The organism is Marinovum sp. E3 (assembly GCF_055755275.1).
Genome location: NZ_JBVTQV010000002.1, coordinates 55,519 through 169,971, shown reverse-complemented (window position 1 = coordinate 169,971; position 114,453 = coordinate 55,519). Strand labels below are relative to the sequence as shown.

Annotated in this window: 97 protein-coding genes and 1 riboswitch (1 of these 98 only partly in view); of the genes, 53 read left to right on the top strand and 44 right to left on the bottom strand. The window is 65.1% G+C overall.

Annotated elements, in window-relative coordinates:
- The first annotated feature begins 70 nt into the window (after positions 1-70).
- Complete coding sequence (locus AC0J5K_RS18225; protein ID WP_274565506.1) at positions 71-289, top strand: DUF1127 domain-containing protein; 219 nt, start codon at positions 71-73, stop codon at positions 287-289.
- Between the two features lie 81 nt (positions 290-370).
- Here AC0J5K_RS18225 and AC0J5K_RS18220 read toward each other — a convergent pair whose 3' ends face one another.
- From AC0J5K_RS18220 to queC, 8 genes are all read right to left on the bottom strand, one after another.
- Positions 371-688, bottom strand: coding sequence for a hypothetical protein (locus AC0J5K_RS18220; RefSeq protein ID WP_274565507.1), 318 nt, complete (start codon positions 686-688; stop codon positions 371-373).
- A 510-nt stretch (positions 689-1,198) separates the two neighbouring features.
- A complete protein-coding gene (locus AC0J5K_RS18215; protein WP_274565508.1) occupies positions 1,199-1,951 on the bottom strand; it encodes an ABC transporter ATP-binding protein in 753 nt (250 codons plus the stop codon).
- On the bottom strand, positions 1,948-2,955 hold the full coding sequence (locus AC0J5K_RS18210) for a FecCD family ABC transporter permease (protein WP_274565509.1): 1,008 nt from the start codon (positions 2,953-2,955) through the stop codon (positions 1,948-1,950). Before AC0J5K_RS18210 ends, AC0J5K_RS18215 begins: the two co-directional genes overlap by 4 nt.
- Before the next feature lie 35 nt (positions 2,956-2,990).
- Complete coding sequence (locus tag AC0J5K_RS18205) at positions 2,991-4,034, bottom strand: ABC transporter substrate-binding protein (protein ID WP_274565510.1); 1,044 nt, start codon at positions 4,032-4,034, stop codon at positions 2,991-2,993.
- Positions 4,035-4,089: 55 nt separating this feature from the next.
- Positions 4,090-4,304: riboswitch (cobalamin riboswitch) on the bottom strand.
- Positions 4,305-4,486: 182 nt separating this feature from the next.
- Positions 4,487-4,951 (bottom strand): preQ(1) synthase, encoded by a 465-nt coding sequence (gene queF / locus AC0J5K_RS18200; RefSeq protein WP_274565511.1) that lies wholly within the window; start codon positions 4,949-4,951, stop codon positions 4,487-4,489.
- Positions 4,952-4,966: 15 nt separating this feature from the next.
- Positions 4,967-5,674 (bottom strand): 7-carboxy-7-deazaguanine synthase QueE, encoded by a 708-nt coding sequence (queE, locus tag AC0J5K_RS18195; protein ID WP_274565512.1) that lies wholly within the window; start codon positions 5,672-5,674, stop codon positions 4,967-4,969.
- Positions 5,671-6,024 carry a 6-carboxytetrahydropterin synthase QueD gene (gene queD / locus AC0J5K_RS18190; protein WP_048534664.1) on the bottom strand — a complete coding sequence of 118 codons (354 nt, stop codon included), beginning with the start codon at positions 6,022-6,024 and terminating at the stop codon, positions 5,671-5,673. The genes queE and queD overlap by 4 nt, the downstream gene beginning before the upstream one ends.
- Positions 6,024-6,725, bottom strand: coding sequence for a 7-cyano-7-deazaguanine synthase QueC (gene queC / locus AC0J5K_RS18185; protein WP_274565513.1), 702 nt, complete (start codon positions 6,723-6,725; stop codon positions 6,024-6,026). The genes queD and queC overlap by 1 nt, the downstream gene beginning before the upstream one ends.
- 892 nt (positions 6,726-7,617) lie before the next feature.
- Between queC and AC0J5K_RS18180 the strand changes: the two genes are divergently transcribed.
- The 17 genes from AC0J5K_RS18180 to AC0J5K_RS18100 all read left to right on the top strand — a co-directional run bounded on the left by AC0J5K_RS18180 (position 7,618) and on the right by AC0J5K_RS18100 (position 27,890).
- Positions 7,618-8,715 carry a mandelate racemase/muconate lactonizing enzyme family protein gene (locus tag AC0J5K_RS18180; protein WP_274565514.1) on the top strand — a complete coding sequence of 366 codons (1,098 nt, stop codon included), beginning with the start codon at positions 7,618-7,620 and terminating at the stop codon, positions 8,713-8,715.
- A gap of 41 nt (positions 8,716-8,756) precedes the next feature.
- Positions 8,757-9,737 carry a sialic acid TRAP transporter substrate-binding protein SiaP gene (locus AC0J5K_RS18175; RefSeq protein WP_083416123.1) on the top strand — a complete coding sequence of 327 codons (981 nt, stop codon included), beginning with the start codon at positions 8,757-8,759 and terminating at the stop codon, positions 9,735-9,737.
- 66 nt (positions 9,738-9,803) lie between these two features.
- The gene (locus tag AC0J5K_RS18170) at positions 9,804-10,358 is read left to right on the top strand and encodes a TRAP transporter small permease (protein WP_074838196.1); all 555 of its coding nucleotides are present in this window, start codon (positions 9,804-9,806) and stop codon (positions 10,356-10,358) included.
- 1 nt (position 10,359) lies between these two features.
- On the top strand, positions 10,360-11,637 hold the full coding sequence (locus AC0J5K_RS18165) for a TRAP transporter large permease (RefSeq protein ID WP_274565515.1): 1,278 nt from the start codon (positions 10,360-10,362) through the stop codon (positions 11,635-11,637).
- Between the two features lie 494 nt (positions 11,638-12,131).
- Complete coding sequence (locus tag AC0J5K_RS18160; RefSeq protein WP_274565516.1) at positions 12,132-14,231, top strand: hydantoinase/oxoprolinase family protein; 2,100 nt, start codon at positions 12,132-12,134, stop codon at positions 14,229-14,231.
- The gene (locus AC0J5K_RS18155) at positions 14,228-15,811 is read left to right on the top strand and encodes a hydantoinase B/oxoprolinase family protein (protein ID WP_074838188.1); all 1,584 of its coding nucleotides are present in this window, start codon (positions 14,228-14,230) and stop codon (positions 15,809-15,811) included. Before AC0J5K_RS18160 ends, AC0J5K_RS18155 begins: the two co-directional genes overlap by 4 nt.
- Before the next feature lie 68 nt (positions 15,812-15,879).
- Positions 15,880-17,412 (top strand): ABC transporter substrate-binding protein, encoded by a 1,533-nt coding sequence (locus AC0J5K_RS18150; protein WP_274565517.1) that lies wholly within the window; start codon positions 15,880-15,882, stop codon positions 17,410-17,412.
- A gap of 10 nt (positions 17,413-17,422) precedes the next feature.
- Positions 17,423-18,382, top strand: coding sequence for an ABC transporter permease (locus AC0J5K_RS18145; protein WP_274565518.1), 960 nt, complete (start codon positions 17,423-17,425; stop codon positions 18,380-18,382).
- Positions 18,379-20,247 (top strand): dipeptide/oligopeptide/nickel ABC transporter permease/ATP-binding protein, encoded by a 1,869-nt coding sequence (locus AC0J5K_RS18140; protein WP_274565519.1) that lies wholly within the window; start codon positions 18,379-18,381, stop codon positions 20,245-20,247. The genes AC0J5K_RS18145 and AC0J5K_RS18140 overlap by 4 nt, the downstream gene beginning before the upstream one ends.
- Before the next feature lie 8 nt (positions 20,248-20,255).
- On the top strand, positions 20,256-21,248 hold the full coding sequence (locus AC0J5K_RS18135; protein WP_473009911.1) for an ABC transporter ATP-binding protein: 993 nt from the start codon (positions 20,256-20,258) through the stop codon (positions 21,246-21,248).
- On the top strand, positions 21,245-21,958 hold the full coding sequence (locus AC0J5K_RS18130) for an SDR family NAD(P)-dependent oxidoreductase (protein ID WP_274565521.1): 714 nt from the start codon (positions 21,245-21,247) through the stop codon (positions 21,956-21,958). The genes AC0J5K_RS18135 and AC0J5K_RS18130 overlap by 4 nt, the downstream gene beginning before the upstream one ends.
- Positions 21,958-23,301 carry an NAD(P)/FAD-dependent oxidoreductase gene (locus AC0J5K_RS18125; protein WP_274565522.1) on the top strand — a complete coding sequence of 448 codons (1,344 nt, stop codon included), beginning with the start codon at positions 21,958-21,960 and terminating at the stop codon, positions 23,299-23,301. Before AC0J5K_RS18130 ends, AC0J5K_RS18125 begins: the two co-directional genes overlap by 1 nt.
- Before the next feature lie 131 nt (positions 23,302-23,432).
- Complete coding sequence (locus AC0J5K_RS18120) at positions 23,433-24,242, top strand: creatininase family protein (RefSeq protein WP_048534680.1); 810 nt, start codon at positions 23,433-23,435, stop codon at positions 24,240-24,242.
- 112 nt (positions 24,243-24,354) lie between these two features.
- Positions 24,355-25,356: a TRAP transporter substrate-binding protein gene (locus AC0J5K_RS18115; protein ID WP_048534683.1), complete on the top strand. Its 1,002-nt coding sequence runs from the start codon at positions 24,355-24,357 to the stop codon at positions 25,354-25,356.
- Positions 25,353-25,916, top strand: coding sequence for a TRAP transporter small permease (locus AC0J5K_RS18110; RefSeq protein WP_074838176.1), 564 nt, complete (start codon positions 25,353-25,355; stop codon positions 25,914-25,916). Before AC0J5K_RS18115 ends, AC0J5K_RS18110 begins: the two co-directional genes overlap by 4 nt.
- A gap of 3 nt (positions 25,917-25,919) precedes the next feature.
- Entirely contained in the window at positions 25,920-27,203 is a 1,284-nt protein-coding gene (locus tag AC0J5K_RS18105) for a TRAP transporter large permease (protein WP_048534687.1), read from the top strand.
- A gap of 9 nt (positions 27,204-27,212) precedes the next feature.
- Positions 27,213-27,890 (top strand): RraA family protein, encoded by a 678-nt coding sequence (locus tag AC0J5K_RS18100; RefSeq protein WP_274565523.1) that lies wholly within the window; start codon positions 27,213-27,215, stop codon positions 27,888-27,890.
- Positions 27,891-27,918: 28 nt separating this feature from the next.
- Here AC0J5K_RS18100 and AC0J5K_RS18095 read toward each other — a convergent pair whose 3' ends face one another.
- Positions 27,919-28,833 (bottom strand): LysR family transcriptional regulator, encoded by a 915-nt coding sequence (locus AC0J5K_RS18095; RefSeq protein WP_074838169.1) that lies wholly within the window; start codon positions 28,831-28,833, stop codon positions 27,919-27,921.
- A gap of 38 nt (positions 28,834-28,871) precedes the next feature.
- On the opposite strand from AC0J5K_RS18095, the gene AC0J5K_RS18090 reads away from it, so the two are divergent.
- Positions 28,872-29,804 carry a 2-hydroxyacid dehydrogenase gene (locus AC0J5K_RS18090; RefSeq protein WP_274565524.1) on the top strand — a complete coding sequence of 311 codons (933 nt, stop codon included), beginning with the start codon at positions 28,872-28,874 and terminating at the stop codon, positions 29,802-29,804.
- 16 nt (positions 29,805-29,820) lie between these two features.
- Here the strand turns inward: AC0J5K_RS18090 and AC0J5K_RS18085 are convergent, their stop codons facing one another.
- The 3 genes from AC0J5K_RS18085 to AC0J5K_RS18075 are packed head-to-tail and all read right to left on the bottom strand — an operon-like array spanning position 29,821 to position 33,188.
- Positions 29,821-30,552, bottom strand: a complete 732-nt coding sequence (locus AC0J5K_RS18085) for an SDR family NAD(P)-dependent oxidoreductase (protein ID WP_074838161.1) — start codon at positions 30,550-30,552, stop codon at positions 29,821-29,823.
- A gap of 28 nt (positions 30,553-30,580) precedes the next feature.
- Positions 30,581-32,233 carry a gamma-glutamyltransferase gene (gene ggt / locus AC0J5K_RS18080; protein ID WP_274565526.1) on the bottom strand — a complete coding sequence of 551 codons (1,653 nt, stop codon included), beginning with the start codon at positions 32,231-32,233 and terminating at the stop codon, positions 30,581-30,583.
- Positions 32,234-32,273: 40 nt separating this feature from the next.
- Positions 32,274-33,188 (bottom strand): LysR family transcriptional regulator, encoded by a 915-nt coding sequence (locus tag AC0J5K_RS18075; RefSeq protein WP_244526553.1) that lies wholly within the window; start codon positions 33,186-33,188, stop codon positions 32,274-32,276.
- An 85-nt stretch (positions 33,189-33,273) separates the two neighbouring features.
- On the opposite strand from AC0J5K_RS18075, the gene AC0J5K_RS18070 reads away from it, so the two are divergent.
- Entirely contained in the window at positions 33,274-36,138 is a 2,865-nt protein-coding gene (locus tag AC0J5K_RS18070) for an FAD-binding and (Fe-S)-binding domain-containing protein (protein ID WP_274565527.1), read from the top strand.
- Positions 36,139-36,166: 28 nt separating this feature from the next.
- On the opposite strand, the gene AC0J5K_RS18065 is transcribed toward AC0J5K_RS18070, so the two are convergent.
- The 5 genes from AC0J5K_RS18065 to AC0J5K_RS18045 are packed head-to-tail and all read right to left on the bottom strand — an operon-like array spanning position 36,167 to position 42,660.
- Positions 36,167-37,237 (bottom strand): ABC transporter ATP-binding protein, encoded by a 1,071-nt coding sequence (locus AC0J5K_RS18065; RefSeq protein WP_274565528.1) that lies wholly within the window; start codon positions 37,235-37,237, stop codon positions 36,167-36,169.
- Complete coding sequence (locus AC0J5K_RS18060) at positions 37,234-39,450, bottom strand: ABC transporter permease (protein WP_274565529.1); 2,217 nt, start codon at positions 39,448-39,450, stop codon at positions 37,234-37,236. The genes AC0J5K_RS18065 and AC0J5K_RS18060 overlap by 4 nt, the downstream gene beginning before the upstream one ends.
- On the bottom strand, positions 39,451-40,476 hold the full coding sequence (locus AC0J5K_RS18055) for an ABC transporter substrate-binding protein (protein WP_048534702.1): 1,026 nt from the start codon (positions 40,474-40,476) through the stop codon (positions 39,451-39,453). It abuts the gene before it with no gap.
- A 55-nt stretch (positions 40,477-40,531) separates the two neighbouring features.
- Positions 40,532-41,002 carry an NUDIX hydrolase gene (locus AC0J5K_RS18050; RefSeq protein WP_048534703.1) on the bottom strand — a complete coding sequence of 157 codons (471 nt, stop codon included), beginning with the start codon at positions 41,000-41,002 and terminating at the stop codon, positions 40,532-40,534.
- Entirely contained in the window at positions 40,999-42,660 is a 1,662-nt protein-coding gene (locus tag AC0J5K_RS18045) for a Na/Pi cotransporter family protein (RefSeq protein ID WP_074838145.1), read from the bottom strand. Before AC0J5K_RS18045 ends, AC0J5K_RS18050 begins: the two co-directional genes overlap by 4 nt.
- A gap of 174 nt (positions 42,661-42,834) precedes the next feature.
- On the opposite strand from AC0J5K_RS18045, the gene AC0J5K_RS18040 reads away from it, so the two are divergent.
- From AC0J5K_RS18040 to AC0J5K_RS17995, 10 genes are all read left to right on the top strand, one after another.
- Positions 42,835-43,650, top strand: coding sequence for a DeoR/GlpR family DNA-binding transcription regulator (locus AC0J5K_RS18040; protein WP_074838143.1), 816 nt, complete (start codon positions 42,835-42,837; stop codon positions 43,648-43,650).
- A 41-nt stretch (positions 43,651-43,691) separates the two neighbouring features.
- Positions 43,692-44,666 carry a phosphate/phosphite/phosphonate ABC transporter substrate-binding protein gene (gene phnD, locus AC0J5K_RS18035; protein ID WP_048534708.1) on the top strand — a complete coding sequence of 325 codons (975 nt, stop codon included), beginning with the start codon at positions 43,692-43,694 and terminating at the stop codon, positions 44,664-44,666.
- Positions 44,667-44,724: 58 nt separating this feature from the next.
- Complete coding sequence (gene phnC / locus AC0J5K_RS18030) at positions 44,725-45,516, top strand: phosphonate ABC transporter ATP-binding protein (protein ID WP_048534710.1); 792 nt, start codon at positions 44,725-44,727, stop codon at positions 45,514-45,516.
- Positions 45,513-46,328, top strand: a complete 816-nt coding sequence (gene phnE / locus AC0J5K_RS18025; protein ID WP_048534711.1) for a phosphonate ABC transporter, permease protein PhnE — start codon at positions 45,513-45,515, stop codon at positions 46,326-46,328. The genes phnC and phnE (AC0J5K_RS18025) overlap by 4 nt, the downstream gene beginning before the upstream one ends.
- Positions 46,328-47,143 carry a phosphonate ABC transporter, permease protein PhnE gene (phnE, locus tag AC0J5K_RS18020; RefSeq protein ID WP_274565530.1) on the top strand — a complete coding sequence of 272 codons (816 nt, stop codon included), beginning with the start codon at positions 46,328-46,330 and terminating at the stop codon, positions 47,141-47,143. Before phnE (AC0J5K_RS18025) ends, phnE (AC0J5K_RS18020) begins: the two co-directional genes overlap by 1 nt.
- Positions 47,143-48,045: an HAD-IIA family hydrolase gene (locus AC0J5K_RS18015; protein ID WP_274565531.1), complete on the top strand. Its 903-nt coding sequence runs from the start codon at positions 47,143-47,145 to the stop codon at positions 48,043-48,045. Before phnE (AC0J5K_RS18020) ends, AC0J5K_RS18015 begins: the two co-directional genes overlap by 1 nt.
- 94 nt (positions 48,046-48,139) lie before the next feature.
- Positions 48,140-49,450 (top strand): sn-glycerol-3-phosphate ABC transporter substrate-binding protein UgpB, encoded by a 1,311-nt coding sequence (ugpB, locus tag AC0J5K_RS18010; protein ID WP_074838136.1) that lies wholly within the window; start codon positions 48,140-48,142, stop codon positions 49,448-49,450.
- A 104-nt stretch (positions 49,451-49,554) separates the two neighbouring features.
- Positions 49,555-50,436, top strand: a complete 882-nt coding sequence (gene ugpA, locus AC0J5K_RS18005; RefSeq protein WP_048534717.1) for a sn-glycerol-3-phosphate ABC transporter permease UgpA — start codon at positions 49,555-49,557, stop codon at positions 50,434-50,436.
- Between the two features lie 17 nt (positions 50,437-50,453).
- Positions 50,454-51,290: a sn-glycerol-3-phosphate ABC transporter permease UgpE gene (gene ugpE, locus AC0J5K_RS18000; protein WP_048534719.1), complete on the top strand. Its 837-nt coding sequence runs from the start codon at positions 50,454-50,456 to the stop codon at positions 51,288-51,290.
- The gene (locus AC0J5K_RS17995) at positions 51,290-52,291 is read left to right on the top strand and encodes an ABC transporter ATP-binding protein (RefSeq protein ID WP_074838133.1); all 1,002 of its coding nucleotides are present in this window, start codon (positions 51,290-51,292) and stop codon (positions 52,289-52,291) included. The genes ugpE and AC0J5K_RS17995 overlap by 1 nt, the downstream gene beginning before the upstream one ends.
- 31 nt (positions 52,292-52,322) lie before the next feature.
- Here the strand turns inward: AC0J5K_RS17995 and AC0J5K_RS17990 are convergent, their stop codons facing one another.
- Positions 52,323-53,543 (bottom strand): M20 family metallo-hydrolase, encoded by a 1,221-nt coding sequence (locus AC0J5K_RS17990; protein WP_074838131.1) that lies wholly within the window; start codon positions 53,541-53,543, stop codon positions 52,323-52,325.
- Between the two features lie 80 nt (positions 53,544-53,623).
- Between AC0J5K_RS17990 and AC0J5K_RS17985 the strand changes: the two genes are divergently transcribed.
- Positions 53,624-54,388 (top strand): FadR/GntR family transcriptional regulator, encoded by a 765-nt coding sequence (locus AC0J5K_RS17985; RefSeq protein WP_048534725.1) that lies wholly within the window; start codon positions 53,624-53,626, stop codon positions 54,386-54,388.
- On the opposite strand, the gene AC0J5K_RS17980 is transcribed toward AC0J5K_RS17985, so the two are convergent.
- A complete protein-coding gene (locus AC0J5K_RS17980) occupies positions 54,389-55,060 on the bottom strand; it encodes a DUF1028 domain-containing protein (RefSeq protein WP_074838125.1) in 672 nt (223 codons plus the stop codon). It abuts the gene before it with no gap.
- A gap of 118 nt (positions 55,061-55,178) precedes the next feature.
- Here AC0J5K_RS17980 and AC0J5K_RS17975 point away from each other — a divergent pair, with 118 nt between their 5' ends.
- The 4 genes from AC0J5K_RS17975 (at position 55,179) to AC0J5K_RS17960 (ending at position 60,652) form a co-directional block, all read left to right on the top strand.
- Positions 55,179-56,756 (top strand): ABC transporter substrate-binding protein, encoded by a 1,578-nt coding sequence (locus AC0J5K_RS17975; RefSeq protein ID WP_048534729.1) that lies wholly within the window; start codon positions 55,179-55,181, stop codon positions 56,754-56,756.
- Positions 56,757-56,868: 112 nt separating this feature from the next.
- Positions 56,869-57,816 (top strand): ABC transporter permease, encoded by a 948-nt coding sequence (locus tag AC0J5K_RS17970; protein WP_048534731.1) that lies wholly within the window; start codon positions 56,869-56,871, stop codon positions 57,814-57,816.
- Complete coding sequence (locus tag AC0J5K_RS17965; RefSeq protein WP_274565532.1) at positions 57,813-59,696, top strand: dipeptide/oligopeptide/nickel ABC transporter permease/ATP-binding protein; 1,884 nt, start codon at positions 57,813-57,815, stop codon at positions 59,694-59,696. The genes AC0J5K_RS17970 and AC0J5K_RS17965 overlap by 4 nt, the downstream gene beginning before the upstream one ends.
- Entirely contained in the window at positions 59,693-60,652 is a 960-nt protein-coding gene (locus tag AC0J5K_RS17960) for an ABC transporter ATP-binding protein (protein ID WP_074838120.1), read from the top strand. Before AC0J5K_RS17965 ends, AC0J5K_RS17960 begins: the two co-directional genes overlap by 4 nt.
- 111 nt (positions 60,653-60,763) lie before the next feature.
- Here the strand turns inward: AC0J5K_RS17960 and purU are convergent, their stop codons facing one another.
- The 6 genes from purU to AC0J5K_RS17930 all read right to left on the bottom strand — a co-directional run bounded on the left by purU (position 60,764) and on the right by AC0J5K_RS17930 (position 70,264).
- Positions 60,764-61,648: a formyltetrahydrofolate deformylase gene (gene purU / locus AC0J5K_RS17955; RefSeq protein ID WP_274565533.1), complete on the bottom strand. Its 885-nt coding sequence runs from the start codon at positions 61,646-61,648 to the stop codon at positions 60,764-60,766.
- Positions 61,649-61,730: 82 nt separating this feature from the next.
- Positions 61,731-64,175, bottom strand: a complete 2,445-nt coding sequence (locus tag AC0J5K_RS17950; RefSeq protein WP_274565534.1) for a GcvT family protein — start codon at positions 64,173-64,175, stop codon at positions 61,731-61,733.
- A 123-nt stretch (positions 64,176-64,298) separates the two neighbouring features.
- A complete protein-coding gene (locus AC0J5K_RS17945; RefSeq protein ID WP_274565535.1) occupies positions 64,299-65,816 on the bottom strand; it encodes an ABC transporter permease in 1,518 nt (505 codons plus the stop codon).
- Between the two features lie 11 nt (positions 65,817-65,827).
- The gene (locus AC0J5K_RS17940; RefSeq protein ID WP_048534742.1) at positions 65,828-66,877 is read right to left on the bottom strand and encodes a quaternary amine ABC transporter ATP-binding protein; all 1,050 of its coding nucleotides are present in this window, start codon (positions 66,875-66,877) and stop codon (positions 65,828-65,830) included.
- Between the two features lie 70 nt (positions 66,878-66,947).
- Entirely contained in the window at positions 66,948-67,910 is a 963-nt protein-coding gene (locus AC0J5K_RS17935) for an ABC transporter substrate-binding protein (RefSeq protein ID WP_274565536.1), read from the bottom strand.
- 32 nt (positions 67,911-67,942) lie between these two features.
- Positions 67,943-70,264, bottom strand: a complete 2,322-nt coding sequence (locus AC0J5K_RS17930; RefSeq protein ID WP_274565537.1) for a DUF1989 domain-containing protein — start codon at positions 70,262-70,264, stop codon at positions 67,943-67,945.
- Positions 70,265-70,402: 138 nt separating this feature from the next.
- Between AC0J5K_RS17930 and AC0J5K_RS17925 the strand changes: the two genes are divergently transcribed.
- Positions 70,403-71,431: a substrate-binding domain-containing protein gene (locus AC0J5K_RS17925; protein WP_074838251.1), complete on the top strand. Its 1,029-nt coding sequence runs from the start codon at positions 70,403-70,405 to the stop codon at positions 71,429-71,431.
- Positions 71,432-71,441: 10 nt separating this feature from the next.
- Here AC0J5K_RS17925 and AC0J5K_RS17920 read toward each other — a convergent pair whose 3' ends face one another.
- From AC0J5K_RS17920 to AC0J5K_RS17900, 5 genes are all read right to left on the bottom strand, one after another.
- Positions 71,442-72,392: a 2-hydroxyacid dehydrogenase gene (locus AC0J5K_RS17920; protein ID WP_274565538.1), complete on the bottom strand. Its 951-nt coding sequence runs from the start codon at positions 72,390-72,392 to the stop codon at positions 71,442-71,444.
- Positions 72,393-72,600: 208 nt separating this feature from the next.
- On the bottom strand, positions 72,601-74,112 hold the full coding sequence (locus AC0J5K_RS17915; RefSeq protein ID WP_274564380.1) for a tripartite tricarboxylate transporter permease: 1,512 nt from the start codon (positions 74,110-74,112) through the stop codon (positions 72,601-72,603).
- Position 74,113: 1 nt separating this feature from the next.
- Positions 74,114-74,554: a tripartite tricarboxylate transporter TctB family protein gene (locus AC0J5K_RS17910; protein ID WP_274564378.1), complete on the bottom strand. Its 441-nt coding sequence runs from the start codon at positions 74,552-74,554 to the stop codon at positions 74,114-74,116.
- The gene (locus AC0J5K_RS17905) at positions 74,542-75,468 is read right to left on the bottom strand and encodes a BMP family protein (RefSeq protein ID WP_170850587.1); all 927 of its coding nucleotides are present in this window, start codon (positions 75,466-75,468) and stop codon (positions 74,542-74,544) included. The genes AC0J5K_RS17910 and AC0J5K_RS17905 overlap by 13 nt, the downstream gene beginning before the upstream one ends.
- An 8-nt stretch (positions 75,469-75,476) precedes the next feature.
- A complete protein-coding gene (locus AC0J5K_RS17900; protein ID WP_074838097.1) occupies positions 75,477-76,439 on the bottom strand; it encodes a Bug family tripartite tricarboxylate transporter substrate binding protein in 963 nt (320 codons plus the stop codon).
- Positions 76,440-76,697: 258 nt separating this feature from the next.
- Between AC0J5K_RS17900 and AC0J5K_RS17895 the strand changes: the two genes are divergently transcribed.
- Positions 76,698-77,558 (top strand): MurR/RpiR family transcriptional regulator, encoded by an 861-nt coding sequence (locus tag AC0J5K_RS17895; RefSeq protein ID WP_274564372.1) that lies wholly within the window; start codon positions 76,698-76,700, stop codon positions 77,556-77,558.
- A gap of 6 nt (positions 77,559-77,564) precedes the next feature.
- Here AC0J5K_RS17895 and AC0J5K_RS17890 read toward each other — a convergent pair whose 3' ends face one another.
- The 7 genes from AC0J5K_RS17890 to urtA all read right to left on the bottom strand — a co-directional run bounded on the left by AC0J5K_RS17890 (position 77,565) and on the right by urtA (position 84,116).
- The gene (locus tag AC0J5K_RS17890; protein ID WP_274564370.1) at positions 77,565-77,894 is read right to left on the bottom strand and encodes an FmdB family zinc ribbon protein; all 330 of its coding nucleotides are present in this window, start codon (positions 77,892-77,894) and stop codon (positions 77,565-77,567) included.
- 51 nt (positions 77,895-77,945) lie between these two features.
- Positions 77,946-79,175: a formamidase gene (fmdA, locus tag AC0J5K_RS17885; RefSeq protein ID WP_274564368.1), complete on the bottom strand. Its 1,230-nt coding sequence runs from the start codon at positions 79,173-79,175 to the stop codon at positions 77,946-77,948.
- 21 nt (positions 79,176-79,196) lie between these two features.
- The gene (gene urtE, locus AC0J5K_RS17880; RefSeq protein ID WP_274564366.1) at positions 79,197-79,886 is read right to left on the bottom strand and encodes an urea ABC transporter ATP-binding subunit UrtE; all 690 of its coding nucleotides are present in this window, start codon (positions 79,884-79,886) and stop codon (positions 79,197-79,199) included.
- A 9-nt stretch (positions 79,887-79,895) separates the two neighbouring features.
- Positions 79,896-80,639, bottom strand: a complete 744-nt coding sequence (urtD, locus tag AC0J5K_RS17875) for an urea ABC transporter ATP-binding protein UrtD (RefSeq protein ID WP_274564382.1) — start codon at positions 80,637-80,639, stop codon at positions 79,896-79,898.
- Between the two features lie 15 nt (positions 80,640-80,654).
- Positions 80,655-81,779, bottom strand: coding sequence for an urea ABC transporter permease subunit UrtC (gene urtC / locus AC0J5K_RS17870; protein WP_274564364.1), 1,125 nt, complete (start codon positions 81,777-81,779; stop codon positions 80,655-80,657).
- A 16-nt stretch (positions 81,780-81,795) separates the two neighbouring features.
- Positions 81,796-82,722, bottom strand: coding sequence for an urea ABC transporter permease subunit UrtB (gene urtB / locus AC0J5K_RS17865; protein WP_074838084.1), 927 nt, complete (start codon positions 82,720-82,722; stop codon positions 81,796-81,798).
- A 122-nt stretch (positions 82,723-82,844) separates the two neighbouring features.
- Positions 82,845-84,116 (bottom strand): urea ABC transporter substrate-binding protein, encoded by a 1,272-nt coding sequence (gene urtA, locus AC0J5K_RS17860; RefSeq protein WP_074838082.1) that lies wholly within the window; start codon positions 84,114-84,116, stop codon positions 82,845-82,847.
- Between the two features lie 191 nt (positions 84,117-84,307).
- On the opposite strand from urtA, the gene AC0J5K_RS17855 reads away from it, so the two are divergent.
- From AC0J5K_RS17855 to tkt, 16 genes are all read left to right on the top strand, one after another.
- On the top strand, positions 84,308-87,655 hold the full coding sequence (locus AC0J5K_RS17855) for a hybrid sensor histidine kinase/response regulator (protein WP_274564360.1): 3,348 nt from the start codon (positions 84,308-84,310) through the stop codon (positions 87,653-87,655).
- Positions 87,652-88,548 carry a response regulator transcription factor gene (locus AC0J5K_RS17850; RefSeq protein WP_074838077.1) on the top strand — a complete coding sequence of 299 codons (897 nt, stop codon included), beginning with the start codon at positions 87,652-87,654 and terminating at the stop codon, positions 88,546-88,548. The genes AC0J5K_RS17855 and AC0J5K_RS17850 overlap by 4 nt, the downstream gene beginning before the upstream one ends.
- Positions 88,549-88,660: 112 nt before the next feature.
- A complete protein-coding gene (locus tag AC0J5K_RS17845; RefSeq protein ID WP_420398588.1) occupies positions 88,661-89,653 on the top strand; it encodes an IS30 family transposase in 993 nt (330 codons plus the stop codon).
- A 278-nt stretch (positions 89,654-89,931) separates the two neighbouring features.
- Positions 89,932-91,275 (top strand): ABC transporter substrate-binding protein, encoded by a 1,344-nt coding sequence (locus tag AC0J5K_RS17840; RefSeq protein WP_074840506.1) that lies wholly within the window; start codon positions 89,932-89,934, stop codon positions 91,273-91,275.
- 76 nt (positions 91,276-91,351) lie between these two features.
- Complete coding sequence (locus tag AC0J5K_RS17835) at positions 91,352-92,653, top strand: carbohydrate ABC transporter permease (protein ID WP_274565393.1); 1,302 nt, start codon at positions 91,352-91,354, stop codon at positions 92,651-92,653.
- Entirely contained in the window at positions 92,650-93,474 is an 825-nt protein-coding gene (locus AC0J5K_RS17830; RefSeq protein ID WP_074840510.1) for a carbohydrate ABC transporter permease, read from the top strand. The genes AC0J5K_RS17835 and AC0J5K_RS17830 overlap by 4 nt, the downstream gene beginning before the upstream one ends.
- Complete coding sequence (locus AC0J5K_RS17825) at positions 93,474-94,520, top strand: ABC transporter ATP-binding protein (RefSeq protein WP_274565392.1); 1,047 nt, start codon at positions 93,474-93,476, stop codon at positions 94,518-94,520. The genes AC0J5K_RS17830 and AC0J5K_RS17825 overlap by 1 nt, the downstream gene beginning before the upstream one ends.
- Positions 94,517-95,941 (top strand): glycerophosphodiester phosphodiesterase, encoded by a 1,425-nt coding sequence (locus AC0J5K_RS17820; RefSeq protein ID WP_274565391.1) that lies wholly within the window; start codon positions 94,517-94,519, stop codon positions 95,939-95,941. The genes AC0J5K_RS17825 and AC0J5K_RS17820 overlap by 4 nt, the downstream gene beginning before the upstream one ends.
- Positions 95,934-96,950 carry a LacI family DNA-binding transcriptional regulator gene (locus AC0J5K_RS17815; protein ID WP_074840525.1) on the top strand — a complete coding sequence of 339 codons (1,017 nt, stop codon included), beginning with the start codon at positions 95,934-95,936 and terminating at the stop codon, positions 96,948-96,950. The genes AC0J5K_RS17820 and AC0J5K_RS17815 overlap by 8 nt, the downstream gene beginning before the upstream one ends.
- The gene (locus AC0J5K_RS17810; protein WP_074840517.1) at positions 96,947-97,780 is read left to right on the top strand and encodes an inositol monophosphatase family protein; all 834 of its coding nucleotides are present in this window, start codon (positions 96,947-96,949) and stop codon (positions 97,778-97,780) included. Before AC0J5K_RS17815 ends, AC0J5K_RS17810 begins: the two co-directional genes overlap by 4 nt.
- A gap of 814 nt (positions 97,781-98,594) precedes the next feature.
- Positions 98,595-99,623 (top strand): sugar ABC transporter substrate-binding protein, encoded by a 1,029-nt coding sequence (locus AC0J5K_RS17805; RefSeq protein ID WP_274565390.1) that lies wholly within the window; start codon positions 98,595-98,597, stop codon positions 99,621-99,623.
- A 131-nt stretch (positions 99,624-99,754) separates the two neighbouring features.
- Entirely contained in the window at positions 99,755-100,822 is a 1,068-nt protein-coding gene (locus AC0J5K_RS17800) for an ABC transporter permease (protein ID WP_371398961.1), read from the top strand.
- On the top strand, positions 100,819-101,598 hold the full coding sequence (locus AC0J5K_RS17795) for an ATP-binding cassette domain-containing protein (protein ID WP_371398960.1): 780 nt from the start codon (positions 100,819-100,821) through the stop codon (positions 101,596-101,598). The genes AC0J5K_RS17800 and AC0J5K_RS17795 overlap by 4 nt, the downstream gene beginning before the upstream one ends.
- Positions 101,585-102,241, top strand: coding sequence for a nucleoside/nucleotide kinase family protein (locus AC0J5K_RS17790; protein ID WP_274565356.1), 657 nt, complete (start codon positions 101,585-101,587; stop codon positions 102,239-102,241). The genes AC0J5K_RS17795 and AC0J5K_RS17790 overlap by 14 nt, the downstream gene beginning before the upstream one ends.
- 38 nt (positions 102,242-102,279) lie before the next feature.
- Entirely contained in the window at positions 102,280-103,236 is a 957-nt protein-coding gene (gene tal / locus AC0J5K_RS17785; protein WP_274565357.1) for a transaldolase, read from the top strand.
- Between the two features lie 93 nt (positions 103,237-103,329).
- Positions 103,330-105,396 (top strand): transketolase, encoded by a 2,067-nt coding sequence (gene tkt / locus AC0J5K_RS17780; RefSeq protein ID WP_274565358.1) that lies wholly within the window; start codon positions 103,330-103,332, stop codon positions 105,394-105,396.
- 121 nt (positions 105,397-105,517) lie between these two features.
- On the opposite strand, the gene AC0J5K_RS17775 is transcribed toward tkt, so the two are convergent.
- From AC0J5K_RS17775 to AC0J5K_RS17745, 7 genes are all read right to left on the bottom strand, one after another.
- Positions 105,518-107,296, bottom strand: a complete 1,779-nt coding sequence (locus tag AC0J5K_RS17775) for an IlvD/Edd family dehydratase (protein ID WP_473009909.1) — start codon at positions 107,294-107,296, stop codon at positions 105,518-105,520.
- Complete coding sequence (locus AC0J5K_RS17770) at positions 107,289-108,809, bottom strand: aldehyde dehydrogenase (NADP(+)) (RefSeq protein ID WP_274565360.1); 1,521 nt, start codon at positions 108,807-108,809, stop codon at positions 107,289-107,291. The genes AC0J5K_RS17775 and AC0J5K_RS17770 overlap by 8 nt, the downstream gene beginning before the upstream one ends.
- 12 nt (positions 108,810-108,821) lie before the next feature.
- Positions 108,822-109,937 carry a fumarylacetoacetate hydrolase family protein gene (locus tag AC0J5K_RS17765; protein ID WP_283646578.1) on the bottom strand — a complete coding sequence of 372 codons (1,116 nt, stop codon included), beginning with the start codon at positions 109,935-109,937 and terminating at the stop codon, positions 108,822-108,824.
- A gap of 216 nt (positions 109,938-110,153) precedes the next feature.
- Positions 110,154-111,173, bottom strand: a complete 1,020-nt coding sequence (locus tag AC0J5K_RS17760) for a LacI family DNA-binding transcriptional regulator (RefSeq protein WP_074839232.1) — start codon at positions 111,171-111,173, stop codon at positions 110,154-110,156.
- 272 nt (positions 111,174-111,445) lie between these two features.
- Positions 111,446-112,474: a hypothetical protein gene (locus AC0J5K_RS17755; protein ID WP_074839235.1), complete on the bottom strand. Its 1,029-nt coding sequence runs from the start codon at positions 112,472-112,474 to the stop codon at positions 111,446-111,448.
- A gap of 10 nt (positions 112,475-112,484) precedes the next feature.
- On the bottom strand, positions 112,485-113,549 hold the full coding sequence (locus AC0J5K_RS17750) for an ABC transporter ATP-binding protein (protein ID WP_074839237.1): 1,065 nt from the start codon (positions 113,547-113,549) through the stop codon (positions 112,485-112,487).
- 17 nt (positions 113,550-113,566) lie between these two features.
- Positions 113,567-114,453, bottom strand: the 3' portion of a protein-coding gene (locus AC0J5K_RS17745) for a carbohydrate ABC transporter permease (protein WP_274565361.1). The gene runs 7 nt beyond the window's last position; the window shows 887 of its 894 coding nt (coding positions 8-894); its start codon lies off the right edge, out of view — the gene reads right to left on this strand; it ends in the stop codon at positions 113,567-113,569.

The window sequence follows — 114,453 nt, the reverse complement described above, 5'->3', positions numbered from 1 at the left end:
TTATCTGAGTGTCACTGAGGAAACAAAACCTCACCGGGGAATACGCCCGACACATCAAAGGACGCTGAACATGGCATACGCACTGTCCAATACCCACGCCCGATCCAACCTGTCGGCCACGCTGCACTGCGCGGCCGAGACCTGGAAAACCGCCCGCGCCAAGCGCGCAATTTTCGACCGGACCTACAACGAGCTGAACGCGCTCGACGACCGCGACCTGACCGATATCGGAATCGCGCGCCGCGACATCCGCGCCTTGGCGCAGGACGTCGCCAACAAGGCGGTCTGATCCCGGAGATTTCACGAGGGTGCCCAAAGGTGCACCCCGAAAACGCGGGCCGTCCCACCGGCCCTATATCACCCCCAAGCCTTATCCAGGCCGATACTGGCTTTCCACGCCAAGCGGCTTGGACGTCGCGTCGCTCCAGGCCACACCGCTCGCCACAATGCAGGTCAGCCCTTCGGGGGTCACGACGAGAATTGTCCAATTGCCTTGCTCGCTGGCGCGCCAGACTTCGACCATACGCGTGGAGGACTGAAGGCCGCGGCCAACCAAGCTTTCTTGGTAGACAGTTTCCAGCGTGCCCCGGATGGTCTCGCGAGACCCGCAGGTCATCTGAGCGGAGGCGGGGGGGCCAAGAGCTGCCAGTCCAAAGGTCAGGCTCAGGCTGATCAAACGCTTCCACATGGTATTTCTCCTTCCCCTTGCTGGGGCGAAGAACATGAAGGCTACGACCCCAGCTCCAAGTTGCTTTGTAAATATGGTATCTCAAACCTGCTCGTGCACTATTCGTTACCGAGGAATTGAACACCTTTGGGACTGTGCTCGGGCGAAACTCCAATAGCCTCTTACGGGGGTGGCACCAGTTACAACCGAAACTGATCAGCTATCTATGCACACCTGCACGAATGCAACGCCAGAGCCGGCGCTCATGTGCGGAATAGCTCAACATCAAGGACGCGTTGATCGAGGCTGACATTCCTGATGTGCCGCATCGCAGTCCGAAGCCTCTGCGTCATGGCTTCGGAATCAATGCCACGGTGAACGGCGTTCCGTAGCACATCGTGCAGAAATGGATGGGCCACGCGCAGCTTACCACAACGGCGATTTATATTGGTTCCGTGGGAAAAGAAGAGCAGGGTATCGCCACACGGATGTGTGGGGGTAGGCTGCGGCGAACTTCACCTTTGCGTAAGATCAAAAGAATGCGACCCGCAGTCCACACCCCGCATGGTTTATTGTTGCCTCCACCGCGAAAACTTTGCGGATCAGCTCTTCATCCAGCACGTCCTCTGGCGCGCCTTGCGTGACAAGCTGACCGTGATGCATGACAGCGATTTCGTCGCAAAAGGCGGCCGCCTGATTGAGGTCATGCAGGGCAACGACGATGCGGGTGCCTAAGTTGCCAAGGAGGCGCATGAGGTCCAGCTGATGGCGGATATCCAGATGGTTTGTCGGTTCGTCGAGCAGAAGTTCCTGCGGCTCTTGTGCCAAGGCCCGCGCAATCAGGATTCGCTGTCGCTCGCCGCCGGACAGCGTGGACCATGGCTGGGCGGCACGGTCGATCATGTCCGTGCGCTGCAACGCCGAGGCCACGGCATCTTCGTCACGAGTTGACCAGCCATTCCAGGCGCCTCGCAAGGGAAGGCGCCCGAGCGCGACCACCTCGCGCGCAGTCAAGGAGATGTCAATGTCCGCCTGCTGCTCGACATGGGCAAGGCGGCGGGCAATCTCTTTGCGGCGGAGGCTCTCGATGGGGCGATCCTCCAAATAGATCGCGCCTCCCGTCCCTCGACGCAATCCTGCGAGTAGCCGCAGAAGACTGGATTTACCCGATCCGTTCGGCCCGACAAGTCCGAGAACACCTTGTTCGGGCAGTCGCAATGTAACCCCACGCACAATCGGGGCGCCTCCGGCCGCCCAAGACACATCTTCCGCCCTGAGCGTCATCTCCCCCTCCGAGACTGCCAAAGGATAGCAGCAAAGGCCGGAGCACCGAACAGCGCAGTGATGACACCAATGGGCAGCACCTGTCCCGGCAAAACGATGCGAGACAACACGTCCGCTGCAACCATGAAGACTCCTCCAGCCAAGGCTGAAGCCAGTATCAGGCGGCCATGTGCAGGGCCGACCAGAAAACGAGTCGCATGGGGAATGACCAGCCCGACGAAGCCGACAGCACCCACCATGCTGACCACCGTCGCGGTCAGAAATGCGGTGACCGCAAAGAGTTCAAGGCGAACGCGCGCGACGTCCACGCCCAGCGAAGCAGCGGCGTCCTCGCCGAAGGCGAAGGCATCAAGCGCCCTGGCACGGTAGAGACAGATGGCCAAGCCAATGACCATGATCGGGAAGGAAAGCCAGGCATCCGGCCAACGGATGCTGCCAAGGCTTCCCAAAAGCCAGAACAGGATCCCTTGCGTCTGTTCGGCATTGGCCGAAGACGTGACGATGAAGGAAGTTACCGCATTGAAGAGCTGCGAGCCTGCAATACCCGCAAGTATAATGCGCTCGGTCCCGCCGCCGGTTTCACGCACCAGGATTGCGACGAAGAGAATGGCCACCGTCGCGCCCACAAAGGCACCTGCGGAGACGGACAGCGCCCCCGCGCCGAGCGCCAGAACAATTACCGTGACCGCGCCGGTCGATGCCCCTGCCGAAATACCAAGCAAATATGGTTCGGCCAGCGGATTGCGCAATAGAGCCTGAAGAACGGTGCCACAGACCGCCAGAGCCGCGCCGACACAGATCGCAACGGCGGCACGGCTGAGACGATAGTGCCAGATGATGCCTTCCCGGATCGGATCGACTTCCAGATCCAAGCCCAGAATACGGTTGGCCAGTGTCCGGGTCACGTCTCGGGGCGTTACCGCAATCTCGCCCAGCAAAATGGCCCCCGCCGTAGCAAGGACCAGAGCCACGGCCGAGACCAGCAGAAACGGCCCAAGGGCCATCCTGCGCGACCTGGGCGCGGGGCGCGCCTCGGCGATCACCGTGCTTGGCCGAAGGCTCGTAGGCCGGCGGCAAGCGTTTCGACCCCGTCTACCGCGCGCAGAGTCGGGTTCATCGACTGAGCGTCCATTTCAATCAACCAGCCATTGCGCACTGCGCTCAGCTGACTGGCCACAGGATCGCTTTGCAGGAACGCGCGCTTGGCGGCGACGTCATCGGCCGGCAGACGGCGCCGATCCATCTTTCCCAGCACGATTACATCCGGGTCGAGGCCCGAAATTGTTTCCCATCCCACCAGCGGCCATTCTTCTTCCGAGGTGATGACATTGCGGACCCCGACGATATCCGAGATCCAAGCCGGGGCCCCGTAACGGCCGGCCACATAGGCTTCTCCCTCGGTCTGCGGTGAGGAAAACCAGAAGAGAACCGAAACGTCGCCTGCTCGCAGCCCGCGTACATGTGCCTTTGCGGTTTCGATCCGCGCCGCGTTGCGTTCGATCAGAGCCGCACCGGCGTCCGACACATCGAAAATGCCGGCAAGCTCAGCAATCTCGCGGGATAGTAGGTCCATGGACCAGGCTTGAGACCGGGCTCCGTCACCGCTGCCGGTGCTGAAATCGCTTTTGGCGCATTCGGCCGGCGACACATAGGTGGCAATGCCGAAATCTCCGAACTGGGAAAAGGTGCCGACCCGCGCCTGTTCGGGAGCGATGTCGTTGATCCACTGACTCGCGACGAAATCGGGGCGGGTGTCCAGCACCGCTTCGAAACTGGGCGACTTATCCGCCAGCCGCGGCAAGGCTTGGCCCTGCTCGGCCAATTCCTCTGGCAAAGGCGCCAGCCAGATTGCGCTACCGACGATCTTGTCGGCCAGGCCGAGCGAGAGCAAGATTTCGGTTGTGCCCTGTCCGATCGCCACCACGCGCTCCGGAACTGCATCCAGGATCAAGTCCCTCTGGCAGTTGCGGATTTCAAGAGGATAGGTGGTTGCCTGGGCCTGAACCCGCAAGGCAGTTGATGCGAGAATGGCAGTTGCAAGCACACAGAGGATACGACCGCGGCCGCGAGCTATTTGGATCATTGACGCTCCTTTTCCGGACACCCCGTCCGGTGCGCATTGAAATTTCGGCTCTGCTCCATCGCAGGCCGGAACGGCAGGTCTCCTGACTCGCGGCCATCGTTCCAACCCGCCTTCCCGTGCCTGTTCTGTGACACAGTGGCATCGCCCGACGGGCGCATGGGTCGAAACGGCCGCCTACAGTTGCGGGGGCAGTCCCGGAGTTCAAGCCAGAAGGCTTGGCACCGGGTTCCCTTTTCATCCCGATTGGGAACCGTTCGCGCCGGAAGTTCTTCTTCACAACCTGGTTTGTCAAGCCAGATTCTTCCGGTGGCGAATTCAATCACCTGCCTGCAAAGGCGCGCCATTTTAGATCACTGTTTTTGAATGCCTTTTTGCGTGCTACTCCCCCATTTGACAGTTGTCGGGGAGTAGCGGCTGCTATCCTGGCAGTCCCGAAACGCTTGCTCTGCTTTTCAACCCCGGCCGCGATAGGGCGGCACGCCTTGATCGGGCAGCCAGAGGCCCTCGGGACGCGGGGCGGTCTGCCAGAACACGTCGATCGGAATGCCGCCGCGCGGATACCAGTAGCCGCCGATCCGCAGCCATTGCGGTTCGAGGAAATCGACCAGGCGGCGTGCGATAGAGATCGTGCAATCCTCGTGAAACGCACCATGATTTCGAAAGGAGGTCAGGAACAGTTTCAGCGATTTCGATTCCACCAGCCAGGCGCCGGGTACGTAGTCGATCACCAGGTGGGCAAAATCCGGCTGTCCGGTCATCGGGCAGAGCGAGGTGAATTCCGGCGCTGTGAAGCGCACATTATAGGCCAGGTCGGCCTGTGGGTTGGGCACACGCTCCAGTTCAGCCTCTTCCGGGCTGGCGGGAATGCGGGTTTCGCCGCCAAGCTGCTTGAGATCGCTGTAGATATTTTCGGACATGGGGGCTCCTTAAGGTCAGACGCCGCGCTTGTTGCCCCAGATCAGGACATGAAGCTGCGGCAGGATGCGGGGGGCGAACCAGCCGTCGGCCATCGCGCTGTCGGTCAGCCATTCCAGCCGGGCAGACAGGGCCCGCAGATCGACCGGCGTGTCGGGGTCGACCTCGGCGTTGCCCGGCTGGAGGTAGAGCGGCAGGTCCGGGTGGCGGGCATGGGCGGCTTTGGCCCATTGGTAATCGGTCTCGTCGAAGACGACGATCTTCATCACCGACTGCCGCGCCGGCTTGCCGGCGGAGACACAGCCATCGAAGGCATCCCAGTCCACCGTTTCGCCGCTCGAGGGGGGTTTCGGCGACAAAACCAGCGTGTCGAGCTCCGCAAACCAATCTCTGGCCAAGGAACCTTGTGTCTCGCAGGCGAAGCGATACCCCGCCGCACGTCCCCGCGCGATCACCGGAGCGAAATCCTGGATCGCGGGATTGCCGCCGCTGATCGAGACCGTCAACGGCTGACCGTTCGAAAGACGCAGCACCTCATCCCAGATTTCCACGTCGCTCAACGGCGCCCAAGTATGGCGATACCGGCTTTCAACGGCATGCAGGCTGTCGCACCAGCTGCACCTGTAGTCGCAGCCACCGGCGCGGATAAAAACCGTGGGCTCACCGATCAATGCGCCCTCGCCCTGGATCGTCGGCCCGAATATCTCGGCGATGCGCAGGGTCATGGCCGGTACTCTGCCCAGGTTTTCGGCGTCTCGCTGATCATCACGGCGCTGGTCTCGGGCCAACGCGCGGCACACCAGTCGTAAAAATGGCGGGCCATGTGCTCGGCGGTGGAGGGCACATCGAAAATGTCATTCAGATGGCGATGGTCGAATTGATCGTCGATATAGCTCTTGAGCGGTTTCAGATCGTGGTAGTCGCGCACGAAACCGTCGTCATTCAGCGTTTCGGCGGCCAGTTCCACCACGACGACATAGTTGTGCCCGTGCAGCCGCGCGCATTGGTGGTCGGGCGGCAGATGCGAAAGCTGGTGCGAGGCGGAGAAGTGGAATTCCTTGCGGATGCGGAACATCAGGTGGCCTCCCGCTCGGCAATTGCCGTCGCCCAATACTCGGGATCGGCATAGGCGGTAGGGTCCGGAACACCGGCGATGTGAAACGCCTCGCGGCGCTCGACGCAGGTGCCGCAGCGGCCGCAATGCAGCGCGCCGCCCTTGTAACACGACCAGGTCTCGGCGAAGGGCGTGCCGTGGCGGGCGCCCTCGCGCACGATGTCGGCCTTGCTGCGTTCGACGAAGGGCGTGTGGAGGTGCACCTCGGCATAGCCGTCGAGCGCAGCCTGCTGCATGGCGTCGAAGGCGCGGGCGAAACCAGGGCGGCAATCGGGATATATGAAGTGATCGCCGCCATGCACGGCGGTCGCAACAGCCTCATCGCCGTTGGCGGCGGCAACTCCGAAACCGATCGCCAGCATGATGGCGTTGCGGTTCGGCACGACGGTGATGCGCATCGTGTCCTCGGCGTAATGGCCGTCAGGCACATCGATGTCGTCGGTCAGCGCCGATCCGGAGAGCGCGGCACCGATCCCGCGCATGTCCATCAGGTGATGCGGAACGCCGAGCCGCTGCGCCGCCGCGGCCGCGAAGTCGAGCTCCTTGCGGTGGCGTTGGCCGTAATCGAAGGACACCAGCCGGGTGAGTTGATGCTCATCGGCGGTGATATGAGCGAGCGACACGGAATCGAGTCCGCCCGAGCAGATGACGAGAGTTTTCATGTTGGGCCCTTGTTTTGGTGTCCGGGTAGGCTGCGACCGGAATGGGCACCGTTTAGCCGAACCTCGGGTGGATGGCAATCCGAGGGGCGAGGTGGTCTCCCGGCGCTCTGCTCGACGCGCTGGATGAGACCGATCTATTTCTGACCAACACGGTGCATTCCGATCAAGCCTTCCAGTTCACCAGCCGGGAATGGCAGATGTTGCTTCGCCCGCCCAAGCCGAAACTGACATGACCCAGCCCTCCCACTCCTGAGACGGTTGAGCCAGAAGTTCATAGCATCCGCAACTGTAGTACTAGGCGAAGACCTCGCGCGGAAAACGCAAGCCCTTCTGCCGCGGCCCGGACGCATAATCGGTCATCTCAGAACGCCATCCGATCCAAAGTACCATCATCAACCTGGCAATGTCCCTGACACCGCCCTCCCGCGCGGACATTGTTAGCTGGAAATTCCTGTCCAACCCACGCGGACAGGGCCTACATTCCCGGTCACTGGGACATTTTCTGCACAAGGCGGGTTTGCCGAACTGACGATCGGGATCGATGGGACTTGCGCCGGGCTGCGCCTGGCGTCCTCGACGGCCGTGAAGGAGCGCCGAAAGACGATCTTTGGCTCCTCCCCGGACCGCTCGGAGAGGCCCCGGAGGGATTGCCCGAAGCGCTGCGTGCCGCTGGCCATGGGTGGGGCAGGGGGCTGCGGCCCCGGGCCGGGTGGATCAGGGGCCGTTCCTTCGATGGCAGGCACCTAGTGCCATCAGGCTTGCCCCATGTCGCTATTGGCCCCAAAGCCTCGAAAATGGACTTACCATAATTACAGACTTGGCAGGAAAATTCGGATATTGACGCCCCGTATCGTTATTTGGTAAGACCAAATTGACAGGAGGAGCCAGGTACATGCCCAAGATAGAAGCCGTCACCGCCGAATTGTTCACCTTGCCGCTGGCAGAGGTTCTCAGCGATGCCATGCATGGGGATCATACCCATTTCGAACTGGTGATCGTGCAGGTCCGGCTGGACAATGGCAGCCGCGGGACTGGCTATACCTATACCGGCGGCAAGGGCGGCCACGCGATCCTTGCCATGATCGAGCACGATTTCGCGGGATGGCTGACCGGGCAAGAGGCCGGTGACATCGAAGCGCTGAATGCCGCGATGGGCCGGCACATCCATTATGTCGGCCGCGGCGGCATCGACAGCTTTGCCATCGCCGCAATCGATATCGCGCTCTGGGACGCCAGGTGCCGCGAACTGGGCCAGCCGCTGTGGAAGGTGGCCGGCGGCGCCTCGGACCGGTGCCGGGCCTATCGCGGCGGGATCGATCTGAACTATTCGCAGGACAGGCTTCTGGCCAGCGTACAGGGCTATCTCGATCAGGGGTTCGATGGCGTCAAGATCAAGGTCGGCAAGCCCGATCTGGCCGAAGACCTGGCCCGCGCCCGCGCGGTGCGCGCGCTGATCGGGCCGGATATCGACTTCATGGTCGACGCCAATTACGCGATGACGGTCGATCAGGCCATCGCGGCGGCATGCGGATTCATGGAGTTGGATATCACTTGGTTCGAAGAGCCCATCGAGCCGGACGATTATGTCGGCTATGGCCACATCGCCGAGACCACCGGCTGCCCGCTGGCGATGGGCGAGAACCTGCATACCGCACAGGAATTCCGCCACGCCTTCGAGAATTCGAAACTGGCCTTCATCCAGCCCGACGCCTCGAACTGCCGGGGCATCACCGGCTGGTTGCAGGTCGCCGAGATGGCGCGCGAGGCCGGTATCCCGGTCTGTAGCCACGGCATGCAGGAGCTTCACGTCAGCCTTGTTTCCGCCCGGCCCAATGCCGGCTGGATCGAGGTGCACAGTTTTCCAATCGACGAATACACCCACCGGCCACTGGTGCTTGAAAACCGCCGGGCCGTTGCGCCTTCGACGCCGGGCATCGGTGTCGAATTCGACTGGGACAAGCTGCGCCGCGCCAACGATGTGGCGGCCTGACGTTGCACCCACCCCAAACCATGAAATTCCGGAGGAGAGAAATGAAGATCACCAATGTCATGGGGCCCGTTGCCCTGGCCGCGAGCCTGATGGGCAGCGCCGCCTTTGCCGATGTGCTGAAGTTCGCGCATGTCTACGAAGTCGGCCACCCGTTGCAGGCCGCCGCCGAAAAGGCCGCGGAGCTGTTCGAGGAGCGCACCGAAGGCCGCCATTCGATCGAGGTTTTCCCGGCCTCGTCGCTGGGCAAGGAGACCGACCTGAACGAAGGCCTGTCGCTGGGCACCGTCGATATCATCTATACCGGCGCCGGCTTTGCGGGGTCGTTCTATGGCCCGGCCTCGATGACCGATTTCCCCTTTACCCTGCGCAATCTCGATCACTGGAAAGCCTATTTCGGCAGTGACGTCTTTGCCGAGGTGGCCCGGGGCTACGCCGATGCCACCGGCGGCAACGAGATCGCGGCGGTCAGCTATTACGGCTCGCGCCACGTGACCGCCAACAAGCCGATCCTGACGCCCGAGGACATGCAGGACCTGAAAATCCGCGTGCCCGGCGCGCCGGCCTATATGCTGTTTCCGGCCGCCGTCGGGGCCAACCCGACACCGCTGGCCTTTGCCGAGGTCTATCTGGCGCTGCAACAGGGCGTGGTGGATGCCCAGGAAAACCCGCTGACCACGATCAAGGCCAAGCGTTTTCACGAGGTGCAGAGCGACATCAGCCTGACCGGCCACATCATCAACTCGACCTATACCGTGGTGTCCGGCTTCCGGCTGGGGATGCTGTCGGACGAGGACCGGCAGATCCTGGACGAGGTGCTGAAGGAAACCGCCGACGACGCCACCGCCGCCATCGTGCAGGCCGAGACCGAGCTGGCCGACTGGTTCCGGGGCGAGGGGGTCACCGTCAACGAGGTGGACCGCGCGCCCTTTATCGCCGCCGTGGCGCCGGCGCTGACCAATGGCGATCAGCCGTTCCCGACCGAGCTTTACGAGCGCTTGCAGGCGGTGCCGGACGCCGAGTAAGGCGAGATCGCACGCCGCCGCGGCCCGAGGCTTGCCGGGCCGCGGCACCCCAGGGAGGAGGACCCGATGACCCGGAAAGACCAGATCGACGCGCTGATCGGCGAGGCGGAGGAAGTCACCGACGATATTTCGGATGTCAGCTGGATGGACATCCCCGTATTGCTCGTCTTTGCGATCCTGTTCGTGATTGTCGCGCTGCAATTCTTCACCCGCTACGTGTTGAACGACAGCCTCGGCTGGACCGAAGAGATCGCGCGCTATTTCCTGATCTTGCTGGGCTTTCTGGGGGGCGTGACCTGTGTTCGCCTGGGCAAGCATATCTTTCTCGAATTTGCCTATCACTACATGGCGCCGAGGGTGATCAAGCCGGTGGTTCTGGGGGTCGAGGCGCTGGTGACGGTCTTTTGGGGCTATGCCGGCTGGCTTGGTGTGGAGCTGGCGCAGCGGACCAATTCCAGCATGGTCTCGGTGCAGATGCCCAAGGCCTATCTTTATTACGCCGTCGCCCTGGGCTGCGCCGGCATGGCGGGTCTTTCCGCCGTCATCCTGGTGCGGCAGGCGCGGCGCCCGGCGCAGGACATCGCCGCCGCCAAGCTCCCGTTCATCTCGGAGGACACCTGACATGGCTCTGACCGTGCTTTTCATCCTGCTCGCCGTCTTCCTGATCCTGGGCGTGCCGGTCGCGGTCGCCCTGGGCGGCGCCTCGCTGGCCTATATCATGATCAAGGGGCTGCCCGATGTGCTGTTGATCCACCGGATGATCGGCGGCATCGACAGTTTTCCGCTGCTGGCCATTCCGTTCTTTATCCTTGCCGGGCATCTGATGAACACCGGCGGCATCACCACCAAGATCTTTGCCTTTGCCCGGTCGCTGGTGGGCTGGCTGCCCGGTGGGCTGGGGCATGTGAACGTCGGGGCCAGCGTGATCTTTGCCGGCATGTCGGGGGCCGCGGTGGCCGATGCCGGCGGGCTTGGCAATGTCGAGATCAAGGCCATGCGCGAAAGCGGCTATGACACCGATTTCTCGGTCGGGGTCACCGCCGCCTCATCGACCATCGGCCCGATCATTCCGCCTTCGCTGCCGCTGGTGATCTATGGCGTCATGGCCTCGGTCTCGATTGGCGAGCTGTTCGCGGCCGGTCTGGTGCCGGGGCTGCTGATGGCGGTGTCGCTGATGGTCATGGTGGCATGGTATTCGTGGAAGCGCGGCTATCCGCGCGACGGCCGGATCAGCGCCTGCCGCATCTGGGAGACCTTCAAGCAGGCCTTTCTGCCGCTGCTGACCCCGGTGATCATCGTCGGCGGCATCGCCACCGGCATCTTTACCCCGACCGAGGCCGCGGTGGCCGCCGTCTGCTATGCGCTGGTGCTGGGCCTCCTGGTCTATCGTTCACTGACCTGGCGGCACCTGGTGCGGGTGTCGATGGACACGATCATCACCTCGGCCGCGATTCTGATGATCATCGCCTCGGCGGCGGTCTTTGCCTGGATCCTGACCTCGGAGCAGGTGGCGACCAAGCTGGGCGCGGCACTTCTGGGCATCACCGACAACACGCAGATCCTGCTGTTGATCATGATGGGGATCGTCCTGTTGATCGGGTTGTTCATGGAGACCATCGCGGCGATCACCATCCTCGTGCCGGTGCTCATGCCGATCGCCTTGAGCGCCGGCATCGACCCGGTGCACCTGGGGATCTTGCTGATCCTGAACCTGATGCTGGGGCTGCTGACGCCGCCGGTGGGCATGGTGCTCTTTGTCCTGGCCGAGGTTTCGGGCGTGCGTTTCGAGCGATGTGTGCGGGCCACGATGCCCTTTCTCGTGCCGCTGGTGATCGTGCTGCTGCTGATCACCTTCATCCCCGGCATCGCGCTCTGGCTGCCGAATGCGGTCTATCGCTGAGCCGGCGGCCCGGATGGGCGAGGCCTGAGCGCAGTTCGGCCCGGCGCGGTGGAGCCGGGATCGCGCGGCCGCTTCGGCCGGTTTCGGACCTTGGCCCGGCGGGCGCCGGCGGTTGCTTCCCCGCCCTTCGTCGGCGGTTGACCGGCAACGGTGGATCTTTGCGCGTCGGATCCGGGGCGCTCTTGCGGGCAAATTCCCGGTGACCCGCGCGCGGCGGCATGCCCGAGGCCCCGAAAAACGCCCAGGCTTTTCAAATGCCTGCGGATTGGGCGGCGCCGGTCTGGCCTGCCCTCGATAGACTTTTTTTTCCCTGTCACAAAAGTTTTGGATTGGACGGCGCGGGGGTTCCGCGTGTCCGATGACCCCAGGCCACCGCGCCGGGTTCGGCCGGTCTGATCCGGGCCGTTCCGGGCGGAGCGGGCAGGGGGGTCAGGTGCCTCCGGCCGGGTCGAGCCGGTGCCTATCGCAGAGTGCAGAGCAGGGAAAGCGCGAAAATGAAGGATGTTACCGACACGGCGGATGGTCTGGCGCAATGGCGCGTCGGGGTGGATTCGGGCGGCACCTTTACCGATATCTGCCTGTTCGACGAGACCTCGGGCAAGATGGACGTCTGGAAGGTGTCTTCGACCCCCGATGATCCGTCGCGCGGCATTGCTTGCGGCGTCGAGGAGGCGATGCGCGAATGCGCCGGCGCCGAGACCGATCCGGCGGCCGCGGTGGCCTATCTCGGCCATGGCACCACGGTGGCGACCAATGCGCTGATCACCCATCGCGGCGCCCGCGTCGGGCTTTTGACCACCGCCGGCTTTCGCGATCTGCTGGAGATCGGCCGCCAGAAACGCCCGGATCTCTACGACATCTTTGCCGACAAGCCGCAGACGCTGGTGCCGCGGGCGCTGCGGTTCGAAGTGCCAGAGCGGCTGCTGCACGACGGCAGTGTCGAGACCGCGCTTGACGAGGACGCGGTGCGCCGGGCCGGGGCCGGGCTGCGCGCGGCAGGGGTCGAGGCGGTGGCGATCTGCTTTCTCTATGCCTTCGTCAACCCGGCGCATGAACAGCGCGCCCGGGCGATCCTCGAGCAGGAGCTGCCCGGGGTCTTTCTCTGCGCCAGCCATGAGATCGCACCGGAGTTTCGCGAATTCGAACGGCTTTCGACCGCGACGGTGAATGCCTATCTCGGGCCGATCATGCAGCGCTATATCCGCCGCCTGACACCACGGCTTGACAATCTCGGCCTGACAGTGCCGCCGCATCTGACCCAGTCGAACGGCGGCGTGGTGCGTTTCGAGGTGGCGGCGGAGACGCCGGTGCGGGCAGTGCTCTCGGGGCCGTCGACCGGCGTGGTGGCGGCGCAGGTGATCGGCGCGGCGGCCGGCGCGCCCGACATCATCACCTTTGACATGGGCGGCACCTCGTCGGATGTGGCGCTGATGGCCGGTGGGCAGACCGCGCGGACCCATGAAAGCCAGGTGCACGGCTATCCGATCAAGGCGCCGATGCTCGACATTCACACCGTCGGCGCCGGTGGCGGCTCGATCGCGCGGATCGACGCCGGCGGGCTGCTCAAGGTCGGCCCCGACAGCGCCGGCGCCGATCCCGGCCCGGTCTGCTACGGGCGCGGCGGGGCGGAGCCGACGGTGACCGACGCTAATATCGTGTTGCAGGTGCTCAATCCGACGCATCTGCTGGGCGGCCGCATGGAGGTGCGCCGCGATCTCGCCCTGGCCGCCATCGACCGCATGGCCGAACGGCTGGGCATGGACACCATGGCCACCGCCCAAGGCATCATCTCGGTGGTGACCGCCAACATGGCCAAGGCGATCCGGGTGATCTCGGTGCAGCGCGGCCACGATCCGCGGGTCTATGCGCTGATGGCCTTTGGCGGCGCCGGGCCGCTGCACGCGGTGCGTCTGGCGCAGGAGCTGGGCATGCCGCGCGTGTTGATCCCGCGCACGCCGGGCACGCTCTGCGCCATGGGGCTGCTGCTCACCGATCTGCGGGCGGAATTCCCGCTGACCCGGCTGATGCCGCTCGAAGAGGCGTCGCTGGCCGAGATCGGCGCCGCCGCCGCGGCGGTCACGGCCGAGGCCGAGGGCTGGTTCGCCGCCGAGGAGATCGCCGCCGACAAGCGCGGGCTAACCCGCCGTGTCGACATGCGCTATGAAGGCCAGAATTACGAGCTGTCGATCGACCTGCCCGCCGGGCCGGTCACCTCCGAGACACTGGCGGCGCTGCGCCAGGGCTTCACCGAAGCGCACAGGCGCATGTATGGCTTTGCCGTGGAGCAGGAGCGCATTTTCTGCGTCACGTTCCGCGCCGAGGCGGTGGGGCTGGTGCAAAAGGCCGAGCTGCCGCGGGCGGCGCTTGGCCCCGAGGCGGCCGACCGCGCCATCATCGGCGCGCGCCGGGTCTGGTATCCGGAAACCAGCTGTTTTACCGAGACCACGCTTTATGCCCGCGACCGGCTGCGGCCGGGGATGCGTTTTGACGGGCCGGCCATCGTCGAGCAGATGGACACCACCACATTGATCCCGCCGGGGGTTTCGGCCCACGTCGACGAAATCGACAACCTGATTTTGGAGCTTGGCCAATGACCGACACCGCCCCCGCGCTCGATCCGATCACCGTCGAGGTCATCGGCGCCGCGCTGTCCTCGATCGTCGAGGAAACCGGCGAGGCACTGGTGCGCGCCTCCTATTCCACCAACGTCAAAGAGCGCCGCGACTGTTCCACCGCGCTGTTCGACCGGGCCGGCCGCACGCTCTGCCAGGCCGAGCATATCCCGGTGCACCTGGGCAGTTTCCTCGATTTCATCCCGATGGTGCTGTCGCTGCATGACGCGGCGGGCATCCGCCCCGGCGATGTGTTTGTCGGCAATGACGCCTATCAGGGCGGCGGCACCCATCTGCCCGACATCGTGCTGGCCGAGCCGGTGTTTCATGGCGGCCGGCTGGTGGCCTGGACGGTGAACCTTGCGCACCATTCAGATTTCGTCGACCGGGCGCATGCCCATATCTATCAGGAGGGGCTGCGCATCCCGCCGATCCGGCTATATCGCGAAGGGGTGTTGCAGGAAGATGTGCAGAACCTGATCCTGCTGAACTGTCAGGTGCCGCGCGAACGGCTGTCGGATCTGCGCGCGCAGATGGCGGCGAACCGGGTCGGCGTGCAGCGCTTTCAGGAGCTGTGCGCGCGCTATGGCGCCGAGACGGTGCTGGCCTCGGGGCAGGCGCTGCTGGACTACGCCGAGCGCAAGATGCGCGCCGGCCTGGCGGCGCTGCCGGACGGGGCGTGGCGGTTCGAGGATGTGTTCGACAATCTCGATTTCGACGCGCCGATCCCGCTGGCGGTCACGGTGACCATTTCCGGCGAGGACATCGCCTTGGCCTTCGAAGCGCCGCCGCAGGTCCGAGCCGGCATCAACATGACGCGCACCGCGCTTCTGGCCACGGTCTATTACATCGTGAAATCGGTGGTCGATCCGACGGTGCTGCCCAATGCCGGGCTGGCGCGGCCGATCACGGTGACGGCGCCGGACCGATCGATCCTCAATTGCGCCCATCCGGCGGCGGTCAACGGGCGGGTGCAGACCTGCCAGCGGGTGGCCGATCTGATCCTTGGCGCGTTGGCGCAGGCGGCGCCCGAGCGGGTCTCGGCCTGCACCAATTCGACCTGCACGGTGGCGCAGTTCTCGGGCACCCGGCAGAGCGGGCCGGAGGCCGGCGCCTACTGGGTCTATCTCGAGACCATCGGCGGCGGCGGCGGCGCCCGGCCCGCGGCCGACGGGCTGGACGGCATCCATGTGCATGCCACCAATACATCGAACCTGCCGGTCGAGGCGCTGGAAGTCGAATATCCGCTGATCCTCGAGCGCTACGAGCTGGTCGACGGCTCGCAGGGGACCGGCCGCCAGCGTGGCGGCATGGGGCTGCGCCGGGTCTACCGCGCCACCGAGGATTGCCTTGTCCGGGTCGATATCTCGCGCAACCTGTCGCGCTCCTGGGGGCTGGCGGGCGGCGGCGAGGGCGGCCACGGCAGCTATGCCACCGGCCCCGGCACCGCGCCTTTCGATCGCGGCCAGGGTGCCCTGCGCCGGGGCGAATGGCTGGAGGTGGTCACCCCCGGCGGGGGCGGCTATGGCCATCCCGAGGAACGCCGCGTCGCCGCCGAGTGACGCGCCCCCGAACCTTTACCCACCCGAAGGGCCGAAAAGAGCCCGCCACAACCGACAAGGAGACTGCAATGACCAATGGACTGAACCGCCGCGGCTTTCTCGCCACGACACTCGGAGGCGCCGGGGCGCTGAGCTTCCTCGGCCCGCGCGCGCTGATGGCGCAGGAGGGCGGCACGCTGCGCTTTGCGCTGTCGACCTTTCCGCCGAGCCTCGCGGCCTGGACCTCGGCCGGAACGGCGGCGGGGACCATCAAGCTGATGATGCACCGCGGGCTTCTGAGCTATGGAGCCGACGGCATGCTGCGCGGCGAGCTGGCCGAGGATTGGTCGGTGGATGACGCCGGGGTCTGGACCTTCACCCTGCGCGAGGCGCAGTGGCACGACGGCACGCCGGTCACCGCCGAGGACGTGGCCTATACCATCGCTGAGGTCGCCAAGCCCGACAGCGCCGCTTTCAGCCAGGGCCAGATGTCGCTGATCACCAAGGTCGAGACGCCCGACGCCCGCACCGTGCGGCTGCATACCTCGGAGCCGCTGGCGACCCTGCCGGGCTGGTTCGCGCATTACCACATGCCGATCATCAAGACCGGCGAAAGCCCCGAAACCGAGATCGGCGCCGGGCCCTTCACGCTCGACAGCATCGAACGCGGCGTGTCGCTGAGCCTCACGGCCTTCGACGGCTATTACAAGCCCGGGCTGCCGAAGCTCGCCGGGGTCGAGGCCATCGTCTATGCCGACGAGAACCTGCGCGTTGCGGCGCTGGAAGCGGGCGACGTCGATCTTGCCGAATACGTGCCCTGGCAGGCCATGGCACAGGTCGAGGACAATGACGCGCTGAGGCTCGATGTCACCGACGGGCCGTTCATGTATCTGACCTTCAACGCCGGCAAGCCGCCGTTCGACAACCCCAAGGTGCGGCAGGCCGTGGCGCATGCCATCAAGCGCGAGGATATCGTTGCGGCGGCCTTCTACGATCGCGGCGGGGCGCTGACCCATCTGCCGATCGCGGAGAAATCGGAATTCTTCAACCCCGACCTGGCCGACGCCTGGTCTTACGACCCGGAAAAATCCAAGGCGCTGCTGGCCGAGGCCGGTTATCCCGACGGTTTCTCCTGCACCATGCTGTCGACGGCGCAATACGGCATGCACCAATCCACCGCCGAGGTCTGTCAGGCCTATCTTTCGATGGTGGGCATCAACGCGCAGCTTGATCTGCCGGAATGGTCGAGCCGGGTGAAGAAGGGCAACGAAGGCCAGTACGACCTTGCCGTGATGGGCACCACCGCCGACAACAACGACCCCGACGGGCTGGTCAATGTGCTTGACGGCTCGCTGCCGCCCTCGTTCGTGCGCAGCTATGACATGCCGACGCCGGAGATCACCGAGCTTTTCGCCAGGGGTCGGGCGACCTTTGACACCGAGGAGCGCAAGGCGATCTACCACGAGCTGGAAAGCACCGCGATCGAGACGGTGCCGCTGGTCGGTCTCGCCTGGCGGGCGCAGGGTTATGGCATGAAGGCGGGCGTTTCGGGCTTTGCCAACCTGCCCGGGCAGCTGACCTTCTATTCCGGCATCACGCTGGAAGAAACCATGCTGGGCTGAGCGGTCCCCGATGGTCAGATACATAGCCTACCGCAGTCTCGTCGCGATCTTCCTGGTCTGGGTGGTGGTGACGCTGGTCTTCCTGTTGCTGCACCTGATCCCCGGGGATCCGGCGGAACTTCTGCTGAGCCAGGGCAGCATCGCGCCCGATCCGCAGGCGGTGGCCGCGCTGCGCGAGAAGATGGGGCTCAACGCCCCGCTGTGGCAGCAGTATCTCGACCATCTGGGGGGGCTGCTCTCGGGCGATCTCGGCGCGTCGTTCCGTGACGGCGCGCCGGTGATTGAACAGATCGCCACGCGCCTGCCGCGCACGCTCGAGGTGATCTTCACCGCCGCCCTGCTGGCCAGTCTGGCGGGGGTGCCGCTGGGCACCTGGGCGGCGATCCGCGCCGGCGGCAAGGCCGACGGTTTCGTTTCGTTGCTGGCCTCTGCGGCGCTGTCGACGCCGGTCTTCGTGGTCGGCTCGGTGGTGATCCTGATCTTTGCGCAACAGCTGAAATGGCTGCCGGCTGGCGGCTTCGTGCCGTTCTCGGAGGATCCGGTGCAACACCTGAAACTGCTGATCCTGCCGGCCGGCACCGTGGCGCTGAGCCTCTGGGCGGTGATCACCCGGATGACCCGCGCCTCGGTGCTGGAGGTGCTTGAGCGCGACCATGTGCGCACCGCCCGCGCCAAGGGGCTGGGCCGCAACACCATCCTGCGCCGCCATGTGGTGCGCAATGCGCTGATCCCGGTGCTGACGGTGCTGGGGCTCGAGATGGGCACGCTCATCGGCGGCACCGTGCTGGTCGAATTCGTGTTCAACTGGCCGGGTCTGTCGGGCTATCTCGTCGCCGCCGTCGACGCCCGGGACTATCCCGAAGTGGTCGGTATCGTGATGACGATCTCGGTGCTCTTTGTCTTTCTCAACCTCGTGGTGGACGTGGTCAATGCCGCGCTCGACCCGCGTATCTCGCTGGTGACGCCATGAGCCGATCGACCCGAAAACTGCTGCTGCCCGGCGGCATCGTCCTCGCGCTTGTCACCGTGCTGCTGCTGGCGCCGCTTCTGCCGCTGCACGACGTGCGCGCCATGGACATCCCGAACCGTTTCGCCGGCCCCTCGGCCGCGCATTGGCTGGGCCAGGACGAGTTCGGCCGCGACGTGCTGGCGCGGCTGATCTGGGGCGGGCGGGCCTCGCTGTTCATTGCCGTCGGCTCGGCCCTGGCGGCGGCCACGATCGGCACCCTGCTGGGCCTGCTCGGCGGCTATTTCCGCGGCGTCGTCGAAGTGCTGACGGTGCGCGCCGCCGAGGTGCTGCTGTGCCTGCCGCCGCTGTTGCTGGCGCTGCTGGTGGTGACCATCCTCGGCGCCGGCACCTGGCCGCTGATCCTGGCGCTGACGCTGCTCTATACCCCGAATTACGCCCGCGTCGCCTATGCCGCGACGCTTCAGGTGCGCGGGCTGGATTACGTCACCGCACAGCGCGCCATGGGCGCGCCGCCGCTGACCATCCTCGGCCGCACCATCCTGCCCAACGTGCTGCCGCCGCTGCTGGTGCAGATGTCGCTGGTGGTGGCCTCGGCCATGGTGATCGAGAGCGGGCTGAGCTTCCTCGGCCTGGGCGTGGTGCCGCCGACGCCGTCCTGGGGGCTGATGATCCGCGCCGCCCGGGGCGCGATGGAACAGGCGCCGATGCTGCTGGTCTGGCCGTCGCTGGCGCTGGCCGGCACCATCCTGACCTTCAACCTGCTCTGCGACCGGCTGCAAACCGCGCTCGACCCGCGCGAGGTGACCAAGGGCGGCGCGCTGTGGATGCGGCGGCCGGGGCGGCGCAAGACGGCGGCGGCGCGGCGGCCCGGGGCCGCGGACGACAACGGGCCGCTGGTCGAAATCCGCAACCTCGCCATCTCGGTCGGCCGGACGCCGCAGATCGACCTGGTGCGCCGTGCCGGGCTGACGGTGATGCCGGGCGAGACCGTGGCGCTGGTCGGCGAGAGCGGATCGGGCAAGACGCTCACCAGCCTGGCGCTGCTCGGGCTTCTGCCCGACCAGCTTCGGGTGAGCGCCGGCGAGATGCGCTATCGCACCCGCGCGGGCGCGGTGCTCGACCTGGCGCAGATGGACGAAGAGGCGTTTCGGGCGCTGCGCGGGCCGGAGGTGTCGATGGTGTTTCAGGACGCCGCCGCAGCGCTCAACCCGGTGCACCGGGTCGGCGACCAGCTGGCCGAGGCGCTGCGCGCCGGCGGTCTGACCGGCGAGCGCGCGGTGCAGGCCCGCGTCGTCGAGCTGCTGCGCCATGTCGGCATTCCCGATCCCGAACGCCGCCGCCGCGCCTATCCGCATGAGCTTTCGGGCGGGCAGCGCCAGCGCGCGATGATCGCCCTGGCGGTGGCCAATTCTCCCCGGCTGCTGGTGGCCGACGAACCGACCACCGCCCTCGACCCGACGATCCAGGCCCAGATCCTCGACCTGTTCCGCAAGCTCAAGACCGACACGCCGGACATGGGGCTGATCTTCGTCACCCATGACCTTGCGGTTGTCTCGGAACTGGCCGACCGGGTGGTGGTGATGTACGCCGGAGAGGTGGTCGAGACCGGGCCGGTGGCCGAGGTCTTTGCCCGGCCGAAACACCCCTATACCGCGGCGCTGATCGCCTCGGTCCCCGAGGGCGCGGCAGATCAGCTGCGCGCCATTCCCGGCAGCGTGCCGCCGCCGCATGACATGCCGCCGGGCTGCCGGTTTGCGCCGCGCTGCGATCATGCGCTGCCGCAATGCACCAGCCGGGTGCCGGAAACCAGCCACCCGGAGGCGTCCCGCAGCTCGCGCTGTATCCGCTGGAAGGAGGTCTGCTGATGTTCGACATGGGAGCCAAGCCCGCCCCGCTGGTCGAGGCCCGGGGCCTCGCGCGGAACTTTCCCGGCCGGCAGGGCCTGCTGGGCCGGGTGCGCGATGTCTGGGCGGTGCGCGATGTCACCCTGGCGCTGGCGCCGGGCGAGACCGTCGGCGTGGTCGGCGAAAGCGGATGCGGCAAATCCACGCTCGGCCGGATGATGATGGGCTTCGACCGGCCGACCGAGGGCAGCGTCAGCTTTGACGGCCGCGATCTGGCGGCGCTGTCGGCGGCCGAGCGGCGAAAGCTATCGCGGCGCATGCAGATGGTGTTTCAGGATCCCTTCGGCTCGCTCGATCCGCGGCGCAGCATCGGCGCGCAGATCACCGACGGGCTGCGCATTCACCGGCTGGTGCCGCCCGGCGAGATCGAGGCCGAGCTGTTTCGTCTGCTCGATCAGGTCGGCTTGCCGCGTTCGGCCGCGTCGCGCCGGCCGCATGCCTTCTCCGGCGGCCAGCGCCAGCGCATCGCGGTGGCCCGCGCCCTTTCGACCCGGCCGGATTTCATCGTCGCCGACGAGCCGGTCTCGGCGCTCGACGTGTCGATCCAGGCGCAGGTGGTCAACCTGCTGATGGACCTGCGCCGCGATCTCGACCTCGCGATGCTGTTCATCAGCCATGATCTGCATGTGGTGCGCCATCTCTGCACCCGGATCGTGGTGATGTATCTTGGCCGGGTTGTCGAAGAGGGCCCGGCCGAGCGGGTGTTTGCCACGCCGGCGCATCCCTATACCCGGGCGCTGCTGACCGCGACGCCGAGCCTGAAGCCGCGCCCGACCGGCGGCGCGCCGCGAATTCTGCCCGGCGAGTTGCCGAGCCCGGCGAACCCGCCCTCGGGCTGTCCGTTCCGCACCCGCTGTCCGCTGGCCGAGGCGGCCTGCGCCGAGGCGGTGCCAGCGGCACGCAGGATCGAACCGGGGTGGCAGGCCGCCTGCATCAAGGCGGCGCCGGAGGCGGTGGCATGAGTGCGCCGGTGGCGATGATCACCGGCGGCAACCGCGGCATCGGGGCGGCGATTGCGCAGGCGCTGGCGGCGCGCGGCTACCGGCTGGCGCTGGGGCTGCGCCGCGCCGGCAGCCTGCCGCCCGAGATCGCCACGCTCGATCCGCTCGAGGTGCCTTACGATGCCGCCGATCCGGCCGCCGCCCGCGCTTTTGTGGCAGCGACCGAGGCGCAGTTCGGCCGCATCGACGTGCTGGTCAACAATGCCGGAACCGGCGGCCCGCTGGAGCTGATGCCGGAGGCGCCGCAGCCCGATGACGAGATGGAAACGGCGCTCGAGCAATTGCTGGCGGTGAACGTCAAGGCGCCGTTCCGGCTGACCCGGGCGGCGCTGCCGGCGCTCTGCCGGTCGGGGCAGGGCCGGGTGATCGTGCTGGCCTCGCTCTCGGGCAAGCGGGTGCTGGGGTTGAACGCCGGCTACCAGATGACCAAACATGCCGCTGTAGCGCTGTCTCATGCCGCCCGCCGGGCCGGCTGGGACAGCGGCGTGCGGGCCTGCGCCATCTGCCCCGGTTTCACCGCAACCGACATGACCCTGCGCCACGATCTGCCGCGCGAGGAGATCACCCAGCCTGCGGATCTGGGCCGGCTGGTGGCCGAGATCGTGCGCCTGCCGAACAGCGCCAGCGTCTCCGAACTGGCGGTGAACTGGCGTTACGAGCCGGGGCTGTGATGCGGCCCTGGGTGACGACGGTGGCGGGCGACGCCGATTTGCCCGAGGCGGTGGAGCTGGTGGTCATCGGCGGCGGCATCATCGGCTGTTCGGCGGCGCTCTGGGCGGCGGAGCAGGGGCTGCGGGTGGCGCTGCTTGAAAAGGGCCGGATTGCCGGCGAGCAATCGGGGCGCAACTGGGGCTGGGTGCGGCGCATGGGCCGGGCGGCGGCGGAATATCCGCTGGGCATCGCGAGCCTGACGCTCTGGGCCGGGCTGAACGCCCGCATCGGCCGCGACACCGGCTTTCGCCGCTGCGGCATCGTCTATGGCGCCGGCAGTGCGCGCGAGGAGGCCTGGCTCGACGGGGTCGAGGCCGAGGCGCGGCGTTTCGGCCTCGGGGTCATGCGGCTGGATCGCGCCGGGCTGGCCGATCACTTTCCCGGCGCGCGGCTGGCCGCCACGACGGCGCTGATGACCGCAGACGACGGCCGCGCCGAACCGGCGCTGGCGGCGCCGGCGCTGGCCGAGGGCGCGCGCGACGCCGGGGCCGCCGTGCTCACCAATTGCGCCGTGCGCGGGCTGGAGACCGAGGCCGGCCGGGTGTCGGCGGTGGTGACCGAGCGCGGGGTGATCCGCTGCGGCGCCGCCATCCTTGCGACCGGAGCCTGGTCGCGGCTGTTCTGCGGCAATCTCGGGATCGATCTGCCACAGGTGCGGGTGCGCAGCTCGGTGCTGCGCACCGCGCCGGTGGCCGGCGGCCCGGCGCTGGCGCTCGGCACCGGTCGTTTTGGCATCCGGCCGCGGGCCGACGGTGGCTATACCGTGGCGCGCCGCGGCCGCACGCCGGTGCAGCTCACCCATGATCTGCTGCGCCAGGCGCCGCGCTTTGCCGCCGGGCTGCGGCAGAACCGCCGCGAGATTTCCCTGACCGTGGATCGCAGCCTGATCGACACGCTGGTCACGCCGCGGCGCTGGCGCGGCGACGAGATCAGCCCGTTCGAGCGCTGCCGGGTGCTCGACCCCGCGCCGCAGGACCGGCTGCTGGCGGCCGCGCTGCGCGACGTCTGCCACAGCTTTCCGGCGCTTGCCGGCGTGCCGGTGCGCGAGCGCTGGGGCGGGATCATCGACGTGACCCCGGACGGGGTGCCGGTGATCGACCAGGCCCCCGGGATCTCGGGGCTGGTGATCGCCACCGGCTTTTCCGGCCATGGTTTCGGGCTGGGCCCCGGCGCCGGGCAACTGGCGGCGGAACTGGCCACCGGCGCCGCGCCGCTGGTCGATCCCGCGCCATTCCGCCTTGCCCGGCTGCCCGGCGCGCGCCGGGCGGCGGCCGCCGCCGGTCCGCTCCACGAGGGCGCCTGAGAGGCGCCGCCAAGCCTCTGGCGGCACGGCAAAAATTTTCTCTATCGGCTGACAAACCCTTTGAATTGGACGGCGCCGCCCGCGACCGGTTCACTGCATGTGACAGTGACAAGCATTTCAAGGAGCCCCTCATGATCAACAAGATCCGCATGGCGGAACTGACCTCGGAAGAGGCGCGGCAGGCCCTGACCGCAGAGGCCGTCGTGCTGCTGCCGATGGGCTCGCTCGAGGATCAGGGCATCCATGCGCCGATGGGCGATTATCTGGCCGCCGACCTGATGGCGGTGGAGATCGCCAAGGCGGCCCGCGCCGAGGGCGTGGCGACCTTTGTGGCGCCGGTGATCCCCTTTGGCGGACGCGATTACTTTGACAGCAGCCATGGCGGGATCTCGATCAGCCATGCCACGTTGTGCGGCATTCTCGACGACATGTTCGCCTGTCTCAACCGGCACGGCATCCGCAAGGTGATGATCGTCAACGGCCATGGCGGCAATGTGCCGGCGATCACCGAGGTGACGCTGCGCTGGCGCCAGAAGGCCGGGCTTTTCGTGCCGTCGATGTATCTGTGGCAAGTGGCCTATGGCGAGCTGCCGGGATTGATCGGCCCGGAGCAGGCGGCGAAATCCTCGGGCCATGGCGGCGATCCGCTGACCTCGGTCGGGCTGCATTTCTATCCCGACCTGCTGCGCCCCGACCTAATCCGGCCGGCTCCCGAAGGCGCCGAGATCAAGGGGCTGGCGATTTCCGGTTTCAACACCGTCACCGTCGACGGCGCCAGGATACAGGTGCCGATCGAGGCGCTGGAGGCCACCGAGACCGGCGCCTTCGGCTGCGACCCGACGCTCTGCTCGGCCGAGACCGGCGACAGGCTGGTGGCGCGGCTGGCCGCCATTGGCGCCACGCTGGTGCGCGACCATGTCGCCCCGGGCCTGCACGACTGACCGACCCCATCCCGCGGACCGGCCGACACCGAACCGCCAACCCCCGGCTGCCAAGCAAAGACATCATGAACCGGACAACCGGTCGCGCAGCCCCCAACACGGAGAGAAGACCATGACCAAGACGATGCGACTGACCCTGACCACCGCGCTGGCGCTGGCGCTGGCCGGCCCGGCGCTGGCCGAGACCACCTGGCGCATGGCGACCAAGATGCCGGTGGACAGCCCCGAGGGGCAGGTGTTCGCCAAGTTCGCCGAGCTGACCGAGGAATACACCGATGGCGAGCTCAAGATCGATGTCTTTCCGAACGAGCAGCTCGGCAAGGAAGACGCGGTACTCGAGCAATTGCAGGCCAATATCATCCAGGTCTACGCCGAGGGCTTCGGCTACATGAAGAAATGGGAGCCGGCGCTGGCTTGGGTCGCCGCCGCCTTCGCCTTTGACGATTACGATCACTGGCAGCGGTTCATGACCTCCGAGACGGTGACCGGCTGGTTCGACAACGCCGCTGAACAATCCGGCGTGCGGCCGCTGGGAGATCCGACGCAGGTGCTGCGCGGGCCGTACCGGGTGATGGTGTCCAACGTGCCGATCGAGAGCGCCGCCGACATCGCGGGCGTCAAGCTGCGGATGCATGAGAACAAGGTGGCCATCGAGACCTGGGACCACCTTGGCGCCGAGGTCATCACCCTGCCGTGGACCGAGGTCTATCAGGGCATCTCCAAGAGCATCGTGCAGGCCGTGAACTCGCCGATCGCGCTGGTCGAATCGATGCGCTTCAACGAGGTCGCGCCCTATATCACCCGCCACGACGAATATTGGCAGTCGATCGGTTTCATGGTCAACGAACAGGCGCTTGCCGCGCTTGACGAGGAGACCCGCGCTGGGCTGCTCAAGGCCTATGAGGAGGCCGGCGATTATTCGCAGGAGGTGATGTTCGGCGTCGCCGAAGAGAGCATTGCGCGGATGGAGGAGGCCGGCGCCACCTTCAGCGTGCTCGACACGGCACCGCTGGTCGAGAAGATGCAGAGCTTCTACGACGATATGGCCGCGCAGGGCGAGCTGCCCGAAGGCTTCATGGCGGCGGTCGAGGCCAGCCGGGCCTCCGGCCAGTGACGCCTTACGACTATACTCCCGGGGGCCCGCGACAGCGGGCCCTCAACCGGATCGACCGGCTGAACTGGGATCTGGGCGGCATCTTCATGTGGCTGTCGAATGTCTGCCTGCTGGTGATGCTGGGACTGACGGTGGCCACCATCATCCTGCGGCCGATGAGCCTCGCGCCGTACTGGATGTGGCCCTGGACCATGGTGTTTTTCATCTGGCTCAGCTTCTTCGGCTTTTTCGCCATGTACGTGCGGCTCAAGGATGTGCGCGTCGATTTCATCGCCGGTCTGTTCGGCCCCGCCGGCATGGCCGTCACCCGGCTTCTGAGCGATGCCGCGACGCTTTCGGTGACCGGCGTGCTGCTGTGGCAATTGCCCAAGGTCATCGCCACCTCACGCGGGGTCTATGACGGTGCGATCCTGCCCGCCGGTTTCGAACTGCCGCGGCTGGCGCTGTCGATCCCGCTGTTCGTCTCGGCCGCGCTGGTAACGCTGACCGCGCTTCTCGACCTGGCCAAGATCGGCGCCGGGATGCCCGAGAACGTCGCCGACCATCACCCGGAGAGCTGACCCATGGCCTGGATCCTGATCGGAACCTTCATCGCGCTGATCCTGGTGCGCGTGCCCGTTTCCATCGCCATCGGCGCGGCGACGGTGCTGACCTTTGCCACTTCGGATTTCTCCTCGGCGATGCAGATCATCCCGCAGCAGATGCTCGAGGGGGTCAACAAGGCCTCGCTGACCGCGGTGCCCTTTTTCATCATGGCGGGCAACCTGATGAACGCCACCGGCGTGACCGAGCGCATCTTTGCCTTTGCCAATGCGCTGGTCGGCCATCTCAAGGCCGGGCTGGCGCAGGTCAACATCCTGTCGTCGATGATCTTTGCCGGCATCTCGGGCGCGGCGGTGGCCGATTGCGCCGGGCTGGGCGCAATCGAGATCAAGGCGATGCGCGAACGCGGCTACAAGGCCGATTTCGCCGCGGCGATCACCGTCGCCTCTTCGGTGATCGGGCCGCTGATCCCGCCGTCGATCGGGCTGGTGATCTATGCCTTTCTGGCGCAGCAGAGCATCGAACGGATGTTCCTTGCCGGGCTGGTGCCGGGGCTGACCGTCGGGCTGGCGCTGATGATCTATGTGCGGCTGCGCGCCGGTTTCGAGCAATTTCCGACCCAACCCCGCGCCACCCCGCGGCAGGTGGTGGGCACCGCCCGTCACGGCTTTGCCGCGCTGATCGCGCCTGGCATCATCCTGGGCAGCATCCTGTTCGGCTTTGTCACCGCCACCGAGGCCGGGGTGCTGGCCTGCCTCTACTGCATCGGGCTTGGCATCTGGTATCGCGAGCTGACCCTGCGCAACTTTGTCCAGGCGCTGTCGGATACAGCGATGATGACTTCGGTGATCATGATCATCATCGCCTTTTCGATTGCCATGGGCTGGTTGCTGGCGATCGACCAGACGCCGCAGAAACTGGCCGACTGGACCTTTTCGCTGACCGAGAGCCGGCATGTCTTTCTGGCGCTGCTGCTGATCTTCATCGTGCTCGTCGGCTGTGTCGTCGAGGGCGTGCCGGCCAAGCTGATCCTGGTGCCGACGCTGCTGCCGCTGATCGACGCCTACGGCATCGACCGGGTGCATTTCGGCATCATCATCCAGCTGGGCCTGCTGATCGGCATCGCCACGCCGCCGATGGGCATCGGGCTCTACATCGTCTCGGAGGTCGGCCGCGTCCGCTTCGAGCGGGTGACCCTGGCCGTGCTGCCGATGCTGCTGCCGCTTTTCGCCGTGCTGATCCTGCTGACCTATGTGCCGCAAATCGTGACCTTCCTGCCCGACCTCGTGCTGGGCCCGCAATAAGGACGAACCATGACCAACCTGACCTACAAGATGAACCCGATGCCGACGCCGATCGCGCAGGACAAGCTCGACCGTCTGGCCAAGCTGGAAACCGCGACCATCGGGCATTTCTATCACTTCGGCTTTGCCGCGCCGGCGATTCAGCCGGTGCTGCCCGGCAAGGTGGTGGCGGCGACGGTGGCGACGCTGGCCATTCCCGGCCTCGATTCGACGCTGCTGCACCATTGCCTGAGCCAATGCGGGCCGGGTTACTTCCTGGCCGTCGACCGGCTGGGCGACAGCAAATATGCCTGCTGGGGCGGCGGCGTGACCCGGATGGCGGCGATGATCGGGCTGGAGGGCGGCTGCGTCGACGGCCCGCACACCGACACCGCCGAGATCGAGGAACAAGGCTTTGCCATGTGGTCGCGCGGTGCCTCGCCGGTGACGACGCGGCTCTACAACACCGGCGGCGGCTTCAACGTGCCGGTCTCGATCGGCGGCGCGGCGGTGCTGCCGGGCTATGCGGTGCTGGCGGATGCCTCCGGGGTGCTGTTCATCGCGCCCGAGGATCTCGATGCGGTGCTGGAAGAGGGCGAGCTGAAGACCGAGCGCGGCCGCATCAGCGAGGCCAAGGTCAGCGACGGCACGCATCTCGGCCAATTGTCCGGTGCGACGAAGATGGTCGAGGGCAAGCTGGCGGGCTGACCCCCGTTGCCTACGATGTAACCTGACCCTAGTTGCCCTCGATGTAAGAGGTATAGCGCGGATGATCCCGACACCAGGCCTGCGCGCTGTCGCGTGCCAGTTCCAGAACCAGCTTGACCTGCTTGCGCCGCGCCCGGTTGGCGTAGGTGCAGGCGAGGTCGAGCGGCGGGATCTTGTCGGTCACCTCGAGCTGGACCAGCCGGCCGTCGGCCAGCTCCTGCTCGACGCCGGCCAGGGCCAGCGCCGAGGCGCCATAGCCCCGCCGCAGCATGTCGTACATCGTCGACAGCGAATTGCCGTAGTGCCGCGCCGCCGGCTGCGAGCGCATCTCGTCGATGACCTCGGCCACCGGGTTCCACATCGGCGATGTCTTGGGATAGAGCACCAGCGGCAGATTGCGCAGCGCCTCGGGCGTCAGCGGCTGCACCACGCCCTGCACCAGATCCGGCCGTGCCACCCAGCCGACATCGAAGCGGGTGGTGAAGGCGGCCTCCGGCACCCTGTCGCCGCCGGCGGTGAAGGCGAGATCCAGCGTCCCGGCATCGATGAAACGCGCCAGTTGCAGATCCGAGCTGGAATAGACGTCGAGGGTGATCTCCGGGAGCTCGTCGCGCAGCCGTTGCAGCAGGATCGGCCCCCAGGTCAGTGCCGCCATCCCAGCCAGGCCGATGGTCAGCCGCTGCTTGTGCTTGTCCAGAAGCCGGGTGTTCATCGTCTCGCGCAGGTTCAGGAACTGCAACGCGAAATCCGCCACTTCCATGCCCTGATCGGTCAGCCGGAAGGCCGGGGCGTTGCGGTCGATCAGGGTCTTGCCGAGATCGGTCTCGAGCGACTGAATCCGCGCCGAGACCGCCGGTTGCGTCAGCCCGAGGCGCTGCGCGGTCTGCCGGTAGTTCTGAATCTGGCTGAGCCAGTAGAAGGCCTCGAGCTGTTTGAAATTCATCCCCTAACTCCCCGACACGAACAATGAAGGACAGACCCATGAAAGCCGCCGTCTACCTGCCCCTCGAAGACAAGATCCAATGGTGGGTCGAGATGCTGCAAGGCCTGCTGCCCGGCTGGCAGGTCGTCGCGATGGATCAGGCGAGCGAGCCGGAAAGCATCGACGTCGCCGTGGTCTGGCGCCCGCGCACCGGCGATCTCGCCCGGTTCGCGAACCTCAAGGCCATCGTCTCGATCGGTGCCGGCATCGACCATGTTCTCGCCGACGAAAAACTCCCCGTCGGCGTGCCGATCATCCGCACCGTCGGCGACGACCTGACGCAGCGGATGCGCGAATACGTCGCCCTGCACGTGCTGCGCCATCACCGCGACATGCCGCGCCAGCTTCAGGCCCAGGCCGAGGCCGACTGGCACGCCATCGTGGTGCCGGTGGCGCCGAACCGCACGGTCGGGGTGATGGGGCTGGGCAATCTCGGTGCGGCGGCGGCGCAGACGCTGGCCGGGCTGGGCTTTGCCACCCGTGGCTGGTCGAAATCGCCCAAGGAGATCAGCGGCGTGACATGCTATTCCGGGGCCGAGGGCTTTGACGCCTTCCTCGACGGCTGCGAGATCCTGGTCAACCTGTTGCCGCTGACCGAAGCGACGCGCGGCATCCTGAACGCCGAGCTCTTCGCCAAGCTGCCGCGCGAGGCCTGCGTGATCAATTGCGCCCGTGGCCCGCATCTGGTGGATGACGATCTCCTGGCGGCGCTTGACAGCGGCCAGGTGAAACAGGCCACGCTCGACGTCTTTCACCAGGAGCCGCTGCCCGCCGATCACCCGTTCTGGAGCCATCGCGGGATCACCGTGACGCCGCATGTCGCCTCGCAGATCGATGCCGACACCGGCGGCCGGATCATCGCCGAGAACCTGCGGCAGTTCGCCGAGACCGGCACCTGCCCCGATGTGGCCGATGCGGCGCGCGGCTACTGACATCCGGCGGGGGCCCTCAGACATGTTGGCCCCCGTTCACGTCGATCGAGCTGCCATTGACATAGCCGGCCTCGGCTGAACACAGGAACAGCACGACGCGGGCGACCTCGTCGGGCTGGCCGAGCCGGCGCATCGGGATCAGGCTGGCCATCTCCTCGGTGCCGGGTGACAGGATTTCGGTCTCGATCTCGCCCGGGGTAACCATGTTGACCCGGATGCCACGCGGGCCGAGCTCGGCCGCCGCCTCGCGGGTCAGGGCCGCCAGCGCCGCCTTGGAACAGGCATAGGCGGTGCCGGCAAAGGGGTGCACGCGGGTGCCGACGATGGACCCGACATTGACCACCGCGCCCGTACCACGCGCGAGCTCGGGCATCAGGTCGCGCATCAGCGCCGCGGGGCCGATCAGGTTGACCGCAAGCACCTGCCGCCAGATCTCGTCGCTGCTGGTGGCCACGCCGAGGCGCTCGCCCTGCGGCCCCTTCGGCGAGATGCCGGCATTGTTGACGATGGCGTTGAGACCGCCGTCGCCCAATGTCTCGCGCAGGCGCGCCACCAGATCGGCGCGCGCGGCCGGATCCGCCAGATTGCCCTGGAAATGATCGGAGGTGCCGGCGTGCCAGGGGCACCGCGCATCGAAGGCGCTGCGCGAGACCGTCAGCACCCGCCAACCGGCGGCCTGAAACAGCTTAACCGTGGCGTGGCCGATCCCACGGCTGGCGCCGGTGAGCAGGAGTGTCTTCTGGGTCATCCGGTGCCTCCTTTGCGGTCTTGTCGGCTCAGATATGGAAGGAGACGCCGGCCTCGGCCAGCCCGCCGCCCATCGCCGAAACCGTGCCGTCGGCGCGCCAGCAGGCGGCGCCGGTCATCTGCCCGCCCGGCCCGAAGGCGATGGCGTTCATGCCGCCGCCGACATGCGGCACCAGGGCGACTTCGTGGCCCCTGGCTTCCAGCGCTTTCCGGTGATGGGCGTAGTCGGGTTCGAGCTCGACATGACCGCCTTCGGTCCAGATCCGCGGCGCCTCGACCGCCTGTTGCGGGGTGAGGCCGAAATCGATCAGGTTGACGATGGCCTGCATCGCCGAGGGGAAGATGCGGAGCGCGCCGGGCAGGCCGAGCGCAAAGCGCGGCACGCCATCCTTGAGCACCATCATCGGCGCCATCGAGGTCGGCACCCGCTTGCCGGGCTGGATCGACAGCGCCTTGCCGGGGTGGGGGTCGAAATTGTACATGTAGTTGTTGGGGATGATGCCGGTGCCCGGCACCATGATCCGCGCCCCGAACAGGCCGTTGATGGTATGGGTGGCGGAAACCACGAAACCGTCGCGGTCGGCCACGGTGACATGGGTGGTGTTCCGGCTCTCATGGCCCGGCGGCACCGGCCCGGCGCCCCCGGCATCGCGCAGCCGGGCGCGGCAGTCGCGGGCGTAGTCCTTGGAAATCAGCCGCTCGACCGGGATGTCGACGAAATCCGGGTCGCCCGAGGCGGCGCGGCGGTCCTCGAAGCCGACGCGGATCACCTCGGCCAGAAGATGCAGCCGCGCGGCGCTGTCGAAGCCCATGGCGGCGAGGTCGTAGCCTTCGAGGATGTTGAGCATCTGCGCCACATGCACGCCCGAAGAGGCCGGCGGCGGCGGCCCGGCGATCTGATGGCCGCGATAGTCGGCAAAGATGGCATCGCGTTCGCGCGCCCGGTAGTCGCGAAGATCATCCAGCGAGACGCTGCCCTCGGCGCCCAGCCTTTCGACCAGCGCCGCGCCCAGCGATCCGCCGTGCAGCGCGGTGTCGCCCTCGCGGGCGATCTGTCTCAGGCTCTCGGCATAATCGCCCTGCACCAGCCGGTGGCCGGGCGTGGCGGGGGCGCCGCCCGGCAGGAACAGCGCGGCGATCACCGGGTCGCGGGCCAGATCAGCGGCATGGCGCTGGATCGTGCCGTTGAGATAGGCGGTGACCCGGAAACCGCCGGCGGCCAGCCGGATCGCCGGGGCGATGACATCGGCAAAGGGCAGGGCGCCCTGCGCCGCCTGCATCGCGCACCAGCCACGCAGGTTGCCGGGCACCGCCACCGCCGCCGGGCCGACGAGATTGCGGCGGCCTTCCGTCTCCATGTAATCGGGCAGCCGGTCCGAGACCGGGCGGAACATCCCGGGCGTGGCGGCGGCGCCGGCGTGCGACAGGCAGTCATAGACCACGTGGCGGCCGTCCGGGGTGCGCAGATGCGCGACGCCGCCGCCGGCAATGCCCACCATCATCGGCTCGACCACGGTCAGCGCCAGCAACGCGGCAACCGCCGCATCCACGGCATTGCCGCCCGCCGCCAGCATTTCGTGGCCGGCGGCGCTGCCCAGCGGGTGGTTGGTGACGACGACGCCGCCGGACCCGCTGGCCGGGGCCTTGCGGCAGGTGAAGGGCAGGGAAGGAGCTTGCGTCATGATCGGTCCTGTGGTCGGGCCCGCGCAGGGCGTCCTGGGGTCATGGGGCGGTGGCGCTTTCGGTGAGGGCCGGCACCCGCTGCTCGAGCGTCGCGACGAAGGCTCGGGCGGCCTCGGTCAGCGGCCTGCGGGCCGGCTCCAGCAGGTAGAGGCTGCGCCAGAGATCGAGGCCCCCCACCGGCACAAAGCGGATTTGCGGGTCGCGGAACAGCAGCACTGCGTTCCTGGGCAGAAGCGCGACCCCCAGCCCGGCGCGCACCATGCAGAGCTGGGCAATGGTCGAATGGGCGCGCAGCTGCGGCGCGAGAAAGGCGCGCGGGATCGCCGCGCAATCGGTCAGAAGCTGTTGGGTGCCGGCCTGGGCGTCGAGCCCGATCAGCGAGGCGGCGTCGATCTCGTCAAGCCGCACGGCGTCGCAGCCGGCAAAGGCGTGGCCCGCCGGGCAGGCCAGCCCGATCTCGTCGCGCAGGATGCCGCGCTGGCGCAGATCGGCCGAATGTTTTGCCCGCCCGGCAATGGCGATATCGAGCCGGCCCTCGGCCACCATCTGCGCCAGGCGTTCGGCGATGTCGTCGTGCAGCAAGCATTGCAGCCCCGACCGCCCGGCAAGGAAATCCGCCAGCACCGGCGCCAGCAGCTCCGAGATCGCCGAGGGGGAGGCGCCAATGTGCAGCGTGCCGCTTTCCAGCCCGGCGCGGGCGCTGAGCCGGTCGATTGCCCGGTCCATGCCGGACACCAGCGGCGCGGTATCGGCAAGAAAGTCGCGGCCGAGCGGCGTGATCGAGGGCGGCCGTGTGCGACGGTCGAAGAGCGGGGCGCCGATGTCGGCCTCGAGCTGGCGCATCAGCTCCGACAGCGCCGAGGGCACGACACCCAGCGATTCCGCCGCCGCGGCGAAGGTTCCCTGCGCCGCGATTGCATGCAGGGCGCGGAGATGGCGGAAATTGATATTCAATTTGTCTGTCGAAGCTTTCATGTTATTCGGAAAATATGATACTAAACGCCACAAAGCAACAGATTCCGACAAAGGGCGGCCGAATATGAGTGAGCTTCCGCAGACAGGCGACGGCGCGGCGGTTGCCATCGAAGCGCTGGACGAAGCGCTGCGGCAGGCCGGGTTCCGCGGCGCGCTGGACGGTGACAGCGCCCTGCGCGAGGCGATGTCGACCGACAATTCGGTCTATCGCATCTGCCCCGATCTGGTTGCCGCCCCGTGCGATGCCGCCGACATGGCGGTACTGGTGGCGGTGATGCATCAGCCGCGGTTCCGCGCCATCCCGCTGACCGCGCGCGGGGGCGGCACCGGCACCAACGGCCAGAGTCTGAACCGGGGCGTGGTGGTCGACACCCGCCGCCACATGCACCGCTTGCTGGCGCTCGATGCCGAGGCCGGGTGGGCCGATGTCGAGCCGGGCCTGGTGCTCGACGATCTGAACGCGCAGATCCGCGACACCGGCTGGTTTTTCGCACCGGAAACCTCGACGTCGACCCGCTGCACCATCGGCGGCATGGTCAGCACCGACGCCTCGGGCAAGGGGTCGCGGGTCTATGGCAAGACCTCCGACAACCTTGTGGGCCTCGAGATCGCGCGCCCCGAAGGGCTGTTGTGGAGCGGTGACCCGGCGCCGGATTGGGCCCGGCCGATGCTGGCCGAGGCCGGGCGTGCGGCGCGCGACGGCCGCGCCGCGTTTGTCGCGGCCACCCCCGCGCTGAACCGGCGGTTCACCGGCTACGATCTCGAACGCGCCTGCACCGAGCCGGGCGGCTTCGACTGGTGGCGGCTGTTTCCCGGCGCCGAGGGCACGCTGGGGCTGATCTCGCGCATCCGCGTCCGCCTGCGCCGCATCGAGGCCGAGAAACGCCTGATCCTGGCCGGCTTCGACGGGTTTCGCGCCGCGCTCTCTGCCGCGGTTCCGCTGGCGCGAGGGGCGCCGACCGCCGTCGAGGTCATGGACGCGCGCACCCAGGGGCTGGCCGCCGGCGCCGGTCTGCTGGACGCGCTGCCCGAGGCGCTGCGCGCGCCCGACATCGCCCCGGTGTTCATCGAGGTCAATGGCACCGGCCCCGAGGAGGTCGAGGCCCGGGTGGCGGCGATCGGCGAGATTCTGGCCAGCTTGCCGGGGCTGCGCGCCACCCATCTCGCTGCCGGACGAGACGAGATCCGCCGGCTCTGGGCGGTGCGTTCGGCCGGGGTCGGCCTGCTGGGCCGCACCGAAGGCCGCGCCCGGCCGGTCGCCTTTGTCGAAGACGCGGTGGTGCCGCCGGAGAACCTGGCCGGCTTTCTCGACGACTTCCTCGCCACGCTGGATGGCTTCGGCCTGAACTACGGCATCTATGGTCATGCCGATGTCGGCTGCCTGCACGTCCGGCCGGCGCTCGACATCGACCGCGACGCCGACCGCGCGATCTTGCAGAAAGTCTCGGATGCGGTCTTTGCGCTGACCCGCAAGCATGGCGGCATCTTCTGGGGAGAACACGGCAAGGGCGTGCGCGGCGCCTATCTGCGCGACTGGATCGGCGATGAGGCCTATGCCGCGCTGCAAGGCGTCAAGGCCGCCTTCGACCCGGAGGGGCGCTACAACCCCGGCAAGCTGGTGGCGCCGCCCGAGCGGTTGATGGGCATCACCACCACCCCGTTCCGGCCGTTCAACGCGCCCGAGGGCGACCCGCTCGACAAGGCCTTTCGCTGCAATGGCAATGCGCAATGCCTCTCCTACGCCGCCGCGACGCCGATGTGTCCCTCGTTCAAGGCCAGCGCCGACCTGCGCCACAGCCCGAAAGGCCGGGCCGATGCGCTGCGGGCCTGGCACGGCGCCCGCGACAGCGCGCCGCCGGCAGAGCTGGCCCGGCGCGAGGCCGAACTGCATGCGGTGCTCGATACCTGCCTTGGCTGCAAGGCCTGCGCCACGTCTTGCCCGGTGCAGGTCGACATTCCCGAGATGCGCAGCCGGTTCCTGGCCGACTACCACCGCCGCCACCGGCGCGGTCTGACCGAGCGGCTGACCCTCCTGGCCGAGCGCGCCAGCCCGTTGGCGCTGCGGCTGGCGCCCGTTGTCGCGCCCCTCTGGCCGCTGCTTCGCCCGCTGGCCGAAAGGCTGACCGCCACCACCGATCTGCCGCCGCGGCTGGCCCGGCGGCTGGCGCCCGAGCTGTACCTGCGCGACAACGAACTGGCGGGGTCGCTGCCCGAGGGAAGCGTGATCCTCGCCCAAGACTGGTTTACCGCGCTCTTCGACGCGGCCGCGCAGCGCCAGGCCGTGGCCGGGCTCCGCGCATTGGGCTATTCGCCGCGTCTGCTGCCGCTCTGTCCCGGGGGCAAGGCCGCCCATGGCGCCGGCGATCTGCCGGGCTTTCGGCGCCTTGCCGGCCGGTTGGCCGCGCACCTGCGCCGCGCGGCGGCCACCGGGGCGCCGATCCTGGCGCTCGATCCGGCGTTCGGCATGATGCTGCGGCAGGAATACCCGAAGGCCGGGATTCGCGTGCCGGCGGTTCTGATGCCACAGGAATTTCTGGCGGAAGAGCTGGCGCGGGGCCGGGCCTTTCCGCAGGCCGGGCAGGACAGGGCGCGGCTGCTGGGCCATTGCACCGAAGTCACCGCCAATCCGCAAAGCGCCCGGCAGTGGCGGCAGGTCTTTGCCGCGCTCGGGGTCGCGCTGGAAACACCCGACACCGGCTGTTGCGGCATGGCCGGGCTGTTCGGCCACCAGGCGCGCCATCAGCGCATGTCGCGCGATCTCTTCGCCCTGTCCTGGCGGGATCAGGTCGATGCCCCATGTCCCACCGCCGCCTGCGGCTTTTCCTGCCGCAGCCAGGGCCACCGCCTGGCCGGCCGCGATTTGCTGCATCCGCTGGGCCTGATCGCCGCGGTGCTGGCGCCAGCGGCCGCGGCCAGGCACCCGGGCTGACCGGCGACGGCGCCGGTGTGCCGGGGGGTCATTCGTGCAGCAGCACCGGGCCTTTTGCGGCAAAACCCATCCGCACTTCGGCCCCGGGCGCCAGCGGCGCATCCACATCCTCATGCACCGCAAACACCTGTCCGAAGGCGCCGGTCAGCGTGTATTCCATGCGCACACCCACATAGGTCGCCTTGGCCACGGTGGCGCGGATGCCCCGGTCATCGCCGATCCTCAGCCGGGACGGACGAACGGCGACGGTGGCCGGGCCTTCCGAAAGACCGCGCGAGGGCAGGTCGTGGCGATAGCCTTCGATGTCGATCGTGGCGGTCTGGCCGTCGATGGCGACGATGGTGCAGGCCAGCAGGTTGGCTTCGCCGATGAAATCCGCGACAAACCGGTCATTGGGCGCCTCGAAGAGCTGGCGCGGGGTGCCGATCTGGGCAATCGCGGCGTTGCGCATGACGACGATCTCGTCGGAGACCGCCAGCGCCTCTTCCTGATCGTGGGTGACATAGACCACCGTCAACCCGAGATCCTGCTGGATCGCGCGGATATCCTCGCGCACCTGGCGGCGGAGCTTGGCATCGAGGTTGGAGAGCGGCTCGTCGAACAGAAGCACCTGCGGTTCCAGCACCAGGGCGCGGGCGACGGCCACGCGCTGCTGCTGTCCGCCGGACAATTCCGACGGCAGCCGGCCATCAAAACCGCGGAGGCCGACGAGATCGAGGCCGTGAAGCGCGCGGCTCCGGGCCTCGTCCCTGGCAAATCCCGAAAAGGTCAGCCCGTACATCACGTTCTCCAGAACGTTCATGTGCGGAAAGAGCGCATAGGACTGGAAGACCATGGAAACGTCGCGATCTGTCGCGGGCAGTCTGGTCACGTCGCGGCCACCGATGAGAATGCGGCCCGCGCTGGCCATCTCGAGCCCGGCGATCATGCGCAGGGTGGTGGTCTTGCCGCAGCCGGAGGGGCCGAGCAGCGTCACCAGCTTGCCGGCGGCCACATCGAGATCGATCCGGTCGACGGCCACCACGTCCTTGCCGAAGAGCTTGGACACGCCTTCGAACCGGACCGGGGCGGCCTTGGAGCCGATTTTGCTGTCGCTCATGAGGTTCTCCCGGTTCCGAGTTCGGTGCGCCGGCCGATCTGAACCCGGCCGACAAGAAATTGCAAAAGCCCGACCGCGGACAGCATGACGAAGATCAGCGTCGTGGAATAGGCGATGGCGAGGCCGTAATCGTTGTTCTCGACGCGGCCGATGATGTAGCTCGTGGCCATGTCGTATTCCGCCGAGACCAGGAAGATCACCGCCGAGATCGCGGTCATCGCGCGGACGAAGCTGTAGACCAGGGCGGCGAGGATCGCCGGGCGCAGCAGGGGCAGGATGATCCGGCGGAAGGTCTGCCAGGAATTGGCCCCGAGGGTTAGCGAGGATTCGTCGAGCGACCTGTCGAGTTGCGACATGCTGGCGATACCCGCGCGCACGCCGACCGGCATGTTGCGGAAGATGAAACTGACCACCAGGATGACGCCGGTTCCGGTGATCTCGATCGGGGGCACGTTGAAGGCCAGGATATAGCTGACGCCGATGACGGTGCCGGGGATGGCAAAGCTCAGCATGGTTCCGAACTCGAAGGCGTTCTTGCCGGCAAAGCTCTGCCGGGTCAGGAGGTAGGCGGTGATCAGCCCGACGGCGGCGGTCAGCGGCGCGGCGATGGCGGCAATGCTGATCGTGGTCCAGAAACTGTCCCAGGCGGCCCCGGTCCAGCGGATGCCCGCCTCTTCGATGCGCACCGAGAAGGCGGTGACATAATGCTTGAGCGTCAGCGCGTTGTTGACCCCCCAGAGCTCGACGATGCTGCCATAGACGATCATGCCGTAGACCACGATGGTGAACAGGCCCCAGCCGATCACGATGATCTGCACCGGCACCGAAAGGCCGGTCGGCATCAGGGGATGCATGCCCGCGTCGCCCTTGCCGGTGACGGTGGTATAGCTTTTCTTTCCGAGCCAGGCGCGTTGCGCGTAAAAGGCCGAGAGGGTGAAGAACAGCAGCACCATGGCCAGAACGGCGGCACGGCCCTGATCGTATTGCGCGCCGACGATGGCAAAGAAAATTTCGGTCGACAGGACGTCGAAATTGCCGCCGAGGACCAGCGGGTTGCCGAAATCGGCCATGCTCTCGATGAAGCCCAGAAGAAAGGCATTGGCGAGCCCGGGGCGGATCAGCGGCAGCGAGACGGTGCGGAAGGTCTGCCATCTGTTGGCGCGCAATGTCTGGGCGGCCTCCTCCATCGAGGGCGAGACCCCTTCGACCACGCCGATCAGCACCAGAAAGGCAATCGGCGTGAAGGCCAGGGTCTGGGCGATCAGCACCCCCGGCATGCCGTAGAGCCAGCGGGTGGGCTGCGTGCCGAACATCTCGGCGACAAATTGGGTGACCGAGCCCGAAAGCCCGAACAGGAGGATCAGCGCGAGGCCGATCACGAAAGGCGGCGTGATGATCGGCAGGACGGTGAGCGCCCGCAAGGCCCGCTTGTAGCGAAAGCCCGAGCGCGTCACCACAAGCGCAAAGCAGAGGCCCAACACCGTGGTGATCAGCCCGACGAGGATGGCGAGGGCCAGCGAATTCCAGGCGGCGCCGCAGCGGGCGCCCCAGAAACAGCCGATGCCCCAGAGCCGGTCATCGAAGAACTTCGACAGGAAGACGCTGACCGAATAGGCGCCGTCCTCGGTGACGAAGGCGGCAAACAACATCCTGGCGATCGGAAAGAACACAAAGGCGGTGACAATGGTGATCACGCCGCCGATGGCGCTGACCACAAAGACATCGCCGTTGATCGCCCCCCGCGCGGCGACGCCCTGGGTCAGCAGGAAGAGAAAGGCCGAGGCGCAGATCATCGCACCGTAGCCCATGCCGAACTGGCGGATCGGGAGTTCTCCGAACAGCGCCTCCTGCCAGGCGAAGCTGAAGCCGCGGATGCCGATGGAAAAGCCCTGCACGATCATCCAGCCGAACCCGAGCGCCCCGGCAAGGATCAGGATGCGGGCATAGATCGGGTCGTTTTTTGCCCGCCGCAGCACCAACAGCGGCAGCGCCAGCGGGAGCAGGAGCGGCGCCAGCCACAGCTTTTCGCCCTGTCCGATCAGGAACAGGGCCGGCGCGACATCCGCATCGAAAGGATAGCCGCCGGTCAGCCAGTCGAACGACCACAGGCCATCCTCTACCATGTACCATGGCAGAAGGCCGAAACCGACCCACCCGGCAAGGATCCAGAAGATCAGCACCGGGTGAGTGGTCTTTTCCGGTTCCTCCCTCACTTACTGCGGCAGGACCGAGACTTCCTCATCCCATTTCTGCAACAGCCGTTTGCGTTCGTCCGAGGAGCCGTATTTCTTGAAGTCATAGTCGATCAGCTTGATCTGGCTCATGTCGGGGGCGCTTTCGGAGGTTTCGGCCGCCATGTTCGACGGCACCTGGAAGGCGTTCACCTCGAGCGCGAGGTTCTGCGCCTCGGCGCTGAGCGCCCAGTCGTAGAACTTTTTCGCCTCATCCAGGTTACGGGCGCCGTCGATGATCGACATCGAGCCGATTTCGTAGCCGGTGCCTTCGCAGGGGGCGACAACCTTGATCGGGAAGCCCGAGACCGCCTGTTTCACCGCATCATGCATGAAGACGATGCCGATGGTGTTTTCGCCGCGACCGGCGGCCTTGATCGGGGCCGAGCCGGATTTGGTGTATTGGTTGATGTTCTTGTGCAGGCCCTTCATGAACTCGAAGCCCTCGTCTTCACCGAAAATCTGCACCATCGAGGCCAGCGTCGTATAGGCCGTGCCCGAGGAATTGGGATTGGCCATCTGCACATGGCCCTTGTACTCGGGTTTCAGCAGGTCTTTCCAGCAGGCCGGTTCGGGCAGGTCGTTGGCGGCGACAAGATCGGCGTTGTAGCCATAACCCAGCGCGCCAGAGTAGATGCCGATGGTCCGGTTTCCGGCGCTTTCCGCCTGCGAGATCGCCCAGTCGTGCAACTGGTCGCGCATGGGCGAGACATATTCCATGGTCAGGCCCTCTTCGGCGGCCTGCAAATGCGGATCGCCGGTGCCGCCCCACCAGACGTCGCCCTTGGGGTTTGCGCTTTCGGCGCGGACCTGCGCAAAGGTCTCGCCGCTGGACTTGCGTGTCATGTTGACGTCGATGCCGGTGGCATCCTCGAAACTGCGCGCCATCAGCTGGCACCAGTCTTCCTGCGCCGAACAGTAGAGCGTCAGCTTTTCGGCCTGTGCCGCCCCCAGCGACGCGGCATAGGCGATCAGCGACAGGGCCGCGGTACGTGTCAATGTCTTCATGTCTTCCTCCCTTGGGTTTGGTTTGGCCGTTTTTCCGGCCTTTCACCGCCCGAACCTACGAAGCCCGCCGCAATTCCTCCAATGCGGTCAATTTCCCGGAGTCTTCCGCCAGCCGTTTCAGAAGGCCGGTCAATTCCTCCTCGTTCACCAGCCTGGCCGCCTTGTTCGGCGAAAACCAATGGCGTTTGCGTTCCTTGCGCTCTTTCCAGCGGCGCTTGAGCCGGTCGACCACCATCGGATAGACCGTCACGCGGCACAGCACGCTTTCGCCGCCGGTCAGGCGTTTTTCGTAATGGTATCGGCCGAGCGCCTTGTCGGAGACGAAGCCGACGGCGCCGGCCTCTTCCAGCGCTTCGATCTTGGCGGCGCGCCAAGGCTTCTTGCCGTCCATCAGCCAGCCCTTGGGCATGACCCAGCGCCCGGTATCGCGAGAGGTCACCATCAGCACCCGCAACCGGCCTTTCCTGTCCCAATGGACCGGCAAGGCGGCGATCTGCCTGGCGATGCGGGCCTTGGATTTGCTCATGCCGGCTTCCCCGCGAATTTCGGGCGCGCCAGCCGGCTGGCGAGAAGATCGCCGGTTTCCTCGGCGATAGGGTAGGCGACATAGCTGATCGCGGCATTCACCTGTTTCAGCAGCCTCAGGGTTTCCTGATGGGCGTTTGTGGTGGCGATACTGGCCGGGTTGCCCTGGCCGAGGCGCGTCAGGTGGCGTTCCTGCAATTTCTGCTCTTCGCGCCGGATGCGATCCTTTTCCGCCACCAACTGGCGCGCCGACTCGGCATCGCCGGTGGTCAGCACCGAGAGCGCCAGCCGCGTGTTCGTTGCCACCTGATCATGAAAGGCCTCGATGTCCCGCAGCCCCTCGTCCGAGAAGGCATGGGCCTTGTCGTGCAGCCGTTTTGCCAAGGTCAACAGGTTGACAGCGACGCGGTCGGCAGCCTCTTCGAGGCTGTTGGCCATGGCGACCAGTTCCACCGCGCGCCGCGCCTGTTCGCGGGGGATGTCCTTGTCGCGCAGCTGCGACAGGTAGATCTTGGTTTCGTAATGCATCCGGTCGACGGCATCTTCGCGAAGCTCGATCAGATCCGCCGCCTGTTGATCCCATTGGCGCAGCAACCCCGGGATCGGCGACAGCATGGCCTGCACCGTTTCGCCCATCCGAAGCAGTTCGCGCTGCGCGCAGGCCAGCGCCATGGCCGGTTCGTCGAGCACGCCGGGATCCAGCGCGGTGCGGGTCACCGCCTCGGCCTCGGTCGATTGCGGCACCAGGGTTTCGGCCAGACCGACCAGCTGGCCGGTGACCGGCAGGGCCAGGACCAGCAGGACGGCGTTCAGAAGCACATGCAAGGTGACCGCCTGCTGGCTTGCCCCGCCCCACAGCATCGACAGGTCGAAGGCGCCGAAGACCAGCAGGGCGAAGGCCGCCAGCGTCACGCCGCCGCGCGCCACGAGGTTCGCGACGGCGACCTGCCGCGCCACACCCCGCTCTGACCAGAGCAATCCGACCGCAATCATGGCGCCGCCGAGATTGGCGCCGATGACCAGCGCCGCGGCCGCGGTGGTGCCGACAAGGCCGGTTGCCGCGAACATCGCGAAGGTCAGAACGGCGGCCAGACTGGAATGCATCAGCCAGGCCAGCAGGGCACCGATGACGAATGCGCTGAGAAGATCCCGTTCGAAATAGGCGGCCGCCGCCTGCACGATGTCGTTCTCTCCGATCGGCGCCGTGGCCTGGCGGATCATGCCCAGCGAGAGAAAGACCAGCGCGACGCCGATGGTGATCCGCCCGGTCTGCTTGGCCTTGCGGGACCGGGCGTTGAGAAACAGGATCACGCCGACAAGCAGGATCAGGGGCACCACCTTGTCGACCGGGAGCTGAAGCACCTGCACCATCAGCGCCGAGCCGAGTTCGGCGCCGAGAATCATGGCCAGCGCCGCGCCCGAAGACAGCAGGCCGGAGGCCGCGAAACCGCTGCCGATCAGTGCCACGGCGGTGGCGCTTTGCAACATCATCGCCGTTGGAATGCCGGCCGCGGCCGCCGAGAGCCGGTGCGCCGACATCTCTTTCAGCCAGCGCCGCAGTTCCGGCAGATAGGCGCGTTCGGCGCCGGTCCGGATCATCCGGACGGACCACAACAGAAGCGCGACAGCCGCCGCCAGGTTGACCGCGAGCAGGATCATGTCGGCCGGGCCGCAGGCATACGAGTGTCGGACGAAACAGGCGCTTTCAACGGTTTGATTTCCTTGCCCATGCAAAAATCTCACCACCAGAACGAGGCTTTTGCAACAAAATTCATTGCATATACTGCCGAAACTCCACACTTTTGATGACAGCAAGTGAATCGGCGGGGTGGTATGGCGCACGCGGGCACGACATCGGAGATACCGGTCAGGGGACGCAGGCGGCTCAAGAAGGAGGAGCGCCGCCGGCAAATCCTGCTGGAGCTGAAACTGCGCCCGCATGTCCGGATCAGCGAATTGTCCGAGCGCTTCAACGTCTCGACCGAGACCCTGCGGCGCGACTTCGACGCGCTTGCCGATGAGGGGCTTGTTGCCCGCGCGCACGGCGGAGCGACCGCGCCCACCCAGGGCCATTATCCCAGCCTTGACGAGCGGGCGAATGCGCGCATCGAGGAGCGGGAGCGGATCGGCAAGCGGGCCGCCGAACTGGTGCAGGACGGCGAGACGGTGATGATCGATTCCGGCTCGACCACGATCGAGATGGCGCGCGCGCTGGCCTATCTCGGCACCTCCTGCACGGTGATCACGAATTCGATTCCGGTGGCGATGACCCTTGGCCACGGGGCCGCGCAGATCCTGCTGTGCCCCGGCGAATACCTTGCCGCCGAATCCGCCGTCATCGGCACCGAGACCCTGGAATTTCTGTCGCGTTACAATGTCGACCGCTGCATGATCGGCTCGTCCGGGTTCTCGGAGGAAGGCCCCTCGGAAACCGTGCGCGGCTTTGCGGCAGTCAAAAGGACGATGCTGCACCGGGCGCGCGAGCGGCATCTGCTGATCGATTCGGAAAAGTTCGGACGCAGGGGGCTGGCCCATGTGGGCGACATGTCGGACCTGCGGTCGATTGTCGTGAACACCGCCCCGGCGGGCGCACTCCTGGCGGCCCTGGAGGCGGCCAAGGTCAGGATCATCGCGACGGACGAAGGATAATATCAACCGCGGCAAAAACGCCGTAACTCAGGGAGGACAAGATGAAGACGGAGATCACACTATTGATCGGGGCATCGGCCATGGCGCTCATGTCCCTTGGCGGAGCGGCTGCGGCCCAGGAGTGCCCGCGCGGCGACCTCGATGCGCGCTACTGCGACGCCGACGACGACATGATTGCCGACATTCCGACCGATCCGGCGGAGCAGATCGATCCTGACACGCTGGTCTTTGCCTATACCCCGGTGGAGGATCCGGCGGTCTACAAGACGGCCTGGGCGGACTTCCTCGAACATCTCGAAGCCGAAACCGGCAAGGACGTCATCTTCTTTCCGGTCCAGAACAATGCCGCCCAGATCGAGGCGATGCGCTCGGGCCGGCTTCATATCGCGGGCTTCAACACCGGGTCCAACCCGCTGGCGGTGAATTGCGCCGGTTTCCGCCCCTTTACCATCATGGCCGCGCCGGACGGCAGTTTCGGCTATGAGATGGAGATCATCACCTATCCCGGCAGCGGCATCGAGCAGATCGAGGATATCCAGGGCAAGCAGCTTGCCTTTACCGCGCCGACGTCGAATTCCGGGTTCAAGGCGCCCTCGGCCATCCTGAAGGCGGATTACGGCATGGAGCCGGAAAAGGATTTCGAGCCGGTGTTCTCGGGCAAACACGACAATTCGGTTCTGGGTGTCGCCAACAAGGATTACATGGCCGCCGCCGTCGCAAATTCGGTCATGGGCCGGATGATCGAACGCGACGTGGTCAGCGCCGATCAGATCGTGTCGATCTACAAGTCCCAGACCTTTCCGACCACCGGGTACGGCGTGGTCTACAACCTCAAGCCCGAGTTGCAGGAGCAGATCCGAGACGCCTTTTTCAACTTCGAATGGGAAGGCTCCAGCCTGAAGGAAGAGTTCGAGAAGAACGGCGAAGGTCAGTTCCTGCCGATCACCTACAAGGAATACTGGGACGTGATCCGCAAAATCGATGCGGCCAACGACGTCAGCTACGCCTGCCAGTGATCCGGCACCATGGCGGCGGCCCCGGATCCGGGCCGCCGCAGCGCGCAAGGGGAATGCGATGCTGCGCCTTCAAAAGCTATCCAAGACATACAAGACCGGCGACCAGGCGCTGACGGCGATCGATCTCGATGTGCCCAAGGGCCAGGTTCTGGCGCTGATCGGGCCGTCGGGGGCGGGGAAATCGACGATGATCCGCTGCATCAACCGGCTGGTCGAGCCGACCGGCGGCGCGGTGCTGCTGGATGAGGTCGATCTCACCGGGCTCGGCCCGGGCCGGCTGCGCAAGGCGCGGCGCGAGATGGGGATGATTTTCCAGGAATACGCCCTGGTCGAACGTCTGACGGTGATGGAGAACGTGCTGTCGGGCCGGCTGGGATATGTCGGCTTCTGGCGCAGCTTCCTGCGCCGCTATCCGCAATCGGACGTCGATGCGGCATTTCGGCTGCTCGATCGGGTGGGTCTGTTGCATATGGCCGACAAGCGGGCCGACGAGCTTTCGGGCGGTCAGCGCCAGCGGGTGGGGATCTGCCGCGCGCTGATCCAGCAGCCCAAGCTGCTGCTGGTGGACGAGCCGACGGCCTCGCTCGATCCAAAGACCAGCCGGCAGATCATGCGGCTGATCACCGAACTATGCCAGGAACGCGGGCTGGCGGCGATCATCAACATTCACGACGTGGCGCTGGCGCAGATGTTCGTGCCGCGTGTCGTCGGGCTGCGTCTTGGCGAAATCGTCTATGACGGGCTGCCCACTGGGCTGACCCCCGACAAGCTGACCGAGATCTATGGCGAGGAGGACTGGGAAGCGACCATCGAGAAGGTCGAGGACGAAGAGATCGAGGCCGCGGAATGAGCCACCGGGAACTTGACGACATGCTGGGCAAAGGCTGGCGCAAACCGGCCTTCGTCCGGAATCCGCTGTTGCGATGGGGGCTGGGCCTCGGCTTTGTCGCCTATCTGATCGCCGCCGTCCTGACCATCGAGGTGGACTGGGGACGGGTTTATGAAGGGCTGGATCGGGGCTGGGCCTTCATTCTGGCCTTTACCAGCCCGGATTTCCTCTCGCGGTGGAGTGACATCTGGAGCGGACTGCTGGAAAGCATCGTGATGACCGTCGCCGCCTCGGTGGTGGGGATCGCGATTTCCATTCCGATCGGCCTCGGGGCGGCCCGCAATATTGCGCCGCTGCCGGTCTATGTGATCTGCCGCGGCATCGTCGCCATCAGCCGCGCCTTGCAGGAGATCATCGTGGCCATCCTTCTGGTGGCGATCTTCGGGTTCGGCCCGCTGGCCGGCTTTCTGACCCTGTCCTTTGCCACCATCGGTTTCCTGTCGAAGCTTCTGGCCGAGGATATCGAGGCGATGGACAAGGCGCAGGCCGAGGCGATCCGGGCCTCGGGGGCGCGGTGGATGCAATGGATCAACTACGGCGTGCAGCCGCAAGTCATGCCGCGTCTGGTGGGGCTGTCGATGTACCGGATCGACATCAACTTCCGCGAAAGCGCCATTCTGGGGCTGGTGGGCGCCGGCGGCATCGGGGCGACGTTGAACACCGCCTTCGACCGCTATGAATACGACACCGCCGCCGCCATCCTGATCCTGATCATCGGCATCGTTATGGCGCTGGAATACCTCTCCGGCATCATCCGCGCGAGGGTGCAGTAATGCCGGTCCTGGAGCGCGCAGGCATGCAGATCTGGCGCCGGCGAACCGGGCGCGACAGCCTGATCCGCTGGTTCGGCTGGCTGATCGGCGTGGCGGTCTTTGTCTATTGCTGGCAGATCATCTCGGCCTCGACCACGTGGTTCTTTGTCTGGGATGCGCCGCGCATCGCCAATGACATCTGGACCCGCGCCACGCCGCCCCGGTGGGAATACATCACCCAGCTCGGCCGGCCGATCTGGGACACGCTCAACATCGCCACCCTTGGCACCTTGATCGCGCTCTGCCTGGCGGTACCGGTGGCCTTTCTGGCGGCGCGCAACACCACGCCGTCGGCGCTGTTCATCCGGCCGGTCGCGCTGCTGATCATCGTCTCGACCCGGTCGATCAACTCGCTGATCTGGGCGCTGCTGCTGATCGCGATCATCGGCCCCGGCGTTTTTGCCGGGGTCATTGCCATCGCCATCCGGTCGATCGGTTTCTGCGCCAAGCTTCTGTACGAGGCGATCGAGGAAATCGATTCCGGCCAGGTCGAGGCCATCACCGCCACCGGAGCCAGCCGCTGGCAGGTCATGGCCTATGGGATCGTGCCGCAGGTCTTGCCGGCCTTCGCGGGCATCGCGGTCTTTCGCTGGGACATAAATATCCGCGAATCCACGGTGCTGGGCCTGGTGGGGGCAGGGGGCATCGGCTTGCAGCTCTCGGCCTCGCTCAACGTGCTGGCCTGGCCGCAGGTCAGCCTGATCCTGATCGTGATCCTGATCGCCGTGCTGATCAGCGAACTGGTTTCGGCCAAGGTGCGGGGGGCGATCATTTGATGGCGATCTCGGCAGAAGAGGCCTTTGAGGTCTACGAATCCGTGCGCCACCGGCTGCCGCCAGCGCGGGCCACGGCGCCGGCCTGCCGCCATTGCGAAACGCTCGACGACCTGGCCGACGAATTCGACATCTTCCTGCTTGATGCCTTCGGCGTGCTGAACATCGGCGAGGCGGCAATCCCCGGCACGCCCGAGCGGATCGCCGGGTTGAAGGCCCGGGGCAAGCGGGTGCTGGTGGTCTCCAATGCCGCGGGTTTCCCCCATGCCGCCCTGATCGAGAAATACACCCGTCTGGGCTATGATTTCGCTGCCGAAGACATCATTACCAGCCGCGCCACGCTGTTGGCCGGTCTCGACGCGCGGCGCGCGCTTCACTGGGGGCTGATGGCGACGCCGCGCGCCGGGCTGCGCGATCTGGAGGGATTGCACCTCACCTATCTCGAGGAGGATCCGGGCGCCTATGAGGCCGTCGACGGTTTCCTGCTGATCGGCAGCGCTGTCTGGACCGAGCCGCGACAGGAATTGCTCGAAGCGGCCCTGCGGCGGCACCCCCGCCCGGTGCTGGTGGGCAACCCGGATATCGTGGCGCCGCGGGAAACCGGGTTCTCCCCGGAACCCGGCCATTTTGCCCATCGGCTGGCCGAGCAAACCGGCATAGCGCCGGAATTTTTCGGCAAGCCGTTCCGCAATATCTTCGATCTCGCCTTCGCGCGACTTGGCGAGGTCGACCGCAGCCGCATTGTCATGGTGGGCGACAGCCTGCACACCGATATCCTCGGCGCCCAGACCGCCGGCCTGCCTTCGGCGCTGATCACTGATTTCGGATTTTTCGCCGGTCAGGATGCCGAGCAGGCCGTTTTGCGCGCCGGTATCGTGCCGGATTTCATTGTGAGGCGGCCATGAGGCCGTCATGTTATATTTGTTTTACAACGCGCCACAAGAATGCGCGGCATCGCGGCGAGAAAGGTCGCCACAACCTCAACTTAGGGAGAAAGAGATGAAACACACGATCAGCATATTGGCCGCGGCGGCGGTGCTGGGCTCGGCCCAGTCGGCCCTGGCCCAGACCGAGATCGAATTCTGGCATGCCTTCACCGGGCGCCTGGGCGAGCTGGTGGCCGAACAGGTCGAGACATTCAACGCCTCTCAGGACGCCTATCAGGTGGTGGCCTCGCACAAGGGCAACTATTCCGAGACGCTGAATGCCGGGATCGCCGCCTTCCGGGCGGGGGAACAGCCCGACATCCTGATGGTCTTCGAGGTCGGCACCGCGACGATGATGGGCGCCAAGGGCGCGATCAAGCCGGTCTATGAGGTGATGGCAGACGCCGGCGCCGATTTCGACCAGTCGAAGTACATCGGTTCGGTCAAGGGCTATTACACCACGCCCGACGGCGACATGCTGTCCCTGCCGTTCAACTCGTCGACCCCGGTGCTCTGGGTCAACCGCGACAAACTGGAAGAGGCGGGGATCGATCCCGACACCGATCTGTCGACCTGGGAACAGGTCGGCGCGGTGCTGGACCAGCTCAAGGAGGCCGGGGTCGATTGTCCGATGACCACCGCCTGGCAGAGCTGGATCCATCTCGAGAACTTCTCCGCCTATCATGACGTGCCTTTCGCCACCAAGGACAACGGCTTTGGCGGCACCGATACCGAACTGGCCTTCAACGGTGCGGCACAGGTGGCGCATATCTCTGCCATGGGCGACTGGGCGCGGGACGGCAAGTTCATCTATGCCGGCCGCCGCAACGAGGGTGGCGCCAACTTCCGCGCCGGGGAATGCGCGCTCTTCACCGAGAGCTCGGCCGGCTATGCCGGGATCAAGGCGGAGGCCGAGTTCGATTTCGAGGTGCGGCCGCTGCCCTATTGGGAATCGGTCACCGACGAGCCGCAGAACACCATCATCGGCGGCGCCTCGCTCTGGGTGATGGAGGGCCAGACCGAGGAAGAATACAAGGGTGTCGCCGCCTTCCTCAATTTCCTGTCCAGCCCCGAGATCCAGGCCAAGTGGCACCAGGACACCGGCTATCTGCCGATCACCTCGGAGGCCGGCGAACTGACCCGCAGCCAGGGCTTCTACGACGAGAACCCCGGCACCGATATCGCGGTGACCCAGATGACGGCCAAGCAGCCGACGGCCAATTCCAAGGGCCTTCGTCTGGGCTCGTTTGACCAGATCCGGGGCATCATCGACGAGGAGCTGGAAGCGGTCTGGTCCGGCGACAAGGACGCGCAGGCGGCGCTCGATTCGGCGGTGGAGCGCGGCAACGCGCTGCTGCGCCGCTTCGAGCAGGCTTCGCGCTAGCGGCAATCCCGCCCGCCCCGGACCCCGGTCCGGGGCCTCCCGGTTGACGAGGAGGCCCCGGGTCGGTCCCGGGGCGGTGGCGTCCGGGGAAGCAAGGAGGACCGATGGAAAAACGCGTCACGTTCAAGGGCCGCTGGCTGCCGCTTTTGCTGGTCCTGCCGCAGATCGCGATCACCGCGATCTTCTTTTTCTACCCGGCCGGACAGGCGATCTGGCAATCGCTGTTCATCCCCGATCCTTTCGGATTGTCGATGCGCTGGGTCGGATTGGGCAATTTCGAGTTCCTGCTGTCGGATCCCTATTACCGCGCCTCCTTTGTCACGACGGCGGTCTTTTCCATCCTGGTGACGCTGGTTTCGATGGGCGTGGCGCTTTATCTCGCGGTGCTGGCCGACCGGCTGATCAAGGGCTCGGGCACCTACCGGACGCTGCTGATCTGGCCCTATGCCGTGGCGCCGGCGGTGGCCGGCGTGCTGTGGCTGTTCATGTTCAACACGCGGGTCGGCGTGGTGACCTGGTATCTGGGCCTGCTGGGCTATGACTGGAACCACGTGCTGAACGAGGGCGAGGCGATGGGGCTTGTCGTCGTCGCCTCAGCCTGGGGCCGCATCAGCTACAATTTCCTGTTCTTCCTGGCGGGCCTGCAAGCGATCCCGAAATCGGTGATCGAGGCCGCCGCCATCGACGGCGCGCATTTCTGGACCCGGTTTCGCACCATCGTCTTTCCGCTGCTGTCGCCGACGACGTTCTTCCTAATGGTCGTGAACATCATCTACGCCTTCTTCGAGACCTTCGGGGTGATCCATACGATCACCAGTGGCGGCCCGCAGCAGGCCACCACGATCCTGGTCTACAAGGTCTATTCCGATGGCTTCGTGGGTCAGGATCTCGGCTCTTCGGCGGCGCAATCGGTGATCCTGCTGCTGATCGTCTCGGTCCTGACGGTCGTGCAGTTCAAATATATCGAGCGACGGGTGCATTACTGATGGCAGAGCGACATGGCATGGTCGAAAAGCGGGGCACGGGCCTCTGGTTGACCCATCTCGGGCTGATCGTCGGCATCGCCTTCATCTTTTTCCCGATCTGGCTGGCCTTCGTTGCCTCGACCGTCGAACAGCATGACATCGTGCGCCCGCCGATGCCGCTTTTGCCCGGCGACAAGTTTTTCGAGAATTACGCCAGGGCGCTGACCTCGGGCATCAATGCGCCGGTGGCGACGATGTTGTGGAATTCGCTGGTCATGGCGATGGGCATCGCGCTTGGCAAGATCGCCATCTCGCTGCTCTCGGCCTTTGCCATCGTCTATTTCCGCTTTCCGGGGCGGCAATTGTTCTTCTGGCTGATCTTCCTGACGCTGATGCTGCCGGTCGAAGTGCGCATCGTGCCGACCTATGAGGTGATCGCGAATTTCGGCATGCTGAACAGCTATCAGGGCCTGATCCTGCCGCTCATCGCTTCGGCGACCGCGACCTTTCTGTTCCGGCAGTTCTTCATGACCGTGCCCGACGAGCTGGCCGAGGCCGCCCGCGTCGATGGCGCGAAGCCGATGCGGTTTTTCTTCGACATCCTGCTGCCGATGAGCCGCACGAATATCGCCGCATTGTTCGTCATCCTCTTTATCTACGGCTGGAACCAGTACCTCTGGCCGCTTCTGATCACCACCGAACCGGAAATGAACACCATCGTCATGGGCATCAAGCAGATGTTCCCCTCGGGCGACGATTTTGCCCATTGGCCGACGATCATGGCGACGTCGATCCTTGCCATGGTGCCGCCGGTCATCGTGGTCATCGGCATGCAGAAGCTCTTTATCCGCGGCCTCGTCGAAAGTGAGAAGTAATGGCAACCGTCACCCTAGAGAACCTGAAGAAATCCTTCGGCAAGACCGAGGTCATCCAGGGCATCGACATCGACATCGCGGATGGCGAATTCGTCGTCATCGTCGGGCCTTCGGGCTGCGGAAAGTCGACGCTGCTGCGCATGGTGGCGGGCCTCGAGACGGCGACGTCGGGTGAGGTGCGGATCGACGGCAAGCGGGTCAATGACGTCGAGCCGATGGACCGCGACATCGCCATGGTGTTCCAGAACTACGCGCTTTATCCGCATATGTCGGTCTTCGACAACATGGCCTATGGGCTGAAGATCCAGAAGGTGGCCAAGCCCGAGATCGCCGAGCGGGTGCAAACCGCCGCCAAGCTCTTGCAGCTGGAGCCCTATCTGCAACGGAAACCGCGCGAACTTTCCGGCGGGCAGCGCCAGCGCGTCGCCATGGGACGCGCCATCGTGCGCAAGCCCGCCGTCTTCCTGTTCGACGAGCCGCTGTCGAACCTCGATGCCAAGCTGCGGGTGCAGATGCGTCTCGAGATCAAGGCCTTGCAGCGTGAATTGGGAGTGACCTCGCTTTACGTGACCCATGATCAGGTCGAGGCGATGACCCTGGCCGACCGGATGATCGTGATGAATGCCGGCGTCGCCGATCAGATCGGCGCGCCGCTGGATGTCTATGCCGATCCGGCGACCGAATTCGTGGCCGGGTTCATCGGCTCGCCGCCGACGAACTTCATCGACGCCGCCTTGCTGGACGGCGAGAGGGCGGGCCGGATCGGCATCCGCCCCGAGCATGTCCGCCTGGCCGAGCAGGGGCGGATCGAGGCGGTTGTCGTCTACGCCGAAGCCCTGGGGGCCGAGACGCTGGTGCATCTGCGCGCGGGGGACGGCCAGCAGATCACCGTTCGCCAGGAGTCCGGCCTGGCGATCCCGACCGAGGGCCAGAGCTGTGGCCTGGCCTGGGATTCGGCACAGGTGATGCGGTTTGACGAGGCCGGTCTGCGGCAGAGGTAGACCGCTCGCGGCAGCGGGCTGCGGCGGTGCCTCAGCCCTGCCGGGCCAGTCGCAGGATGGCGCGTTCGAGAACCGTGATCGCCACATCGAGATCCTCGGCGCTGGCAAATTCGTCGGGCCGGTGGCTGACGCCGCCGCGACAGCGGACAAAGAGCATCGACACCGGACAGAGATCGGCCATTGCCGAGGCGTCGTGGGTCGCGCCGGAGGGGATTGTCATCGGCCTGATGCCGTGGTCGCGGATGGCCTGTTCCAGCGCCTCTGTCAGCCTCGGGTCGCAGGTCGTCGCCGGCTGAACATAGGTGCGGCCGGCCTCGATTTCGCAGCCCGCCGCGGCGCAGATCTCTTGCGCGCGGCCGAGAATCCCGGTTTCAAAGGCGACGCGGGTGGCATCGCTGGCTGCGCGGATTTCGAGCGTGAAGCGCACCCGGGAGGGGATCGCATTGACCGCGCCGGGGCCGACCGAAATGCTGCCCACGGTGGCGCGGACTTCTGTTGCCATGGCTTCATCGCTGACCAGGGCAATGATCCGCGACGCGGCGACAAGCGCATCCTGCCGACCGGACATCGGCACCGTCCCGGCGTGGCCGGTGGTGCCGGTGACCATCACCTCGAAGCGGGAGATGCCGCAAATCGCGCTGACCGCGGCCACCGGGAGGTTCTCGGCTTCGAGCACCGGGCCCTGTTCGATATGGGCCTCGAGATATCCGGCAACCGTCGCCGGATCGCGGGCTATGCCAAGGCTCTGCGCGGCCTCGACGCCGAAGCTTGCCATCGCCGCGCGCATCGAGACGCCCTCGGTATCGGTCATCTCCAATGCGCCGGGATCGAGGGTTCCGGCCAGCGCGCGCGGGCCGATCAGCGCTGTGGGAAACCGTACGCCCTCTTCATCGGCGAAGGCCAGCACCTCGATTGCAAAGGGAAATTTCGGTATCTCGTGGCGCAGCGCCTCGGCCGCGAGGCAGCCGACGGCAATCCCCATGATCCCGTCAAAGGCCCCGCCCGAAGGCACGCTGTCCTGGTGCGAGCCAATCAGCAGCACCGGCTTGCCCTCGGGGTTCGGGCTGGCGCCGACAAGCGTGCCGGCGGCATCGCGCGTCACGTCGAGCCCGGCCGCCTGCATCCAGCCGGCGATTTCATCGCTGGCCACGCGGTGTTCCGGGGTCCAGGGCAGGCGGGTGACCCCCTCGGTCGTGGTTGACGCCTTGGCAATTTGCTGCAATCGGGCAGCAGCCTTGTCTCCGTAGGTCATAGCGGCCTTGAATTTATCATGATAAATGGGCTTGTATTACAGATACCCCGCCCAGACAGGAAAAATCGAGGCATTTTTTGATGACACCCGGATCGCCCCGGCCCCAGGGACAGCCCCGCCGTTCGCGTCCGTTGCGCGTTGCCGATGCGATCAAGGATTGGGTGGTCGAGCGCGGATTGAAGCCGGGTGACCGGCTGCCCGGCGAGGCCGAGCTGATCGCGCAGTTCGGCATGTCCAAGGGCACGATCCGCGAGGCCATGCGGCTGTTGCAGGCGCAGGGCCTTGTGGAAACCAAGACTGGCCCTGGCGGTGGCAGTTTCGTTGGCGAGGTTTCGCGCGAGCGGGCGAATGCGCTTCTGGCGAATTACTTCTACTTTCGCGACGTCAGCATCGACGACATCTATCAGGTTCGCATCGCGCTCGAGCCGGAACAGGCGGCCAAGCTGGCCGGATGCCTGACCGAGAGCCAACTGGCCGAGCTCGAGGCGATCATGGCGGAATATGCCGACCCGGCGGCGGATGCCGAGGAAGAGCGCCGCCAGCATGTGGCCTCGTTGCGGTTTCATGCGCGGTTGTCCGATTTCGGCCAGAACGCGCTGCTCAGCTTCTTCATCAACTTCATGTCGCAGATCCTCACCGATCTCACCGTCTACAAGCGGCTCTACAAGGCCCCCAACCACGATCTCTGGCAGCAGGGGCGTGACCACCAGGTCGATCTGATCGAGGCCTTGCGGCAGGGCGATGCCGACCGCGCCCGGGAAGTGATGCGCAGCCATATGGAAATGGCGCGCAGGTTGATGGAGGCGCAGGAGGCCGAGGTGATGAAACGGTTCATCGCGGAATGATCACGGCTCATAAGGCGTGGCGCGCTCGGGGTCGGCCAGCGTCGGCACATGTCGGACCCAGTTCGCATATTCGCCGGATGTGGCGTGGCGGTGCAGCTCGGCCAGCGCCTCCAGCGGCGCGGGCGCATAATCCACCCGCAGGGTGAGCGGCGGCCGCCTTCGTCCGACCACAAGCAATGCCGCCGACAAGAGCCCGCGACTGTCGCCGCCGGCCTGTGCGGCCGCGGTCAGGGCTGCCAGAAGCCGGTTGTCGAGCGCGCCGGTGGCGTTGGCAAATCCATCGAGGCAGGCGTCCAGCACCGCCTCGGATGCCAGCAGGTTGCCGGCCACGATCACCGACCGCGCGCGGCGCACGCCCGCCGTGGCAATGCTGTTGGCGCCGGTGAAATGGCCGGTGCCGCCGGCGGGATCGAGCGCGGAAAGCTGCCGCTCGGCGCGGCCGCTGTCGGCCCCGGTGATCTGCGCCACCGCGTCGTCCGCCGGCGTGCCGGCGCGCATACGGTCAAGAACATCGCTGCCCCACATGGTGCTGGGAAGCGAGCCTTGCGATGCCGACATGCCCGATTCGCCGTCTCCGCGCAGAACCCAGCCGCCGACGCAAAGGCTTCCGGTGGTGGCCGCTCCGCCGTAAGTGCCCGATTTTTCGTCATAAGCGAGGATCGAAATCGTCATCACGGTCTCCGTTTCACAGCCCGCTTGAATTTATCATGAAAATTTGGCCAGATGCAATTTATCATGATAAAATAGCCAAAACGCAAATTGCCAAGACGCAACAGGAGAGGAAACAGACATGTCGGTCTTTCACGTCACCCGCCGGGGGCTCATTGCCGCCGGCACAGCGCTGGCCCTGACATTGGGCCTGGCCGGCGGAGCCCAGGCCCAGACCCCGCCCGGCGTTCTCATCGTCGGCCAAATCGCCGAACCCAAGGCGCTTGATCCCGCCGCGGTGACGGCGGTCAACGATTTCCGCATCCTGATGAACGTCTATGACGGGTTGGTGCGCTACAAGGACGGCACGCTCGAGGTCGAACCGGCGCTGGCCACCGATTGGGAGATCAACGAGGACGGCACGGTCTATACCTTCACCCTGCGCGAGGGCGTGCGCTTTCACGATGGCAGCCCGTTCAACGCCGAAGCGGTGAAGTTCAACTTTGACCGGATGCTGAACGAGGACCATCCGTTCTACGACACCGGTCCTTTCCCGCTCTCCTTCTTCTTCTCGGCCGTCGAGACCGTCGAGGCGCTGGACGAGCAGACCGTGCGTTTCACGCTGAACGCGCCTTACGCGCCTTTCCTGTCCAACCTCGCCTATCCCACCGGGCTGATCGTCTCGCCCGCTGCGGTGGAACAGCATGGCGCGGACTTCGGACGCAATCCCTCGGGCACCGGGCCGTTCCGCTTTGCCGAATGGCGCTCGAACGAAGCGGTGGTGGTCGAAGCCAACGCCGATTACTGGGACGGCGCGCCGGAATTGCAGGCCGTGGTGTTCCGCCCGATCACCGATGCCAACACCCGCACCGCCGAGATGCTGGCGGGAGGCATCGACCTGATGGTCGAAGTGCCGCCGGTCGCGCTCTCCGAATTCCAGGATGACAGCTACGCGGTGCATGAACAGGCCGGCCCGCATGTCTGGTTCCTGATCCTCAACGCCAAGGAGGGCCCTTTCGCCGACAGACGCGTGCGGCAGGCGGCAAACTATGCGGTCAACAAATCGGCGCTGGTGAGCGAGGTGCTGGAAGGCACCGCCGAAGTCGCCGCCGGTCCGACACCGCCAGCCTTTGCCTGGGCCTACAATGAAAGCCTGGAGCCCTATCCCTATGACCCAGACAAGGCGCGCGAACTGATCGCCGAGGCCGGCGCCGACGGCGCCGAGCTGACCTTTTATGTCACCGAGGGTGGCTCGGGCATGCTCGACCCCATCGCCATGGGCACGGCGATCCAGGCCGATCTGGAGGCGGTGGGCTTTGACGTCACCATCGAAACCTACGAGTGGAACACCTTCTTGGGCGAAGTGAACCCCGGCCTCGAAGGCAAGGCCGACATGGCCGAGATGGCCTGGATGACCAATGACCCCGACACGCTGCCCTTCCTCGCGCTGCGCACCGAGGCCTGGCCGGACAAGGGCGGCTTCAACTCGGGGTATTACTCCAATCCCAAGGTCGACGAGCTGCTCGAGGCGGCCCGCGTCGCCACCGATCAGGAGGAACGCGCGCGGCTCTACAAGGAGATGCAGACCATCGTGCAGGAGGATGCGCCCTGGGTCTTTGTCGCCAACTGGAAGCAGAACGCGGTGACCAGCGACCGAGTGGAGAATTTCACCCTGCAACCGTCGTTCTTCCTGCTGCTTGACGACGTAGCCAAGAACTGAGGCACCCCGCGTCCCGGACCTGGTCCGGGACTTCCCCCGGGGCCTGCCAAGAGGCCCCGGGCCAAGCCCGGCGCGCGCCGCTGCGCCCTGTCCCTGACCGCCCGGAGTTCCGATGACCGGCTACATCCTCAAACGCCTGCTGTCCGCCATCCCGGTTCTGCTGGGCATCACGGTGATCGTCTTCCTGATCATGGCGCTGATCCCGGGCGATCCGGCGACCGCCATCCTGGGGAGCTATGCGACGCCGGAGAACGTCGAAAAGCTGAACCGTGACCTCGGCCTCGACAAGCCGTTGGTGCAGCAATATTTCATTTGGCTCGGCAATATGCTCCAGGGCGATTTCGGCACCTCCTTCGCGCTCAATCGCCCGGTGCTCGACGAGGTGCTGGAACGGTTCAACGGCACGCTTGTCCTTGCCGGCACCGCCTTTGTGCTCTGTTCCTTCTTCGGTGTCATGGCCGGGGTGATCTCGGCGGCCAATCAATACGGGCTGGCCGACAAGGCGATCACCTTTGTCGTCTTGCTGGGCATCTCGATCCCGTCCTTTTTCCTCGGCATGATGATGATCCTGTTCTTTGCGGTGAACCTGCGCTGGTTCCCGGTCTCGGGCATGTGGCCGATCTATGGCGATCGCACCTTCGGCGTGCTGCTCACCCATCTTGCCATGCCGGCGCTGGCGCTGGCGGTGGTGGCGACCGGGGTGATCGCACGTCTGTCGCGCTCGGCCATGCTCGAGGTGCTGCGGCAGGATTTCATCCGCACCGCGCGGGCCAAGGGCGTGCACGAGCGCGGCGTGATCTGGCGGCACGCGCTGAAGGCGGCGATGGTGGCGATCATCCCGGTGCTGGGCATCCAGGCCGGTTTCGTGCTGTCCGGCGCGGTCTATATCGAGATCGTGTTCCAGTGGCCCGGCGTGGGCCGCATGCTGGTCGATGCGATCCTGAAGCGCGACATCCTTCTGGTGCAGGGCGGGGTGGTCTTTGTCGCCGCCTGTTACGTGCTGTTCAATATCGCGGTTGACGTGGCGCAGAGCCTGCTCGACCCAAGGATCAAGACATGACCGGCTTCCTGACACTTCTCGCCCGCAACCGGCTGGCGCTGGCCGGCGGCATCGTGCTGCTGCTGGTCGGACTGCTGGCGCTGGTGACACCGCTCCTGCCGCTGGCCGACCCGGATGTGACCAACACGTCGAACCGCTTCCGGCCGATCTTTTCACCAGATGCATTGCTGGGCACCGATCACCTCGGCCGCGATCTGCTGTCGCGGCTGATGTGGGGTACGCGGCTGTCGCTGGCGGTGGGGTTCGCGGCGGCCATCGTCGCCGCCACCCTCGGGGCGGCGATCGGTATCATCGCCGGGTATTACGGCGGCCGCACCGACAATGTTATCATGCGCGGCGTCGACATGCTGATGGCCTTTCCCTACATCCTGCTGGCGCTGGCCATCGTCGCGGCGCTCGGGCCGGGGCTGCTGAATGCGCTGATCGCGGTGGCCGCCGTCAACGTGCCGTTCTTTGCCCGCAACATCCGCGGCATCACCGTGGGCATCGCGCACAAGGAATTTGTCGATGCCGCACGGCTGGCGGGGCTGTCGAACACCCGGATCATCCTGTCGGAGATCCTGCCCAACGTGGTGCCGGTGATTGTCATCGCCATGTCCACCACCATCGGCTGGATGATCCTGGAGACCGCGGGGCTGAGTTTTCTCGGGCTCGGCAGCCAGCCGCCGCAGGCCGACCTGGGCTCGATGCTGGGCGAGGCGCGGTCGGCGCTGATCACCAACCCGCATACCTCGATCGTGCCGGGGATGATGATCCTGATCATCGTGATGGCGATCAACCTGCTGGGCGACGGGGTTCGCGACGCGCTTGACCCGCGCCTGAAATCGGGCGCGCTGTCGCGGCCGATGGCGGCCACCCGCGTCGACCGCAAGGCCCCGGTGCCCGCGCCGACGGGTGCCGGGCTGCTGGACGTGCAATCGCTGGAGACGCAATTTCACGTCAAGGATCGGGTCTACCGCGCGGTCGGCGGGGTCGATCTGCACGTGGAAAAGGGCGAATGTCTCGGCATCATCGGCGAAAGCGGTTCGGGCAAATCCGTCACCGCGCTCTCGGTCATGGGGCTGGTCGCCTCGCCGCCCGGCGTGGTGACCGGCGGTGCGGTGTATTACGATGGCGAAGATCTGATCGGCGCGCCGTACCGGCAGCTGCGCGAGATGCGCGGGCGCAACGTCGCCTATATCTTCCAGGATCCGCTGGCCACGCTGCATCCGCTGTACCGCGTCGGCGATCAACTGATCGAGGCGATCCGCGCCCATCGGCCCATCGGCAAGGCGGAAGGGCGCGCGAAGGCGGTGGACCTGCTCAGGGCAGTGCGCATCCCCAATGCCGAGACGCGCATTTCCGATTATCCGCACGAGATGTCGGGCGACATGCGTCAGCGGGTCGGCATCGCCATGGCGCTGGCCAATGATCCCGATATCATCATCGCCGACGAGCCGACCACCGCGCTGGATGTCACCGTGCAGGCGCAGGTGTTGACGATTCTCGACGACCTGCGGCGTTCGCGCGGGCTTGCCATCGTCTTTATCACCCATGATTTCGGCGTCGTGGCACAGCTCTGCGACCGGGTGGCGGTGATGTATGCCGGGCGGATCGTCGAAGAGGGGCGGACCGCCGAAATCCTCGATGCGCCGCGCCACCCCTATACCGCCCGACTGATGGCTTGCGTGCCCGAACTGGGCGGCGGCAAGCGGCGGCTGGAGGCCATCGCGGGGCTGCCGCCAGCGGTGAACAAGCTGCCACCGGGGTGCGCCTTTGCGGAACGCTGCACCAGGGTGCAGGAGGATTGCCGCCAGGGGCACATCCCCCTGGCGCGCGCCGGCGGGCATGGGGTGCGCTGCCTGCATCCGATCGATGACAGCCGGGAGGCGGCCCAATGACCCAGGCGCTGAAGCTCACAGACCTGTCCAAGACCTTCCCTGTGGGGCGCCGGCTTTTCGGCGGGCCCAAGGGATCGGTCAAGGCGGTGCATCCGCTGTCCCTGACGGTGCATCAGGGTGAAACGCTGGGCATCGTCGGCGAATCCGGCTGCGGCAAGTCGACCCTGGCCCGGATGCTGGTCGGGCTGCTGGAGCCCACCACCGGGCAGATCGAGATCGAGGGCGCCGCACTCGATACCGCCGATCCGGCCGCGTTCGGCAAGCGCATCCAGTATGTCTTTCAGGATCCGATTTCCTCGCTCAACCCGCGCAAGACCATCCGCCAGATCATGGAGGCCCCGCTCAAGCGGCTGCACGGGATGCCCGCCGCCGAGCGCCGTGCCCGCATTTCCGAGATCTTCGACAGCGTGAACCTGCGCGAGGAATTCCTCGACCGTTACCCGCATGAATTTTCCGGCGGCCAGGCCCAGCGCATCGGCATTGCCCGCGCGCTCGCAGCCCAGGCGCGCATCCTGATCCTCGACGAGCCGGTCTCGGCGCTCGATGTTTCGGTCCAGGCCCAGGTGCTGAACCTCCTGGCCGACCTGCGGCGCGACTTCGACCTGACCTATCTCTTCATCAGCCACGATCTGGCGGTGGTCGAGGCGGTCAGCGACCGGATCGCGGTGCTCTATTTCGGCGCGGTGGTCGAAATCGGCCCGGCGGAAGAGGTCTTTGCCAACCCCAGCCACCCCTACACCCGGCTGCTGGCCGACAGCGCGCCGGTGGTGGGGCGGCCGCTCTCTGCGCCCGAGGCGGAGGGCACCGAGCTGCCCGACCCGCTGAACCCGCCCCCGGGCTGCGCCTTTGCCGCCCGCTGCCCGAGGGCGACCGAGCGATGCCGGACCGAGACGCCGCGCCTGTCGCCGGTGGGTCCACGAACCGAAGCCGCCTGCTTCCATCCCCTGTCCGAGTGACCGGGGGGTCTATGACTGGATCGCCGGCCCCGGCTGGAGCGCGGTTTGGTGCTGGGCATTACCCTATGTGTGCCCGGCCGGATCTGACACCGCCTGGCCGGGCCCGGGGGCTCAGCCCATGCGCTCGCTCGAATAGCTGCCGGGCGAGGCCGGAAAGACCACCGTCTTGTTGCCGTTGAGAAAGACCCGGTGGTGGGCATGGGCGTGGATCGCCCGGGCCAGCACCTGGCTTTCGACGTCGCGCCCGAGGCTGACGTAATCGGCCGCTGATTGCGCGTGGGTGATGCGCACGATGTCTTGCTCGATGATCGGCCCCTCGTCGAGATCGGCGGTGACGTAATGCGAGGTCGCGCCGATCAGCTTCACCCCACGCTCGAAGGCCTGCTTGTAGGGGTTCGCGCCCTTGAACGACGGCAGGAACGAGTGGTGGATATTGATGATCCGCCCCGACATCTTCTGGCACATCTCGTCCGACAGGATCTGCATGTAGCGCGCCAGCACGATCAGCTCGGCGCCGGTCTCCTCGACCACCTTCATGATTGCCGCTTCGGCCTGCGGCTTGTTGTCCTTGGTGACCTTGATGCAGTGGAACGGGATGTCAGCGTTCACCACCGGTTTCTGGTAATCCATGTGGTTCGAGATCACCGCCACCACCTCGACCGGCAGGGCGCCGATCCTGACCCGGTAGAGCAGGTCGTTCAGGCAATGGCCGAAACGCGACACCATGATCGCGACCTTCATCTTGCGGCTTTCGTCGTGGAATTCGTAGGTCATGCCGAAGGGCTCGGCGATCTCGGCAAAGCCTTCGGCCAGGGCCGCGAGATCCGAGCCGTTCTCGGGGGTGAAGCTGACCCGCATGAAGAAATAGCCGGTTTCCTGATCGTCGAACTGCGACGCATCGGTGATATTGCAGGTCTTTTCGGTCAGGAAGGTCGAGATCGCGGCGACGATGCCGCGGCGTGACGGGCAGGTGACGGTGAGACAGTATTTGGTCATGGGGCGATCCTGTTGGTCAAGAGTAGGCGCGCGTTGGCGGGTTGGCGGCGGGCACGGGCCATGTGCCGCGCCGCCCGGTGGGTCAGACCTTCACGCGTTCCGATTTCGGGTCGTAGAGCGGCTTGAGCGAGGCGGTGGCGGCGACGCGGCTTCCGGCGATCTCGATCTCGTAGCGCGAGGCCAGCACCTCTGCCGCGGTTTCGCCGGCGCTGGGTACATAGCCCAGACCCACGGCACCGCCGAGGTGATGGCCGTAGCTACCCGAGGTCAGAAAGCCCACGATATCGCCGTCGCGCAGGATCGGTTCGGCATGATAGAGCAGCGGTTCGGGGTCTTGCAGCAGGAATTGCACCATCCGGGTCTGCAAGCCCTGCTCGCGCTTGCGCTCCACCGCGTCGCGGCCGATGAAGGAGACGTTGTTCTTCTTGACCGCAAAGCCCAGCCCGGCCTCGAGCACGTGATCCTCGGACGAGATATCATGGCCGAAGTGGCGGAAACCCTTTTCGATCCGGCAGCTGTCCATCATGTGCAGCCCGCACAGCCGCGCGTCCATCTCGCGCCCGGCCTCGTGCAGCACCTCGAAGACATGCGCCGCCATGTCGGCAGAGACATAGATCTCCCAGCCCAGCTCGCCGACATAGGTCACGCGGTGGGCGCGGGCCAGGCCCATGCCGATCTCGATCTCCTGCGCGGTGCCAAAGGGGTTGGCGGCGTTGGAGAAATCGTTGGGCGACACCCGCTGCAACAGCGCGCGTGACTTCGGCCCCATGACGCAGATCACCGCCTCGGCGGCGGTGATGTCGGTGACCACCACGCGGTGATCGCCCACATGCCGCCGCAGCCATGTCTGATCGGCCAACCGGGTGGCGGCCGGGGTCACCACGAGGTAGGCGGTCTCGCTCAGGCGGGTGATCGTCACGTCGGCCTCGATCCCGCCCCGGGTGTTGAGCAACTGGCTGTAGACGATCTTGCCCACGGGCACCGAAAGGTTGCTGGCCGCGACATGGTTGAGAAAGGCCTCGGCGTCGGGCCCCTCGACGCGGATCTTGCCAAAGGAGGACATGTCGTAAAGCCCGACATTCTCGCGGATCGCCTTGTGTTCGCGGGCGGCATTGCCGAACCAGTTCTGCCGCTTCCACGAATATTCATAGGCCGGCGTTTGGCCGCTGTCGGCGAACCAGTTGGCGCGTTCCCATCCGGCGATCTCGCCCATCACCGCACCCTCGCGCAGCAGGGTCTCGTGCAATGGCGAGCGGCGGATGCCGCGTGCGGTGGCTTTCTGACGATAGGGGAAATGGTCGGCGTAGAGCAGGCCCAGCGTTTCCTTGGAGCGTTCGAACAGGTAGTGCCGATTGCCCTGGAACGGCTGCATCCGCGCAATGTCGACGTCGCCCAAATCGAAGGGCTTTTCGCCGCTGTCCATCCATGACGCCAGCGCCATGCCGGCGCCGCCCGCCGACTGGATGCCGATCGAGTTGAAGCCGGCGGCGACCCAGACATTGTCCATCTCGGGCGCCAGTCCCAGGTGATAGGCGTCGTCGGGGGTGAAGCTTTCAGGGCCGTTGAAAAAGGTGTGGATGCCCGCCTCGGCCAGAAGCGGCATGCGGTTCACCGCCTGTTCGAGGATCGGCTCGAAATGGTCGAAATCCTCCGGCAGCTGGTCGAACTCGAAGCTTTCGGGGATGCCTGCCATGCCCCAGGGCTTGGCCACCGGCTCGAAGGCGCCAAGCAGGATTTTCCCGGCGTCTTCCTTGTAATAGGCGCATTCCTCGGGCACCCGCAGCACCGGAAGCTGGGACAGCCCGGGAACGGTATCGGTGACGATGTAGAAGTGTTCGCAGGCATGCAGCGGCACGTTGACGCCCATCTGCCGGCCAACCTCATGGCCCCACATGCCGGCGCAGTTGACCACGTGATCGCAGGTGATTGTACCGCTTTCGCCCTCGGCCTCCCAGTGGACACCGGTGATCCGGCAGGCGTCGCGGACAAAGCCGGTGACCTTGGTTCGCTCCAGCACCTGCGCACCGCGCTGGCGGGCGCCACGGGCCATGGCCAGCGCGATATTGGCCGGGTCGCCCTGGCCGTCCTTGTCGAGATAGACCGCCGCCTTGACGTCCTCGGCATTGACATGCGGATAGCGGGTTTTCAGCTCGGCGGGGCTGATTTCCTCGACTTCGACGCCGAAGGCGCGCGCCATCGAGGCCTGGCGCAGGATTTCCTCGCGCCGCTCGTCCGACAGGGCCACGGTGATCGAGCCGTTGCGGCGAAAGCCGGTGGCGACGCCGGTCTCGGCCTCGAGCTGGCCGTAAAGCTCCTGGCTGTACTTGGCCAGCCGGGTCATGTTCTCGGTCGCGCGCAGTTGGGCGATCAGCCCGGCGGCGTGCCAGGTTGTGCCGGAGGTCAGCTGCTTGCGTTCGAGCAGCACCACATCGGTCCAGCCGAGCTTGGTCAGGTGATAGGCCACCGAACAGCCTATGACGCCGCCGCCGACAATGACGACACGGGCGTTTTCAGGGGGGAGAGCCATGGGCGAGGGTCCTTCGTTCTGGCCGCGCTGGAGGGGCGGCACCGGGGGAGGCAAGGGGAGGGCGGCAGGCGGGATCAGGGGCGATCCCGCCTTTGGGCTTCGATTGGGTCGGGGTAGCCGGGGTTATTTCTTGCCGGCGACGATCCGGTCGAGGATCAGGGCACAGAACAGGATGGCGAGCCCGGCAAGGATGCCCTGACCGGCGGCAGCGTATTGCAACGCTTCCAGCACATCCTCGCCCAGCCCCTTGGCGCCGATCAGCGAGGCCACCACCACCATCGCCAGCGACAGCAGAATGGTCTGGTTGACGCCGGCCATGATGGTCTTGCGCGCCAGCGGCAGGTCGACACGCCAGAGCAGATAGCGGGGGGTGGCGCCAAAGGCCAATGCCGCCTCGCGCACCGTCTTGGGCACCTGTTGCAGGCCCAGCACCGTGAACCGGATCACCGGCGGGCTGCCAAAGATCATCGTGGCAACCACGCCCGCAGGCTTGCCCGAGCCGATGAAGGCCACCACCGGGATCAGGTACACAAACGAGGGCATCGACTGCATGAAATCCAGCACCGGGCGCACCACCGCAAAGACCGCGGGGCGGCGGGCACAGAAAATGCCGAGCGGAATGCCCAGGGTGATCGAGATCAGCGCCGCCGCACCGAGCAGGGCGATCGTGGTCATCGCCTTTTCCCAGAAGTCGAGCAGCCCGAGATAGGCCAGCGCCGCGGCGGTAAAGATCGCCACACGGGCGCCGCCCGACAGATAGGCCAGCATCACGAAGACCAGCGCCACCACCGGCCAGGGTGTGCCCACCAGCACCACCTCGATGGCGTCGAGCAGGCTGCGCATCCCGACGGTCAGCCCGTCAAAGAAGCCGCGCCCATGGGTCTTGAGCCAGTCGAAGCCGGCCTGCACCCAGTCGCCGGTGCCAAGCCGCCAGTCGCGGTCGGTGGGAAAGGCGTTGAGCACCGGAAAGGCGTCGGGGCGGGCGAATTTCGCGGTCGAGATCACCACCACGGCCAAGGTGATCAGCCCGGCCAGCAGCATGCGCAGCTGCGACCAGCCGCTGGCCACGAGCCGGTCCGAGCGCCAGCGGGCGAACTGCCCTTCCAGCGTCCAGTTGGCAAGCGCGGCGGCGGCAAACTTGAAGGTCAGCAGAAGCCCGAGCCCCACGGCGAGATAGACAAGCCCGCTGGCATCGGCACTGTCCGCCGCGAGCCGCGCCCCCGTGAGCGCCTCTTCCAGCGAGGTCGCGGCGCGCTTCAACGCTTCGAGCGAGGCCGCGCCGGAGGTTTCCGCCGCCTCGATCTGCTGGCGGCGCAGGTCGAGCGTCTGGGCGATCTGATCGGCCCGCAGCCGGGCATCGCGGCCGAGATCGCCAAAGAGGCCAAGGCCGATCTGGATATAGGCCAGGGTTTCGAGGACCAGGAAGCCCAGGAACCACGACCAAAGCCCCCGCGCCCCGAACCAGACCGGCCCGAGCAGCCCGGCGGCGGGGTTTAGGGTAAAGGCGTAGCCGGGAGCCTGCATCATATGCGCGAAGACCCGGCGGTAATAGCCTTGCGACTGCCCGGCGAAATCCCCGACCAGCGCCTGCATGCGCGCGCTGGCGTCGGGTTTGATCTGCATCGGATCGACATGTTGCATGTTTCGTCTCCTCACGCCTGGCTGTTCTGGATGGCGCGCAGCAGGCGCGCGCGGTTGATCACGCCGACGGTATTGCCGGCGTCGGCGACGGTGACGATGCCATGGCCATCCACCGCGAGGTTCATCAGATCGCTCAGATCCATCTCGGGATGGGCAACCTTGGCGTCGCCGGGCACGCTGCCGTAGGCGGATTCAAACTCCCCCACCGGCTGCATCACCGAATGGGCGAAGATCATGTTGAGCTTGGAGATGCCGGCCACGAAATCCGCCACATAGCCGTCGGCCGGGTTGAGGATGATCTCTTCCGGGGTGCCGATCTGGACGATGCGGCCATCCTTCATGATGGCGATGCGGTGCCCGATGCGGATCGCCTCGTCCAGATCATGCGTGATGAACATCGTGGTCTTGCCCAGCTTGCGGCTGAGCTGCATGAACTGGTCCTGCAACTGCTTGCGGATCAGCGGATCGAGCGCCGAGAACGGCTCGTCCATCAGCAGGATCTCGGGGTCCGAGGCGATGGCCCGGGCCAGACCGACCCGTTGCTGCATCCCGCCCGAGAGCTCATGCGCATATTTGTCTTCCCAGCCGCCAAGCTCGACGAGATCGAGCACCCGGTCGGCCTCTTCCCAACGCCGCGCCTTGCCGGTGCCGCGGATTTCCAGCGGCATGGCAACATTGTCGCGCACCGTGCGGTGCGGCATCAGGCCGAAGTTCTGAAACACCATGGCAACGCGACGGTTGCGCAGATCGCGCAGGCCGGCATCGTCCAGGCCCATGACGTCTTCGCCGTTGATGTGGATATGTCCGGCGGTGGGCTCCAGAAGACGGTTGACGTGGCGCACCAGCGTCGACTTGCCGGACCCGGACAGGCCCATGACGCAGAACAATTCGCCGCGCTTGACCTGAAAGCTGGCATCCGCCACGCCGACGACGCAGTTGAAGCGCTCCAGCACCTGCGCCTTGGTCAGCCCCTCGTCATGGATCGCCCGAAGGGCCTCATCGGCACGTTTGCCGAAAATCTTCCAGACGCCGTTTGCGTCTATCGCTATCTCGCCGGACATGGCTTCTCCTGTCACGAATGTGGGTCGAGGGGCCTGTGGCCCCGCGAGGCCACAGGCCGGCAGACGGGGATCAGTTCAGGCCGAGCCAGCCATCGACGACCTTGCCGTTCGCCGCAAGCCAGTCCGACACCGCGGCGTCGATGTCGCGACCCTGTACCACGACCTCATAGGTCAGCTTGGACAGCTCCTCGGACTCCATGTCGATCTTGCTCAGGAAGGCGGCCGCGGCGGGGTTGCGCTCTTCCAGCGAACGCGAGTAGCCCACTGTCACGGTCTTGATCATGTCGCCGGTGGTGATCGACGACTTGTTGAACCAGTCGGCATCCTCGCCCGGTTGCACCATGGTATAGGCGGCCTCGTCATAGGCCGGTTCCTCGATCATGGTCACGTCATAGAGCGCGTGCACGTAGTGCGGCGAATAGCAATAGAAGACCACGCCCTGCTTCCGGTCGATGGCGTCATTCAGCCGGGCATAGAACACCGCCTCGTCCTCGGTCGAGGGGTCGAGAAAGGTCTCGATGCCATAGTCGCGCACCTTGACCTTGTGCACATTGGTCGAGGCCCAACCGGAGCCGCCGACCCAGATCTCGCCCTTGCCGTCGCCGTCGGTGTCAAAGAGATCCTGCGCCATTGGGGTGGCCAGATCGAAGATCGAGCGGATGTTGTGCTCTTCGGCCATGTAAGTGGGCGTGCAGAACCCGGTGCGGCCCTCGTAGCTGCCCGACGACAGGGCGACGGTGCCTTTCTGTTCGACGTATTCCTTGCGGAAGGATTCGTGGTTTGGCAGCCAGACATCGGGATGCACGTCGATATCGCCGCGGCCGCCGTCCATGGCGGCAAAGATCACCGCGTTGGCGCCCGGGGCATAGCCGGCCTCGCCGCCAAGCCGGGTTTCGATCACCTGGCCGATGACGCGGCTCATCACCTTGGCACCGGGCCAGCTGGGTTCGCCGACCATGACCTTTTCCTGCGCCAGCGCGCCGGTGCCGAGGGTCAGGGCCGCAAGGGCGGTCAATGTGGAAAGTGCTTTCATCGTGGGTCCTCTCAGGTTGGGTTTATGCGCTCTCAGGCGCGCGCCCGCTTGCGTTGCGGGTCTAGGAAGGGAATGTCGGAAACCGTGGCGCCAAGGCGTTTCATCCGGCCGTCAAGCTGGCCGATGTCCAGCCGGGCGCCGTTTTCGGCATGTTCCACGCCCAGCCGCGCCATGGCGATGGCATGGCCCAGCGTGGGCGAGCGGGTGGCCGAGGTGACGACGCCCACCTGGCGTTCGCCGTCGAGCACCGGGCTGCCGTGATGCGGCACGTCCGGCCCGTCCAGCAGCAGCCCCTTGAGCACCCGGCGCGGGTCTTGCGCGTTGCGCTCCAGTGCCGCCTTGCCGGTGAATTCGGGTTTGGTCAGATCGACGGCAAAGCCCAGCCCGGCCTCGAAGGCATCGACGCCCGGCGCAAATTCGGCATCTGCGGCCGCCAGCCCGGCCTCGATGCGGATGGTGCCCAGAGCCTCGGAACCCATCGGCGTGATCCCGAACTCCTCGCCCGCCGCCATCACCGCGTCCCAGATCGCCACCGCGTCGGATTTGGCACAGAAGATCTCGTACCCCAGCTCGCCGGTATAGCCGGAGCGCGACAGCATGAAGGGCGCGCCTTCGCGGTCGTTGAGCCGGGCCACGGTTACGCCGAACCATTTGAGATGGTCCATTGCCGGCACATGCGGCTGGGTAAAGACGATCTTGCGCAGCAGATCGCGCGATTTCGGCCCCTGAATCGCCAGGTTCGGCATGGCGCCGCCCATGTGATGGATGCGGACCTGCAACCCCAGTTCCTGCGCCAGCGTTTCCAGCACCCGGCCGCTTTCCTCCGATCCGCAGCACCAGCGGAACAGGTCATGGCCCAGCCGGAACAGGGTGCCGTCATCGATCACCGTTCCGGCCGCATCGCACATCAGCGTGTATTGCCCACGCCAGACCGCCAGCTTGGCGACATTGCGGGTGGTCGCGCGCTGCAACAGCGTTTCGGCATCCGGGCCGACGATGTCGTATTTGCGCAGCCCGCTCATGTCCTGCACGGTCACCGCCTCGCGGCAGGCCCAGTATTCGCCGGTTGCGCCCGCCGCCGGAAAGCTGACCGGCGCCCAGAGATCGCGCGCGGGGGCGAAATTGTGGGTCATCGGTTCCAGCCGTTCGTGGAAGGCGGAGGTCTGCGAGATGGTCATCGGGGCGTCTTCCTTTTCGCGATACGCTACGGCGCGGCGCAGGGGGGTGTCAGGGCGATAGATGCGCACATGCACATCGGTGGGATTCCAGCCGTTGATCGGATCGACGTCGTCGGGGCAGGCGGTGGAGACGGCGACCAGATCCTCCAGCGCGCGCATGGCAACGTAATCGCCGGGCCGCGAATGCGATTCCTCGGTCATGATGTTGTGGCTGTGCAGGTCGATCCAGGTGTTCCAGAAGAAGTTGATCGCCGGCCAGGCCGCGCGCGGCGCCACGCCATAAGGCGCCAGCGCCCGCGAGATATTGTCGGAGCAATTGACATGGCCGGGAAAGCCGCGCTCTTCATAGCCGCGCGCGGTGCAGGCCAGGCCAAAGGTGTCATGCCGGCCGCAGGTGTCCTGCACCACGTTCAAGAGCGGCCGCATGTCGCGGTCAAAGAACTTGTCGAGCAGCCCGGGGCCGGGATAGGCACGCCGCACCATCGACCGGGTGGCGGTGCCGTCGATCATCAGCTCTTCGCCGCGGTCGAGACCGTCGCTGCGAAAGGCGGTGAAGTCCGAGCATTGCTGGCCCTCGATGTCGATGATCTGGACGAATTCGCCCTGTTTCACCTCATAGGCCATCGCCGTGCCGCGCGGCACGGTGAATTCGTCGCGGGTGTCGCCGAGCAGCGGCGGCAGCAGCGGTGACTGGCCCGCTGCGCGCTTGAGGCTGACGGTGACGCTGCCGCCGGCCGAGCCGTCAACCAGCGCCTCGGGTTGAAGCGGGCGGAGAATCCAGACCGTCACCGCCGCGTTCGCCTTGAGCAGCAGCGGTTCGGCCAGCGGCGCGGGGCAGGCGGCCGGGATCGGCGCCGTGGCATCGCCGCCCTGGGCGACAATCCAGCCGGTCAGCACCCCGGTGTCGCTGGCGACAAGGGCAAGCGGGCCGTCCGGTTTCAGGCCGAGCGTGTCCAGCGCCGGGCGGCCGGCGGCATCGAAGGCAACGATCTGCGCGCCACCTGCGGGAGCCTCGATCGACAAGAGGTCGCCGGCGCGAAGATCCTGGCGCAGCGCCTCACGTGGGGCGAGACGGCGCAGGTGCGTCTGCAATGGCGCGGGGAACCCCGGGAAGGATCTGGCCTGGCTGCGAAAGCCCATGTTGTCGAAATCACGAAGGACTGCGTATTGGGTCATATTCTGGCCGATTCTCGTTTTGTAACTGGTTACAGAGTGAATGAAACTAGTTACATCCGTCAAGTGGGTGTATAACGAAGTTGAAAATTGGCAGCGGACCGCGGAGTGTTGCTGCTCGGGCAGGCAGAGGGGGTCAAAATGAAGGCACAGCGCAAACGCGCCAATCTGCGCGACGTCGCGGCGGCGGCGCAAGTTTCAGTGGCAACCGTGTCGCGGGTGATGAACGCGCCGGAAACCGTGGCCGAGAAAACCCGCGCTCGGGTCGAGCAGGCGATGCAGGAGCTGCGCTGGCTGCCGAGTGCCGCGGCGCGGGCGATCAATTCGGGCCGCACCCGCTTTGTCGGCGCGCTGGTGCCGACACTGGAACACGACATTTTCGCCCGCGTGCTGGCCGGGCTCGAACGCCAGTTGGCCAGCCACCGCTTGTCGCTGGTGGTTGCGACCACCGACGACGATCCCCGGATCGAGGCCGAAAAGGCGCAAGGCCTGATCGATATCGGCGCCGAGGGGCTGATGGTCTCGGGTATGACCCACACGCCGGAGTTCTTCGGGCTGATCGAGCGCGGGCAATTGCCGGCAATCGCGATCTCCTGTTTCGATCCCGACTACCGGCTGCCAACCATCGGTTATGACAACACCGCCGCCGCGCGGGCGGCGCTGGACCACCTGGCCGATCAGGGCCATCGCCGGATCGCGGTGGTACATGGCCCGAGCAATCTGAACGACCGCACCCGGGCGCGGATCGAAGCCCTGGCCGGCCACCGCCCCGAAGTCGATCTGGTCTATCATGAGGTGCCGCTGTCGATCGCCGGCGGCTGCGCGGCAGGGCAGGCGGTGCGGACGGCGGCGGCGCGCACCAGCGCCGTGCTCTGCCTGTCAGACGTGCTGGCCTCGGGCGTCCTGTTCGAATTGCAGCGCGCGGGCATCGCCGTGCCCGGGCAGATCTCGCTCATCGGGGTGGACGATCTGCCCGGCTCGGAGCATCTCTATCCCGAGCTGACCACCGTTCACCTGCCGGTGTCGCGCATGGGCCTGGCCGCCGCCGATGCGCTGGCCGGATGGGTCGAGACCCAGACCGTGCCGCAGCCCCGGCTGCTCGAGATCGAATTGATGGTCCGCGCCTCGACCGGGCCGCCCGGACGACTGAACGGCCAGCCAGCCGCCTAGCGGGCCGTCCTCAGACCACCCGGCAGGGCAGCTCCTTGCCGGCAAAGAAGGCGTCGAGATTGTCGGCCGCCACATGCCCCATGGCGGTGCGCACCTCTTGGGTGGCCGATCCGATATGCGGCAGCAGGGTGACGGTCTCCATCTCGCGCAACGCCTTGGGCACCTCGGGTTCCTCGGCAAAGACATCGAGCCCGGCACCGGCGATGCGCCCCCGGGCCAGCGCTTCGATCAGGGCATCCTGATCGACACTGTCGCCCCGGGCGGTGTTGATCAGATAGGCCGAGCGCTTCATGCAGGCGATATGCGCGGCCGTCACCAGCGGCGCCGCCCCGCCCCCCGGCACATGCACAGACACCACGTCGGCCGCCGCCATGACCGCCTCGATGCTCTCCAGCCGCCGCGCCTCGAAGCCGAGTTCGCCGACCGGCGAACGGTTGTAATAGACGATCTCCATGCCGAACCCGGCTGCCGCCCGGCGCGCGGTGGCCCGGCCGATGCGGCCCATGCCGATGATGCCCAGCACCTTGCCCTGAATGCTTGTGCCCAGCCCGTCGACAATCGAGAACCCGCCCCAGCGGCCCGCGCGCAGCATCTTTTCGGCGGCAAAGGCGCGGCGGGTGGCCGACAGGATCAGCAACATGGCGGTGGCATCGGTCAGCACGTCCGGCGTGTTCGAGACGGCAATGCCCGCATCCCTGGCGGCCTCGGTGTCGATATTGGAAAAGCCGACACCGACATTGGCGATCATCCGCACCCGGCACCCCTCGGCCTGCAACATCCCGGCCGCGATCCGATCGCTGACCGTCGGCACCAGGGCGTCTTGGTCGCGCATCGCTGCGGCCAGCGCCGCTGCCGGCATCGGCCGGTCGCTCGGGTTGAAGGTTGCGTCATAGTCGGCCGTCAGCCGCGCTTCGACCGGATCGGTCAGCTTTCTCGTCACCAGAATTCTGGGTTTCGCCATCGGGGTCCTCGTGGTCTTGCTGTCCCGGAGATTGCCCGGACCTCCGCCCGATTGTCGATGGCAAATCCCCGGTGGCAAATCCCCGGTGGCAAATCCCCGGTGGCAAATCCCCGGTGGCAAATCCCCGGTGGCAAATCCCCGGTGGCAAATCCCCGGTGGCAAATCCCCGGTGGCAAATCCCCGGTGGCAAATCCCCGGTGCGGCGCGCTCAGGCGCGGCGCCGCACCGCCAGCCGGCCCGAAGCCAGCCAGGACCGCCACGGCAGCACGGAGGCAGCCAGCAACAGGACTGCCACCCCAAGCAGCAGGGCACTGCCCGGCCGGGTCAGGAACACGCTCGGATCGCCACGCGACAAGAGCATGGCGCGGCGGAAAAATTCCTCCATCATCGGGCCCAGCACGAAGCCGATCAACATCGGAGCCGGCTCGAAGCGGAACAGCCGCAGCACATAGCCGATCAACCCGAAGAGCAGCGTCATCCAGACATCGGTGAGCGAATTCGAGATGCTGAAGACGCCGACACAGATCAGCACGATCACCGTCGGATAGAGGTAGTGATGCGGCACCCGCAGGATTCGCACCCAGAGGCCGATCAACGGGATGTTGAGGATCAGCAGAAAGATGTTGCCGAAGACAAAGCTCACCACCAGCCCCCAGAAGAGCTCGGGGTGTTCCGAGATCAGCCGCGGCCCCGGCGTGATGCCATGGATCATCAGCGCGCCAAGCATCAGCGCCATGGTGGTGGAGCCGGGAATGCCCAGGGTCAGCGTCGGGATAAAGGCGGTCTGGGCGGCGGCGTTGTTGGCGGATTCCGGCACCACCACGCCCTCGATCGCGCCGGTGCCAAAGCTGGCGCCGCGCTTGTTGACGCGTTTTTCCAGCGCATAGCCCACAAAGCTTGCCACCGTCTGGCCGGTGCCGGGCAATGTGCCGAAGAAACTGCCGACGGCCGAGCCGCGCAGTGCCGGCATCAGGCTCCGCAACCATTCCCGCGCAGTGGGCAACATCGAGCCGGTGAGCCCGGCGCCGGCATAGCTCTTGGTGGCGCCGCGCAAGGAAACCATGACCTCGGAAATGCCAAAGAGGCCCATGGCCACGACGACAAGCGACACCCCGTCACGCAGCTCCTGGAAACCGCCGGTAAAGCGGGTCTCGCCCGAGTTCACATCGACGCCGACGGTGCCCAGCAGGATGCCGAGGCAGACCATCATCAGGCCCCTGACCGCACCGGTGGAATTGACGATCGAGGCTGCCACCAGCCCCAGCACCATGACCGAGAAATACTCGGCCGGCTGAAACAACAGGGCGAACTCGGCCAGTTTCGGCGAGAGCAGCACCATCACAACCACGCCGAAGAGCGCGCCGAACATCGAGGCCATGGCGGTGGCAAAGAGCGCCACCCCGGCGCGGCCCTGCTGCGCCATCGGGTAGCCATCGAGACAGGTGACCGAGGCCGAGGGCGTGCCGGGGATGTTGAGCAGGATCGAAGCGATCGATCCGCCGTATTCGGCGCCGTAATAGACCCCGGCCAGCATCACCAGCGCGGTTTCCGGCGGCAGATAGAAGGACACCGGCAACAGCATGGCGACGGCGGCCAGCGGACCGACGCCGGGCAGCACCCCGATGAAGGTGCCGAGGAAGACCCCGACAAAGCAATACATCAGGTTCTGAGCCGTCGCCGCCGTGGCGAGGCCGAGCGAAAGATTGGCGAGCAGGTCCATGTCAGAGTCCCCTGATGGCGATGAAAGGAATGCCGAGCCCCAGAACGAAGATCAGCCAGACGGCCAGCGCGACACCCAGCGCCAAGAGGATGCGGTAGCGCCAGCGAAAGCCGGGAATGACCGCGCCGGTGGCCAGCACCGTCATGGCGGTGGCGGGCAGTACCCCGGCCAGCGGCGTGAAGAAGGCAAAGGCCGCGACGCCGCCGACCACCCCCAGCACCGCCATCGGGTCGGGCGGGCCGGGGGCGAGGGGCTGGCGCAGGTTCTGCACCAGCCCGATCAGCGCCAGAAGGCATAGCAGGCCGCCCACCAGCAGCGGAAAGGCTCCGGGGCCCATCCGCCGGAATGACCCCAGATCGAGCGCGGTCAGGGCGCCGAGGACAAAAAACAGCCCCGCTGCCAGCATCAGGACCGGGCCGATCTGGGGAATCAGCCGTCGCATGCGACGCGCTCCGGCGTGAATTCCGGCCCTTCGTAGCTGTCGGGGATGGCAATGCGGCCGGCGCGCAGGTCCGCTGCCGCCTGTGCCACGGCCTCCCGCGCGGGCTCCGGCACATCGGCGCCGAGGCGGAGCGAGACGACATCGCCTTCCCCCAGCCCGAATTCGACGATCCCGGGCGGCACCTGGCCCGCCACCATATCGGAAATCGCCCGTTCGACGCCAAGGTCGATGCGCGCCAGCGCCGAGGCGAGGAAGACCTCGGGATCGGTCTCCACCCAGTCGAGCGCATTGCCGATCTGGCGCGCGCCGCCGGCGCGGCAGGCCTCGATCGCGCCGCGCCGGGCGCCGTTGAGCATGGTAAAGAGCACATCGACGCCGGCGGCGATCTCGGCCTCGGCCCAGGCGCGGGTGACGGAATTGTCATCCTGGGTGCCACAGAACCCGGTGAGCACCTTCACTTCGGGTCGGGCGTGGGCGACCCCGGCAAGAAAGGCCGCGCGCCCCTTCAGCCCCGGGCGAACCCGGTGGCCCGAGAGATGGCCGACAATGCCGCTTCGGGTGACATGGGCCGCCAGCACACCGGCGAGAAAGGCGGAATCCTCCTGCCGCACGTCATAGCTGGCGAGGTTAGTCCCCGTCTTCTGCCCCTGGACAATGGCAAAGCGGGTGTCGGGATGGGCCGCTGCGGCCTCCGGTGTGGCAATATTGCCTTGGCCGCCGATAAAGACCAGCCCGTCGACCTTGGGCACGACCTCGGCCATCCGGGCGCGAATGGCGTCCTGCTCATAGCGCACGCCCGAGATCACCGAGATCTCGGCAACCCCTTGCGCGGCGGCGCGTTCAGCGCCTTGCAGGGCGCTGGCGTTAAAGCCCGCGTCCTGCACCTCGCCCACGAAGAAAACGGCGATTTTCATCTTGGCACTCATTGGGTTGCCGCCTGCACCAGGGGCGTCCATTGGGCCAGCTGCGCCTCGACATAATCGGAGAATTCGGCGCTGGACTTGGGGGCGCGGATCAGGCCCCAGCTGTCGAATTGCGCCATGACCTCGGGATCGGCCATCGCCTCCGAAAGCGCCGCGTCCAGCTTGTCCTTGACCGCGTCGGGCACGCCGGCCGGCGCGCTGACCCCCAGCCAGTTCTCGGCCAGGATGTCAAAACCGGCTTCGCGGAAAGTCGGCACATCGGGCAGGGTTGCGATCCGTTCGGGCGCCGAGACCGCAAGCGGGATGGCGGTGCCCTCCTCGACCGCCGGCAGGTTCTGCGGCACCGCGTCAAAGATCGTCGGCACCACCCCGCCCATGAAATCGAGCCGCATCGGCCCCGAGCCCTTGTAGGGGATGTGGAACAGCTCGACTCCGGTTTCGTCCTGGAACTGTTCGGCGATGATATGCCCCCAGGAGCCGACGCCGGAGCTGCCGTATTCGAACTTGCCCGGCTCGGCCCGGGCCATCTCGAGGAAACCCGTCAGATCCTCGGCGCCCAGCGAGGGCGTGGCAAAGAGGCCGAGGTGCACGGTGCCGACATAGGTGATGTGGTCGAAATCGGCGATCGGATCATAGGGCGTGTCGGGAAAGCGGATCGGCGCCACGTTGAACGGCGTCAGGTTCGACAGCATCAGCGTATGGCCATCGGGCGCAGCCTGTTGCAGCGCCGAAGCCGCGACGGTGCCGGCGGCGCCGGGCTTGTTCTCGACGACGAACTGCTGGCCAAGACTGGCCGAAAGCTTTTCTGACAGGAGCCGTGCCACCAGATCCGACGAGCCGCCCGGCGGGAAGGAGACGAGGATGCGGACCGGGCGCTCAGGCCAGGGGGTTTCGGCGCTGGCGGGCAGGGCCAGTGCAGTGAGAGCGAGGGCTGCCGAGGCAAGAAGAGTGCGGCGGTACATGGGGTTTCCCTTCCGTGGATTGATGAAACCATGGTTCCACAACTCTTGAAATTCACAAAGAAAAGAAATCACAGTTTCACGAATTTGACCCATCGGAACCCGAATTTCGCGCAAATTCCGGGCGTTGCGGCGGGTGTCTGGCGGGTTGTTGGGCGGAAACCGGGTGAAAATCGTCACATTCACGGTGCGAATCAGCGGCAGAGACCGGGCTGCGCGGCAAAGCTTGTCACGCCCGGGCGGCTGGCGCAAAGTGGCACCATGGAACCACAGTTTCACGATGACCCGCCTGCGAGCTTTCTGCCCCGGATTCGGACGGCGCTTCCCGATCTGCACCGTGCCGAGCGGCGACTGGGCAATTTCCTGCTCGATTTCCCCGGCGATCTCGCCTCCTACGACGCGCAGGAGCTGGCCCGGCTCAGCGGCGTTTCCAAGGCCACGGTCTCGCGTTTCGTGCGGCGGATCGGCTTCGAGAACTACGAGGCCGCCCGCCGCGCTGCCCGCGAGGAACGTCAGACAGGCTCGCGGCATTTCCTGGCCCATGCCGAGGACTTGCCGACCGAAGACCCGCTGTCACAAAGTCTCCAGCAGGAAATGAACAATGTCGCCTGGACTTTCGAGCGCCTCGCGCCCGCCGATCTCGACGCGCTGGCCGAGGCCACGCTGTCGGCGCGCCGGGTCTGGCTGATCGGCTATCGCATCAGCCGGGTCTTCGCGGATTATCTTTACTGGCAGCTGCTCAAGGTGATCCCCTCGGCCAGCGTGCTGCCCCAGGCCGGCGAGAGCCTTGGCGAATACGCCGCCGAAATGTCCCCCGACGACCTGGTCATTCTGACCGCCCTGCGCCGCCGCGCCGCCAATACAGAGCCCTTGCTCGCCGAACTGGCCCGGATCGGCGTCACCACCGTGGTGATCAGCGATGACGGCATGGCGCCCGACGCCCGCGCGGCCTGGCATTTCCGCTGCCGGATCGAGACCTCCAGCCCGCAGTTCAACCATGCCTCGGTGTTCTCGCTCTGCCACCAGATCGTGACCCGCACCACCCTCAAGGCCGGCAGCGACGGGCGCCGGCGGCTCCGCGAGATCGACGAGGCCAACGAACGGCTGGGCGAGGTGCGGTAGCCTGCCCTAGTGAGAGATCATCCAGGGCCGGGCCGAGGGAAAGCTCTTGGCGCCGTCGGGCCGGTGCAGGGTGCGCGAGGGCTTCTTCCTGCCCGAACAGCAGCCGCAGCCCGGCCCGTGGCTGCGGGTCGATTTCGGCGAATGCGCGGCGCGTTCGTTGGTGGCAAAGGCGGTGCGGCGGGCGCTGTCCATATTGGCCAGGATCGGCGCGCGCAACAGCGCACGGGGCGCCGAGGCACCGCAGTCGGGACAATCGCAGGGCTGGTCGAAATTGGCCATGCTGGTCTGTTCGGTGAACGGGCCGCAGGTGTCGCAGAGGTAGTCGTAATAGGGCATGAAAGCCTCCTGAAGCGGATGGGGCGGGCGCATCGGCCCGCCCGCGATAAATCAGAGATCGGGGGCCAGCGGGATGTCGATCGTGCCATCGAAATGCTTCACCGGGCCATCGCTGCCGGGCATGATGTCGAAATCGAAGATCTCGTTCGGCAGCCAGAGCGTGGCGCAGGCGTTCGGGATGTCGACCACCCCCGAGATATGCCCCTGCACCGGCGCGGTGCCGAGGATCGCATAGGCCTGCGCCCCGGTGTAGCCGAATTTCTTGAGGTACTCGATGGCGTTGAGGCAGGCCTGCCGATAGGCGACATGCACGTCGAGGTAATGCTGGCCGCCATGCTCATCCACCGAGATACCCTCGAAGATCAGGTAGTCGTCATATTTCGGCGTAATCGGCGAGGGTTTGAAGATCGGGTTGCGGATGCCGTATTTCTCAATCCCTCCCTTGATCAGCTCGACCTGGATATGCAGCCAGCCGGCCATCTCGATGGCGCCGCAAAAGGTGATCTCGCCGTCGCCCTGGCTGAAGTGCAGGTCGCCCATCGAAAGGCCGGCGCCGTCGACATAGACCGGGAAATAGCAGGTCGAGCCGCGCGACAGGTCCTTGATGTCGCAGTTGCCACCATGTTCACGCGGCGGCACGGTGCGGGCGCCTTCGGCCGCGGCCTTGGTGCGTTCCTCGCCCTGCAGCTGGCCCATATGCGCCGATTGCGTGTTCGGCAGGGCGGCCAGCGGCGGGGTGCGTGTGGGATCGGTGTCGAACAGCGCTTTTTCACGGCTGTTCCACATGTCAAGCATCTTGCGATCGGGCAGGCAGCCGATCAGCCCGGGGTGGATCAGACCGGCGTATTTCACCCCCGGCACGTGGCGCGACGAGGTGAACATGCCGTGGAAATCCCAGATCGACTTTTGTGCCTCGGGGAAATGCTCGGTCAGGAAACCGCCGCCGTTCTGCTTGGAGAAGAAGCCGTTGAAGCCCCAGTTCATCTCTTCCTTGGCGCCGATGTCGAGGATGTGGACCTTGAGCAGGTCGCCCGGTTCGGCACCTTTGACGCCGATCGGACCTGAGAGGTAATGCACCTGCTCCAGCTCGACATCGCGGACGTCGGCGGCGTCGTCGTCATTGGCAATCTGCCCGCCGGTCCAGTCGTAGGTCTCGATCTTGAAATCGTCGCCGGGCTCGACCCAGACGGCAATCGGGATGTCGGGGTGCCAGCGGTTGTGGACCTTGTCGTTGGTATGCGGGCTTTCCGAAAGATCGACGGAAATCAGCGTGTCTGCCATGGTATAACTCCCTGTATTGGCTCAGACGGAAAGAAATTTCGAGACCTTGGCCTCGTCGACACTGGCGCGGGGGCTGTCGTGGACGAACTGGCCGTTCTCGATCACCACCACCCGGTCGGCGACATCGAGCGCAAAGCTCAGCACCTGTTCCGAGACGATGATCGACAGGCCTTTTTCGTCGCGAATGCGGCGCAGGGTGCGGGCCATCTCGCGGATGATCGAAGGCTGGATGCCCTCGGTCGGCTCGTCGAGCAGCAGCACCTTGGGCTTTGACGCCAGAGCGCGGGCGATGGCCAACTGCTGCTGCTGCCCGCCGGAAAGGTTGCCGCCACGGCGGCTCTTCATCTCAAGCAGCACTGGGAAGAGCTCGTAGATATCCTCGGGCACGGCGCGTTCGCCGGTCACGGTCAGACCGGTCTCGACGTTTTCCTGCACCGTCATCGACGAAAAGATCATCCGCCCCTGCGGCACATAGGCAATGCCGCTGGCAACCCGCTGGTGCGGCTTCTGGGCGGTGACATCGGTGCCGTCGATGCTGACCGAGCCATGCCGCGGGGGCACCAGACCCATCAGCGATTTCATCAGCGTCGTCTTGCCCATGCCGTTGCGGCCCATGATCGCCACGATCTCGCCCGGGGCGACATCGAGATTGAGGCCGTGGAGCACTTCGCTTTCGCCGTATGACGACCGGAGTTCTTGGATATTCAGCATGTTGACCTCTCAGTGACCCAGGTAGACTTCGACAACCCGAGGGTCGTTCTGGACGTGTTCCATCGAGCCTTCGGACAGCACCTTGCCCTGGTGCAGCACGGTGACGCGGGTGGCGATATCGGCGACAAAGCCCATGTCATGCTCGATCACGATGACCGAACGGTCGGCGATGATCCGGTTGAGCAGCTCGGCGGTCTTCTTGCGTTCGGCCACCGACATGCCGGCCACCGGTTCGTCGAGCATCAGCAGTTCCGGGTCCTGGATCAGCAGCATGCCGATCTCGAGCCATTGCTTCTGACCGTGGCTGAGAAAGGCCGCCTTCTGGCTCAGGTGGTCGCTGAGAAAGATCATCTCGGCGATCTCCTCGATCCGCGCCTTGACCGCATCGTCGCGCTTGAAGAACAGCGCACCAAAGACGCCGTGACCCTTGGGGAAGCTCAGCTCGAGATTGGCAAAGACCGAGAGATCCTCGTAGACCGAGGGTGTCTGGAACTTGCGACCGACGCCGGCGTGAACGATCTGGTCCTCGCGCATCTTGAGCAGGTCGGCGCCCTTGAAGGCGACATTGCCCGAGGTCGCCTTGGTGCGGCCGCAGATCAGGTCGAGCACGGTGGTCTTGCCCGCGCCGTTGGGGCCGATGATGACGCGGCATTCATTGGGTTCGACGTAGAAGGACAGGTCGTTGACCGCCTTGAACCCGTCGAAGGACACGGTCAGCCCTTCGACCATCAGCACGTATTTCGGGTTGGTCATGTCAAGCATCAGGGGTCACTCCGCCGGGGTGGCATTGGGCAGCGGCTTGTCGCCGCGCCGGGTGAGTTTCAGAAGACGCGGCTCGATCTGCTCGGCCCAGACACCGGCGAGGCCGTTGGGGAAGGCCATGACCACGGCGATGAAGAGCGCGCCGAGACCCAGCAGCCAGAGCTCGGGGAAGCTTTCGGAGAACGAGGTCTTGGCCCAGTTCACCAGCAGCGTGCCCCAGACCGCGCCCAGCAGCGACAGCCGGCCGCCGACCGCAGCAAAGATCACCATTTCGATCGAGGGCACGATGCCGACGAAGGAGGGCGACATGAAGCCCACCTGCAGGGTGAACATCGCCCCGCCGATGGCGGCAAAGGCCGCGCCGAGGCAGAAGACAAAGATCTTGAAGTTGGCGACGTCGTAGCCGGAAAAACGCACCCGGTCCTCCTGGTCACGCATGGCGATCAGCAAGCGCCCGAGCTTGGACCGGCGAACGAATTGCGCGGCAAGGAGCACCGCAAAGAGCAGCACGCCGTTGACGAAATAGAGCGTGGTCTTGGCCGCGTCGGTGCGGATGTCCCAGCCGTGCAGGGTGCGCAGGTCGGTGATGCCGTTGACGCCGCCGGTAAAGCCCTGCTGGCCGATGATCAGGATGGTCAGGATCGCCGCGATGGCCTGGGTGATGATGGCGAAGTAGACCCCGCCCACCCGGCGGCGGAACATCGCCACGCCGATGATGTAGGAAAAAACGACCGGCACCGCGATCACCGCAATGAGGGTAAAGGCGAAGGAGTTGAACGGCTCCCACCACCAGGGCAGGGCGGACAGCTGGTTCCAGTCCATGAAGTCGGGGATGCCCGGGGTCGACTGGATGGCAGTGTTCTCCGGGCTCGAGGCTTCGAGCTTGAGAAACATCGCCATGCAATAGCCGCCGAGGCCGAAGAAGACCCCCTGGCCCAGCGACAGGATGCCGCCGACGCCCCAGCAGAGCACGAGGCCCACCGCGACAAAGGCATAGGTCAGGTACTTGCCGAAGAGATTGAGCCGGAACGGCTCGAGCAGCAGGGGGAAGACCACGAAAATCATCGCGGCGAGCAGGGCAAAGCCGATCATGTCGCGGGGCGAGAGGAAGGCGTGGCTGTGGGATTTCATCTGTCTGACCTCCGGGTCACTTGCGCAGCTTGAGGGCAAAGAGCCCCTGCGGACGCAGCATCAGGATGCCGACCACGGTCAGCAGGGTGAGGACCTTGGCCATCGAGCCGGAGAGGAAGAACTCCATGATCGATTGCGCCTGGCTGATCGAGAAGGCCGAGGCGATGGTGCCCAGAAGGCTGCCGGCGCCGCCGAAGACCACCACAAGGAAGGTATCGACGATGTATTGCTGGCCGGCCGTCGGCCCGGTCGAGCCGATCATGGTGAAGGCGCTGCCCGCCACACCCGCGACGCCGCAGCCGATGCCGAAGGTCATCCGGTCGGTCAGGGCGGTATTGATGCCCACCGCATCGGCCATCTGCCGGTTGTTGTTGATCGCGCGCACCTGCTGGCCCCAGCGCGAGCGGTACATCATGACGTAGACCCCGGCCGAGATGCCCACCGCGAGGACCATGACAAAGATGCCGTTGATCGGCACTTCGATCAGATCGGTCAGCGGCAGCGAGCCCATCATCCAGTCGGGAATGGTGACGCCCACTTCGCGCGCGCCGAAGATCGACCGATAGAGCTGTTGCAGGATCAGGCTCAGCCCCCAGGTGGCCAGCAGCGTATCGAGCGGGCGCTTGTAGAGATGCCGGATCAGCGCCCATTCGACGAACATCCCCAACGCCCCGGCGGCGAGGAAGGCGAGGATCATGGCGACGAAGAAATATCCCGAGAACAGTGCCGGCATCAGGTCGCCGAAGAGGTTGGACACCAGATAGGTGACATAGGCCCCGAGGATCATGAATTCGCCATGGGCCATGTTGATCACGCCCATCTGGCCAAAGATGATCGCGAGGCCGAGGGCCATCAGGACGAAGACCGAAAAGAGGATGAGACCGGCAAAGCCCTGCATGGCGAAGATCGCGCCGAGCTCGCTGGCCGTGTATTCGGAGAACATGGCTCACCTTTGCGTATGTGACTGAGGGAAGGGCGCGCAGGGCGGCCCCGCGCGCACTGGCCCTGCGCCATCAGGCGCGGGGAAAGGGCAGGGGAGCTGGCACCCCCCTGCGACGTCGGGGCTTACTGATAACCCTCGGGGAAGGGATCGGGCTCGACCAGCTCGGCGGTCTCGTAGACCACTTCGTACTGGCCGTCCGGCTTGGCCAGACCGACGCGGGTCTTGGACCAGAGGTGATGGTTCTCGTGCACCTTGACGTAGCCTTCGGGCGCGGTGGGCAGTTCGATCCCCGGCGAGGCTTCGCGCACCTTGTCGATGTCGAAGGAGCCGGCCTTTTCCACCGCGGCCTTCCACAGCCAGGGGCCGAGATAGGCGGCCTGGGTCACGTCGCCGATCACCATGTCCTCGCCCCACATCGACTTGAAGGCGGCGACGAACTCGGCGTTGTTGTCGTTGTCCAGCGACTGGAAGTACTTCATGCAGGCATAGGCACCGTCGATGTTCTCGCCGCCGATGCCGCGGATCTCGTCCTCGGTGACCGAGATGGTCAGCAGGATCGGGTCTTCCTTGGTCATGTCGATGCCGGCGGCCTTGAGCTGCTTGTAGAAGGCGACGTTCGAACCGCCGACGACGATGGCATAGATCACGTCGGGTTTCTTGAGACGGATCTTGTTGATCACCGAGTTGAACTGGGTGTGGCCGAGCGGATAATATTCCTCGCCGACGACCTTGCAGCCCTCCATGTAATTCTCGATGTGCTTGCGGGCGATCTTGTTCGAGGTGCGCGGCCAAATGTAATCCGAACCCAGCAGATAGAAGCTCTTGGCGCCCTTGACCTTGTTGACCCAGTCGAGGCCGGCGATGATCTGCTGGGTCGCCTCCTGACCGGTGTAGATCACGTTCGGGCTCTGCTCGAGACCCTCGTAGAAGGTCGGATAGTAGAGCATGCCGTTGTATTGTTCGAAGACCGGCAGAACCGCCTTGCGGCTGGCAGAGGTCCAGCAGCCCATGACCGAGGCGACCTTGTCCTGCACCAGCAGTTTCTTGGCCTTTTCGGCGAATGTCGGCCAGTCCGAGGCGCCGTCTTCCTGGACGTATTCGATCTTGCGGCCGAGGATGCCGCCCTGGGCGTTGATCTGCTCGATCGCCAGCTTCTCGGCCTGGACCGAGCCGGTTTCCGAGATCGCCATGGTGCCGGTGACCGAATGCAGGATGCCGATGGTCACGGTGTCATCGGTGACGGCCAGCCCGGTGGTGTTGACCGCGGCGGTGGGGAAATCGGCGGCGCGCAGCCCCTTGGGCGCAAAGAGCGATGCGGTCAACGCCGCGCCCCCGGCCAGCACGGCGCGCCGGCTGAGCCCGTTTGTGCCTTTTGAATTGGCGGAATTGGTCATGGATGCCTCCTTGTTGATCAGTTCATCGCAGTGATGGGCAATGGTGCTGACCCGAGGCTGACAGCAAATGCTGCGATGCAGTATACGTCGATTGACGTATATGAGTGCGCGTTTTTCCCGATCATGATCGGAGGAGGCCCCGCCGGGGCGAAATCGGCCGCCCGGCAGGGGCGGCGCAGGACAGGGGCACCATGGTCGTCGCATTCCGTGCCACCGGCGGACGCCGGAGCTACAACCGTTGGGTCGCCAACGAAACGATGGAGGATTTCGCCCTGCGCTTTACCGCGCGGCGGGCGCGGCGCTGGAGTTTCGGGCGGGTGGCCAATACCGCGCTGGGCTCGATCTCCTTTCTGGCGCTCGAGGCGATTGGCGGCGCGATCACCCTGACCTACGGCTTTGACGCGGCGATCCTCGCCATCATGCTGGCTGGGCTGATCCTGTTCCTGACCGGGCTGCCGATCAGCTATTACGCCGCGCGCTACGGCGTCGATATCGATCTTCTGACCCGGGGCGCGGGCTTTGGCTATATCGGCTCGACGATCACCTCGCTGATCTATGCCAGTTTCACCTTCATCTTCTTCGCGCTCGAGGCGGCGATCCTAGCCTTCGCGCTGGAGTTCTGTTTCGGGGTGCCGGTGGCGTTGGGCTATCTGCTGTCGGGGCTGGTGGTGATCCCGTTGGTGGTGAACGGATTTTCCAAGATCTCGGCGTTTCAGGCCTGGACCCAGCCGTTGTGGATCGTCCTGCATATCCTGCCCTTCGCGCTGCTGGCGCTCTCGGGGGCGGAGCTGACCAGCTGGACCAGCTACACCGGCGCGCGCGGCGCCGAGGGGCCGACGATGATGATGGTCGGCGCGGCCATGGGCGTGGTGCTGTCGCTCATTGCGCAGATCGGCGAACAGGTCGATATCCTGCGGTTCCTGCCCGAGCCGCGCAGCCCGCGCGAGCGGCGGCGCTGGTGGGCGGCGATGCTGGCCGCCGGGCCGGGCTGGACGGTGTTGGGAGTTGCCAAGATGCTTGCGGGCTCCTTCCTGGTGACGCTCGCAGTAAGCGCGGCGGTGCCACTGCGCCAGGCCACCGATCCGACGCGAATGTATTATGCCGCCTACGACGCGGTGATGCCCTCGGCATTGCTGGCGCTTGTGCTGACCGGCGCCTTCGTGATCCTGTCGCAGCTCAAGATCAACGTGACCAACGCCTATGCCGGCTCGATCGCCTGGTCGAACTTCTTTTCCCGGCTGACCCATTCGCACCCGGGCCGCGTGGTCTGGCTGGTGTTTAACGTGGCCATCGCGCTGATGCTGATGGAACTGGGGGTGTTTCACGCCATCGAGTCGATCCTCGGGCTGTATTCCCATGTCGCGCTGGCCTGGATCGGGGCGCTGACCGCCGATCTGGTGATCAACAAGCCGCTGGGGCTGAGCCCGCGCGGCATCGAGTTCCGCCGCGCCCATCTCTTTGACATCAACCCGGTGGGGACCGGCGCCATGGGGGCGGCGGTGGCACTGTCACTGATGGCCTATGCCGGGCTGTTCGGTGCGCTGGCCGAAAGTTTCTCGGCGCTGGTGGCGCTCTCGGTGGCGATGGTCATGGCGCCGCTGATTGCCTGGAAGACCGGCGGGCGCTACTACATCGCGCGGCCGGGGCCGAAACCCGCGCCACGCCCCGAGTTGCACGCCGGCCAGACCACCGAATGCTGCGTCTGCGAGTTTCGCTTCGACGCCGAGGACATGACCGATTGCCCGTTTTATGCCGGGCCGATCTGTTCGCTCTGCTGCACGCTCGATGCCTCCTGCCGCGATGCCTGCAAGCCGCAGGCGCGCTTTGGCCATGTCTTCACCGCCAGCATGAAGCGCCGCCTGCCCGAGCGGCTCTATCAGGCGCTGGCGACGCGGGTGGCGCTGTTTGCGGTGGCAACCTTCGTTCCGGCCGCGGTCTTTGCGGCCCTGCTCTTGGTGATCCGCGCCAGCGCCGATGGCGGCACGCTCGACGCGGTTCTGGCCATCATCTTCTGCTCGGTTCTGGTGGCGATCGGGGTGATCGTCTGGACCTTCATCCTCACCGCCGAAAGCCACCACAAGGCGCGCGACGAAGCCGATATTCAGACCCAGCGCCTGCTGCGCGAGGTGCGGGCGCATGAACGCACCGACGCGGCGCTTCAGGCGGCCAAGGAAAAGGCCGAGGCCGCCAACCTCGCCAAGACCCGCTACATGGCCGGCATCAGCCACGAGCTGCGCACGCCGTTGAACGCGATCTACGGCTATGCCCAGGTGCTCGAACGCGACGCCAGCCTGCCGCGCAACCACCGCACGGCCGTACAGGCGATCCGGCGCGGGTCCGAGCATCTGGCCGGGTTGATCGAAAATCTGCTGGATATCTCCAAGATCGAGGCCGGGCGGCTGGAGATCCATCGCGACCGCATCAACCTGCCGGCGCTGCTGGGCCAGATTTCGGCGATCTTCGAGCGGCAGGCGCGCGAGAAGGGCCTCGATTTCGGCATCACCACCGAAGGCAAGCTGCCCGATTGGGTCGATTTCGACGAAAAGCGGCTGCGCCAGATCCTGATCAACCTGCTGTCGAACGCCATCAGCTATACGCCCCAGGGCTCGGTCAGCCTGTCCCTGTCCTATCGCAACGAGATCGCGCGTTTCGAGATCGCCGACACCGGCATCGGCATCGAACCGGCCCAGGTCGACCGGATCTGGAAACCCTTCGAGCGGCTGGCGCAGAAGTCCGCTGGCGGCTCGGGTCTGGGGCTGACGATCACCCGGCTGCTGGTCGAGGTGCTCGGCGGCGAGATCACCGTCGACAGCGAGCCCGGCAAGGGCACGACCTTCACTGTGCGGCTGATGCTGCCCTCGGTGCAGGGCGCGGCGGCGCAGGGTCCCGGCTGGGGTCGGTCCGAAGGCCTGGCCGCGATCGGCTACAACGGCGCGCGCAAGACGATCATGGCGGTGGATGACGACGCCGACCACCTGCGGCTGCTGGAAACCGTGCTGCGGCCGATGGGGTTTCTTCTGCAACCGTTTTCCGATGCCGAAACCGCGCTGAGCTTTGTCGACGAGCTTACGCCGGATCTCTTTCTGCTGGATATCGACATGCCCGAAATGACCGGATGGGAACTGGCCGAAGCACTGCGCGCCCGGCCGAAATACCGCGCCACGCCGATCGTCATGGTCACCGGCCATGCGCTTGAGGCCCGCCAGCCGGTGGACCGCGACGGGCTCTACGACGCTTTCGTGGTGAAACCCTATTCGCTCAACGATCTGGTGTCGCGGCTGGCGCGGCTGCTCAAGGTCGATCTGACCTTCGACACCCCGCAGGCCGCTGCGCCCGCGGCCGGTGCCCTGCCGCTGGAGGCGGTGCGGCGGTTGATCGATCTGGCCGATATCGGTCATGCCGCCGGCGTGGTGCGCGAGCTTGACGCGCTGGACCGGGGCGGCGCGTTGGACGGCGCTCTGCGCCGGCGGCTGGACGGGCACCTGGCCGATTTCGACCTCTCCGCCGTGGCGCGAGTGCTGAAGGACATGCAAGGATGACCGATGAAACCGAGGGCGGGCGCTATATCGTGCTGGTGATTGACGATGCCCCCGAGACGCTGGGGCTGGTCAGCGATGCGCTCGAGGGCAATGGCATGACCGTGCTGGTGGCGCGCTCCGGCGAAGAGGGGCTGCGGCTTACCCGGCGGGTGCAGCCCGACGTGATCCTGCTCGATGCGATGATGCCCGGCATGGACGGGTTCGAGACCTGCCGCCGGCTCAAGACCCCGCCGAACTCCGAAAGCGCGCCGGTGATCTTCATGACCGGGCTGACCGAGGGCGAGCACATCCTCGCCGGGCTGCGCGCCGGAGGCGTCGATTATGTCACCAAGCCGGTGGTCGTCGACGAGCTGATCGCCCGGATCACCCGCCATGTGATGAACGCCCGCGCGATCCAGATGGCCCGCGCGGCGCTGGATTACACCGGCCAGAACGTGATCGGCGTGTTGCCGGACGGCCGGCTGTCTTGGGGCACCCGCGGTGCGCTGGCCAGGATCGGCGCCGATTTCGCCGAGGGCCGGGCCAGCGACCGCCTGCGAGGCTGGCTGGACGAGGTGGCGCGGATGCCGGTGTCGCAAGCGCGGCCGCTGGTGCTGGGCGCCCTGACGCTGACCCTGATCGGGCTGGCCGAGGGCGAGCTGATGATCCGCCTGCGCGCTGCCGGCGGCCAGGCCGAGAACCAGCGGCTGGCCGAGGGCTTCGGCCTGACCGCCCGCGAGGCCGAAGTGCTGCTCTGGCTGTCCCACGGCAAGACCAACCGCGACATCGCCGATATCCTCTCGGTCAGCGCCCGGACGGTCAACAAGCACCTCGAACAGGTGTTTCACAAGATGGGCGTCGACAACCGCACCTCGGCCGCGGTGATGGCCGACCGGGTCTTGCAGGCGGACTGAGGTATCAATTTACCATAATCCGGATTCTGCGTGGCGCGACGATTGCTGGGGCACATTCTAAACTGGGTTGCGACAAATCCCCTATCCTGCTGAAAAGCAAGGAGAACGGACAGTGGCCCATACAGAGCTGAATTTACGCGAACGACGTGCGATCGAGGATATGCTGTACACGAAAGTGCCGGTCAGCAGGATTGCGGCGGAAATCGGCAGGCACCGCTCGACGATCTATCGCGAGAGCAAGCGCAACTCCTTCAGCGACGAGGAACTACCGTATCTGGACGGCTACTACGGGATCAATGCTCAGCGTTATGCCGCCGCCCGGCGCACCCGTCGTCGCAAGCTGATCCGGCTGCCCGAGCTGCGCGAAGCGGTGATCGACCGCCTCAAGGAAGGTTGGTCTCCCGAGCAGATCGCCGGCCGCCTCGGGTTCGAAGGCCAACCCATCCGCATCAGCCACGAGACGATATACGCCCATGTCTACAGCCGCGAAGGTCAGTCCGCCGCGCTGGCGCGGTATCTGCCCAGCCGCCGCAAGAAACGCAAACCGCGCTATGCCAGACGCCCGCGCGGCCTTGTTTTCCCGCCGGATCGGTCGATCCATGGACGGCCGGAGTATGTGAAGACCCGTGAGACATTTGGTGAATGGGAAGGCGATCTGATGATCTTCGAGAAGGCCCAGGGCAAGATGAACGTGGCTTCGCTGGTGGAACGCAAGACCCGTTTCGCCATGCTGTTCCGCAACAACGACCGCAGCTCGACGCAGTTCATGAACCGTCTGATGGACGTGGTGGTCTCCCTGCCCCAACCGGCCCGCCGCTCGATCACCTTTGACCGCGGTCTCGAATTTCGCGAATGGCGCAAGTTGCAGCCCGGGATCGGCACCGTGGCGTGGTTCTGTGACCCGCAGGCGCCGTGGCAAAAGGGCTCGGTCGAGAACCTGAACAAGCGCGCGCGCCGTTACCTGCCTAGGGACACCCAGCTCGCGGCGCTCTCAAATCCCAAGATGAAGGCGATTTGCGACCGCCTGAACGGCACGCCCAGAAAGTGCCTCGGATGGCGAACCCCGACCGAGGCATTCCGGGAAGAGATGAAGAAGCTGAGATAGCGGAAACTGTCGCAACGAGGCTTGAGACAACATGGCGGCAGAGCACCAACCTGCAGACTCTCGTTATGAATGAGGGACCAGCAGGGGGCAGGTCGTCTTGCTACGTCCTGCTGTCCACTGACTTTCGCACCCGGGCTGATGGTGGAATATCCGCGGCCGCCGTTTTTTCACGTAAATGACACTTAACACACAGGCCGCTGTTACAAAGATCGTCGAGAGCTGTGCACACGTGTGCAACCCAATGCCGCGTGCGCCCCACAGCTTGGAGATTCGATCCCATGAAAAAGATGACTAGCGCATTGGCGCTGATCGCCGCCACGGCCGCCGCGCCGGTTCTGGCAGAAGACATCACCATCACAGTCTGGGCCGGCGGGTCCAATGACAGCGACCACTACCGCATAGACAACATCCGCATTGCCGCCGACATGCTGTCGCGCGAAGCAGCCATCCGCGGCGAAGAGTTGAACATCACCGTCGAAGGCAAACGCGATTTCGACGGCTGGGACGGCTTCAAACAGGCCGTGACCCTCGGCGCCGAAGCGGGCAACGCCCCCAATATCGTCGTCACCTCGCATCTGGACATCGCCCCCTGGGCCAGCGCCGGCTACATCGTCCCGGTCGAGGACTACGTCGATCTGGACGCCTGGCCGCTGAACAACATCTACGGCAACCTGATGGAAATCGCGACGTTTGACGGCATGCAGTGGGGTGTGCCCCAGGACGCGGAAAGCCGCCCGTTCTTCTATTGGAAAGAGACCTTCGCAGCGCTCGGCTACAGCGAGGCGGACATGGACGCCATGTCTGCCCGTGTCGAGGCCGGTGAATACACCCTGCGCGACATGCTGGCCGATGCCAAGAAAGCCGTCGACATGGGCCTTGTCGAAAAAGGCTACGGCTTCTATCCGCGCGTGTCCAACGGGCCGGACTACGCTCAGTTCTATCAATCCTTCGGCGGTGAGCTGACGGACACCGAAACCGGCAAGCTGCTGTTCGACCGCACTGCCATGACCGAGATGTACCAGTTCTTTGTCGACGCGGTGGATGCCGGTGTCACCCGAAGGAACCACATCGGCACCGAATGGGACCAGTGGTATTCCGAAGTTGCCAATGGCAAAGCCGCGTTCTGGCACGGCGGCACATGGCATTATGGTCGCTATACCGGCAAGGAAGGCAACGAAGACTTCTTCGGCACCGTCGGCTTTACCCTGATCCCGGCCGGCAATGATGCGGGCCGCGCCAATACCGTGACCCACCCGCTGGTCTATCTTCTTACCGATCAGAAAGACGACCGCGTCGAGGAAATCGCCGCACAACTGGTCGCCATCGCGTCCGAGCCGCGCCTGAACGCGCTGCATGCGATCAAGTCGTCGCACCTCGCCATCGGCAAGGCCGAAGCCGGTCTTGACCTCTATTCCGGTGACCGCTGGGCCGCCGAGGCTACCGAAGTCCTGCTGCCGCACGCCAATGCGCAACCGAACCACCCCAGCTACGGAGCGTTTTCGGAAGCGATGTTCAAGGGCCTCGAAGCCGCCTGGACCGGCGTTCAGACCCCCGAAGAAGCCGTGGCCGAAGTGGAAGCGCAACTGACCGCCACGCTGGGCGACGAGCTGATCGTTCGCTGAGCCTGATCCGGCTGAAATCCGGCGACGGCGCGCACAATCAGCCCGCCGTCGCCCCTGTTCAATCACGAGGTGCCACATGACCCGACAGACCCTTTTGGCCTTGGGCTTTCTCAGCCCCGCGTTGCTGGCGGTAATGATGTTCTTTCTACTACCCGTTGTGCTGACGGTGGTTTTTGCCTTTACGAACATGAGCACCTCGACCGGCATTCTGGGCGGCGAATACCAGATCAGCGAAAGCGACCTGCGCCGCCTGCCGGCAGTGGGTGTTGGCGATGACGCGGTGGCCCTGTTGGCAGGTGCCGGATACGCGGTGCAGCCCGAAACATTGGCCCTGTTTGCCGCCGAATTCGGCGAGGACCGCGCCGCAGAGCTGGACAAGCTGCATGGCGGCGCAAAGTTCGACGACCAGCGGGCCATGGAACGGGCGCTGAAGGAGCTGCGGCGGAACCCGCTGCGCAAGGTCCGCGACCGCAAGACGGCGGCAGACCTGTTCCGCGTCTCGATCCTTGGGCAACGGTTCGCCACCCGGGATGACTTCGCCTCGGCCATCGCCGATCTTGGCGTGCCGGAGCGCGACCGCCTCGCGCTGACCGAGGCGGCCTATACCGGGTGGACCTTTACCACCCAGAATTTTGAGTTGCTGTGGGAGTTGCCTGCCACATGGCGTTATGCGCTGAACTCCGTCATCTACGTGGTTCTGACGCTTGCTTTCAACGTGGGCTTCGGTCTTTTCCTTGCGCTGTCGACCTTCTATCTGCCAAGCCGCACCGCCCAGACGTTTCGGGCCATCTGGTTTTTGCCGCGCATCCTGCCCCCTGTGCTCTATGTGCTGATGTGGCAATGGCTGACATGGGATCAGGGCTTTATCTCGGCCATGCTGCGCCCCTTCGGCTTTGAGCCGATCAACTGGATGCGTCACACCGCCACCCATGCCTGGACATTCATTGTGTTGATCAATGGCTGCGTGGGGGCGTCGTTGGGAATGATCCTGTTTTCCTCCTCGCTGCGCGCGATCCCCGAAACGCAATTGTTCGCGGCACAGGTGGACGGGGCCAACCGCTGGCAACAGGTCCGCCATGTGCTGTTGCCGCAGATGCGCTGGCCGATCCTGTTCATCACCTCGTACCAAACCTTGTCGCTGCTGACCTCGTTTGAATACATCCTGCTGGCCACCGATGGCGGGCCGGGCAGACAGACTGAGGTCTGGGCGCTGGCCGCTTATCACACCGCGCTTTCGAACTATGGCGGCAATCTCGAATACGGGTTGGGGGCCGCCTATGCGCTGGCGCTGGTGATCATCGGCATCCTGCTGTCGGCGCTGTACCTGCGTTTCTTCAAATTCAGCGAACTCGTTGCAAAACCGAGGATCGAACAATGAACACCAAGGGAAACTGGATGCTGATCCTCGCGCTGTCGCTGATCTCGGCGCCGCTGGTCATCATGTATGGCTTTCAGTTGATCGACAGCGTGTCGCGCCCCGCGCCCGGCGGCATCATCCCGCAGGAGTGGGAGTTGACCAACTGGCGCTTCCTCTGGACAAGCATCGACAGTGCGCGGCCCTCCATCTGGCGGGTGACCTTCAACACATTCGTCTTTGCCAGCGCGACCGCGCTTTTGGTTTGCGCCTTCTCGATCACCGCCGCCTATGCGCTGTCGCGGCTGAACTTTCCGGCGCGGCGGTTCTTCTTGGCCGGGTTGATCATGCTGCATGCCTTTCCGACCATTACCCTGATCATCGCGATCTTCATCGTGCTGCAATTTCTCGGGCTCTACGACAGCCTGATGGGCGTGATCCTTGTGAAAGCGGCACTGGAATTGCCCTTTGGCATCTGGATCATGAAAGGCTTTTACGATTCCGTCCCGTGGGAGATCGAAATGGCGGGCGTGCAGGACGGCGCCTCGCGGTTCCGGGTCTGGCGGGAACTGATCCTGCCGCAGGTCAAACCGGGCCTTTCGGCGCTGTTGATCTTTTCCTTCCTCGCCGGCTGGTCGGAATTCATCCTGCCGCTGGTGCTGGCGCCCGGCGCCGATGCCCAGGTTCTGGCCACCTACATGAACGCGGTCATCGCGGACGACACCCGCCCGGATTACGGACTCTTCAAGGCGATCGGCATGTTCTACGCATTGCCGGTCATCGCAGTTTACCTGCTGTTCCAGAAACGGCTCATGAACATTTATGGCGGAGGCACGAAAGGCTGATGCGGATCGAACTGCAAAACTTTACCAAACGCTTTGGCGACACCACAGTGATCGAGGACATGTCGCTTTCGGTCGCCTCCGGCGAGATGATCGCGCTGCTGGGGCCGTCGGGCTGCGGCAAGTCCACCACGCTGTTTGCGATCAGCGGCATCCACCGGATCGACGGCGGCACGCTGCATTTCGGGGATCGGGATGTGACCCGTCTGCCGCCGCAGGACCGTCCGGTCGGCGTGGTGTTCCAGAACTATGCGCTTTATCCGCACATGAGCGTGGCGGACAACATCGGCTTTCCGCTCAGGGTGCAAAATCTCAAACCGGCCGAGGTCAAACGCCGCGTGGGCGAGATGGCGGAACTGGTCCAGATCGGCAATCTTCTGGCCCGCAAACCGCAACAATTGTCCGGCGGTCAGCAACAGCGCGTGGCGCTGGCACGCGCGCTTGTGCGCAAGCCCGATGTGATGTTGCTGGACGAACCGCTGGCCAATCTCGACGCCAAGCTGCGGCTGGAAATGCGCTCGGAAATCCGCAGGCTTCAGCGCGAAACCGGCATCACCGCGATCCTTGTCACCCATGACCAGATCGAAGCCATGTCGATGTGTGACCGCATCGCCCTGATGAAGGATGGCCGGATCGAACAAATCAGCACTCCCGGCGACATGTACGAACGTCCCGCGTCCCGCTATGTGGCCGGGTTTCTGGGCAATCCGCCGATCAGCTTCTTGCGGGCCGAGGCCAATGGCCAACTGACAATCGGCGCCGACATCGCTCTCCCCCTGCCCCATGGCACCGAGGCCCGCGGGCCGATCACGCTGGGCGTGCGCCCCGAACATTTCGGCCCGCAGCATCGCGGGCCATCCATCGCCGGGCAGGTCAGTTTCATCGAGCCGCAAGGCCGCGAAGACCTGATCGACGTGACCCTGCCCTGCGACCAACGGCTGCGCGCCATCGTGCCCGCCGGCCATGACATCGCGCTGGGACAACCCGTCAACTGGCAGCTTGACCTGTCTCGCGTGCATCTGTTTGACGCCGAAGGAGCCCGCCTGTGACCGCATCCCCCGACTGGACCCGCCCGGACCGCCCCTATGCCATCGCCCACCGGGGCGCTTCCGCCTATGCGCCTGACAACACGCTAGAGGCATTCCGCATCGCCAGCGCGCTTGGCGCGGAAATGTGGGAAGTCGATATTCGCATATCGTCCGACGGCCAGATCATCGCGTTCCACGACAAGATCCTGTCGGACGGGCGCAAGATCTCTGACACAAGCTTTGCCGAAATCCTCGCCCACACCACGGCAGAAAACCGTCCCTGCCCCCTGTTGCGGGATGTGGTGGCCGAGGCCGCGATGCTGGGCACCGGCATCTACGCCGATATCAAGGACACCCGCGCAACCCTGCCAGTGCTGCATATGCTGCGCGACCACGGCATCACCCGCGCCATCCTTGGTGCCTTTGACCGGGAGGCCGCAAAGCTTCTGGCCGAAGCCGACAGCCCCTACCCCCGGTCCGTGCTTGTGCCGCTGGGCGCGGAGCCCTTCGCCTATGCCCAAGGCGCGGATGTGATCCACCTGTGCTGGGAACATATGGACCGGCCGCAAGACACGCTGACCGACGCCCTGTTTGAACGCGCCTTTGCCCAGGGCCAGCGCATCGCGATCTGGCACGAGGAAGACCCGGAGCGCATGGCCGCTATCCGCACCCGCCCTGTGATCGGCATCTGCTCGGACCGGCCCGAACTGGTCAACCAGCCGGGACGCGGCCTGCCGTTTCAGACCGTGTGCCATCGCGGCGCCAACAAATTCGCGCCGGAAAACACCCTACCAGCGCTGGAATGCGCGCTGGCGGCTGGCTTTGACTATATCGAATGCGATCTGCATCACACCGCCGACGACGAGATCGTCATTCACCACGATGCCACGCTGGAAAGAACCACCAATGGCGCGGGCCCGATCAGTGATCACACCCTGGCCGAATTGCGCGCGCTCGACGCCGGTGGCTGGTTCAGCCCGCATTTCGCCGGAACCTCGGTTCCGACACTGGCCGAAGTTCTAGACCTGCTGCACCGCTATGACGGGCGCGCCTATCTTGAGCTCAAATCCGCGCCCCCGGCCCCGGTCTGGCAAGCGGTCTGCGCGGCGGGATTGCAGGATCGCGTGTTTTTCTGGTCTTTCGATCACGCCAAACTGCAAGCTCTGCGCGCCCTTGCCCCACAAGCGAACATCATGGCGCGGCGGCAGGATTATCCAACGCTTGCGGATACGCTGGCCGATCTTGCGCCGCAGATCGTGGAATTCACCATGCCCGAAGGCACCGGGGATTTCGCCGCCGTTCGCGCCGCAGGCGCATCTGTCATGCTGGCCGCAATGGCCGGTGATGCCGGCACCTTGGCGCAGATCGTGGCCGCCGCGCCTGACCTTGCCAATGTCGATCATCCCTTTGCGCTTGCCCGATTGGTGCGCGCCGATGGATGACCACCGTCGACCCACATCTTACGACGTGGCGCGCATGGCCGGGGTCTCGCGATCTGCGGTGTCGCGCTGTTTCACTCCCGGTGCCAGCATCGCGGATGACACCCGCGCCAAGATCATGGAGGCCGCGCGCGCTTTGGGCTATCGCACCAACGCACTGGCGCGGAACCTCAAATCGCAGCGATCGCAGCTGGTCGCCATCCTTGCCTCGCGGCTGGACACGCCGTTTCGGGCGCGGCAGGTGAAACACCTTGCCCGCGCGCTGATTTCCGAGGGGTTTCGCCCGCTGCTTCTGACCGCTGATCACAGCGATGATCTGGAGCCCTTGCTCTCGTCGATGCTGGATTACAACCTCGCCGGGATGATCGTGACTTCGGATACACCGCCCGCCGCCGTGACCGAGGAATGTCAGCGACTGCGTGTGCCCGTTGTATTGATCAACCGCAACCCCGGCTCCAGCGGCGGCGACCGGATTCAGCTCGACCCCGATGCCGCTGCCGAGATCGTGTTCGACATGCTGCACGCGGCGGGTGCGCGCCGTTTTTCCGTGCTGCGCCCCAAGGATCGGACATTCACCGTGATCGGCCGGGTCAACAGCTTTTGCGAACTGGTCCACGCCAGGGGGATGCCCTGTCAGGTGATGCCCTGCGATGGCCAATCCTTTGAGGCCGGGCGTGATGCAATGCGCCGCCACGAAGCCACCCTGCGTTCCTGCGATGGCCTCTTTGCCGCGAATGACTTGCTGGCCTGCGGCGCGCTTGACGGGCTTCGCGGTGATCTGGGGCTGCGCGTGCCACAGGACATTGCCGTTGTCGGGTTTGACGACATTGAACAGGCCAGCTGGGCGTCTTATGATCTCAGCACCGTGCGCCAAGATGCCGGCACACAGGCCGCCATGGCGGTCGAGGCAATGAGCTACCGACTGCAAACACCGGATGCCCCGACACTGGTGACACATCTGCCGCTGCACCCGGTGGCACGCGGCACCACAGGAAAGATCGAACAACCATGAACATGCAGGGCCGATTGTCCTTTGCCGCCGCTCTGGCCCGAGAGGCCGGAACGCTGGCCCGTGACATGCGCGCGGCCCATGGGGGGCTGACCATCGACGCCAAGGGGCCGCAGGATTTTGTCACCGCCGCCGATCTGGCGGTGGAGTCCCTCATCCGCACACGCCTTGCGGAACACTTCCCCCAAGACGCCATCATTGGCGAAGAGGGCGGACGCCGCGGCGATACCTCCTCTGGCGAGGTCTGGATCATCGACCCGATCGACGGTACGACGAATTTCCTGCGCGGCATGCCGGACTGGGCCGTGTCCATTGCCTGTGCCAGCGCGAGCGAAATCGTTTTGGGTGTGATCTTTGCGCCCGATCTGGATCTGCTGTGCGAGGGGCTGTTGTCCGGCGCCCCCGTCGCACGCAAGAATGGCGTTCCCCTTCAGGTGGACGCTGGATGCGCCGCTGCCAAAGCGCTGATTGCCGTCGGCTGGTCGCCGCGCACGCCCTTTGCCGATCATGCCGCGTTTCTGGAACGGATCGTGGCGCAGGGCGGCGAATTCCGCCGCAGCGGCGCGGCCACCATTGGCCTGATCGGTGTCGCCTCGGGCTGGGTCGACGCCTATGCGGAGCGCGAGTTGAACCTGTGGGATGCCGCCGCCGGCATCGCGATTATCAAGGCCGCGGGCGGCACGGTGGTGGCCCCCGCCTTTACCCCGGAGCTGACAGCCCCTGCGCCCTTCCTTGCGCTCGCCCGCGCAGATCATGAATTGGCACCCCTGCTGCGTGACAATGTATTGGGTGACACTTTCCGGGATGAACCGCAGGCCGACACCAAACGATGAGCTTTGCTGACGAAGGTGGACGTCAAAAAACGGCGCTCGTTCAAGCGCAGAACGCCGGACGAGGCATATTGGCAGGGTCGAGATCAGAAATTGGCGGCATGAAAGCCAAGTCCGATACACCTTGGGACAGCCGGCGAACTGTCCAGAGAACCGAAATCGACCGAGGCGAGGTCAAGACCACGGCGCCCTGGTCGCAGGCCGAGATAGTGGCGCGTCCGGGTTGATCCTGGCCGAACGGACGGTTGTCCGATCTTGCCGCGCTGGGGTTTGCCCCGGATCACCAGATTTGCGTCCACGAGAGTTCGGAAGATCCCCGAAATCGCATTGGGGGACGGACCGGTGGCCTGAGTCGCCTCTGCCTTGGTCAATTGCCCATCCTGCGGATCAACTTGAGGATCAGGCCCTCGTTGTGGTTCCCCACGGCGACCTGGTTGGATCGCCTTTGGCGGTTTGACCGGAGTAGCGCCTCTCGGTCAGAAGGCGACGCATCGGGCCATGTATCACTTTGATTTTTGGAAGGTCTCACCACATTGGCCGACGCTGCGATAGTAAGATTTCTTGCCAGTTTGACAAGCAGCGGCGCGGGTCGGCGCGCACCATTACTTACTTTCGAATGAATTATTTATTGACTCGCGAGCCCTTCACGTTCTACCCAGAACCCGCGTCTGCCGAAGAGATTTTTAGCAGGTGCCTCGCTCCGGTTGCATGTTGCGACCGCAACAACGGACTGTCCGAACCAGACACCATTAATTACTTCATCAGGAAGTTTTATGGTTCCAAAACCTCGGACAACAGAACGACTTTTGGAGGAAACATGACCCTTAGAACCTGTGTTACGGCACTCGCCACTCTCGGTGCAGCCTCGTTTGCCGGCACCGCATATGCCGGCAGCCACGCGGCTGGCGCCTGCCTGATCACCAAGACCGACACCAACCCGTTTTTCGTCAAGATGCGCGAAGGCGCGACCGCCAAGGCCGAGGAACTGGGCGTCGCGCTCAATACCTATGCCGGCAAGGTGGATGGTGACAACGAGACCCAGGTCGCTGCGATCGAAACCTGCATCGCCAACGGCGCCAAGGGCATCCTGCTGACCGCATCGGACACCTCTGCCATCGTTCCCGCCGTGCAACAGGCGCGCGATGCCGGCATTCTGGTGATCGCACTCGACACGCCGCTCGATCCGATCGACGCCGCCGACATGACCTTTGCAACCGACAATTTCAAGGCGGGCGAGCTGATCGGCCAATGGGCCGCCGCCTCCCTGGGTGACGAGAGCGCCAACGCCAAAATCGGCCTGTTGAACATCAATATTTCGCAGCCCTCTGTAGGGGTATTGCGGAACCAGGGTTTCCTGCAAGGCTTCGGCATCGATCTCGGCGACCCGGGCAAATGGGGCGATGAAAAGGATCCGCGCATCGTCGGGCACGACGTGTCGGAAGGCAACGAGGAAGGCGGTCGCAAGGGGATGGAGAACCTGCTGGCCCAGGATCCGGAAATCAACGTGGTCTACACGATCAACGAACCCGCCGCTGCCGGCGCCTACGAGGCGCTGAAGGCCATCGGCCGGCAGGAAGATGTGCTGATCGTCTCGGTCGATGGCGGCTGCCCCGGGGTCGACAATATCGAGGCGGGGATCATCGGAGCGACCTCGCAGCAATACCCGCTGAAGATGGCCGCGCTGGGGGTCGAGGCGATCGCGACCTTCGCCGAAACCGGCGAGAAGCCGGAAGCGACCGAAGGCAAGAATTTCTTCGATACGGGCGTGGCGCTTGTGACCGACCAGCCGGCCGATGGCGTCGAGTCGATCTCGGTCGCTGAGGGCAAGAACCTCTGCTGGGGCTGATCGCCTGACTGTCCGGGCCGCACCGACGGCCCGGACAGTTCTCTGACATGGAACACTCCGGCGGGTGACCTGCCCGCCCCCGTTTCTATTCCCGTGCCCGGACCCACCCGGCACAACATCTGGAGGCACTCATGTCCAACTCGGACAATTACGAAGCCGCAACCCAGGACGCCTCGACCGACGTCGCGTCGTTCGAGGAGAACCACAAGGGGCTGGTCGGCAAGTTCCACGACCTGCTGCACACGACACCGGCCCTGGTGCCGCTGATCGTGCTGGTCTCGGCGATCATCTTGTTCGGCCTGCTGCTGGGCAGCCGATTCTTCTCGCCCTTCGCCATGACGCTGATCCTGCAACAGGTGCAGATCGTCGGTGTGCTGGCGGCGGCGCAGGCGCTGATCATCCTGACCGCCGGGATCGACCTCTCGGTCGGCGCCATCGCGGTGCTCTGCACCGTGGTGATGGGCAAGTTTTCCTTCAATTACGGCATCCCGCCATTCTTCGCGGTGATCGCCGGGCTGCTCTGCGGCACCGCCATCGGCGCGGCCAACGGCTGGCTGGTCAGCCGGATGAAACTGCCGCCCTTCATCGTGACGCTGGGCATGTGGCAGATCGTGCTGGCCGCCACCTATCTCTATTCCGCCAATGAAACCATCCGCAGCCAGGACATCGAGGCCGAAGCCCCGTTCCTGCAATTCCTCGGCACCACTTTCGACGTCGGCGGCGCGCGGTTCACCCTCGGCGTCTTCCTGATGATCGTGCTGGTGGCGGCGCTGGCCTATGCGCTGCGCTCGACCGCCTGGGGCCGGCATGTCTATGCGGTGGGCGATGACCCGGAGGCCGCCGAATTGGCCGGTGTCGACGTGCACCGAACGCTGATGTCCGTCTACATGCTGGTGGGCTTCATCTGCGGTCTCGCCGCCTGGGTGATGATCGGGCGGTTCGGTTCGGTGTCGCCTTCGGCCACGACCGGCGTGATCGGCAACATCCAGGCGATCACCGCCGTGGTGATCGGCGGCATCTCGCTCTTTGGCGGGCGCGGCTCGATCCTGGGCGCTTTCTTCGGCGCGCTGATCGTCGGCGTTTTCGAGCTTGGCCTGCGCATGGGCGGGGCCAACCCGCAATGGACCTTCCTGCTCATCGGCGCACTGATCATCGCCGCCGTGGCCGTGGACCAGTGGATCAGAAAGGTGTCGGCATGACCCAGCCCATTCTCAAAGGACGCAACCTCGTCAAACGCTACGGCAAGGTCACCGCACTCGATCATTGCGACTTCGACCTTTATCCGGGCGAGATCCTCGCGGTGATCGGCGACAACGGCGCCGGCAAGTCGACGCTGATCAAGGCGGTCTCGGGCGCGGTGATCCCCGACGAGGGCACGGTGGAGTTGGACGGCAAGCCGGTCAACTTCCACTCGCCGATCGACGCCCGCAACGCCGGGATCGAGACCGTGTACCAGACGCTGGCCATGTCGCCGGCCCTGTCGATCGCCGACAACATGTTCATGGGCCGCGAGATCGTGCGCAAGGACTTCATGGGCAAGTGGTTTCGCAAGCTCGACAAGAAGGAGATGGAGCGGTTCGCCCGCGAGAAGCTGTCGGAGCTGGGCCTGATGACGATCCAGAACATCAACCAGGCGGTCGAGACGCTCTCGGGCGGCCAGCGTCAGGGGGTGGCGGTGGCCCGCGCGGCGGCCTTCGGCTCCAAGGTCATCATCCTCGACGAGCCGACGGCGGCGCTCGGCGTCAAGGAGAGCCGCAAGGTGCTGGAGCTGATCCAGGACGTGAAGTCGCGCGGCATCCCGATCATCCTGATCAGCCACAACATGCCGCATGTCTTCGAGGTCGCCGACCGGATCCACGTCCACCGGCTGGGCAAGCGGCTCTGCGTGATCAACCCCAAGGATCACAGCATGTCCGACGCCGTCGCCTACATGACCGGCGCCAAGGTGCCGGAGCGTGCAGATGAGTTCGCCTGACGCGTTCGCCCCCGGCAATGTCGTCGATCTTGCGCGGCGCATTGCCGGATTGCCGCGGATAGGGAACCGCTGGCTGGTGGCCGTTGCCGGGGCGCCGGCAGGCGGAAAGTCCCTGCTGGCCGGAATGATTACGGCCGCAGTAAATGCGGCGGGCCGCCCCGCCCGCGCCATCCCGATGGACGGGTTTCACCTCGACAATGGCCTGCTTGAGACACGCGGGCTTGTGGCGCGCAAGGGTGCGCCCGAGACCTTCGACGCGCAGGGCTTCATTCACATGATGCACCGGTTGAAGCAAGGCGGCGAGGTCGTCTATCCGCTGTTCGACCGCAGCCGTGACCTCGCCGTCGCGGGAACGGCCTCGATCGAGGCGGAGTGCGACGTGGCGATTGTCGAGGGCAACTACCTGCTCTTCGGCGAAGACCCTTGGCAATCGCTAAAGCCGCTCTGGGACCTGTCGGTCTGGCTCGACACGCCCGAGGAGGTGTTGCGGGGCCGTCTCTTGCAGCGCTGGCTCGACCATGGGCACACACCCGACGAGGCCCTGGCGCGCGCCGAACGCAACGATCTGCCGAACGCGCGCCGCATTCTCGCCGGCCGCCCGGAGGCGGATGTGACGTTTGTCGCGGACGACATCCGGGTCTGACGTTCGAACACAGCACAACCGATCAAGGAGGAAGACCCATGGCAAGCAGCCTGAGCCAATTGCGGGAGATGACCACCGTTGTCGCCGATACAGGAGACGTGAATGCGATCCGGGCGCTGAAACCCCACGACTGCACAACCAACCCCAGCCTGATCCTGAAAGCGTTGCAGATGCCAGCCTTCGAGGAGATGGTCGCCAAGGAGATCGAGGCCGGCAGGTCGGCCGGAAAGACGCCGCTCGAGATCGCGGATACCCTGACTGTCGGGGTCGGCGTGGAACTGGCGCAACTGGTACCCGGCCGGGTTTCGACCGAGGTGGATGCGCGCCTGTCCTTCGACACCGAGGCCTCGCTTGCCAAGGCGCGGGCGCTGGTCGCGGCCTACGGCGAACGCGGGGTCGGTCGTGAGAAGATCTTCATCAAGCTGGCCTCCACCTGGGAAGGCATCCGCGCCGCGGAAGTCCTGCAAGACGAGGGCGTAGACTGCAACCTTACGCTTCTCTTCTCGCTCGCGCAGGCTGCGGCCTGCGCCGAAGCGGGCGTGGCGCTGATCTCGCCCTTCGTCGGCCGGATCACCGACTGGTACACCGCCAAGGAGGGCCGCAGCTTCGACGCCGAGGAGGATCCTGGCGTGCGCTCGGTGCGCGAGATCTACGATTACTACAAGTCGAACGGGATCGAGACCATCGTGATGGGCGCCTCGTTCCGCAATACCGGCCAGGTCAAGGCGCTGGCGGGCTGCGACCGTCTGACGATCTCGCCCAATCTGCTCGAGGAACTCGACGCCGAGGAGGCCGGGGTGCAGCGGGTGATGACGCCCGAGAGTGCATCTGGCATGGCGCGGATCTCGCTGGACGAGTCGGATTTTCGCTGGCGGCTGAACGCCAATGCCATGGCCTCCGAGAAGCTGGCCGAAGGCATCCGTAATTTCGACGCCGACCATCAGAAGCTTCTGCAAGGCATCGAGCAAAAGCTGACGCAGTCGTCCGCCGCCTGATCAATCGGAAGGCCGGGGATATTCATCCCGGCCTCCACTCCCCTCATCAAAGCGCGTTCGCGCCTCATTGCCGAACTTGGAAGGAACGCAGTCATGAGCAATTCCGACGATCTCGATCAACTGTCGATCAACACGCTGAGAACTCTGACGATCGACGCGGTTCAGGCCGCCAATTCCGGCCATCCGGGCGCGCCCATGGGGCTTGCGCCGGTGGCCTACACCCTCTGGCAGCGCTTTCTGCGCTTTGATCCCGACAGACCGATCTGGCCGAACCGAGACCGCTTCGTGCTTTCGGTCGGCCATGCCTCGATGCTGCTCTATTCGTTGTTGCACGTTACGGGCGTCAAGGCGGTCAATCCCGATTACGAAACCCAGGGCGAACCGGCGGTGCCGCTCGATGCGATCCGGAATTTCCGCCAGATGGGCAGCGCGTGCCCGGGCCATCCGGAATATCGCTGGACCACCGGCGTCGAGGCCACGACCGGCCCGCTCGGCCAGGGCGTCGCCACCACAGTGGGTATGGCGATCGCGCAGCGGTGGCTTGCGGCGACCTACAACCGGCCGGGTTTCGAGCTTTTCGATTACGATGTCTACGCGCTGGCCGGCGACGGCTGCATGATGGAGGGAATTTCCGGCGAGGCGGCCTCGCTTGCCGGGCACCTCAAGCTGTCCAACCTTTGCTGGATCTACGACGACAACAAGATCACCATCGAGGGGTCGACCGACCTGGCCTTCAGCGAGGATGTGGGCAAGCGGTTCGAAGCCTATGGCTGGAACGTGCTCCGGGTCGCGGATGCCAACGATCTCGATGCGCTGGATCAGGCCTTTCGGAGTTTCAGGGCGGCAGAGGACCGGCCGACGCTGATCATCGTGCGCAGCCATATCGGTTATGGATCCCCCAACAAGCAGGGCACCTACGGCGCGCATGGCAGTCCGCTGGGCGACGATGAAATCCGCCTGACCAAGCGGAATTACGGCTGGCCCGAGGACGCGAAATTCGAGGTGCCGGACGAAGTGATCGCACATTTCCGCGACGGGCTTGGAAAGCGGGGCGATGAAGCGTCCAGCGCCTGGAACGCGCTGTTTTCCGAGTACCAAGACACATATCCGGACCTCGCGCATCAGCTGAACTGCACGCAACGGCGCGTGCTGCCGGACGGCTGGGACCAGGGCCTGCCCAGCTTTCCGGCGGATGACAAGGGGCTGGCAGGCCGGATCGCCTCGGGCAAGGTGCTGAACGCCATTGCCGAACAGGTGCCCTGGCTGATCGGCGGCGCGGCCGATCTTGCGCCGTCGACCAATACAAGGCTGACCTTCGACGGCGCCGGCGACTTCAGCGCCGAGGACCATGCCGGCCGCAACTTCCACTTTGGCGTCCGCGAACACGCGATGAGCGCCGTTCTGAACGGCATGTCGCTGTCCAAGGTCCGGCCCTACGGCTCTGGCTTCCTGATCTTCAGCGACTACGCGCGCCCGGCCATCCGGCTGAGCGCATTGATGGAGATCCCGACGATCCACATCTTCACCCATGATTCCATCGGCGTCGGCGAGGACGGCCCGACCCACCAGCCGGTGGAACACCTTGCCTCGCTCCGGGCGATCCCGGGGCTTGTGGTGCTGCGGCCCGCCGATGCCAACGAAGTGGTCGAGGCCTGGCGCGTCATCATGCATCTGCGCCATGAGCCGGCGGTGCTGATCCTCAGCCGCCAGAACCTGCCCACTCTGGACCGCTCTCGCTATGCCCCGGCGGCCGGCGTCGCCCGCGGCGCCTATGTGCTGGCCGATGCCGTCGACGGCAAGCCGGACGTCCTGCTACTGGCCACGGGCAGCGAAGTGTCGCTGTGCATCGCGGCCTACGAGGAGCTGAAGGCTGCGGGTATCGCCGCGCGCGTGGTCAGCATGCCGTCCTGGGAGTTGTTCGAGCAGCAGGAGCAGGCCTACAAGGACGCCGTCCTGCCGCCGGACGTGACCGCCCGCGTGGCGGTTGAGAAGGCGTCGATCCTGGGCTGGACCAGGTATACCGGACTGCGCGGCCAGATCATCGGCATGCGCACTTTCGGAGCGTCAGCGCCGCTCGCGGAACTCCAGCGTCAATATGGCTTCACGCCGGGCAACATCGTGGCCGCGGCCAAGGAGCAGGTGGCTAACGCAAGGACATGATTTCCCCTGGGGGCGCCTTGGATTTCAGGCGCCCCCGGGTTCAGGTGGATGGCGGGAGCACACTTTTGCAGTGTAGTTCCTCGGGGGATGACTCGATCCAGAACCACCTTTGGAAAAGCGTTCAGTGATTGTGCCGTGGGAGGCGGTTCCTGGTCGCGCGAAACGATGGCGCCCCTTTGAGAATTCCGCCGTCTTCGAGCTGCGTGACATTTTCGCGGTATAACCGCTCCCAGGGCGTATTCGCCTCGGGAATTTCAAGGCCGCCTGTACGGCGCTGGCGCAGTTCCTCGTCGTCAACAACGGCATTGCAGGTGCCGTTCTTGATATCAATTCGGATTGTATCACCGGTTCTCAGCAACGATAGGCCACCGCCCGCGACACTCTCTGGCGAGGCGTTCAGGATGGACGGGCTATCAGCCGTGCCGGATTGGCGGCCATCGCCAAGCGTGGGCAGGCTGGTAATTCCCGATTTCAACAAATGATCCGGCGGCTGCATGTTGACCACTTCGGCCGAACCCGGCCATCCAATGGGCCCCGCCCCCCTGATCACAAGAATACTTTGGGCATCGATATTGAGGGTCGGATCGTTGATCCGCGCGAGATAGTCGTCTGAGCTTTCAAAGACGATCGCGCGGGCTTCAAACACACCGGGCCTCTCGGGGTCGGACAGGTAACGTTCGGAAAACTCGTCTGAAATGACGCTCGTCTTCATAATGGCGAAATCAAATAGATTGCCGCTCAAAACAAGAAAGCCGGCGCGGTCTTTCAACGGTTGCGAGTAAGAACGAATGACATCGCCGTCAGGGGCGGCGGCCCGCGCCAGTTGGATCGAAATTTTCTCGCCGGAGACGGTCAGGCATTCCCCGTTTAGCCTTTTGTTGTCCAGCAGTTCGCGCATGATTGATGCCACCCCACCGGCACGATGAAAACTTTCCCCGAGATAGTCGCCGGAGGGCTGAACGTTGGCCAAGAGCGGTATGTCATAGGCCGCCGACCAGTCTGCCGCCGTCAGGGACAGGCCTGCATGCAAGGCCATGGCGTTCAGATGGGGTTGTGCATTCGTGGATCCGCCAAGGGCAGCGCATGTGTTTACAGCGTTCAGAAATGCGGCTTTGGTCATGATATCGGACGGGCAGAGATCTGCGCGCACCATCTCGACGATCCGCATTCCCGTCCTGTACGCAATTTGGCCGCGCTCGCGGTAAGGCGCTGGGATCGTGGCGCATCCGGGCAAGGACATTCCCAGCGCTTCTGCCATTGCGTTCATCGTCAGGGCGGTGCCCATGGTGTTGCAATGTCCGGCCGACGGGGCCGAATCCAACGCTTCATCAAGGAATTCGTCACGGGTCATCTCGCCGGCAGCAAGTTTTCGCCGCGCCCGCCAGATGACGGTGCCGGACCCCACCCGTTCGCCGTTGTGCCACCCGTCCAACATCGGGCCGCCAGACAACACGATCGCAGGGATATCGACGGTCGATGCCGCCATGAGCGCGGATGGCGTGGTCTTGTCACAGCCCGTCGTCAGAACAACCCCGTCCAGCGGATAGCCGTTCATAATTTCGACGAGACCCAGATATGCCAGGTTCCGATCCAATGCCGCGGTCGGACGGCGGCAGTTTTCGAAGATTGGATGTGTCGGAAAGGCGATTGGGATACCTCCCGCATCGCGAATTCCGTCCCTGACGCGCGATTCATTGGCGAGATGCCCTCGGTTGCAGGGGGCCAAATCGCTGCCGCTCTGCGCAATCCCGATTATGGGACGACCTGATCGCAATTCGTCCGGCGTGATCCCGTAATTCATGAACCGTTCAAGGTAGAGAGCCGTCAGGTCGGCATGGTTGGGATTGTCGAACCAATCCTGTGAACGAAGGCGCGGTGTGGGCTGTGTCATGTCACGGATTGCCGGCGAAGTCATCGACGAGCGAGTCGGGCAGGTTCTGATAGCAGACCGGACGGACAAAGCGGCGAATGGCCAGTGTTCCGACCGAAGTTGCCCCGAAATTCGTCGAAGCCGGGTATGGGCCGCCATGCACCATCGTGTCAGATACTTCGACGCCGGTTGGAAATGCGTTGGCAAGGATGCGGCCTGCCTTGCGCTCGAGCAGCGGAATGAGCTTGCCGGCCTCTTCGCGGTCGTCGTTTTCCATTTGGAGTGTCAGCGTCAACTGACCATCGAGAGAGGCGGCAATCTTGTGCATCTGCCTGACGTCATCGGCCAGAACCACCAGGCCAAGGGGCCCAAAGACTTCGTGGTGCAGGCTGGCATTTTCCAACCAGTCCTTTGCCGGGACCGACAGCAAGACCGGACGCGCCGTGCGCCCGTCACCCACCGAGCCGTCATGACCTGTGTGACGGGTGGTGGTGGCGTCGCTGTCAAATTTTGCGGCGCCGGATTGATAGGCTTGCGCAATCCCATCGGTCAGCATCGTCTGCGGGGCAATTCCATCAAGGGCGGTGGCCGCTGCCGCAATAAACGTATCTGCCTCTGGCCCGGCGACAACGATTGCGATCCCGGGTTTTGTGCAGAACTGGCCGACGCCCATTGTCAGGGAACCTGCCCACCCCTCCCCTATCGATGCCGCACGTGCCGACAGGGCGGCGGGCAGAACGAACATCGGATTGACAGACCCGAGTTCGCCAAAAAACGGAATTGGGGTCGGGCGTTGGGCGCACAGGTCAAACAGCGCCCTGCCGCCTGCCAAAGACCCGGTAAATCCGACGGCGGCGATCAAAGGGTGCTGCACCAAAGCGGTGCCGACATCGCGGCTGCCACCCTGAACCAACGAGAAGACGCCGGCGTCTATCCCGTGCGTCTTGCGCGCAACGTCGATCGCCTGCGCGACGATTTCACTGGTTCCAGGATGACCTGAATGCCCCTTGACCACGACAGGACAACCGGCCGCCAAGGCGCTCGCGGTGTCACCGCCAGCCACACTGAAGGCCAGCGGGAAATTTGACGCACCAAAGACCGCGACAGGACCAATCGGGCGCTGGATCAGTTTGAGATCGGGGCGGGGCAAGGGGGCGCGATCCGGCAAGGCGGCATCGTGACGGCGATCAAGATAATCACCCGCTGTGATGTGATCGGCGAACAGACGCAATTGCCCGGTTGTGCGGCCACACTCGGCGATCAGACGTTGTTCGGGCAGCCCGGTTTCCTGAGACCCGATCTTTGCGATCTCATCCACACGGCTCTCGATTTCCTTCGCGATTTCGTTCAGAAATGCGGCGCGATCTGCGCGGCTCGTCTTTCCATAGCTCGCAAAGGCAGCCTCGGCAGCTTCCACGGCTGCGTCAACAAGGTCGGGCGTGCCGACCGAGAATTCCCGAGGTTCGCCATGCGCCGGATCGGACCGGAACGTCCGCTCTCCGCCAATCCAGTTTCCAGCTATCAGATGTTTTCCGACACTCATTATTTGTCCTTGTTAGATAAGATTGCGCGCCGCCAAATTGCGCATCATGTCTGCCAGACCAAAAGTCCATTCGGCGCAGGATGTTGAAAGATCGACCGAGTTGACGAGCTGGCCTAATTCGGGACAGGACACAGTGACAATATCGCCTATTTTATGTGTAAATCCCTGTCCGGGCGCATCTCTGTCCTGTGTGGGGGCGAACAAGGTTCCGAGAAAGAGCACCAACCCGTCGGGGTATTGGTGATGCCTTCCGATGGTTTGCTTTACCAAGTCTTCGGGGTCGCGGCTGATCTGTTTCATCGAACTCGAACCTTCAAGCCGATAGCCGTCAACGCCCTCGATTGTGAGCTGAATTTCCAGATTCCGCACGGCGTCAAGGTCGAAAGTATCGTCAAAAAGCCGGATCATCGGTCCGATGGCGCAGCTGGCATTGTTGTCTTTTGCCTTGGACAACAACAAGGCGGATCGGCCCTCTACGTCGCGCAAATTGACGTCATTTCCCAATGTCGCGCCCAGGACGGCGCCCTTGGAATTCACAACGAGCACCACTTCGGGTTCCGGGTTGTTCCAGTTCGAGATGGGATGCAAGCCGACCGCGCTGCCAAAGCCGACAGATGACAGAACCTGGGCTTTGGAAAAGACTTCGGCGTAGGGGCCAATGCCCACCTCGAGGTATTGGGACCACAACCCCTCGGCCTTTAGAGCTTCTTTCACCTTTTCGGCCTCGGCAGAGCCCGGGACGATGTTGTTGAGACTGTCACCGATACGGGCGGCAACCCGATTTCGGATATCCTCGGCTTTTGCCGCATCGCCCGCGGCTTGCTCTTCAATAACGCGTTCAACCATCGACCCGGCAAAGGTCACGCCGCAGGCTTTGACGGCCTGCAAGTCACAGGGCGCCAGCCAATCCCATTCACCTTCGACCGGGCGTCCGGGCGCCGCCGCCACATAGGAGGCCGGGTCGTCCATTTCCATGATGTCGCGTACCGCCGGCGCATCGCGCGATGTGATATCCAGCAAGGTTCCGTCACGGGCCGTCACGACACATGGACCGACATCCGGGACAAGAATGCGCCCAAGCCAGAGGCCATCTGTTTCTGGTATTGGAAGTGGCATAAGAGTTTCCATCTGTGTTTCGCGGGCGCGGTCGAAAAATCAACTCATGCGCTGACGCCCTCCCCGAGGCGCTCCTTCAGCACCCACACGGCTTGAGCCCTGTCAGCGCGCCGATGACTCTATGATCATTTTAGATCATCGTCAATGATCATTTTGGGTCATTCCAGGATCGATATTTGACATTTTGCACTCTTCAAAATTGACAGCCAGAGCAACCAAATCTTCAGGTCAAGGCATGTTGTCGGCGAGGAAGATATCGATGGTTATCTTCTCCTGGCTTTCGACAATTGGCGCCCCCAGGCAATGAGCCCGCAGGACACGTACCGCGCTTCTGGCGATGTGATCGACGTTCTGGCCAATAACCGCATCCAACTCACCGCGCGACAAGGCTTCCCGCAGGCGCGGCGTCAACTCATGCATGATGACAATCGGTCGCTGTTCTATTTCGCTCAATGCCCTCAGTATGCCACTGTTGCCTGCGCTGCTGGAATAGATGCCGGAAATGTCCGGATGCTCCGCCAGCAGCTTGCGAACCAACTGATAATTCTTTTCGATTATGCTGTTGCCTTCAAGCGGCTCCAGAACCTCGACTGTCTTAAGGGTCGCGTCCAAGGCTTGGTTAAAGCCATAGATGCGATCAATTTGATCCCGCAACCGCGCCGTGCCGCAAACGATCGCGATCTTGTGGCGTCCGGCCGGCAGGAAGCGCCCCATCAGGCTTCCCGCAACACGCCCGGCGTTCACATTATTGATGCCGATGAAATTGACCGGCGCGTCGGTGATGTCCGAAACCAACGTCACCACCTGAAGCCCGCGGGTCTTGGCCCTTTCGATCGCATGCCGCACGCCGGGCGCATCCACGGCAAAGACAGCAATCCCCTGATAGTCCTCGCAGGACACGGCATCCAGCTGCGCGATGATCGCTTCATCATCGTCGAACGGGATATATCCGAAATCGATTTTCACCTCATAGTCGGGCACTGCGGCGGGGGCGGAGGCCACCGCTTGCTTGAACATTTGCAGGAAGGCACTTTCCCCGTTTGGAATGAGAAACAAGAACTTGAGGACACCGCGAACCGAATGCGTGATGGAATCAGGCAATTGGCGGTAACCCAGCTCCCGGACGGCGTTCGCCACCTTCTCGCGGGCATTGGCGCTGACGCTTCCGCGATTGTTCAGAACGCGCCCCACGGTCGCCGTGCTGACATCTGCATGTCGAGCTATATCCTCGACCGTCGGCTTCTTCATCGAGATCCTCCCCAGTTAGCGCCCCTCTCCTTTACCCTGAGGGCTGGGCAAGAAAAAGACAACGGTTCTGACGTAAAAAGATCATCTAGAGCCGCATTTTGATCGCACATACCAAGAGGTGAGCCCGCGACACCGCCCGTCAACAACGGGGCTGGCCATCCCCTCCCGGGGGATCTGTGCCGTTTATCAAGGCGTCCAATCATCGGCGAAACGACAACCGGCGGCAAATCTGTCTCTCCTGCCGCCGGCCTTCGCTTCAACGGCCGCTGGGCTCAAGTGCCTGCGATTTCCTTTGCCTTTTCAAAGAACCCGCGTTTGCGTGGGGATGAGATGCCCCAGTTCACCGGCACCGATTGATAGCCATCGTCGGGGCCATCCCCGTCCATCCTGTAGTCGAAAAAGCCCCAGCCGGCATAGCTTTCCACCGCGGCAACGAAATTGTTGTCATCCTTGTCAAAGTCGAAATGGTCATCCTCGTTGAACAGGATAGGCATCGGCCTGTAGCCCGGCACCTCGCGGGTCTTGCGCACCATGTCGCGGATCAGGTCGGGGTCATCCTGACCGTTTCCGTGAATCAGGATGAAATCGCTGCGCTCGACGACGTTGGTCTTGGGAATGAAGCCGCCGCCATAACTTGTCCCGGTCAAAAGACGACGACCATCCTTTTCGACGGATTTCGCGATGTCGATCAATTCGTGCACACCGTCCGGCATGAGAACCGGCAGCTGGTAAAGGATATCGCACTCATTGTTGATTTCCAGAAGGATGTTGCTGTGCCCCGTCTCCAACAACCAGGTCACGGCATTGTGCACGGCCGTTCGCACCGCATCCTCGCTGGCGAATATCTTCTCTTGACCGAAGTAGAACAGCCCGACGATCACCACCATGCCCAGCTCATCCGCCGCCCTGAGAATGCGGCTCAGCCGATCGAGGTATTCGTCGCGCAACGCGCCCTCAGGCGTGAATGCCGAGTTGATCCATGGCTGTTGCTTGGAATAGCCGTAGGGACTGCCTCCCTGAAGGTTGATCGTGAAAGCCAGCACGCCATGCGCCTTCCAGCTCGGCATTGCCGCGATGAACTCCTCGGTGTTGCGATCCGCATCCCAGCTCCCGGTATCCGCATAGGCCCAGTCGTCACGTGTCTCCGGATTCAGATCGTCAAAGATGCCTTGCACCATGCGGGTGTTCAGCAAGAGACCCTCGACCGGATGCCCTTTCCAGCTCCGCCCGCGATAGGTCGGCGCCCCGTTGATCTGGAACTTCGCGCCGTCAATGGTGACTTCGGTAGATTTGGTGGTCATGTGATGTCCCTTACTGGTCCAGGCGAATGCCGGACGATGTGTCGAACAGATGGCAATGCTCCTTCGCCATCCAGATATCGATGAAGTCCCCGACCCTGTGAGCCACCCGACCGGTCACCTCGATGGTCACTTTTTCGTCGCCCATTTCGACGACAAGGATCGTCGCGGGGCCGGTTGGCTCGATCACCGAGACCATGCAGCGCACTTTCATGCCCCCGGTATCCGAAAGCGAAATATATTCAGGCCGAATGCCAAGCGTGACCTCGGCCCCGGCCCGCAAGGACGCTCCCAGCGGCAGTTCAAGTCCACTGCCCAGCACGACAGTACCGCTGTCCGAAATGGTCCCGTCGATCAGGTTCATGGACGGCGAGCCAAGGAATTCCGCGACAAAGCGGTTGGCGGGCTGGTCATAGAGATCCAGCGGCGCTCCGACCTGTTCGATTGTGCCGGCGTTCATGACGACAATGCGGTCGGCCATGGTCATGGCTTCGATCTGGTCGTGGGTGACATAGACAATCGTGGTGCCCAGACGGTTGTGCAGCGACTTGATCTCGGCGCGCATCTGAACCCGCAGCTTTGCATCCAGATTGGACAGCGGTTCATCGAACAGGAACACCGAAGGATCGCGCACGATCGAACGCCCCATCGCAACCCGTTGGCGTTGCCCGCCCGACAATTGCGCCGGCTTGCGATCCAACAGGGAATCCAGCGCGAGGATCTTTGCCACCTCGTTGACGCGCTCGGCAACCTCCGCCTTGTCCGCGCCGTCGAGCTTCAGCGAAAAACCCATGTTTCCGGCAACCGTCATATGCGGGTAGAGCGCGTAAGACTGGAACACCATCGCGATATTTCTTTGGCGCGGCATCATGTTGTTGACGACCTCGCCATCGATCGCGACCTCGCCCTCGGTGATGCTTTCCAGCCCCGCCAACATGCGCAAGAGCGTGGACTTTCCGCAGCCCGATGGCCCGACCAGCACGATGAATTCGCCTTTCGTCACCTCCAGCGACAGATCGGGAATGGCCGTGACGGCACCGTATTTCTTGGTGACGTTCCGAACAGAAATTGTGGACATTCTTGGGGGTCCTCAGCTTATTTGACAGAGCCAGAGGTCAGCCCGGAAACGAGCCATCTCTGCACGAAAATGAACATGATCAGCGCCGGCACAGTGGCCAACACGCAGGCGGCCATGAACATGCTGACATAGCGGGTGCCGCCACCTTCGGCCGTCAGATCTCCGATCCCGACCTGGATCGTCTTCATCTCGCTGGAATTGAGCAGCAAGGACGCCCAGAGAAAATCGTTCCATGCATTGAGGAAGGTAAAGATCGTCACCGCGGCCAATCCCGGAAGGGAAATCGGCAGGATGATCCGCAGGAAGGTCGAGATGTAGCTGCACCCATCCACCAGCGCCGCCTCTTCGATCTCGGGCGGACATGAGGATTCGAAATACCCTTTCAGCAACAGGATCGAAAACGGCAGAGAGAACCCGGCATAGGACAGGATCAAACCGGTATAGGTGTTCAACAGGCCGGCATCCTGAATCAGCGCATACAGCGGAAAGACACGGGTGATCGGCGGGATCAGCTGGGTCACAAGGATCGTGACGAGGATCAGGGTCATGCCCGGAAAGCGGAACCGCGACAGGACATAGGCGGCGCTGGTCCCGATCAACGTTGCCAACAGCGCCGCCGCCGCCGAGACGTAGATCGAGTTGAAGATATAGCGCCAGATTGGGATCAGCAGGTTGATGTCCTGGTAGGAATCCAGCCGGATCTGATCGAGAATCCACTTTGGCGGCAATTGCTTGATTTCCGCCGCCGTCTGGAACGAGCTTTTGAGCATCCAGAAGATCGGCAGCAGAATGTAGATCAGCGCAATGACGGTTGCGGCAATGACGGTCAGCTTGGTGATCGTGTCGACACGGCGATAGCGGGAAAAGATCCCCTGCCCCTGACGCACAGCCGGATTGACGGTGG

What these genes read in the sequence shown, in the direction of transcription:
- AC0J5K_RS18225 (WP_274565506.1), top strand. Translation starts at nt 71, where the DNA reads ATGGCATACGCACTGTCCAATACCCACGCCCGATCCAACCTGTCGGCC.
- AC0J5K_RS18220 (WP_274565507.1), bottom strand. Translation starts at nt 688, where the DNA reads ATGTGGAAGCGTTTGATCAGCCTGAGCCTGACCTTTGGACTGGCAGCT.
- AC0J5K_RS18215 (WP_274565508.1), bottom strand. Translation starts at nt 1,951, where the DNA reads ATGACGCTCAGGGCGGAAGATGTGTCTTGGGCGGCCGGAGGCGCCCCG.
- AC0J5K_RS18210 (WP_274565509.1), bottom strand. Translation starts at nt 2,955, where the DNA reads ATGGCCCTTGGGCCGTTTCTGCTGGTCTCGGCCGTGGCTCTGGTCCTT.
- AC0J5K_RS18205 (WP_274565510.1), bottom strand. Translation starts at nt 4,034, where the DNA reads ATGATCCAAATAGCTCGCGGCCGCGGTCGTATCCTCTGTGTGCTTGCA.
- queF (WP_274565511.1), bottom strand. Translation starts at nt 4,951, where the DNA reads ATGTCCGAAAATATCTACAGCGATCTCAAGCAGCTTGGCGGCGAAACC.
- queE (WP_274565512.1), bottom strand. Translation starts at nt 5,674, where the DNA reads ATGACCCTGCGCATCGCCGAGATATTCGGGCCGACGATCCAGGGCGAG.
- queD (WP_048534664.1), bottom strand. Translation starts at nt 6,024, where the DNA reads ATGTTCCGCATCCGCAAGGAATTCCACTTCTCCGCCTCGCACCAGCTT.
- queC (WP_274565513.1), bottom strand. Translation starts at nt 6,725, where the DNA reads ATGAAAACTCTCGTCATCTGCTCGGGCGGACTCGATTCCGTGTCGCTC.
- AC0J5K_RS18180 (WP_274565514.1), top strand. Translation starts at nt 7,618, where the DNA reads ATGCCCAAGATAGAAGCCGTCACCGCCGAATTGTTCACCTTGCCGCTG.
- AC0J5K_RS18175 (WP_083416123.1), top strand. Translation starts at nt 8,757, where the DNA reads ATGAAGATCACCAATGTCATGGGGCCCGTTGCCCTGGCCGCGAGCCTG.
- AC0J5K_RS18170 (WP_074838196.1), top strand. Translation starts at nt 9,804, where the DNA reads ATGACCCGGAAAGACCAGATCGACGCGCTGATCGGCGAGGCGGAGGAA.
- AC0J5K_RS18165 (WP_274565515.1), top strand. Translation starts at nt 10,360, where the DNA reads ATGGCTCTGACCGTGCTTTTCATCCTGCTCGCCGTCTTCCTGATCCTG.
- AC0J5K_RS18160 (WP_274565516.1), top strand. Translation starts at nt 12,132, where the DNA reads ATGAAGGATGTTACCGACACGGCGGATGGTCTGGCGCAATGGCGCGTC.
- AC0J5K_RS18155 (WP_074838188.1), top strand. Translation starts at nt 14,228, where the DNA reads ATGACCGACACCGCCCCCGCGCTCGATCCGATCACCGTCGAGGTCATC.
- AC0J5K_RS18150 (WP_274565517.1), top strand. Translation starts at nt 15,880, where the DNA reads ATGACCAATGGACTGAACCGCCGCGGCTTTCTCGCCACGACACTCGGA.
- AC0J5K_RS18145 (WP_274565518.1), top strand. Translation starts at nt 17,423, where the DNA reads ATGGTCAGATACATAGCCTACCGCAGTCTCGTCGCGATCTTCCTGGTC.
- AC0J5K_RS18140 (WP_274565519.1), top strand. Translation starts at nt 18,379, where the DNA reads ATGAGCCGATCGACCCGAAAACTGCTGCTGCCCGGCGGCATCGTCCTC.
- AC0J5K_RS18135 (WP_473009911.1), top strand. Translation starts at nt 20,256, where the DNA reads ATGGGAGCCAAGCCCGCCCCGCTGGTCGAGGCCCGGGGCCTCGCGCGG.
- AC0J5K_RS18130 (WP_274565521.1), top strand. Translation starts at nt 21,245, where the DNA reads ATGAGTGCGCCGGTGGCGATGATCACCGGCGGCAACCGCGGCATCGGG.
- AC0J5K_RS18125 (WP_274565522.1), top strand. Translation starts at nt 21,958, where the DNA reads ATGCGGCCCTGGGTGACGACGGTGGCGGGCGACGCCGATTTGCCCGAG.
- AC0J5K_RS18120 (WP_048534680.1), top strand. Translation starts at nt 23,433, where the DNA reads ATGATCAACAAGATCCGCATGGCGGAACTGACCTCGGAAGAGGCGCGG.
- AC0J5K_RS18115 (WP_048534683.1), top strand. Translation starts at nt 24,355, where the DNA reads ATGACCAAGACGATGCGACTGACCCTGACCACCGCGCTGGCGCTGGCG.
- AC0J5K_RS18105 (WP_048534687.1), top strand. Translation starts at nt 25,920, where the DNA reads ATGGCCTGGATCCTGATCGGAACCTTCATCGCGCTGATCCTGGTGCGC.
- AC0J5K_RS18100 (WP_274565523.1), top strand. Translation starts at nt 27,213, where the DNA reads ATGACCAACCTGACCTACAAGATGAACCCGATGCCGACGCCGATCGCG.
- AC0J5K_RS18095 (WP_074838169.1), bottom strand. Translation starts at nt 28,833, where the DNA reads ATGAATTTCAAACAGCTCGAGGCCTTCTACTGGCTCAGCCAGATTCAG.
- AC0J5K_RS18090 (WP_274565524.1), top strand. Translation starts at nt 28,872, where the DNA reads ATGAAAGCCGCCGTCTACCTGCCCCTCGAAGACAAGATCCAATGGTGG.
- AC0J5K_RS18085 (WP_074838161.1), bottom strand. Translation starts at nt 30,552, where the DNA reads ATGACCCAGAAGACACTCCTGCTCACCGGCGCCAGCCGTGGGATCGGC.
- ggt (WP_274565526.1), bottom strand. Translation starts at nt 32,233, where the DNA reads ATGACGCAAGCTCCTTCCCTGCCCTTCACCTGCCGCAAGGCCCCGGCC.
- AC0J5K_RS18070 (WP_274565527.1), top strand. Translation starts at nt 33,274, where the DNA reads ATGAGTGAGCTTCCGCAGACAGGCGACGGCGCGGCGGTTGCCATCGAA.
- AC0J5K_RS18065 (WP_274565528.1), bottom strand. Translation starts at nt 37,237, where the DNA reads ATGAGCGACAGCAAAATCGGCTCCAAGGCCGCCCCGGTCCGGTTCGAA.
- AC0J5K_RS18055 (WP_048534702.1), bottom strand. Translation starts at nt 40,476, where the DNA reads ATGAAGACATTGACACGTACCGCGGCCCTGTCGCTGATCGCCTATGCC.
- AC0J5K_RS18050 (WP_048534703.1), bottom strand. Translation starts at nt 41,002, where the DNA reads ATGAGCAAATCCAAGGCCCGCATCGCCAGGCAGATCGCCGCCTTGCCG.
- AC0J5K_RS18045 (WP_074838145.1), bottom strand. Translation starts at nt 42,660, where the DNA reads ATGATCCTGCTCGCGGTCAACCTGGCGGCGGCTGTCGCGCTTCTGTTG.
- AC0J5K_RS18040 (WP_074838143.1), top strand. Translation starts at nt 42,835, where the DNA reads ATGGCGCACGCGGGCACGACATCGGAGATACCGGTCAGGGGACGCAGG.
- phnD (WP_048534708.1), top strand. Translation starts at nt 43,692, where the DNA reads ATGAAGACGGAGATCACACTATTGATCGGGGCATCGGCCATGGCGCTC.
- phnC (WP_048534710.1), top strand. Translation starts at nt 44,725, where the DNA reads ATGCTGCGCCTTCAAAAGCTATCCAAGACATACAAGACCGGCGACCAG.
- phnE (WP_048534711.1), top strand. Translation starts at nt 45,513, where the DNA reads ATGAGCCACCGGGAACTTGACGACATGCTGGGCAAAGGCTGGCGCAAA.
- phnE (WP_274565530.1), top strand. Translation starts at nt 46,328, where the DNA reads ATGCCGGTCCTGGAGCGCGCAGGCATGCAGATCTGGCGCCGGCGAACC.
- AC0J5K_RS18015 (WP_274565531.1), top strand. Translation starts at nt 47,143, where the DNA reads ATGGCGATCTCGGCAGAAGAGGCCTTTGAGGTCTACGAATCCGTGCGC.
- ugpB (WP_074838136.1), top strand. Translation starts at nt 48,140, where the DNA reads ATGAAACACACGATCAGCATATTGGCCGCGGCGGCGGTGCTGGGCTCG.
- ugpA (WP_048534717.1), top strand. Translation starts at nt 49,555, where the DNA reads ATGGAAAAACGCGTCACGTTCAAGGGCCGCTGGCTGCCGCTTTTGCTG.
- ugpE (WP_048534719.1), top strand. Translation starts at nt 50,454, where the DNA reads ATGGTCGAAAAGCGGGGCACGGGCCTCTGGTTGACCCATCTCGGGCTG.
- AC0J5K_RS17995 (WP_074838133.1), top strand. Translation starts at nt 51,290, where the DNA reads ATGGCAACCGTCACCCTAGAGAACCTGAAGAAATCCTTCGGCAAGACC.
- AC0J5K_RS17990 (WP_074838131.1), bottom strand. Translation starts at nt 53,543, where the DNA reads ATGACCTACGGAGACAAGGCTGCTGCCCGATTGCAGCAAATTGCCAAG.
- AC0J5K_RS17985 (WP_048534725.1), top strand. Translation starts at nt 53,624, where the DNA reads ATGACACCCGGATCGCCCCGGCCCCAGGGACAGCCCCGCCGTTCGCGT.
- AC0J5K_RS17980 (WP_074838125.1), bottom strand. Translation starts at nt 55,060, where the DNA reads ATGACGATTTCGATCCTCGCTTATGACGAAAAATCGGGCACTTACGGC.
- AC0J5K_RS17975 (WP_048534729.1), top strand. Translation starts at nt 55,179, where the DNA reads ATGTCGGTCTTTCACGTCACCCGCCGGGGGCTCATTGCCGCCGGCACA.
- AC0J5K_RS17970 (WP_048534731.1), top strand. Translation starts at nt 56,869, where the DNA reads ATGACCGGCTACATCCTCAAACGCCTGCTGTCCGCCATCCCGGTTCTG.
- AC0J5K_RS17965 (WP_274565532.1), top strand. Translation starts at nt 57,813, where the DNA reads ATGACCGGCTTCCTGACACTTCTCGCCCGCAACCGGCTGGCGCTGGCC.
- AC0J5K_RS17960 (WP_074838120.1), top strand. Translation starts at nt 59,693, where the DNA reads ATGACCCAGGCGCTGAAGCTCACAGACCTGTCCAAGACCTTCCCTGTG.
- purU (WP_274565533.1), bottom strand. Translation starts at nt 61,648, where the DNA reads ATGACCAAATACTGTCTCACCGTCACCTGCCCGTCACGCCGCGGCATC.
- AC0J5K_RS17950 (WP_274565534.1), bottom strand. Translation starts at nt 64,175, where the DNA reads ATGGCTCTCCCCCCTGAAAACGCCCGTGTCGTCATTGTCGGCGGCGGC.
- AC0J5K_RS17945 (WP_274565535.1), bottom strand. Translation starts at nt 65,816, where the DNA reads ATGCAACATGTCGATCCGATGCAGATCAAACCCGACGCCAGCGCGCGC.
- AC0J5K_RS17940 (WP_048534742.1), bottom strand. Translation starts at nt 66,877, where the DNA reads ATGTCCGGCGAGATAGCGATAGACGCAAACGGCGTCTGGAAGATTTTC.
- AC0J5K_RS17935 (WP_274565536.1), bottom strand. Translation starts at nt 67,910, where the DNA reads ATGAAAGCACTTTCCACATTGACCGCCCTTGCGGCCCTGACCCTCGGC.
- AC0J5K_RS17930 (WP_274565537.1), bottom strand. Translation starts at nt 70,264, where the DNA reads ATGACCCAATACGCAGTCCTTCGTGATTTCGACAACATGGGCTTTCGC.
- AC0J5K_RS17925 (WP_074838251.1), top strand. Translation starts at nt 70,403, where the DNA reads ATGAAGGCACAGCGCAAACGCGCCAATCTGCGCGACGTCGCGGCGGCG.
- AC0J5K_RS17920 (WP_274565538.1), bottom strand. Translation starts at nt 72,392, where the DNA reads ATGGCGAAACCCAGAATTCTGGTGACGAGAAAGCTGACCGATCCGGTC.
- AC0J5K_RS17915 (WP_274564380.1), bottom strand. Translation starts at nt 74,112, where the DNA reads ATGGACCTGCTCGCCAATCTTTCGCTCGGCCTCGCCACGGCGGCGACG.
- AC0J5K_RS17910 (WP_274564378.1), bottom strand. Translation starts at nt 74,554, where the DNA reads ATGCGACGGCTGATTCCCCAGATCGGCCCGGTCCTGATGCTGGCAGCG.
- AC0J5K_RS17905 (WP_170850587.1), bottom strand. Translation starts at nt 75,468, where the DNA reads ATGAAAATCGCCGTTTTCTTCGTGGGCGAGGTGCAGGACGCGGGCTTT.
- AC0J5K_RS17900 (WP_074838097.1), bottom strand. Translation starts at nt 76,439, where the DNA reads ATGTACCGCCGCACTCTTCTTGCCTCGGCAGCCCTCGCTCTCACTGCA.
- AC0J5K_RS17895 (WP_274564372.1), top strand. Translation starts at nt 76,698, where the DNA reads ATGGAACCACAGTTTCACGATGACCCGCCTGCGAGCTTTCTGCCCCGG.
- AC0J5K_RS17890 (WP_274564370.1), bottom strand. Translation starts at nt 77,894, where the DNA reads ATGCCCTATTACGACTACCTCTGCGACACCTGCGGCCCGTTCACCGAA.
- fmdA (WP_274564368.1), bottom strand. Translation starts at nt 79,175, where the DNA reads ATGGCAGACACGCTGATTTCCGTCGATCTTTCGGAAAGCCCGCATACC.
- urtE (WP_274564366.1), bottom strand. Translation starts at nt 79,886, where the DNA reads ATGCTGAATATCCAAGAACTCCGGTCGTCATACGGCGAAAGCGAAGTG.
- urtD (WP_274564382.1), bottom strand. Translation starts at nt 80,639, where the DNA reads ATGACCAACCCGAAATACGTGCTGATGGTCGAAGGGCTGACCGTGTCC.
- urtC (WP_274564364.1), bottom strand. Translation starts at nt 81,779, where the DNA reads ATGAAATCCCACAGCCACGCCTTCCTCTCGCCCCGCGACATGATCGGC.
- urtB (WP_074838084.1), bottom strand. Translation starts at nt 82,722, where the DNA reads ATGTTCTCCGAATACACGGCCAGCGAGCTCGGCGCGATCTTCGCCATG.
- urtA (WP_074838082.1), bottom strand. Translation starts at nt 84,116, where the DNA reads ATGACCAATTCCGCCAATTCAAAAGGCACAAACGGGCTCAGCCGGCGC.
- AC0J5K_RS17855 (WP_274564360.1), top strand. Translation starts at nt 84,308, where the DNA reads ATGGTCGTCGCATTCCGTGCCACCGGCGGACGCCGGAGCTACAACCGT.
- AC0J5K_RS17850 (WP_074838077.1), top strand. Translation starts at nt 87,652, where the DNA reads ATGACCGATGAAACCGAGGGCGGGCGCTATATCGTGCTGGTGATTGAC.
- AC0J5K_RS17840 (WP_074840506.1), top strand. Translation starts at nt 89,932, where the DNA reads ATGAAAAAGATGACTAGCGCATTGGCGCTGATCGCCGCCACGGCCGCC.
- AC0J5K_RS17835 (WP_274565393.1), top strand. Translation starts at nt 91,352, where the DNA reads ATGACCCGACAGACCCTTTTGGCCTTGGGCTTTCTCAGCCCCGCGTTG.
- AC0J5K_RS17830 (WP_074840510.1), top strand. Translation starts at nt 92,650, where the DNA reads ATGAACACCAAGGGAAACTGGATGCTGATCCTCGCGCTGTCGCTGATC.
- AC0J5K_RS17825 (WP_274565392.1), top strand. Translation starts at nt 93,474, where the DNA reads ATGCGGATCGAACTGCAAAACTTTACCAAACGCTTTGGCGACACCACA.
- AC0J5K_RS17815 (WP_074840525.1), top strand. Translation starts at nt 95,934, where the DNA reads ATGGATGACCACCGTCGACCCACATCTTACGACGTGGCGCGCATGGCC.
- AC0J5K_RS17810 (WP_074840517.1), top strand. Translation starts at nt 96,947, where the DNA reads ATGAACATGCAGGGCCGATTGTCCTTTGCCGCCGCTCTGGCCCGAGAG.
- AC0J5K_RS17805 (WP_274565390.1), top strand. Translation starts at nt 98,595, where the DNA reads ATGACCCTTAGAACCTGTGTTACGGCACTCGCCACTCTCGGTGCAGCC.
- AC0J5K_RS17800 (WP_371398961.1), top strand. Translation starts at nt 99,755, where the DNA reads ATGTCCAACTCGGACAATTACGAAGCCGCAACCCAGGACGCCTCGACC.
- AC0J5K_RS17795 (WP_371398960.1), top strand. Translation starts at nt 100,819, where the DNA reads ATGACCCAGCCCATTCTCAAAGGACGCAACCTCGTCAAACGCTACGGC.
- AC0J5K_RS17790 (WP_274565356.1), top strand. Translation starts at nt 101,585, where the DNA reads ATGAGTTCGCCTGACGCGTTCGCCCCCGGCAATGTCGTCGATCTTGCG.
- tal (WP_274565357.1), top strand. Translation starts at nt 102,280, where the DNA reads ATGGCAAGCAGCCTGAGCCAATTGCGGGAGATGACCACCGTTGTCGCC.
- tkt (WP_274565358.1), top strand. Translation starts at nt 103,330, where the DNA reads ATGAGCAATTCCGACGATCTCGATCAACTGTCGATCAACACGCTGAGA.
- AC0J5K_RS17770 (WP_274565360.1), bottom strand. Translation starts at nt 108,809, where the DNA reads ATGAGTGTCGGAAAACATCTGATAGCTGGAAACTGGATTGGCGGAGAG.
- AC0J5K_RS17765 (WP_283646578.1), bottom strand. Translation starts at nt 109,937, where the DNA reads ATGGAAACTCTTATGCCACTTCCAATACCAGAAACAGATGGCCTCTGG.
- AC0J5K_RS17760 (WP_074839232.1), bottom strand. Translation starts at nt 111,173, where the DNA reads ATGAAGAAGCCGACGGTCGAGGATATAGCTCGACATGCAGATGTCAGC.
- AC0J5K_RS17755 (WP_074839235.1), bottom strand. Translation starts at nt 112,474, where the DNA reads ATGACCACCAAATCTACCGAAGTCACCATTGACGGCGCGAAGTTCCAG.
- AC0J5K_RS17750 (WP_074839237.1), bottom strand. Translation starts at nt 113,549, where the DNA reads ATGTCCACAATTTCTGTTCGGAACGTCACCAAGAAATACGGTGCCGTC.